The 115,343-nt window shown below is 42.9% G+C and carries 103 protein-coding genes, 1 tRNA gene, 1 pseudogene, 2 riboswitches and 1 other annotated feature (2 of these 108 running past the window's edge); of the genes and pseudogenes, 25 read left to right on the top strand and 80 right to left on the bottom strand.

From position 1 onward, the window contains the following. From IGK63_RS07015 to IGK63_RS07000, 4 genes are all read right to left on the bottom strand, one after another. A protein-coding gene (locus IGK63_RS07015) for a TPM domain-containing protein (protein ID WP_005236304.1) crosses the window boundary here: on the bottom strand, nucleotides 1-257 show its 5' end (the start). The gene continues 1,336 nt to the left of window position 1, outside the view; only the first 257 of its 1,593 coding nucleotides appear in the window; it begins with the start codon at nucleotides 255-257; the stop codon falls past the left edge of the window. 140 nt (nucleotides 258-397) lie between these two features. After that, on the bottom strand, nucleotides 398-1,747 hold the full coding sequence (locus IGK63_RS07010) for a PFL family protein (protein ID WP_008381372.1): 1,350 nt from the start codon (nucleotides 1,745-1,747) through the stop codon (nucleotides 398-400). Between the two features lie 8 nt (nucleotides 1,748-1,755). Next, nucleotides 1,756-2,022, bottom strand: a complete 267-nt coding sequence (locus IGK63_RS07005; RefSeq protein ID WP_005236306.1) for an ACT domain-containing protein — start codon at nucleotides 2,020-2,022, stop codon at nucleotides 1,756-1,758. A gap of 103 nt (nucleotides 2,023-2,125) precedes the next feature. Beyond that, nucleotides 2,126-2,788, bottom strand: coding sequence for a 2,3-bisphosphoglycerate-dependent phosphoglycerate mutase (locus IGK63_RS07000; protein WP_016613371.1), 663 nt, complete (start codon nucleotides 2,786-2,788; stop codon nucleotides 2,126-2,128). A gap of 393 nt (nucleotides 2,789-3,181) precedes the next feature. On the opposite strand from IGK63_RS07000, the gene IGK63_RS06995 reads away from it, so the two are divergent. From IGK63_RS06995 to IGK63_RS06985, 3 genes are read left to right on the top strand one after another with little or no spacing between them, the layout of a single operon-like run. Continuing rightward, a complete protein-coding gene (locus IGK63_RS06995; RefSeq protein ID WP_016613370.1) occupies nucleotides 3,182-4,663 on the top strand; it encodes an ABC transporter permease subunit in 1,482 nt (493 codons plus the stop codon). Next, nucleotides 4,656-5,378, top strand: coding sequence for an amino acid ABC transporter ATP-binding protein (locus IGK63_RS06990; protein WP_005230134.1), 723 nt, complete (start codon nucleotides 4,656-4,658; stop codon nucleotides 5,376-5,378). Before IGK63_RS06995 ends, IGK63_RS06990 begins: the two co-directional genes overlap by 8 nt. A 17-nt stretch (nucleotides 5,379-5,395) precedes the next feature. Further along, complete coding sequence (locus IGK63_RS06985; protein WP_016613369.1) at nucleotides 5,396-6,550, top strand: pyridoxal phosphate-dependent aminotransferase; 1,155 nt, start codon at nucleotides 5,396-5,398, stop codon at nucleotides 6,548-6,550. 154 nt (nucleotides 6,551-6,704) lie between these two features. Here IGK63_RS06985 and IGK63_RS06980 read toward each other — a convergent pair whose 3' ends face one another. Together IGK63_RS06980 and IGK63_RS06975 are read right to left on the bottom strand one after the other, a co-directional pair. Further along, nucleotides 6,705-7,412 (bottom strand): DUF4811 domain-containing protein, encoded by a 708-nt coding sequence (locus IGK63_RS06980; RefSeq protein ID WP_016613368.1) that lies wholly within the window; start codon nucleotides 7,410-7,412, stop codon nucleotides 6,705-6,707. After that, nucleotides 7,409-8,887, bottom strand: coding sequence for an MDR family MFS transporter (locus IGK63_RS06975; protein WP_034872230.1), 1,479 nt, complete (start codon nucleotides 8,885-8,887; stop codon nucleotides 7,409-7,411). The genes IGK63_RS06980 and IGK63_RS06975 overlap by 4 nt, the downstream gene beginning before the upstream one ends. Before the next feature lie 137 nt (nucleotides 8,888-9,024). Here IGK63_RS06975 and IGK63_RS06970 point away from each other — a divergent pair, with 137 nt between their 5' ends. The 3 genes from IGK63_RS06970 to spxB all read left to right on the top strand — a co-directional run bounded on the left by IGK63_RS06970 (nucleotide 9,025) and on the right by spxB (nucleotide 12,239). Then, complete coding sequence (locus IGK63_RS06970; protein ID WP_008381378.1) at nucleotides 9,025-9,510, top strand: MerR family transcriptional regulator; 486 nt, start codon at nucleotides 9,025-9,027, stop codon at nucleotides 9,508-9,510. Between the two features lie 175 nt (nucleotides 9,511-9,685). Beyond that, nucleotides 9,686-10,378 (top strand): N-acetylmannosamine-6-phosphate 2-epimerase, encoded by a 693-nt coding sequence (locus tag IGK63_RS06965; protein ID WP_034872229.1) that lies wholly within the window; start codon nucleotides 9,686-9,688, stop codon nucleotides 10,376-10,378. 127 nt (nucleotides 10,379-10,505) lie between these two features. Continuing rightward, nucleotides 10,506-12,239, top strand: a complete 1,734-nt coding sequence (gene spxB / locus IGK63_RS06960) for a pyruvate oxidase (protein WP_016613364.1) — start codon at nucleotides 10,506-10,508, stop codon at nucleotides 12,237-12,239. Nucleotides 12,240-12,316: 77 nt separating this feature from the next. Here the strand turns inward: spxB and IGK63_RS06955 are convergent, their stop codons facing one another. After that, a complete protein-coding gene (locus IGK63_RS06955; RefSeq protein WP_005236316.1) occupies nucleotides 12,317-12,445 on the bottom strand; it encodes a hypothetical protein in 129 nt (42 codons plus the stop codon). A gap of 411 nt (nucleotides 12,446-12,856) precedes the next feature. Here IGK63_RS06955 and IGK63_RS06950 point away from each other — a divergent pair, with 411 nt between their 5' ends. Beyond that, nucleotides 12,857-13,402 carry an NfeD family protein gene (locus IGK63_RS06950; RefSeq protein ID WP_016613363.1) on the top strand — a complete coding sequence of 182 codons (546 nt, stop codon included), beginning with the start codon at nucleotides 12,857-12,859 and terminating at the stop codon, nucleotides 13,400-13,402. Between the two features lie 25 nt (nucleotides 13,403-13,427). After that, nucleotides 13,428-14,882, top strand: a complete 1,455-nt coding sequence (locus tag IGK63_RS06945) for a flotillin family protein (RefSeq protein ID WP_008381386.1) — start codon at nucleotides 13,428-13,430, stop codon at nucleotides 14,880-14,882. A gap of 78 nt (nucleotides 14,883-14,960) precedes the next feature. On the opposite strand, the gene IGK63_RS06940 is transcribed toward IGK63_RS06945, so the two are convergent. From IGK63_RS06940 to IGK63_RS06930, 3 genes and pseudogenes are all read right to left on the bottom strand, one after another. Beyond that, nucleotides 14,961-15,530, bottom strand: coding sequence for a sugar O-acetyltransferase (locus IGK63_RS06940; RefSeq protein WP_016613362.1), 570 nt, complete (start codon nucleotides 15,528-15,530; stop codon nucleotides 14,961-14,963). 22 nt (nucleotides 15,531-15,552) lie between these two features. Continuing rightward, nucleotides 15,553-16,062: a cyclophilin-like fold protein gene (locus tag IGK63_RS06935; protein ID WP_016613361.1), complete on the bottom strand. Its 510-nt coding sequence runs from the start codon at nucleotides 16,060-16,062 to the stop codon at nucleotides 15,553-15,555. Between the two features lie 124 nt (nucleotides 16,063-16,186). Then, nucleotides 16,187-17,142 (bottom strand): annotated as a pseudogene (locus IGK63_RS06930) (alpha/beta hydrolase). Between the two features lie 341 nt (nucleotides 17,143-17,483). Between IGK63_RS06930 and IGK63_RS06925 the strand changes: the two are divergent. Next, nucleotides 17,484-18,362, top strand: coding sequence for a LysR family transcriptional regulator (locus tag IGK63_RS06925; RefSeq protein WP_016613358.1), 879 nt, complete (start codon nucleotides 17,484-17,486; stop codon nucleotides 18,360-18,362). A gap of 309 nt (nucleotides 18,363-18,671) precedes the next feature. Here IGK63_RS06925 and IGK63_RS06920 read toward each other — a convergent pair whose 3' ends face one another. The 19 genes from IGK63_RS06920 to IGK63_RS06830 form a co-directional block, all read right to left on the bottom strand. Next, nucleotides 18,672-19,133, bottom strand: coding sequence for a DUF3788 domain-containing protein (locus IGK63_RS06920; protein WP_005236333.1), 462 nt, complete (start codon nucleotides 19,131-19,133; stop codon nucleotides 18,672-18,674). 43 nt (nucleotides 19,134-19,176) lie between these two features. Beyond that, nucleotides 19,177-19,641: a hypothetical protein gene (locus IGK63_RS06915; protein ID WP_016613356.1), complete on the bottom strand. Its 465-nt coding sequence runs from the start codon at nucleotides 19,639-19,641 to the stop codon at nucleotides 19,177-19,179. Between the two features lie 58 nt (nucleotides 19,642-19,699). Beyond that, on the bottom strand, nucleotides 19,700-20,002 hold the full coding sequence (locus tag IGK63_RS06910) for an antibiotic biosynthesis monooxygenase family protein (protein ID WP_016613355.1): 303 nt from the start codon (nucleotides 20,000-20,002) through the stop codon (nucleotides 19,700-19,702). 218 nt (nucleotides 20,003-20,220) lie between these two features. Next, a complete protein-coding gene (locus IGK63_RS06905; RefSeq protein ID WP_429972465.1) occupies nucleotides 20,221-20,499 on the bottom strand; it encodes a hypothetical protein in 279 nt (92 codons plus the stop codon). Nucleotides 20,500-20,813: 314 nt separating this feature from the next. After that, complete coding sequence (locus IGK63_RS06900) at nucleotides 20,814-21,797, bottom strand: serine hydrolase domain-containing protein (protein ID WP_016613353.1); 984 nt, start codon at nucleotides 21,795-21,797, stop codon at nucleotides 20,814-20,816. Nucleotides 21,798-21,938: 141 nt separating this feature from the next. Next, nucleotides 21,939-22,490 (bottom strand): CDP-alcohol phosphatidyltransferase family protein, encoded by a 552-nt coding sequence (locus tag IGK63_RS06895; protein ID WP_016613352.1) that lies wholly within the window; start codon nucleotides 22,488-22,490, stop codon nucleotides 21,939-21,941. A 128-nt stretch (nucleotides 22,491-22,618) separates the two neighbouring features. Then, complete coding sequence (locus IGK63_RS06890; RefSeq protein WP_034872226.1) at nucleotides 22,619-23,311, bottom strand: M23 family metallopeptidase; 693 nt, start codon at nucleotides 23,309-23,311, stop codon at nucleotides 22,619-22,621. Nucleotides 23,312-23,633: 322 nt separating this feature from the next. Further along, entirely contained in the window at nucleotides 23,634-25,607 is a 1,974-nt protein-coding gene (locus IGK63_RS06885; protein ID WP_016613350.1) for an ABC transporter permease, read from the bottom strand. A gap of 3 nt (nucleotides 25,608-25,610) precedes the next feature. Continuing rightward, the gene (locus IGK63_RS06880) at nucleotides 25,611-26,369 is read right to left on the bottom strand and encodes an ABC transporter ATP-binding protein (protein WP_010749611.1); all 759 of its coding nucleotides are present in this window, start codon (nucleotides 26,367-26,369) and stop codon (nucleotides 25,611-25,613) included. A gap of 93 nt (nucleotides 26,370-26,462) precedes the next feature. Beyond that, nucleotides 26,463-27,446, bottom strand: a complete 984-nt coding sequence (locus IGK63_RS06875; RefSeq protein WP_016613349.1) for a sensor histidine kinase — start codon at nucleotides 27,444-27,446, stop codon at nucleotides 26,463-26,465. Beyond that, nucleotides 27,439-28,131 (bottom strand): response regulator transcription factor, encoded by a 693-nt coding sequence (locus IGK63_RS06870; protein ID WP_016611088.1) that lies wholly within the window; start codon nucleotides 28,129-28,131, stop codon nucleotides 27,439-27,441. The genes IGK63_RS06875 and IGK63_RS06870 overlap by 8 nt, the downstream gene beginning before the upstream one ends. Nucleotides 28,132-28,240: 109 nt before the next feature. Beyond that, nucleotides 28,241-29,071 (bottom strand): prenyltransferase, encoded by an 831-nt coding sequence (locus IGK63_RS06865; RefSeq protein WP_034872225.1) that lies wholly within the window; start codon nucleotides 29,069-29,071, stop codon nucleotides 28,241-28,243. A gap of 337 nt (nucleotides 29,072-29,408) precedes the next feature. Beyond that, nucleotides 29,409-29,837 (bottom strand): VOC family protein, encoded by a 429-nt coding sequence (locus IGK63_RS06860; protein WP_010749608.1) that lies wholly within the window; start codon nucleotides 29,835-29,837, stop codon nucleotides 29,409-29,411. A gap of 73 nt (nucleotides 29,838-29,910) precedes the next feature. After that, a complete protein-coding gene (locus tag IGK63_RS06855; protein ID WP_016613347.1) occupies nucleotides 29,911-31,572 on the bottom strand; it encodes a phosphoenolpyruvate carboxykinase (ATP) in 1,662 nt (553 codons plus the stop codon). 423 nt (nucleotides 31,573-31,995) lie between these two features. Further along, the gene (gene rlmD, locus IGK63_RS06850; RefSeq protein ID WP_034872224.1) at nucleotides 31,996-33,363 is read right to left on the bottom strand and encodes a 23S rRNA (uracil(1939)-C(5))-methyltransferase RlmD; all 1,368 of its coding nucleotides are present in this window, start codon (nucleotides 33,361-33,363) and stop codon (nucleotides 31,996-31,998) included. Nucleotides 33,364-33,607: 244 nt separating this feature from the next. Further along, nucleotides 33,608-35,437 (bottom strand): translational GTPase TypA, encoded by a 1,830-nt coding sequence (gene typA, locus IGK63_RS06845; RefSeq protein ID WP_005236363.1) that lies wholly within the window; start codon nucleotides 35,435-35,437, stop codon nucleotides 33,608-33,610. 129 nt (nucleotides 35,438-35,566) lie between these two features. Then, nucleotides 35,567-36,334 (bottom strand): inositol monophosphatase family protein, encoded by a 768-nt coding sequence (locus IGK63_RS06840; protein WP_016611043.1) that lies wholly within the window; start codon nucleotides 36,332-36,334, stop codon nucleotides 35,567-35,569. An 8-nt stretch (nucleotides 36,335-36,342) separates the two neighbouring features. Beyond that, on the bottom strand, nucleotides 36,343-36,615 hold the full coding sequence (locus IGK63_RS06835; protein ID WP_008381425.1) for a UPF0223 family protein: 273 nt from the start codon (nucleotides 36,613-36,615) through the stop codon (nucleotides 36,343-36,345). Between the two features lie 208 nt (nucleotides 36,616-36,823). After that, nucleotides 36,824-37,729 (bottom strand): hypothetical protein, encoded by a 906-nt coding sequence (locus tag IGK63_RS06830; protein WP_016613344.1) that lies wholly within the window; start codon nucleotides 37,727-37,729, stop codon nucleotides 36,824-36,826. Between the two features lie 188 nt (nucleotides 37,730-37,917). Here IGK63_RS06830 and IGK63_RS06825 point away from each other — a divergent pair, with 188 nt between their 5' ends. Next, a complete protein-coding gene (locus IGK63_RS06825) occupies nucleotides 37,918-38,442 on the top strand; it encodes a type 1 glutamine amidotransferase domain-containing protein (RefSeq protein WP_005230058.1) in 525 nt (174 codons plus the stop codon). Nucleotides 38,443-38,514: 72 nt separating this feature from the next. Here the strand turns inward: IGK63_RS06825 and IGK63_RS06820 are convergent, their stop codons facing one another. The 19 genes from IGK63_RS06820 to purC all read right to left on the bottom strand — a co-directional run bounded on the left by IGK63_RS06820 (nucleotide 38,515) and on the right by purC (nucleotide 63,882). After that, on the bottom strand, nucleotides 38,515-39,714 hold the full coding sequence (locus IGK63_RS06820; protein WP_016613343.1) for an MFS transporter: 1,200 nt from the start codon (nucleotides 39,712-39,714) through the stop codon (nucleotides 38,515-38,517). Nucleotides 39,715-39,876: 162 nt separating this feature from the next. Further along, nucleotides 39,877-41,148 (bottom strand): O-acetylhomoserine aminocarboxypropyltransferase/cysteine synthase family protein, encoded by a 1,272-nt coding sequence (locus IGK63_RS06815; RefSeq protein ID WP_016613342.1) that lies wholly within the window; start codon nucleotides 41,146-41,148, stop codon nucleotides 39,877-39,879. Between the two features lie 50 nt (nucleotides 41,149-41,198). Beyond that, nucleotides 41,199-41,452, bottom strand: a binding site (T-box leader). A 110-nt stretch (nucleotides 41,453-41,562) separates the two neighbouring features. Further along, nucleotides 41,563-42,969 (bottom strand): dihydrolipoyl dehydrogenase, encoded by a 1,407-nt coding sequence (gene lpdA / locus IGK63_RS06810; RefSeq protein ID WP_005230052.1) that lies wholly within the window; start codon nucleotides 42,967-42,969, stop codon nucleotides 41,563-41,565. 7 nt (nucleotides 42,970-42,976) lie between these two features. Then, nucleotides 42,977-44,623 (bottom strand): dihydrolipoyllysine-residue acetyltransferase, encoded by a 1,647-nt coding sequence (locus IGK63_RS06805; protein ID WP_005236379.1) that lies wholly within the window; start codon nucleotides 44,621-44,623, stop codon nucleotides 42,977-42,979. Nucleotides 44,624-44,648: 25 nt separating this feature from the next. Next, on the bottom strand, nucleotides 44,649-45,626 hold the full coding sequence (locus IGK63_RS06800; RefSeq protein ID WP_005230047.1) for an alpha-ketoacid dehydrogenase subunit beta: 978 nt from the start codon (nucleotides 45,624-45,626) through the stop codon (nucleotides 44,649-44,651). A 2-nt stretch (nucleotides 45,627-45,628) separates the two neighbouring features. After that, nucleotides 45,629-46,738: a pyruvate dehydrogenase (acetyl-transferring) E1 component subunit alpha gene (pdhA, locus tag IGK63_RS06795; RefSeq protein WP_005231936.1), complete on the bottom strand. Its 1,110-nt coding sequence runs from the start codon at nucleotides 46,736-46,738 to the stop codon at nucleotides 45,629-45,631. Nucleotides 46,739-47,172: 434 nt separating this feature from the next. Beyond that, nucleotides 47,173-49,764, bottom strand: coding sequence for a magnesium-translocating P-type ATPase (gene mgtA, locus IGK63_RS06790; RefSeq protein WP_005236382.1), 2,592 nt, complete (start codon nucleotides 49,762-49,764; stop codon nucleotides 47,173-47,175). A 187-nt stretch (nucleotides 49,765-49,951) separates the two neighbouring features. Next, a riboswitch (M-box (ykoK) riboswitch) is annotated at nucleotides 49,952-50,123 on the bottom strand. Between the two features lie 398 nt (nucleotides 50,124-50,521). Next, the gene (wecB, locus tag IGK63_RS06785) at nucleotides 50,522-51,622 is read right to left on the bottom strand and encodes a non-hydrolyzing UDP-N-acetylglucosamine 2-epimerase (protein ID WP_034872223.1); all 1,101 of its coding nucleotides are present in this window, start codon (nucleotides 51,620-51,622) and stop codon (nucleotides 50,522-50,524) included. A 122-nt stretch (nucleotides 51,623-51,744) separates the two neighbouring features. Continuing rightward, complete coding sequence (gene guaC, locus IGK63_RS06780) at nucleotides 51,745-52,722, bottom strand: GMP reductase (protein ID WP_080555199.1); 978 nt, start codon at nucleotides 52,720-52,722, stop codon at nucleotides 51,745-51,747. 210 nt (nucleotides 52,723-52,932) lie between these two features. Further along, entirely contained in the window at nucleotides 52,933-53,847 is a 915-nt protein-coding gene (locus IGK63_RS06775) for an aldo/keto reductase (protein ID WP_016613336.1), read from the bottom strand. Between the two features lie 168 nt (nucleotides 53,848-54,015). After that, nucleotides 54,016-55,302: a phosphoribosylamine--glycine ligase gene (purD, locus tag IGK63_RS06770; protein ID WP_016613335.1), complete on the bottom strand. Its 1,287-nt coding sequence runs from the start codon at nucleotides 55,300-55,302 to the stop codon at nucleotides 54,016-54,018. A gap of 16 nt (nucleotides 55,303-55,318) precedes the next feature. Then, nucleotides 55,319-56,854 carry a bifunctional phosphoribosylaminoimidazolecarboxamide formyltransferase/IMP cyclohydrolase gene (gene purH, locus IGK63_RS06765; RefSeq protein ID WP_016613333.1) on the bottom strand — a complete coding sequence of 512 codons (1,536 nt, stop codon included), beginning with the start codon at nucleotides 56,852-56,854 and terminating at the stop codon, nucleotides 55,319-55,321. Beyond that, nucleotides 56,847-57,431, bottom strand: coding sequence for a phosphoribosylglycinamide formyltransferase (purN, locus tag IGK63_RS06760; protein WP_016613332.1), 585 nt, complete (start codon nucleotides 57,429-57,431; stop codon nucleotides 56,847-56,849). Before purN ends, purH begins: the two co-directional genes overlap by 8 nt. Continuing rightward, nucleotides 57,428-58,474 carry a phosphoribosylformylglycinamidine cyclo-ligase gene (purM, locus tag IGK63_RS06755; protein WP_016613331.1) on the bottom strand — a complete coding sequence of 349 codons (1,047 nt, stop codon included), beginning with the start codon at nucleotides 58,472-58,474 and terminating at the stop codon, nucleotides 57,428-57,430. Before purM ends, purN begins: the two co-directional genes overlap by 4 nt. Before the next feature lie 115 nt (nucleotides 58,475-58,589). Further along, nucleotides 58,590-60,014, bottom strand: coding sequence for an amidophosphoribosyltransferase (purF, locus tag IGK63_RS06750; RefSeq protein WP_016613330.1), 1,425 nt, complete (start codon nucleotides 60,012-60,014; stop codon nucleotides 58,590-58,592). Continuing rightward, nucleotides 59,999-62,227: a phosphoribosylformylglycinamidine synthase subunit PurL gene (purL, locus tag IGK63_RS06745; protein WP_016613329.1), complete on the bottom strand. Its 2,229-nt coding sequence runs from the start codon at nucleotides 62,225-62,227 to the stop codon at nucleotides 59,999-60,001. Before purL ends, purF begins: the two co-directional genes overlap by 16 nt. Continuing rightward, complete coding sequence (gene purQ, locus IGK63_RS06740) at nucleotides 62,220-62,897, bottom strand: phosphoribosylformylglycinamidine synthase subunit PurQ (RefSeq protein ID WP_016613328.1); 678 nt, start codon at nucleotides 62,895-62,897, stop codon at nucleotides 62,220-62,222. Before purQ ends, purL begins: the two co-directional genes overlap by 8 nt. Continuing rightward, nucleotides 62,894-63,166, bottom strand: coding sequence for a phosphoribosylformylglycinamidine synthase subunit PurS (gene purS / locus IGK63_RS06735; RefSeq protein WP_005230018.1), 273 nt, complete (start codon nucleotides 63,164-63,166; stop codon nucleotides 62,894-62,896). The genes purQ and purS overlap by 4 nt, the downstream gene beginning before the upstream one ends. Then, entirely contained in the window at nucleotides 63,157-63,882 is a 726-nt protein-coding gene (purC, locus tag IGK63_RS06730) for a phosphoribosylaminoimidazolesuccinocarboxamide synthase (protein ID WP_005236408.1), read from the bottom strand. Before purC ends, purS begins: the two co-directional genes overlap by 10 nt. 214 nt (nucleotides 63,883-64,096) lie before the next feature. Here purC and IGK63_RS06725 point away from each other — a divergent pair, with 214 nt between their 5' ends. The 3 genes from IGK63_RS06725 (at nucleotide 64,097) to IGK63_RS06715 (ending at nucleotide 67,288) form a co-directional block, all read left to right on the top strand. Continuing rightward, a complete protein-coding gene (locus IGK63_RS06725; RefSeq protein WP_005236409.1) occupies nucleotides 64,097-64,531 on the top strand; it encodes a hypothetical protein in 435 nt (144 codons plus the stop codon). Nucleotides 64,532-64,632: 101 nt separating this feature from the next. Then, the gene (locus IGK63_RS06720; RefSeq protein ID WP_008381464.1) at nucleotides 64,633-65,238 is read left to right on the top strand and encodes a DUF1054 domain-containing protein; all 606 of its coding nucleotides are present in this window, start codon (nucleotides 64,633-64,635) and stop codon (nucleotides 65,236-65,238) included. A gap of 1 nt (nucleotide 65,239) precedes the next feature. Beyond that, nucleotides 65,240-67,288: a penicillin-binding transpeptidase domain-containing protein gene (locus tag IGK63_RS06715; RefSeq protein ID WP_016613326.1), complete on the top strand. Its 2,049-nt coding sequence runs from the start codon at nucleotides 65,240-65,242 to the stop codon at nucleotides 67,286-67,288. A 45-nt stretch (nucleotides 67,289-67,333) separates the two neighbouring features. Here the strand turns inward: IGK63_RS06715 and purB are convergent, their stop codons facing one another. From purB to IGK63_RS06670, 9 genes are all read right to left on the bottom strand, one after another. Next, nucleotides 67,334-68,632: an adenylosuccinate lyase gene (gene purB, locus IGK63_RS06710; RefSeq protein ID WP_008381467.1), complete on the bottom strand. Its 1,299-nt coding sequence runs from the start codon at nucleotides 68,630-68,632 to the stop codon at nucleotides 67,334-67,336. 13 nt (nucleotides 68,633-68,645) lie between these two features. Next, entirely contained in the window at nucleotides 68,646-69,773 is a 1,128-nt protein-coding gene (purK, locus tag IGK63_RS06705; protein WP_016613325.1) for a 5-(carboxyamino)imidazole ribonucleotide synthase, read from the bottom strand. After that, a complete protein-coding gene (purE, locus tag IGK63_RS06700; protein ID WP_005236418.1) occupies nucleotides 69,757-70,245 on the bottom strand; it encodes a 5-(carboxyamino)imidazole ribonucleotide mutase in 489 nt (162 codons plus the stop codon). The genes purK and purE overlap by 17 nt, the downstream gene beginning before the upstream one ends. 331 nt (nucleotides 70,246-70,576) lie before the next feature. Then, nucleotides 70,577-71,881, bottom strand: a complete 1,305-nt coding sequence (locus tag IGK63_RS06695) for a nucleobase:cation symporter-2 family protein (RefSeq protein ID WP_016613324.1) — start codon at nucleotides 71,879-71,881, stop codon at nucleotides 70,577-70,579. Then, the gene (locus IGK63_RS06690) at nucleotides 71,881-72,462 is read right to left on the bottom strand and encodes a xanthine phosphoribosyltransferase (RefSeq protein WP_016613323.1); all 582 of its coding nucleotides are present in this window, start codon (nucleotides 72,460-72,462) and stop codon (nucleotides 71,881-71,883) included. The genes IGK63_RS06695 and IGK63_RS06690 overlap by 1 nt, the downstream gene beginning before the upstream one ends. 76 nt (nucleotides 72,463-72,538) lie before the next feature. Continuing rightward, a riboswitch (purine riboswitch) is annotated at nucleotides 72,539-72,636 on the bottom strand. Between the two features lie 82 nt (nucleotides 72,637-72,718). Then, nucleotides 72,719-73,396: a hydrolase gene (locus IGK63_RS06685; protein ID WP_008381475.1), complete on the bottom strand. Its 678-nt coding sequence runs from the start codon at nucleotides 73,394-73,396 to the stop codon at nucleotides 72,719-72,721. Between the two features lie 20 nt (nucleotides 73,397-73,416). Continuing rightward, the gene (locus IGK63_RS06680; protein WP_005236425.1) at nucleotides 73,417-74,022 is read right to left on the bottom strand and encodes a glycoside hydrolase family 73 protein; all 606 of its coding nucleotides are present in this window, start codon (nucleotides 74,020-74,022) and stop codon (nucleotides 73,417-73,419) included. Further along, on the bottom strand, nucleotides 74,019-75,029 hold the full coding sequence (locus IGK63_RS06675; RefSeq protein WP_016613322.1) for a M15 family metallopeptidase: 1,011 nt from the start codon (nucleotides 75,027-75,029) through the stop codon (nucleotides 74,019-74,021). The genes IGK63_RS06680 and IGK63_RS06675 overlap by 4 nt, the downstream gene beginning before the upstream one ends. 32 nt (nucleotides 75,030-75,061) lie before the next feature. Next, nucleotides 75,062-75,565, bottom strand: a complete 504-nt coding sequence (locus IGK63_RS06670; protein ID WP_016613321.1) for a hypothetical protein — start codon at nucleotides 75,563-75,565, stop codon at nucleotides 75,062-75,064. A 123-nt stretch (nucleotides 75,566-75,688) separates the two neighbouring features. On the opposite strand from IGK63_RS06670, the gene IGK63_RS06665 reads away from it, so the two are divergent. Continuing rightward, nucleotides 75,689-76,645 (top strand): Gfo/Idh/MocA family protein, encoded by a 957-nt coding sequence (locus tag IGK63_RS06665; RefSeq protein WP_016613320.1) that lies wholly within the window; start codon nucleotides 75,689-75,691, stop codon nucleotides 76,643-76,645. 33 nt (nucleotides 76,646-76,678) lie between these two features. Here the strand turns inward: IGK63_RS06665 and IGK63_RS06660 are convergent, their stop codons facing one another. Further along, nucleotides 76,679-77,641 (bottom strand): aromatic acid exporter family protein, encoded by a 963-nt coding sequence (locus IGK63_RS06660; RefSeq protein WP_034872222.1) that lies wholly within the window; start codon nucleotides 77,639-77,641, stop codon nucleotides 76,679-76,681. 98 nt (nucleotides 77,642-77,739) lie between these two features. On the opposite strand from IGK63_RS06660, the gene IGK63_RS06655 reads away from it, so the two are divergent. Continuing rightward, nucleotides 77,740-78,339, top strand: coding sequence for an FUSC family protein (locus tag IGK63_RS06655; protein ID WP_005231932.1), 600 nt, complete (start codon nucleotides 77,740-77,742; stop codon nucleotides 78,337-78,339). Between the two features lie 44 nt (nucleotides 78,340-78,383). Here IGK63_RS06655 and IGK63_RS06650 read toward each other — a convergent pair whose 3' ends face one another. From IGK63_RS06650 to IGK63_RS06630, 5 genes are all read right to left on the bottom strand, one after another. After that, entirely contained in the window at nucleotides 78,384-81,806 is a 3,423-nt protein-coding gene (locus IGK63_RS06650; protein WP_016613318.1) for an ABC transporter permease, read from the bottom strand. After that, nucleotides 81,807-82,508 (bottom strand): ABC transporter ATP-binding protein, encoded by a 702-nt coding sequence (locus tag IGK63_RS06645; RefSeq protein ID WP_008381485.1) that lies wholly within the window; start codon nucleotides 82,506-82,508, stop codon nucleotides 81,807-81,809. Between the two features lie 160 nt (nucleotides 82,509-82,668). After that, nucleotides 82,669-83,508 (bottom strand): SDR family oxidoreductase, encoded by an 840-nt coding sequence (locus IGK63_RS06640; RefSeq protein ID WP_008381487.1) that lies wholly within the window; start codon nucleotides 83,506-83,508, stop codon nucleotides 82,669-82,671. Between the two features lie 122 nt (nucleotides 83,509-83,630). Next, nucleotides 83,631-84,776: an N-acetylglucosamine-6-phosphate deacetylase gene (gene nagA / locus IGK63_RS06635; RefSeq protein ID WP_005236444.1), complete on the bottom strand. Its 1,146-nt coding sequence runs from the start codon at nucleotides 84,774-84,776 to the stop codon at nucleotides 83,631-83,633. A gap of 68 nt (nucleotides 84,777-84,844) precedes the next feature. Then, nucleotides 84,845-85,690 carry a helix-turn-helix domain-containing protein gene (locus tag IGK63_RS06630; RefSeq protein WP_008381491.1) on the bottom strand — a complete coding sequence of 282 codons (846 nt, stop codon included), beginning with the start codon at nucleotides 85,688-85,690 and terminating at the stop codon, nucleotides 84,845-84,847. Between the two features lie 160 nt (nucleotides 85,691-85,850). Between IGK63_RS06630 and IGK63_RS06625 the strand changes: the two genes are divergently transcribed. Continuing rightward, nucleotides 85,851-86,030 (top strand): hypothetical protein, encoded by a 180-nt coding sequence (locus IGK63_RS06625; RefSeq protein ID WP_005236448.1) that lies wholly within the window; start codon nucleotides 85,851-85,853, stop codon nucleotides 86,028-86,030. Between the two features lie 55 nt (nucleotides 86,031-86,085). On the opposite strand, the gene IGK63_RS06620 is transcribed toward IGK63_RS06625, so the two are convergent. The 4 genes from IGK63_RS06620 to IGK63_RS06605 form a co-directional block, all read right to left on the bottom strand. Then, on the bottom strand, nucleotides 86,086-87,303 hold the full coding sequence (locus tag IGK63_RS06620) for a pyridoxal phosphate-dependent aminotransferase (RefSeq protein WP_005236450.1): 1,218 nt from the start codon (nucleotides 87,301-87,303) through the stop codon (nucleotides 86,086-86,088). A 168-nt stretch (nucleotides 87,304-87,471) separates the two neighbouring features. After that, entirely contained in the window at nucleotides 87,472-88,347 is an 876-nt protein-coding gene (locus IGK63_RS06615; RefSeq protein ID WP_016613316.1) for an ABC transporter ATP-binding protein, read from the bottom strand. Nucleotides 88,348-88,357: 10 nt separating this feature from the next. Next, nucleotides 88,358-89,572 (bottom strand): ABC transporter permease subunit, encoded by a 1,215-nt coding sequence (locus IGK63_RS06610; RefSeq protein WP_016613315.1) that lies wholly within the window; start codon nucleotides 89,570-89,572, stop codon nucleotides 88,358-88,360. Next, nucleotides 89,569-90,681: a hypothetical protein gene (locus IGK63_RS06605; protein WP_429972464.1), complete on the bottom strand. Its 1,113-nt coding sequence runs from the start codon at nucleotides 90,679-90,681 to the stop codon at nucleotides 89,569-89,571. The genes IGK63_RS06610 and IGK63_RS06605 overlap by 4 nt, the downstream gene beginning before the upstream one ends. Before the next feature lie 196 nt (nucleotides 90,682-90,877). On the opposite strand from IGK63_RS06605, the gene IGK63_RS06600 reads away from it, so the two are divergent. The 3 genes from IGK63_RS06600 (at nucleotide 90,878) to IGK63_RS06590 (ending at nucleotide 94,071) form a co-directional block, all read left to right on the top strand. Then, nucleotides 90,878-90,960: transfer RNA gene (locus tag IGK63_RS06600), tRNA-Leu, on the top strand. A 404-nt stretch (nucleotides 90,961-91,364) separates the two neighbouring features. Next, nucleotides 91,365-92,600 (top strand): Ltp family lipoprotein, encoded by a 1,236-nt coding sequence (locus IGK63_RS06595; protein ID WP_008381499.1) that lies wholly within the window; start codon nucleotides 91,365-91,367, stop codon nucleotides 92,598-92,600. A gap of 199 nt (nucleotides 92,601-92,799) precedes the next feature. Then, nucleotides 92,800-94,071 carry a hypothetical protein gene (locus IGK63_RS06590; RefSeq protein WP_429972463.1) on the top strand — a complete coding sequence of 424 codons (1,272 nt, stop codon included), beginning with the start codon at nucleotides 92,800-92,802 and terminating at the stop codon, nucleotides 94,069-94,071. Between the two features lie 92 nt (nucleotides 94,072-94,163). Here the strand turns inward: IGK63_RS06590 and IGK63_RS06585 are convergent, their stop codons facing one another. The 12 genes from IGK63_RS06585 to IGK63_RS06530 all read right to left on the bottom strand — a co-directional run bounded on the left by IGK63_RS06585 (nucleotide 94,164) and on the right by IGK63_RS06530 (nucleotide 106,033). Next, nucleotides 94,164-94,391: a hypothetical protein gene (locus IGK63_RS06585; protein ID WP_005229963.1), complete on the bottom strand. Its 228-nt coding sequence runs from the start codon at nucleotides 94,389-94,391 to the stop codon at nucleotides 94,164-94,166. Between the two features lie 64 nt (nucleotides 94,392-94,455). Beyond that, nucleotides 94,456-95,328, bottom strand: coding sequence for a VOC family protein (locus IGK63_RS06580; RefSeq protein ID WP_034872221.1), 873 nt, complete (start codon nucleotides 95,326-95,328; stop codon nucleotides 94,456-94,458). A 165-nt stretch (nucleotides 95,329-95,493) separates the two neighbouring features. Next, nucleotides 95,494-96,327: a sugar phosphate isomerase/epimerase family protein gene (locus IGK63_RS06575; protein WP_034872220.1), complete on the bottom strand. Its 834-nt coding sequence runs from the start codon at nucleotides 96,325-96,327 to the stop codon at nucleotides 95,494-95,496. A gap of 149 nt (nucleotides 96,328-96,476) precedes the next feature. After that, a complete protein-coding gene (locus IGK63_RS06570; RefSeq protein WP_016613309.1) occupies nucleotides 96,477-97,970 on the bottom strand; it encodes an extracellular solute-binding protein in 1,494 nt (497 codons plus the stop codon). A gap of 3 nt (nucleotides 97,971-97,973) precedes the next feature. Further along, the gene (locus IGK63_RS06565; RefSeq protein WP_016613308.1) at nucleotides 97,974-99,566 is read right to left on the bottom strand and encodes a glycoside hydrolase family 43 protein; all 1,593 of its coding nucleotides are present in this window, start codon (nucleotides 99,564-99,566) and stop codon (nucleotides 97,974-97,976) included. After that, nucleotides 99,563-100,009 carry a DUF4064 domain-containing protein gene (locus tag IGK63_RS06560; RefSeq protein WP_008381512.1) on the bottom strand — a complete coding sequence of 149 codons (447 nt, stop codon included), beginning with the start codon at nucleotides 100,007-100,009 and terminating at the stop codon, nucleotides 99,563-99,565. The genes IGK63_RS06565 and IGK63_RS06560 overlap by 4 nt, the downstream gene beginning before the upstream one ends. Then, complete coding sequence (locus IGK63_RS06555) at nucleotides 100,006-100,923, bottom strand: pectinesterase family protein (RefSeq protein WP_016613306.1); 918 nt, start codon at nucleotides 100,921-100,923, stop codon at nucleotides 100,006-100,008. The genes IGK63_RS06560 and IGK63_RS06555 overlap by 4 nt, the downstream gene beginning before the upstream one ends. Beyond that, on the bottom strand, nucleotides 100,884-101,774 hold the full coding sequence (locus tag IGK63_RS06550; protein ID WP_016613305.1) for a dienelactone hydrolase family protein: 891 nt from the start codon (nucleotides 101,772-101,774) through the stop codon (nucleotides 100,884-100,886). The genes IGK63_RS06555 and IGK63_RS06550 overlap by 40 nt, the downstream gene beginning before the upstream one ends. Beyond that, entirely contained in the window at nucleotides 101,771-103,087 is a 1,317-nt protein-coding gene (locus tag IGK63_RS06545; RefSeq protein ID WP_016613304.1) for a glycoside hydrolase family 28 protein, read from the bottom strand. Before IGK63_RS06545 ends, IGK63_RS06550 begins: the two co-directional genes overlap by 4 nt. Then, nucleotides 103,084-104,205: a glycoside hydrolase family 88/105 protein gene (locus tag IGK63_RS06540; RefSeq protein ID WP_016613303.1), complete on the bottom strand. Its 1,122-nt coding sequence runs from the start codon at nucleotides 104,203-104,205 to the stop codon at nucleotides 103,084-103,086. The genes IGK63_RS06545 and IGK63_RS06540 overlap by 4 nt, the downstream gene beginning before the upstream one ends. Nucleotides 104,206-104,371: 166 nt before the next feature. Then, on the bottom strand, nucleotides 104,372-105,049 hold the full coding sequence (locus tag IGK63_RS06535) for a YesL family protein (protein ID WP_005236490.1): 678 nt from the start codon (nucleotides 105,047-105,049) through the stop codon (nucleotides 104,372-104,374). 15 nt (nucleotides 105,050-105,064) lie between these two features. After that, the gene (locus IGK63_RS06530; RefSeq protein ID WP_005229934.1) at nucleotides 105,065-106,033 is read right to left on the bottom strand and encodes an ABC transporter permease; all 969 of its coding nucleotides are present in this window, start codon (nucleotides 106,031-106,033) and stop codon (nucleotides 105,065-105,067) included. Nucleotides 106,034-106,292: 259 nt separating this feature from the next. Between IGK63_RS06530 and IGK63_RS06525 the strand changes: the two genes are divergently transcribed. Continuing rightward, entirely contained in the window at nucleotides 106,293-107,180 is an 888-nt protein-coding gene (locus IGK63_RS06525) for a carbohydrate ABC transporter permease (protein WP_015509917.1), read from the top strand. Between the two features lie 60 nt (nucleotides 107,181-107,240). Here IGK63_RS06525 and IGK63_RS06520 read toward each other — a convergent pair whose 3' ends face one another. Further along, the gene (locus IGK63_RS06520) at nucleotides 107,241-109,454 is read right to left on the bottom strand and encodes an AraC family transcriptional regulator (RefSeq protein WP_016613302.1); all 2,214 of its coding nucleotides are present in this window, start codon (nucleotides 109,452-109,454) and stop codon (nucleotides 107,241-107,243) included. A gap of 162 nt (nucleotides 109,455-109,616) precedes the next feature. Between IGK63_RS06520 and IGK63_RS06515 the strand changes: the two genes are divergently transcribed. The 5 genes from IGK63_RS06515 to IGK63_RS06495 form a co-directional block, all read left to right on the top strand. Continuing rightward, nucleotides 109,617-110,597, top strand: coding sequence for a LacI family DNA-binding transcriptional regulator (locus IGK63_RS06515; protein ID WP_005229927.1), 981 nt, complete (start codon nucleotides 109,617-109,619; stop codon nucleotides 110,595-110,597). A gap of 70 nt (nucleotides 110,598-110,667) precedes the next feature. Then, the gene (locus tag IGK63_RS06510; protein ID WP_005236497.1) at nucleotides 110,668-112,071 is read left to right on the top strand and encodes a tagaturonate reductase; all 1,404 of its coding nucleotides are present in this window, start codon (nucleotides 110,668-110,670) and stop codon (nucleotides 112,069-112,071) included. Between the two features lie 12 nt (nucleotides 112,072-112,083). Next, entirely contained in the window at nucleotides 112,084-113,595 is a 1,512-nt protein-coding gene (locus IGK63_RS06505; RefSeq protein WP_016613301.1) for a UxaA family hydrolase, read from the top strand. A gap of 20 nt (nucleotides 113,596-113,615) precedes the next feature. Then, nucleotides 113,616-115,004, top strand: coding sequence for a glucuronate isomerase (gene uxaC / locus IGK63_RS06500; RefSeq protein ID WP_016613300.1), 1,389 nt, complete (start codon nucleotides 113,616-113,618; stop codon nucleotides 115,002-115,004). A gap of 10 nt (nucleotides 115,005-115,014) precedes the next feature. Further along, nucleotides 115,015-115,343, top strand: the 5' end (the start) of a protein-coding gene (locus IGK63_RS06495) for a rhamnogalacturonan acetylesterase (RefSeq protein ID WP_008381539.1). It continues 343 nt past the right edge of the window; 329 of the gene's 672 nt are visible here — the first part of the coding sequence; its start codon is at nucleotides 115,015-115,017; the stop codon falls past the right edge of the window.

Raw genomic sequence — 115,343 nt, 5'->3', positions numbered from 1 at the left:
TGCCCATCTAAGGAAGGGATCGTGATCACAGCATATTCTGGCGCGCCAGTCAATGATTGGAACCCCTCTTTATTCAAGGCATCGATCTGTTCGATCGTCTCTTGTGAAAGGACCCCGGCATCATCGCGAACAAATGTCTGTCCAAAGGCAATTGATGGTTGAAGGACAAAAAATCCCATCAAACCAACAAAAACCAACATCCCAAGTTGGAAGATTTTCTTCATTTTACCACCCCTTTTTATCGTGTTATCTTTCATTGTATTCGATTCCAAACAAAAAAACATCCGCCTTAGGAATGAAAAAAATAGTAACAGGACCAAAAAACCTTTAAAAGACAGCATTCTGATTAGTCTTTTAAAGGTCACTTTATCATATTTTCTTACAAAATGAACACGAGCTAGTTTTTAAATGAATGGATCGGTGCGGGAATACGGCCGCCACGCAAAATGAAATCAGTAGACTTCGCAGGATTGGTTTTCATCACTGGCGCTGTCCCTAATAACCCACCAAACTCGATGCGATCGCCGATTTCTTTGCCTTTCGCTGGAATGATTCGGACAGCTGTCGTCTTGTGGTTGATGACACCGATCGCTGCTTCATCCGCGATCATTGCGGCGATCGTCTCAGCCGAAGTATCTCCCGGAATCGCAATCATATCTAAGCCGACAGAGCAGATCGCCGTCATGGCTTCAAGTTTTTCTAAATTCAATAAACCAGCTTCTACTGCTTTGATCATTCCTGCATCTTCAGAAACGGGGATAAAAGCACCCGACAGACCACCAACATGGTTGCAGGCCATTACGCCGCCTTTTTTGACTGCATCATTTAACAATGCCAAAGCAGCTGTCGTTCCGTGGGTACCGACAGATTCTAAGCCCATTTCTTCTAAAATCAATGCCACACTATCGCCGACTGCAGGAGTTGGCGCCAGCGAAAGATCGACGATCCCGAATGGAACGCCCAAGCGCTCTGAAGCCACGCGCCCGACCAATTGCCCCATCCGCGTGATCTTGAAAGCTGTTTTTTTGACTGTTTCCGCCACGACATCAAAGGACTCGCCTTTGACTTTTTCCAAGGCACGTTTGACGACACCAGGTCCGCTGACACCGACGTTGATTTCCACATCAGCTTCACCGACCCCATGAAAAGCCCCCGCCATAAAGGGATTGTCTTCCACTGCATTCGCAAAGACGACGAGCTTCGCACAGCCCATATCTGATGCCTCAGCCGTCTTCTTGACTGTTTCTCCCATCAGACGTACTGCATCCATGTTGATCCCAGCTTTCGTTGATCCAATATTGACCGACGAACAGACAAAATTGGTTTGAGCCAAGGCTTCTGGAATCGATTCGATCAATGCAAGGTCGCCGCCTTGATAGCCTTTTTCTACTAGTGCGCTATAGCCGCCGATGAAATTTACTCCGACTTCTTGCGCCGCTCGATCCAAGGTCTTCGCAACTTTGATACAGTCTGCGGGTGTCGGCTGGCAAGCTGCCACTACGATCGCTACAGGGGTAACCGAAATCCGCTTGTTAATAATCGGAATGCCATATTCACTTTCGATCTCTTCGCCGACTTTGACAAGATCTTTCGCTTTTGTTGTAATTTTTTGAAAAATTTTCTCACAGGTACGATCAATATCGGCGTCGATACAATCCAATAATGAAATCCCCATCGTGATCGTACGAATATCTAAGTTTTCTTCTTCCACCATGCGAATGGTTTCAAGTATTTGATTTGTCTCCATAGTGCCTCCTATAATTTATGCATGGTATCAAAAATCTCTTGATTTTGAATGCTGATTTTCACACCTAATGCCTGACCTATTTGGTGAAGCTCCTCACGAACACCGTCAAAATCCTGATTGGCATCCATGTTTAAAAGCATCATCATCGTGAAGTAATCTTCCATGATCGTTTGGGACACATCTAAAATATTGATTTCTAATTCTGCTAATTTCTGGCTGACACCGGCGATGATCCCAACCTTGTCTTTTCCAATAACGGTTAATACGGCTTTCATATTCTCCCGCCTTTCATTAAATTTTTCTTATTATAGCACAACAAAACCACATTTTCGATGTAACATCAAACGAAAATGTGGTTTATTCTTTAATTGTTCGTTATTACGCCCGTTCAATCAAGTTTGCTTGGCTATCAAACTCATAAATGATCGGCTGTGCGTTAGGAATATCGATCGTATCCATGTCATCTTTGGGCACGTCCTCCAAGTATTTGACTAACGCCCGCAAACTGTTCCCATGACCAGTAATGAGAATACTCTTATGATCTTTAAGTAACGGAACCACCTGATCTTGCCAAAATGGAACCACTCGGGCCACGACCATTCCCAGATTTTCTCCCTTAGGAATCAAGCGAGGATCCAAAGAATCGTAGCGTCGATCGAAATCATTTTCCTCCACATATAAAGGCGGTTCATCATATCCTCGACGCCATTTTTGCACCTGTTCTTTTCCATATTGTGCCACCATCACATCTTTATTGACCCCAACCAGTTGCCCATAATGACGCTCGTTTAAGCGCCATGTTTTGTGTACAGGGACCCAAAGCTGATTGCTAGCTTCCAAAACGGCATCACACGTGATGATCGTTCGTTGAAGCACAGATGCAAAGGCAAAATCAAAAGTAATCCCCATTGCTTTGATCTGTTCCCCTGCTACCCATGCTTGTTGCCGGCCTTTCTCGGTCAGCGAAACATCCAGCCATCCTGTCCAATAATTTTCGAAATTTGCTTCACTTTCTCCGTGTCGAATCAATACGACCTTCATCCTACCGCCTCCTCTTCACTTTTATTATCGCAAGAAATCAAAAAAATGTCTTATGTTTCGTTTTTTTTGGCTTCTTCTGAGACCATTTTCCATTTGTTCATTCAGTGTGGTCACATTTCTTTATTATCGGTTATTTTCAAAGTGAAAGATCGAATATATATGTTTAGAAAAAAGACGCTGTGCCTTCTTCACATTGCTCTTGGTTGGATTGCAAAAAAATTGAATAAATGGTTTTACGCTCTACAACATTTTTTGACTTTTTTTCTCTGACTTATTGACTTCAACTGATGTTATGCTATGATAGTTTCTATCACTTATATGTATTTTTATACATTTATTAGTTATTATTTGCATTTTTAATAGATGCGCAGAAAAAGTTAAAGGGGCGTTTACATGAAAAGGTTTAGTAAGGGTACTGTTTTATTAGGGATCATCACAGCATTGCTGCCGTTTTTCTTTGTCGGACAAGCACATGCAGAAGAAACTGATCCAATCTATGAAAAAGTCAAAGAAAATGGTGTATTGGTCGTGGGTTTATCTGCCGATTATGCACCATATGAATTCCGTGCCAATGTTGATGGAAAAAATGAAATCGTGGGGATCGATATCTCGATTGCCCAAAAAATTGCAGATGACTTAGGGGTCGAGCTGAAAATTGAGGAGCTTGGGTTCGACGCGCTGTTAGGGGCTCTAAAAACGGGTAAAATCGATGTCGTCATCTCTGGGATGGCTGCTACGGACGAGCGCCGCAAAGAAGTCAATTTCACTGACACCTATATGGAAGTCCAACAAACTGTTCTGGTTCGAGCGGAAGACGCGGATCGTTTCCAATCGACGGCTGATTTTGATGGTGTGGCTGTCGGTGCACAACGACAAACCACCCAAGAAGAGCTGGCAAATACAGAATTGACTGGCGCGACTGTCACCTCTTTGCAAAGGGTGCCTGATTTGATCACCAATCTAAAATCACGCAAGATCGATGCGATCGTGATGGAAGGTCCCGTTGCCGAAGCATATGTGACGGCGAATGATACATTGGCATTAGCCGAAAATGTCACGTTTGAAAACGGTGTGAAGGAGACCGCCATCGCCATCTCGAAAGAAGCGCCAGTTTTACTGGAAAAACTCAATTCCTCCATTGAAACCATCATTAGTAATGATCTTTTAAGCCAATACAAAGAAGATGCCTATCGATTGATGTTTACCGAAGATGGCACGATCGATGAAGAGCAAAGCTTTTGGGAAAAATATCTGCCTTTTTATATCACCGGAACTGGCTATACCATCTTCCTAGCCTTGGTTGGGGTATTATTCGGCTCTATCGGTGGCAGTTTGTTAGCCTTTATGAAGCTTTCTAAATCAAAAGCACTGAAAGTCATTGCCGCTGTCTATATTGAATATGTTCGAGGAACACCTTTGTTAGTACAAATATTTATTGTATACTTTGGAACAGGCGTGTTAGGCTTAGAGCTTTCGAAATTAGCTGCCGGCTGTATTGCCTTAGCACTAAACAGTGCCGCCTATGTGGCAGAAATCATTCGTGCCGGGATCAATGCCGTCAACAAAGGACAGCTGGAAGCCGCTCGTTCATTAGGAATGAATCAGATCCAAGCGATGCGCTTCATCATTTTCCCGCAAGCCATCAAAAACATCTTGCCTGCTCTAGGAAATGAATTTGTCACGGTCATTAAAGAGTCTTCGGTCGTATCGGTGATCGGTGTGTCTGAACTGATTTTCCAAACAGGCGTCGTTCAAGGGGCCAGCTTCAAACCGTTTTTACCATACGTTATCGTATCATTGATCTACTTTGTATTGACCTTCGCCCTCTCACGTCTCTTGGGTGTTGCTGAAAGGAGAATGAAAACTAGTGATTAAAGTTGAAAAATTAGTGAAAACATTTGGCGAGAATACCGTCTTAAAAGAAATCGATCTTGAAGTGACACCTGGTGAAGTCGTTGTGATCATCGGACCATCAGGAAGTGGAAAAAGTACTTTCTTACGCTGCTTGAACCTTCTTGAACAGCCGACCGGCGGGAAAATCACCTTCGAAGGCAATGATTTATTGGCAAAAGGGGTGAAAATCGATCAGATTCGTCAAAAAATGGGAATGGTTTTTCAAAGCTTCAATCTATTCCCTCATAAAACGGTGTTAGAAAATCTGACTATCAGCCCGATCAAAGTCAAACAGCAAGAGCAAGCCGCTGCCGAAGAGACAGCGAAAGGATTGCTGGAGCAAGTTGGCTTAGCTGAAAAAGCGGATAGTTACCCCTCTAGCCTTTCTGGCGGGCAGCAGCAACGGGTCGCTATTGCTAGAGCGTTGGCAATGGATCCTGATGTAATGCTCTTTGACGAACCAACATCGGCTTTGGACCCAGAAATGGTCGGAGAAGTGTTGACGGTCATGCAAGCTTTAGCAGAAAAAGGCATGACGATGGTGGTCGTTACCCACGAAATGGGCTTCGCTAAAGAAGTTGCCGATCGTGTCATCTTTATGGCTGACGGTATCATTCAAGAACAAGGAACACCCGAACAAATCTTTGAGCATCCGCAAAATGCGCGGACACAGGATTTTTTAAGCAAAGTTTTATAGAAATTGGAGATGACAAAATGAACCGTCCGTTGATTGCAGAACGTTTTTTACAACCAGAAGAAAATCTTTTAATGGAGATCGCCACTCTTGCGAAGAAAACCCCAAATTTGATTGATTTGTCGATTGGTGATCCTGATTTGATTACAGATGCGACGATCATTGAAGCAGCTTTTGCTGACGTCAAAGCGGGTCATACAAAATACACCGCTTCAGACGGTAGTGCTGATTTTATCCAAACTGTCGTTGATTTTTATCAAAAGCAATACCAGCTTACTTTTTCTCCTAGCCAAGTACGAGGAACTGTCGGTGCATTGCATGGCATGTACTTAGCTTTGGCTGCCATCATTGATCCTGGTGATGAAGTGATTATTCATGAACCATACTTTTCACCTTATAAACAACAAGTCGAACTAGTCGGTGGTGTGCCGGTCTTTATCCCGACCTTTGAAAAAGATGGCTTTCAAATCGATGTCGAGGTCTTAAAATCCGCCATCACTGAAAAAACTCGGGCGATCATCATCAATTCACCAAACAATCCTACTGGTGCTGTTTTTTCTCCAGAAACTTTTGAAAAAATCGCAGCAGTTGCCATTGAACATGACTTGCTGATCCTCTCGGATGAAGTCTATGAAGCCTTTTGCTTTGATGATACCTTTGTACCGATGGCAGCCTTCGCACCTGAGAACACCATCACATTCAGCAGTTTCTCAAAAGCCTTTGCCATGACTGGCTGGCGGATCGGCTACATGATCGCACCTGAATCGATCAATCTTACGGCAAAACTGATCAATGAGGCGATCGCCTATTCGGCACCAACCCCTTCACAACGGGCAGGTATTTACGCATTGAATCACTATGATACGCTCGTGCCGCAAGTGGTTGCTGTCTTTAAGGAACGACTGACTTACATTGAACAACGGGTTGCTGAGATTCCATTCCTTTCCTTATCCCCTGTCAAAGGAAGCATGTATGCCTTCATCAACATTGAACAAACGGGGTTGGACTCTGTCAGCTTTGTCGAGAAATTATTAAAGGAAACCAGTGTGCTGATGATCCCTGGGAAAGCCTTTGGAGAAACGACCGGCGATGGCTATGTTCGCTTAGCTGCCACCCAATCGTTGGACTTGTTAAAAGAAGCTTTCGACCGGATTGCCGCGTGCTCATTTGAATAAAGAAAATCCCACACACTAGTAGTGAGTGGGATTTTTATTGTTGATGGACACGACCAACATTTAGCAGCTGTTTCGCTAAATCACAAGTTTCATGTAGAAAAAGGGACAGAAGAATCCGATTTGATTCTTCCATCCCATGACGATCTACTCGTTTTTACTTTTTTGCTTCTTCAAGCAGTTTTGCCATCGCTTCTTTTTGATAAGCTTCTGTCAATTCAGCGATTTTTGCTTTTTGGGCTGCCTCGTCCATAGTTGGATCAGCCATTAATGCAGCTTGCATTTTTTCTTGGACATACGCTTGTCCTTGTGTTTTCATGGTGTCCGCTTGTTCTTTCGCTAAAGAAGCCAGTTTTTTTGCTTGATCCACACTCAAGACTTCCCATGAATCTGGTAATGAGAACGTATTGGTACGGCTGACATATTGGCCATCGTTATCAGCGATTCCGAACAAGAAGCGTGATAGGTCACTTTTATAAACCCAGCGCGTCGTTTTTGTTTCTAATTGAGCTGACTCAGCCCCTGTTTCCACGACATTGGTCACTTTATCAGTACCGGTTTGTTTTGGTTCCTCTTGATCAGTATCCGTTTTATACAGGTAGATTTTTTCCGTACCATCTCCTAATGGCTGATACAATAGTAAATCAAAATTCTCATTATCGGCACTAGAAACCAGTGCTGTTGTTTTAGCAGTCGTTTCTTTTTCCATTCCAAAATGGTAAGTCAAATTGGCCATCAATGCGACGACACTTGCTACGAAGACTAGACCTAAGACCAATGATAAACCTGTTTGCCGCTTGTTTTTGGCAAAAACATTCAGTACCGCAAACCCTAACACGCTAAGAACGATCAAAAGCAAGATCATTTGTCCGCACCTCCTTCAAGAACCGTCAATCGTGGTTCTTTTTTCTTTAAGGAGAAGGCGATCAAGAAACCTAAGAAACTAAAGACCGCTGCCACATAAAAGGCGGCATGGTAGCCGGATAAAGTCGCTTCGATTGCTTGGTCTTTGTAGGCCAAAGGCGTTTTATCCAGCAAAGAATCACTTGGCAAGTTGCCTTTGGTGACGTTTGTCAAGACACTGATCAAGATAGCCGTACCAATTGAGCTGGCTACTTGACGGAAGGTATTGTTTACTGCGGTACCGTGACTGATCAGATTACCAGGCAAGGCATTCATTCCTGAAGTCGTTACTGGCATCATCACCATTGAGATCCCGAACATCCGAATCCCATAAAGAATGATGATATGCAAAATCGGTGTATCTTTTGTTAAGAAAGCAAATGGTAAGGTTGCGGCGGTCAAGATAAACATCCCGGTGATAGCTAAACGTTTTGCACCATACTTATCAAAGATCGCACCAGTGATTGGCATCATGATCCCCATGATCAACGCACCTGGTAATAACATCAATCCTGAATGGAACGCTGATTCACCACGAATGTTTTGGATATACAATGGGAGTACCATTTCAGCACCGATCATCGCCATATTCGTGACCCCTGAAAGGATCGACGCCAAGGTAAAGGTCGTTGATTTGAACACGCGCAACTCTAAGAACGGATGCTCAATGTGCAATTGACGCCATGCAAAGAAAGCAATGAAAAAGACACCGGCTGCAAGAAAACCGATTACTTCAATACTGCCCCACCCTTTGTCACCGACGCTTGAAAAGCCATAGAGCAATGTACCAAAACCAAGCGTTGATAAAATCGCTGAGAACAGATCGATTTTCGGATGCGACAATTCAATCACACTCTTCATTAGAAAGAGCGCTAAGACTAAGACTAAAACGACGATCGGAATGACCATTCCGAACAAATAACGCCAGTCATAATGATCAATGATCCAACCAGATAACGTTGGGCCTAAGGCTGGTGCCAACCCAATAACGATTCCAGACATGCCCATAGCTGAACCGCGTTTTTCTGGTGGGAAGATCGACAACATGATATTTTGCAAAAGCGGCATGGAGATCCCTACACCAGCAGCTTGCACTAAGCGGCCAATCAATAATGTAGAAAAGTTCGGTGCTGCAAAACAAGCGATCGTTCCAGCCAGGAAGATGCTCATTGCCGTTAAGTAAAGATTTCTTGAGCTGAACTTGTTGATCAGCCATGCGGTGATCGGGATCATGATCCCATTGACCAGCAAGAAACCGGTGGTTAGCCATTGGACATCAGATGCAGAGATGTCAAAGGCATCCATCAAGGTTGGAAAAGCCGTTGTTAACAATGTTTGGTTCAAAACAGTACAAAACGTACCGATCAGCAAAACCATAACCAGTAAGGAACGATTGTAAGGTTTGCCGTAGATATCTAAAGGACGACTCGTTGACATATTTCACACTCTTTTCAGTATATTTTTCATAAAACCTTCTTTACTTTAAATCTTTCCCTAACATTTGTCAACCTACTTGACATAAAAGTAAAACAAGTTACAATGTTAACAAATACCTTTACAAGAATGGAGTCCGTATGTCTCATCTTTTTCGAAAACTCGTTGATAATGAAAACTTGTTGGTCGGCATCAGCGAACTTAGCCAAATGTGTGATATCTCCCCTCGCCAATTGCGTTATTGGGAACAAAAAGGATTTATTCAATCGGTCCCACAAGAAGAAAATGCCCCACGAAAATACCGACTGCCCACGGTCGTCAAAGTGGAAATGATCAAAACGTTTTTAGATGAAGGCTTTACGTTAGCCAAGGCTGTTGAAAAAGCAGACAAAAAAATCAAGACCGCCCATCATATTCGCAAAGTGTTTTCTGGGGTTTTACAGAATTTAGAAGTCATCAATGAACGGTTTACGATCATCAGTCTGGGACCAGTAGACGAAGACGGAAAAATCCTCCATATCATTCACGATGAAGAAACAGACCGATTGCAATACGAAGTGCTGTCTGCTAATCAAACGATCGATTTTGAGAAGTTCAAGCAATGCACGTCAAAACAAGCGGAATAAATGATTCCCTATCCTCACCTCCTAATGAAGCAAGCACCCTTGATGACGGTGCTTGCTTCTTTTTTGGTGTTCGCTTTCCTTTTAAAGAAGGTGTCGTTTCATTTACAAGGAAAAAGCCTCATGATATAGTCGAAGGGAGAAACGAACCTTTACAAGAATGGGAAGTGTCAAATACATGGAAAAAGAAGTTTTTATCCAACAAATCAAGGACGGAGTGATCGTTTCTTGTCAAGCATTGCCTGGAGAACCCCTATATACCGAAAACGGCGGTGTCATGCCCCTATTGGCAAAAGCAGCTCAAGAAGCTGGTGCTGTTGGCATCCGTGCCAATTCCGTTCGCGATATTCGCGAGATCCAAGCAGCTGTTGATTTGCCGATCATCGGAATCATCAAAAAAGACTATCCACCGGAAGAACCATTTATCACAGCAACCATCAAAGAGGTACACGAATTAGCAGCTTTACATATTGCGGTGATCGCCTTGGACTGCACCTTGCGCAAACGTCATGATGGCTTGACCATTAATGCCTTTATTAAGCAAATCAAAACTCTTTATCCCCATCAACTACTCATGGCAGATATCGCCACCTATGATGAAGGCATCAATGCCTTTGAAGCGGGCGTCGATTTTGTTGGTACAACTTTGTCCGGCTACACGGCGAACAGTCCTACCAATGACGAACCGGACTATCAGTTGATCCAGCAATTGGTTGCGGCGAAGGTTCCGGTAATAGCCGAAGGCAAGATCCACACCCCGGAACAAGCAAAAAAAATTCAGGATATGGGTGTGACCGGTATCGTGGTTGGTGGTGCCATCACCCGACCAAAAGAGATCGCCAGTCGATTCGTGCAAGAGCTTCGCAACTGAGTCGTTCATTTCCTAAAATAAGTCTTTCTATGCGCCTTGTGACAGAAGGCGCATTCTTTGTTGTCTTTTTGAGAAACGTTTATACTTAAAAGAGAACGAATGACAACAGAGAAAGCGAGTGAAGAAAATGACAAAAATCAATGCTGGTACAGCAATGATCAAGATTTTTGAAGCGTGGGGCATCGACCATATCTATGGAATCCCCGGTGGATCTTTCAACTCAACGATGGATGCTTTGTACCATGAACGGCAATCGGTCAAATATGTTCAAGTACGTCATGAAGAAGCGGGTGCGCTGGCAGCGGCGGCTGATGCCAAACTAACGGGAAAAGTCGGTGCGGTTTTCGGTTCTGCTGGTCCAGGTGCCACCCACTTGATCAATGGCTTATATGATGCCCAAATGGATAATGTGCCTGTCGTTGCCTTATTAGGACAAGTGGCTTCAAGTTCGATGAACTACAATGATTTTCAAGAAATGAATGAAAATCCGATGTTCGCAGATGTCAGTATTTACAATCGCACGGTCATGTCCCCTGAAAGTTTGCCCCACGTGGTGGATGAAGCCATTAAAGCCGCCTATAAATTTAAAGGCGTTGCTGTAGTAACGATCCCGGTCGATTACGGGTTTGCAGAAATCGACGAACAGGAGATTGCAACCGCCAAAAATCATAAGACGGGTGTTCTCCAGCCGGATGAAGACGATTTACGAGCTGCCCTTTCTTATTTTGAACAAGCAAAAAAACCTGTCCTTTATATCGGACAAGGTCTCTTTGGTCATTTTAATGCCATCGATGCTTTTTCTAAGCATTTCTCAATGCCTGTAGCGGCTTCTGTGTTAGCCAAAGGCATCGTGCCTGATCTTTATGAAAACTTTCTTGGATTTGCCGGACGGGTTGCGACAAAACCAGCCAATGAAGCTTTGGCAGAAGCTGATCTCATCGTTTTTGTCGGCAGTGACTTCCCTTTTGGACGCCGCTTTTTCAATCCTGATGCCAACTTTGTCCAAGTTGATATCGACGCCTCGAAATTTGGTCGTCGTCATCAGACGGATGTCTCCGTTTTAGGAGATGGTGCGACCGCTCTTAGAAAATGGACAGAGATGGCAGCCCCTCGTCCTGCAGATGCCTGGATAAAAGCCAATCAAGAAAACGCTCGGAATTGGCATGCATGGCGCCATAGTTTTGACCATGATGCGCAAGAGCCCTTGCGTCCTGAACCTGTCTATCGAGAAATCAACCGTATCGCAGCTCCTGATGCCCTGTTTGTCACAGATGTTGGTAATGTTACGATCCAAAGTATCCGACATTTAGAAATGACGGGTGAACAGCGTTTCACAACGTCTGGCTGGTTTGCGACAATGGGCAATGGTGTACCTGGTGGGATCGCCGCTCAATTGAGCTATCCGAATCGCCAAGTATTTACCTTTAGTGGGGATGGCGGTTTTGCGATGCAAATGCAAGACATCATTACTCAAGTGAAATATGATTTGCCAATCATCAACGTGGTCTTTTCCAATGACTCATTCGGCTTCATCGAAGCGGAGCAAGAAGATACCGAGCAAACCAAGTTCGGTGTGCAACTAGCCGGTGCTGATTTTGGTAAAGTTGGGGAAGCATTAGGTGCGAAAGGCTTCACGGTAACGAAGGCAGAAGAATTAGCATCCGTCTTTACACAAGCTAAAGAAAGCCACGGCCCCGTCGTGATCGATGTCAAGATCGCTAACGAACGACCTCTTCCCGTCGAAGAATTGAAACTGGATCCTAAACGCTTCAGTGCTGAAGAAATCGCAGCGTTTAAAGCAAAATACCAAGTCCATGATCTGCCAGCTTTGAGTGAGTTGTACGTGAATTCTGAGGAATAAAAAAAAAGAGAGAAAGACAGCAACCCTGTCCTTCTCTCTTTTTTTAATCGCTCATTTCGTGTTAATAATCCATCGCCTTACTTATTATAAATTTTCGGGCCTTTACGCATGTTTTTCCGATCATTTTTTGGGGATTCCATCTTTTTTGAACGGCCGCCGCCTTGTTTTTTCTTGATTAGTTCTAACATTTTTTCTTTTTGATCCATCGATTCCACCTCTATTTCTTAGCAATACGATCTGTCGGTTGAAAAGAAGTGTTCCTGACTTCTTTTATGTTTGCGAACAACTACTTTATTTCGATTGGGTTAGAAAACAAACGCTGCCTATTTACGTGTCTAGAGTCAGCAGTTCCTTTTGACATTTTTACTACCCTGATTTAATCTACTTTGATTTTGATTGTTTGTCAATGGCTCTTGAAAAAATCATGTGCTTTTGTTGCCTTCTCCCAAATAATAAACCACCATTTATTATATTATTTGATCATTTTATCTAATTAAATCGAATATTTTTATTATTTATTGGTATAATTATAACAGAATCTCTGTTCCTTTCTTTTGCTTCCTTCGTTCTTCTTCCGATTGTCTCCTAACTTTCGTCGTTCTCACAAATCACGCTATTTGAAAGGAGGTGGATATGTGCTGCACACTTATGCACCTGAGCAAATTTATTTGTATGTTTTGATTGGCTGTGCTATTTTAGCCTTTTTGCTGCTTCTGTTTGGGGATATCTTCGATTTCGACGGACCAGTCGATCCGATGTTAATTATTCCATGGTTTGCCTTTACAAGTCTCTTCGGTTACTTAGGAGAAACTTTTCTGTCTGGCTATTCGCTCCTACTTTTCGTCATTAGCGGCTGCCTTGCTACAGGGCTCGTTTTTCTCTTGAATTTTTACGTGCTGATTCCCATGCGAAATGCGGAAGCGACACTGTCAAGTTCTGAGAAAGATTTTGAAGGTCGCATCGCAACGGTGCTGACGCCGATTCCTTGTGAAGGAATGGGCGAAATTCAACTCACAAGTGTCACTGGTTCAAGCAATCGACCAGCTACGGCTTTCCAACCAATCGATGAACCATTAGCAGCTGGATCGAAGGTTTTGATTATTGAAGTCAAAGAACGAGTTTGCTACGTCGTTCCTTACACAAAAAAATTTTTGGATAACTAAACTAAATCACTAAAGAGGTGTATCTATGGATATTCTATTATCACCAATCGTTTTCCCGATCGCCATCGTGGCATTCATTTTATTAATGCTTTTGATCGTCTTTGTCACGAAATATCAAACAGCCAAGCCCGATGAAGCATTGATCATCAGCGGAAGCTATCTAGGTAGCAAAAATGTACACGCCGATGAAAGCAACAACAAAATCAAAATCGTGCGTGGTGGCGGAGCCTTTGTTTTGCCAGTGTTTCAACGATCGAATCGAATCAGTTTGCTCTCCAGCAAGCTGGATGTCTCAACGCCGGAAGTCTACACTGAACAAGGGGTTCCCGTGATGTGTGACGGAACTTCCATTATTAAGATCGGCTCATCCGTGGAAGAAATTGCAACGGCAGCGGAACAATTTCTAGGAAAAACCCGTGAAGAATTAGAAAATGAAGCGCGGGAAGTGCTAGAAGGCCATTTGCGTTCGATCCTTGGTTCAATGACTGTGGAAGAAATTTATCAAAATCGCGACAAATTCAGCCAAAGTGTGCAAGAAGTAGCCTCTGTCGATCTAGCGAAAATGGGCTTGATCATTGTCTCCTTTACGATCAAAGAAGTACGAGACAAAAACGGCTATTTGGATTCTCTTGGAAAGCCTAGAATCGCCCAAGTCAAACGGGATGCTGAAATTGCGGAAGCTGAAGCACTGAAAGAAACCCGCATCAAAAAAGCCCAATCGGAACAAGAATCGCAAACAGCGGAATCAAAACGCATGACCGAAATCGCTGAAGCATTGAAGGAAAAAGAATTGAAGCTGGCGCTTTATAAGAAAGAACAAGACATCGCCAAAGCCGATGCCGATCAAGCCTATCATCTACAAAGTGCCATCATGAAACAAAAAGTCCGAGAACAAGAGATTGAAGTCGAAGTCGTTGAACGACAAAAACAAATCGAATTGGAAGAAAAAGAAATCTTGCGTCGTGAGAAGCAATTTGATTCAGAGATCAAGAAAAAAGCCGATGCGGATCGTTATGCGCTTGAACAAGAAGCGCTAGCCAAAAAAGCATCTGCCTTAGCTACCACTGAAGCCGAGCAATTTCGAACAGAGTCCTTGGCAAAAGCCGAAGCCGATAAGATTCGTTTGATCGGTTTGGCAGAAGCCGAAACCACTTTGGCGAAAGGAACGGCAGAAGCCGAAACGAAAGAAAAAGTCGCTGAAGCCTTCAAGAAATACGATGAAGCAGCCATTCTGAGCATGATCGTCGAGATCCTGCCACAATTAGTCAAAGAAGCAGCCGCACCATTAGGCAATATCGATAAAATTTCAGTCGTTGATACAGGATCAGGTGAAGGTGGCGGTGCCAATCGTGTCACCAATTACGCCACCAATCTCTTATCGACCACACAAGAAACGTTGAAAGAAACCCTCGGTCTTGATGTGAAATCGTTGATTGAAAACTTCGCCGGTTCCACTACGAGCGAGCCGCCTCAAGAATAAGAAAACTGCTGTTCGTCTTCATCGCTTTACAAGCGACAAGGCGAACAGCAGTTTTTTTCTTACTCATTGCTATTATGCTTACTCAGTAACCTCTTTGACATATTTTGCAGGTACACCAGCCACGATCGTGCGCTCAGCGACATCTTTGGTCACCACCGACCCAGCAGCAATGATCGCATGGTCGCCGATGGTCACACCGGCAACGATCGTTGTATTTGAGCCTATCCAAACATTCTTCCCGATCGTGATGGATGCCGGATAAAGTGTGCCACGATCTTCAAGATGAAAGCCATGATTCAAGGTAGCTAAAACAACGTTATGCCCAATCAGGGCACCATCACCAATCGTAATCCCTCCTTGGTCTTGAAAATGACAACCCGCATTGATAAAGACATCTTTGCCAATGCTGATATTCTTGCCATAATCTGTATAAAAGGGTGGAAACAGCGAAAAAGTCGGCTCAACTGGTTTTCCTGTCAATTGGGCAAAAAGTTCTTGTAACTCATCAGACTCATGGTAGACTGTATTGATTTTCATCGTGATTTTTCTCGCCTTAGCACTCAGAGCTACCATTTGTTTGGAAGCTTGCGAACCGGCAAGTAAGGGTTCGCCACTTGCCATGAGTTTGTTTAATTGATCGATCGTCATGTGTTTTTCTCCTATTCATTTGTTATTCACGAGGATTTCTTAACGAAAAAATAACCTCTACGTCTTCCGCCCCAAGTACTTCTTTTAACCCCGTCGGATCTTCAATGACACCGATACGATTATAGCCACCATAAGAATTGGTAAAGGTCTGATAAAACAGCACCAACGTATGACTATTCCAGCTCATGATTTCTCCTTCGTGAATGATCTCCGGCCGTTCTGTAGTCATTTCTGGCAAATTCTCAGAAAAACGATAATATTTCTCGTTGTTGTTCAAATCACTCATTGTCACCGTAAAGGGCATTTGATTCATTAGGTGCTCAGACACCTCATTTTCATAAAACTTCGCTAGAAAATTCTGTTGACCAACCGTAATGACGACAGCTGTTGCTGCTGAAAACTGCTGGACATTCTCTTGGCTAGCTTCCGATGAAGTTTCGTTAGCGGATTGCATATTGGTTCTCTCTGTTTCGCTTGTCCCACAGGCACTTAATAAGAACAGCAAAATAGCGGATATCAATTTTATAAGCATCTCTTCGCTCCTTTCTGGTGATGATTCTATGTAGAAGCGGGCAACTGAATGCGTATTTTCAAAAAAACACGACTGCTCAGCAGAGGCAGAGTGACCGAACAGTCGTGAAGATCGTTGTGGCTATTTAGTTCAAATGTTCTTGGAAGAATTGGGTCATTTGATCAAAAGGAATTACGTCTGTTTGATCATATAGATCAACGTGCGAAGCATTAGGAATGACCGTCAACTCTTTGTTATCGCCTTGTAATTGCTCAAAGGCGTCTTGACTGAAGTAAAGAGAGTGGGCTTCTTCTCCATGGAGTAATAAAACGGCGCTTTGGATCTCATCGATATACGACAAGAGCGGCATATTTAAGAACGACAGCGATGATGTCATGTTCCAACCGTCATTGGAATTTAACGAACGTTCATGATAGCCGCGTTCCGTTTTGTAGTAATCAAAATAATCTTGCATAAAGACCGGTGCATCCTCCGGTAGTGTATCTGGCACTCCACCTGCTCTTTCGTAGCTACCGTTAGCAAAATCAACGGTCCGCTGGGCGTTCAGCTGTTGGCGCAATTCATGACGTCCTTCAGCCCCCATCTCATCAAAATACCCCTGAGCATTGACTCTCGACATGTCATACATCGTGGCGGAAACCGTCGCTTTCACACGGGTATCAATGCCATCCCGCCCCAACCGCAAATTCCGATCAAGCTGATTCTTTCTTCATCTACATTTTCTTGGACTGACAAAAAATCGACTGCTGCCTGAAAGTCTTCTGTATTGATATCTGGTGATGCCACATAGCGTGGTTCCCCACCGCTTTCGCCTGTGTATGAAGGATCAAAAGCGATCGTAACAAAACCTCGTTCAGCCATCGTTTGGGCATATAGACCAGATGTCTGTTCTTTGACTGCCCCAAAGGGTCCGCTAACCGCGATTGCTGGAAGTGGTCCTTGCGCATCAATTGGTTCATAAAGATCAGCAACTAAAGTGATGCCGTAGCGATTTTCAAAAGTTACTTTTCGGTGATTCACCGTGTCACTTTCTGGGAAAACTTTGTCCCATTCATCTGTAAATGAAACATTTTCTGTCATCGTTTCTCCTCCTGAACTGGCTTGTGTTGCTTCGTTTGCCGCCTCGTTATTGCTGCTGCAAGCACCTAAAATAAGTGGTGCTAGCATCAATAGTGATACAAGTGTCTTTTTTTGCCAATTTTTCATTTCATTCGCCTTCTTTCATGGTCAATCATCCTGTACCTTAGGGCGACATATACAACTTCTTTTCTCTTTTGATCTTTTGTTGATTACCGGTAACTCATAGATCAAAAGAGTGATTCTCGGATTAAATCTATTGTACTTCGCGATCTTTTCCATGTAAAATATCAATATCAAATACCTAACTATTCATTATACGAATAACAAGAGGAGCATTTTAAATGGAATTAAAAAATCTGACCACCTTTTTAGCAGTTGCAGAAAAAGAGACAATTTCGGCTGCCGCAAAACATCTGCATCTTTCTCAACCTTCCTTGTCCCGACAATTGATGGAGCTAGAAAAAGAATTAGGCGTGACGTTGTTCACCCGAGGCAATCGCAAAATCACACTAACAGAAGACGGACTGTTGTTTCGTAAACGGGCGGAAGAAATCGTAGAATTATTAGAAAAGACCCGCTCAGAATTTTTGTCGCCTCGAGATACGATCGCCGGCAATGTATCGATCGGAGCTGGAGAAACTTACGTGATTCAGTTGCTAGGAGCAATCATCAAAGAAATCCAAGCTGAATACCCTAACATCAAATTTCACTTTTATAGCGGCAACGCCGATGAGGTCAAAGAACGATTGGATAAAGGATTGTTGGATTTCGGTGTCGTAATCAGTCCAGCAGACGTCAAAAAGTACCATTCCTTACGCTTACCTGCCAAAGATACCTGGGGCGTGTTGATGCGAAAAGACAGTCCTCTAGCTGTCAACGAAGTCATTACCCCAAAAGATCTCTGGGACGTTCCCTTGATTACTTCGCGACAAAGTTTGGTCAGCAGTGAACTTTCTAAATGGTTGAAAAAAGACCTGAAAAAATTGACGGTCGTCGCCACATATAACCTAGTTTACAATGCATCAAAGCTGGTAGAAGAAGGTGTCGGTTACGGATTGACTCTAGATAAATTAGTCAACTTCGCCCCAGATAGCCAATTGTGTTTTAGAAAATTGAGCCCAGCACTGGAATCAAACCTTGACGTCATTTGGAAAAACACTCAAGTTTTTTCAAAAGCTTCTGGACTTTTCTTGGAGCGGATGAAGGAACAGTTTTCGTAGGATAGGTATTGAAAAACAAAAAACGAAGTGTTTCATCTTTCACATGAAACACCTCGTTTTTCTTTATTAAATGAGATGATTTATTGGCTAAAATCAGTTAAGGCATTCCCGTTCTTTAACTTGGACGTCTTTTTCCATCCACTGAAATAGATGAAAAAATAGCCTATCTCCTTTAAATCACGACTCTTTATTACGAGACTTCCTAAAAAGCCATTGCGCATTCCGATAGCTATGGGTAAAAATATACAAATTTCCTTAGCTTTTAAGAACGACAAATATAAGAATTTTATTTTTTCGAAAGAAAATTGCTTAAATAGAATGCTTTCGAAACTCAGCGATTTGATAAATATCACTCAAAGGAACGTCACTCGCTACATCAAAAATCACAGAAAAAAACTTCATTTTCGTGCCATTGGTCGGCGCCTTATGAATCCTTTCTTTTGTGTCATCACTGATTGGTAGAGACAATAACTGTGTTCGGACTTTCTCGCTAAAGTGAAAGGAGACTTTGAAGAAGCCCTCCCACATCGAAAGCCAAAAAATTGGTTTCACTTTATTCGTCCCACGAGTCGTTGTCCATTTGTATTCACCTTTGGACAACCACGCTTTTCCATCTTGGTAATAGCGCCAATCCATAAGAGAGATGCCCTCGTTTTCAAGCGTTTCGACAAAACGTTGATAAATGGCATATCCCTCACCCAGTGATTCCGCAATCAGTTGCTCTGTTGGTTTCACGTTTTTGTCTCGAAACAATTGCTCTTTGCCTTCCATCCTTTCGCTCAACTCCTTGCGCTTTTTTTAGGTTTTTGCTACGTTACAATTTAATTTTGTTGATATCATCAGTGATGACCCAATCGTCCATATTTTTTTCACGATTGTACTGAAATGGCGTTATTTCTTCTAATTCAGCGATTTCATAGACCGCTAGATACTTTTTCCCTGCCCAACGATCGACTTGCTTTTTCGATAGATTCAACTCTTTTTCATAGCGTTCTACAAAATCTATGGATTCTTCTTTCGTCATCTTTTCAGATTCAGTCACATTGGCAATGATGCCCCGATGAGTGATGGTCAAATCGCCGCCGGTCTCCAAAAAATAAACAAGATCGTTGATTTTGGCTCTTCCTCCTAAAGGTGATTTTCTGCCCGCTGCCCCCCGAATGATCATTGTTTTGTCACCGTGAATCAGTTTCTCAAGCTCTTTGGCTTCCTTATTTAAATAGACCAAATGTTCTGCCCGACCGGCTTTTCCTTGATACCATTCTGCTGGTTTTGTCATAAGAAGTTCCTCTTTTCATATGAATTGTTTTTTGCGCTGTTCTTTCCATGGTGGCTAGTTATTGGAGCGTTTTTTCAATCGTGTATAGATGAGAGCTGCAACTGTTTAGATTGATGAATGAATAAAACTTTTGTGCAAAGGCATTAGGCGTGCCGCATCGGGCAAATGTTTCCGCATCTTCTTTCGTTTCGAACTTGGTGATGTCCGCCCAAGTTTCTCCATCTACTAATAATTCAAAAGAAAGGTATCCTCTTTGTTTGGAAATGTATTCTCGGTTTAATTGTTCAACAACACGAACAAATTCCGCTGTTGAAACGCCTTTTTTTAATTTGTACGAATTATGAAAAGCAACCTGTGCCATCGGGGCTTCCTCCTTTTAGATTCCATCAAGTAATAGAGCGTTTTAAAAAAAAACTAACAGTTCTCCATTCAACCGTTCAAATGACTTTTTTAACGTCCGTTGTATTTCTACCCTGTCCTTTCTTAACAGTTGCAACAAAAAGTCCGTTCAGCAGGAGAGCATTTGGTACTAAAGCGAGCACTCAAGAACTTCCCCCAATAGTTTGTCGTGGGGAACGATCAAACATTTCTCCATTGCTTTCCAGTAACTTTCATACAACTTTTTTGAGCTTTACCATAATTTTCTTCGCTATCAAACTCCCAATAGTGAGCATATTTCACACATTTTATGACTCTCGTCAATGGATCTGGCAGGCGACCTTCCTTGATGGTCCTCATTTCTTTGATGTAATGGGTTCGTTTCATTAATCGAAAGAACAAAGCCCCCTCCATGGCCTTCATTGCCTCTGTTGCTTCCTGCATGACTGCTTCAAAGGTCTCAACACTACTGGGTTTCACTTGATAGATACTGATTTATGAAAACACCCCGACCGCTCCTTTCACTTGTGATTTTCTTCTCAATTATAGTATACCAAGTTTACGTCGTTGATAGTTTGGTCATTTTATTCATTTCTCATTTATCTTCCGTTTATTATTGATTTAGCCTCCTACCTGCGGGATCAAATTGCTAAATTATAATTTCATAAAAGGCTAGCAGCCGAGCTTTATCAGTAGGTCACCAGCCTGACATAGTCACAAAAGGGATCATTAAGCTTTCGCCTACAAAAAAAGCAATCAACTTTTGACAGCAGACTGCTTTTTCTTAACGCTCATTAGTGCAAAAGGAAAGGTTTTAGCTCTGTCTCGATAAAGTCGATGCGATCAAAGACAGTTGGCTTAAAATACGCCGTAATGGCGATAACAGTCTCTGATTCGGGATCAATATAAAGGACATTTCCGCTATTGCCGATGGCGGCATAGGTGCTTTTCTCAGCATCCAAGATCCACCATAAATACCCATAACTCATATTTTGAAATTTCTCTATGTTTGTCTCTAGCGGATTGACCATTTCAGTGAGCCATTGTGAAGAAATCACTTGTTGTCCTTGATGGATGCCTTGGTTCAAGCATAGCTCACCGATTTTGGCTAAATCTTTTGCTGAAAGACAAAGCCCGTAACCTGCAGTGCCAATATTTAAAGGATCGCAAAACCAAACCGGTTTTTTTGGTGCCTTGCTCATCGTAAAGTGCTTATGCTCTTGTGCCGTTTCCGCATAATAATTGGTCAGTTCGGCTACACCAAGAGGTCGAAATAAATAATGGTTCGCATAATCAACGGTCGTCATTCCAGAAGCTTTCGCTAACAAACCAGTGAGGATCTGCAGACAAACGGTTTGATAATTGAATTCATTTGTCACCCCTTTTCTTCCTCCCAATAAATCAAGCGAGGCGCTGGTCCAGTCGTCACTCGAACAAACCTTTGTCCATGGATCACCTTTGCATTTATACGGGGCTCGCATCGTTAATAGGTGTTTGATCGTAATATCCTGAATCGTTTTTTCGCCCCGTTTTACTTGATAGTCTGGTAAATAATCGAGTACTTTGTCATTGACACTTCGGATGACACCTTGATCGATCGCTATCCCAACTAGTAGAGAAACGATACTTTTCGTAGCGGACATAAGGTGGCAAGTATCCTCTGGCTTATACTCATGCCATTCATCCGAGTAAACTTCCTTTCCATTTTGGTAGGCAGCAATTTGGCAAATATTAGGCTGGTTTTTACTGATACATGCATGCAGTTCTTGTCTATTCATTTGTGAAGCCTCCCTTCAAAGATAAGCATAATACCATTAAAAATTGTTTTCAATGTTATTTTTAAAATTGTTTTTGAAGGGTCTTTTAAAAGTCTATTAGCGATGAATACGCAAAAAAAGGCCCTCAATGATAGAGGCGCCTTACTTAAAACTTTCGAATATCGATTTTTGATTTCTATCCAGATTTTTTGAGAGGATCGTTATCAGCAATTCTTCTAATGCGGAAACAGTGGCGATGGTCCCCAAAATCAAGACAACAATTTTTGCAGGACTCACCATGAGCAGCAATGGGAAACTACCTAAAAGAAAACCGACTGCTTTGTTGAGCCATGTATGCAGACTACTAAAAGACCGATATTTTACATAGCCAATCAGATAACTGACAAAACGAATCATAGCTATCACTAGTAGCCAGACCCAAAGCATATGTGCCGCCAACAGCTGTGGTAGAAAAGAAAGAAAAACTGCGAGAAAAAAGCTTACATCTGCGAAACTGTCTAGTAAGGCACCCACCTCACTCGTAAGATTCATCCTTCTTGCAAGCAGCCCATCGACGAGGTCGCTTACAAAACAATAGGAATAGAGCAGCCAAAACCAGCCAGACATTGGCTGAAGGAATAGTAAAAGTGGTGCGAGAATCAGTCGAGATGTGGTAAGGATATTGGGTAAATGATTCATTTGTTCTCCTTGCATTTCATTTTCTTCACAAATTGTGAAAGCCTAAGATTATTTCACGTACTTAAAAGTAGTCCAAAGACTTTTAAACGTTCTTTCAGTTGAGCATCCTGCAAGCCCTGATGCGAATGTTTCAGAACTGGTCCTTAGTATTCCTTCAACAATCGTATCCGATCCGTACTTCCTGGTATCCGATTCTGCACCTTTGTCCATCCCCCTGCTTGGTACACTTCATATTCTTCAAAGCGGCAAGGAAGACCTTTTGCATGGCCGATATCACTTGTGTCCATCACTTGAAAATGCAGATGAGGCGAAGTCGAATTTCCCGAATGGCCAACGTTTCCGATCACCATCCCTTTGGTGATGTTTTGTCCTACGGAAACAGTGACAGATCCTTTTTGTAGATGGACAAATGCCATATAAACGCCCTCAGAAGCTTTTATCACAATGTAGTTGCCAGCTATTTGTTGATAATCATCTTTTTGTTCATTAAAAAACAAACCATTTTTTACAGCGATCGAAAAATCTCTGATCCAGTGAACGATTCTCCGTTCCCGATAACCATCTCTTGCAACAATGACTTCGCCATCACAAGGCGCATAGATTTTTTCGCCCCAACAATAACAGCTCTCCAGCGGGACCCCTAAGAAGAAATAGCGCAAAAAGCTTCGATCATGAAAAGCTTTGGTTTTCCCCTCAAAATTAACTTGTAAAAAATCAAAGGCATAACGCAACCCCATTCGATCGGTACCATGGCTAGGAATCTTCTCGGCTGGTGTAGTCGGCGCAAGCCACTCACCTCTTAAGGGGAATCCAATGGTTATCGGCTGCTCTTTCATAGGGCTTTCTCCTTTTTGGATCACATGATCTCTTTTATTTTGAAATGACTATCAATCGCGCGGCACTCTATACCCGTGCTTTACTCCTTTTCACTATAGGTCACCTAAGGATTTTTTTCAACTCTAAAAAGTGGGCTAACGGGCGTGCCTATCAAAAAAACACCTCAATCATGTAGTGATTCCAAACTGTTAGACCAAAAATTCTAACTTTTGAGCGTCGCTTCATGGATGAGGTGTTCTTACATTTTATTTTTTTGTAGCTCTTGGCGGTGACGGCTAATCCATCTAGCTATCGTCTGACAAAATAGCATTTGTCCCCCCGCTACTGTTTGCGCTCCACCAATCGATAGTAGACTCTTGCGGTGATGAAATACACCAGCAGATAAATCATTGTAAACAACAGGACAGAAATAATCGTTACCGTAATCAATAAGTTACGATCCGTCAGACCAAAAAGAATCAGTAATTTTCGAATCATTGGTAAAGCAAACGCCAAATGGATGATCGCTGCCACCAAAGGAAATGAGAAGATCATCAAAACTTGCTGCTGGATCACTTGCTTGACTTCCTTATGGCTTAACCCAACTTTTTGCAAGATCTCGAAACGTTCTTTGTCCTCCATCCCTTCGGAAACTTGTTTATAATAAATGATCAATGCAGCAGCTAAAATAAAGATCACACCAAAAATCAAACCTAAGAAGAAAAAGCCGCCGGTAAAGGTTTTTGTCTCAACTTCAAAAAGATCTTTTGATTCAACGCTCGCATGAGCATCTGCTGCCAGAAGTTCGCTGCGAATCTCTTTTGCGATGGCTTCGCGATCGCTTGTTTCTGCTGCTTGAAAATTAAAGACTGTTGTTGTCACTGGTTGCTGGTAAAGTTGAAACTCTTCGTTTTGATACCAAGCGCTTAGCTTTTCGGCAAGCCACTGATCATCCACCACGAGAACAAGATGCTGAACGGGGTTTTCTGTTTTCGTGAATGTTGGCAGTTCTTTCAATTCCCGCAAGCGAAATTGACGATCATCGATCGTCGTCTTTTCTGGTAACGCTTGATGCGTCCAGGTGGCGGGAAAAACGAATAGTTCGTCGTCAGCGGGTCCTGTTTTCCCAGTGATTTCATGGTATTCAGAACTGGTAAGAAAAATAAGATACACGGCTTTATCTAAACTACCGCTATTTTCTTCAAAAGTGGTTGAGGGAACAAAATTTGGTTCCTCAAAGGTAAAAAGCAACGGTCTTGTTGTAGTGACTTGCTGGCGCTCTTTGATCGTTAGCTTCTCTTCAAGTCCATTAATTGCTGTGTTGATTTGCTGGGAATCAGCCGCTGACTCAATTTGAACATCGTAAGGAAAACGGGTTTCGATCACATTCTTTTGTCCAAAATAAAGACTGGCGGTCGTAGCAACGGTCACTAACACCATCGTTGATAAAATACAAATACTTGCTAAACCAGCCGCATTTTGCTTCATCCGATACAACATGGTAGAGACATTGATAAAATGGGTCGTTTGATAATAATAGGTCGTTCGTTTTCTTAAAAACTGCAATGCTTTGATACTGCCCGCAATAAACAACAAATAGGTAGCCAAGATTACGAGGACGACGGCGACAAAGAACAGTCCTAATGCACTGATAGGAGATTTGATCGTCACAGAGATCGTATAGCCCGCCACTAAACAAAGGACACCTAATAGTGCCAAAATACCTTTTGCTCGTGGTTCTTTTTCATTACGCTTGCTTCCCTGCAGTAGTTGAAGTGGATCGGTTTTGCGGACTTGCAGTATGTCAAATAAAAATAAACAACCAAAGACGAACATAAAATACAGGATCACCAAGCCAATACTCTCAAATGATAGTTTAAAGACAAAGAACTCGCCTACGGCTAAGATTTTCTTCAGTATCAAAAATCCTAATCGTGCAAACAATAAGCCACTGATCAATCCGGCGGCAAGGCTAATGAGAAAACTGTAAAAGAGTTCCCAAAAGACCACGAAGGCTATCTCACGTTTTCCTAGTCCTAAAACATTGTAGAGACCAAATTCTTTTTTTCTCTGTTTGATCAAAAAGTTATTGGTGTAAAAGGAAAAGATCGCCGCAAAAATCATGAGGATGATATTTCCTAAACGAAACATGAAGATGGCGCTTTGACTACTAGGAAGTTCCTTCATTCCTGGATTGTTCACGATGATTTGCGTCATCATCAAAACAGCCACCAAGAAACTCATAGATAATAAAAAGGGTGTGTAAGCTTTGGCATTTTTACGCAAATTGGAGAAGGCGATTTTTTGAAAGAACATTGGTTACTCCTCCTTTGCAAAGACAGCAGTCATTGTTTCGGCTATTGCTTCTAGAAAAGCGGTATTGCTGCGATCCCCTCGATACAGCTGGTGAAACACATACCCGTCTTTGATAAACAAGACGCGTTGTGCGCGACTGGCTGCGATCGAACTGTGAGTGACCATCACGATCGTCTGTCCATTTTGATTGATCTGTTGAAATAATGTCAGTAATTGATCAGAGGTTTTCGAATCCAGCGCTCCGGTTGGCTCATCTGCTAATAGCAGTTCCGGTTTTGTGATGATTGCTCGTGCGACAGCAACTCGTTGTTTTTGTCCGCCAGACAATTCATACGGATAGTGCTGCAATAAATCGGCGATTCCTAAAGTTTGTACGATAGGTTGAAGCTGCTTTTCCATTTGTTTGACGGAAACTTTTGATAAAACTAATGGCAATAAAATATTGTCTTTTACCGAAAAGGTGTCCAATAAATTAAAGTCTTGAAAAACAAAGCCTAAGTGATCCCGTCGAAAACTCGCTGCGTCTTTTTCTTTGATCGTGGTCAGATCGATGCCATTCAGCTGCATTTCACCCGCTGTTGGTTGGTCTAACGTCGCCATCAAGTTCAGCAACGTACTCTTTCCCGAACCTGATTCCCCCATGATAGCGACATATTCCCCTTCTTCTACCATAAAGGTAATATTTTTCAACGCTTCAACGGGTTGTCCGTTCAGCTGGCTTTGATAGATTTTTTTTACTTGTTGAATGTTTAAAAGTGTCATCTTGTTCCCTCCTTCCTTTTTAGAATAAGCTGACTGGCAGAAAAAAGCGACTTACAATAAAAACCGCAAACTTACAGTGTTGAAAGTTTGCGGCTATCGGTTATTTGTGGTGGGAAAATGAAGTGTGACGATGGTTCCCTGTCCCACTTCAGAATCAATCGCTAAACGGCAGCCGATTTTTTCAGCCGCTTGTTGACTCATATATAAGCCTAGCCCGCTCGCTCGTTGCTGAAAGCGACCATTTTGTCCCGTATATCCTTTCTCAAACACCCTTGGCAAGTCTTCCTTACGAATACCAATGCCGCTATCTTGAATCACTAAGGCATTGTCTTTAGTGAAAACGTTGATGCCACCAGTTTCGGTATACTTCAAGCTGTTGAAAAGAACCTGTTCAAAAATAAAAACGAGCCACTTTCGATCGGATGTCACCGTTAAATCCACCGCCATGTCCAGTTGCAGATTCTTTTTCGAGAAAAACAAGGCATACTTTTTGATCGTTTGACGAACGAGGGGCGCTAAAGCAATCGACTCAAAGACAAAATCTTCATTCGCTAAATTTTGTCGTAAATAATTCAACATCATTTGCAAGTAATCATTCACCTTAAATAATTCCGCTTTGACCTCCGTCGGTGACAACGAATCGCTTTGGACCAAAAGATCCAGCGCAGCTAGAGGCGTTTTGATTTGATGAAGCCACAAGCCGAAATCTTCATAAATTTCTTCATTTTTTAACGCTGCCTTGTAATCAGAAGTGGTTTTTTCTCTTGCCAATTGTTTAAGAAGGGCTTGGTATTCGTCTTCTAAACGATTTCGAGTGGCAGGCAAGAACGCCAACGCCGCTTCCGTCATACGTTCTTTTCTTAATAAATGCTGCAGCTGCTTTCTTTTTTGTGCGTAACGAAAATAATGAAAAAGGGAAAGTCCCCCTAAGATCACCCCTGAAAAGACCACATGGTCAATGAAGGGCTCCAACGAAAGGCTGTGGAGAAAGAATAGCCCAAATAGGCCCGCACTAAACAGCAGGTAAACGAGATAAAACTTTCCATAAAGGACGAAATATTCTTTCACGTTAGTCATAGGCGTGTTCCTTTTCTATCAAATACCCTTTATTCTTTACCGTCTGGATCAAATCGGATAGTTCGATCTGGCTTAATTTTTTTCGCAAGCGGGTCATATTGACCGCTAATGTGTTATTATCGATGAATTCTTCACTATTCCAGAGCATTTCAATGATGGTCTCTTTGGCTACGATCTTCCCTCGATGCTGCAAAAGCAAGGAAAGAATCCGAGCTTCATTTGGAGACAGTGGCAACTGTTCCCCCTGTTTTTTTAATACATTTTCTGTGGGATAAAAGGTTACTTGCCCTATCTCAAAGGTCAGCGCTTGTTGGTGGCTATACTGATAGCTGCGCCGCAGCAATGCTTGGATTTTTGCCAAAACGAAGGCTAAATCAAAGGGTTTTGTTAAATAATCATCTGCTCCCATGTTCATCGCCATGATCTGATTCATCTGTTGATCCATCGACGAAAGGAAAATGATCGGCACTTCTGACGTCTTGCGAATTTCTTGGCACCAATGATACCCGTTGTAATAAGGCAGCGAAATATCTAAAAGAACGAGATCCGGTTTGATCTCATGAAACTCTTGCAAGATGCTAGCAAAATTCTTCGCGGAAACACATTCGTACCCCCATTGCTGCAAATATTCTGCTAGAACAGAGACGATCGTTGCATCATCTTCAACAAGATATATTTTTTGCATGTCTTTCTCCTCTCTGTTGATTAATCACTTGCTTCTTTACAGACAGTGTACCAGAAAAGAAAAAGAATCGTCTAGATGGGGGGAACCTTTCAAAGGGCTGTTTTTTTCCTCAATCCTCTGCCAATCGAGCAAGAATTTCTTGGTAACGCTGTGTGGCAAAGGGACTGATATGCCCTTTTTGGCAAAAATTCAGTTTCCCCAGTTTGGGTACGACCCGTTCTACGATGACATTGCCATTTTGAACTTTCGATTCAAACTGCTGCAAAGCCTCCAAAAATCGTGCGTCTTTTCTGGCAGAAGGATAAAAAGACAAGACATACAGATAATAAAAAAGATTGTATCCTCTAAAGGGATATTCTGTCTGCATAAATAATGTACCCATCCCATAATGACAGGGACTGATTGGCTGACGGATCTCCCAATGAGCAAGCAAAAATTCGCTTGCTTGCTTAAGCGTTTCCATTTGTTCACGATCATGAGTATATCGAAAAGCATCAAGGACCGTTAACGTCGTCATAGGCGTGGAAAAGTGGGTCTCAGGGCCGCGACCAAAACTATACTTATTGCACTTCCAGCCGCCATCTGCTTCCTGAGTAGCAAGAAAATAGTGAAAGGTCTGTTGCAGCCGCTGGTCCCTTTGATAGCCTAGAGAGCACAGCGTTCGCAAAGCCAACGCTGTATGACATGGATAGATCCCCCCTGACGGAGAAATTTTAAATCTGCCGTCTTCTCTCCATCCTTGAAAGATCAATGCGGCTGTCTCTTTTAATAAGTTCTCCTCACGTGACATGCCAAGTTCAAGTAAATAAAGAGGACTTTCTAAGGTCGTAAAGGGTGCTCCTTTTAGTAATTTATGGTCTGGCGTCGACCATAAATCGGCGCCATGATCATATTGATGGGAAATGATTGCCTCGATGTCTTGCTGAACCCTCTGATCCATATTGATCTTCCTCCATCTCTTAAGTGTCGTGCAATCACCCCAATAATCCTCATTGACCCACGGTGCACTCGCTTCTAGAATGATAAAAATTCGAACGTTTTTTAACACATGAGTTAAGTTTTTGTTTTTGAATTGTCCAAATGAATTTTAGAAATCAAATAGTTTTTTTTCCAAACGGACGTACTTTTAAAAAGAATGTTCTAGTTTTCCTGATGACAGGTTTTAAAAAAGTTTGTCTCTGAAATCGCATGATCATCCGAACCCCATAATGAAAGATCACCTGAATAGGAACACGCTCACGCAACAAGTTCATGTCACGCTCTTTTAGTTCAAGGAATCAGGCATAATGAAATAGTTCAAAACGAATGCCTTCTGGGCTTTCAAAAAATAAGGCATAGTAGTTAGGGGCGATGCGCTCTTTGTATTCCATTGGTCGATCATGAAGGATCTTTACCCCTAAAGCTTTTATTTTGGGAAAAATCGCATCTACGACTTCGCGGCTTTCCGCTTTAAATGCTATGTGCTGAACAGAGCCAGGTTTTCTTGAATCGATTTTCTCGTTCTTCCATTCTTTTCGTGGGGAACAAATGCCGAAATCAAATGAATCGCCTATATATTCTACTACTTCCATATCAGCATGTTCTAAATACCCAGAATATTTCTTCTGAAGGTCAAAACCTAATAGTGCAAATAATTGATCATAAAAGCCTTCTGCTTTTTTTACATCATTGACTGTAATTTGGATATGGTGAAACTGAATGTTCATATTCGCTCCTTTCTGGCTAACAAATTAAGTGTTTCAGGAAAAAAGCCGCTTGCGGAAATTTGATTCAACTAAATTAGCTAGGAAGCTCACTTAATGTAGAAATCACCTTTTCCATTGCCGTTGCTACTTCTTTAGGCAACTTATTATAGCCATCATTTTCTGTCTCTTGAGCCAAAATAAAGTCCAGCCGTCCTTGCATCCGCTCTCTTAAATGAGTAACATAGGAGGCATCTTGAAAATCGACTTTAAAGCCTGTTACTGGCAGGAAACTCATTTCGGTGATTCCACCGAAATTTTTAAATTCAGCCTCGCCTTCCACAATTTTTTCAATCGATGTTAGTGTGACTTCAGGCGTGACTTTCTTGCCTTTGTAAAAGCCTGTATTTAGAATATAACAAGCCGTTTGGTTTTCTTTAAACAAGTGCATGAAATGGGCAAAATCTTCCCCTAAAGGATAGACTCTAAATGGATTGGCATAAGGTTCGATGACCAGTTTATCTATATCCGTGGTCTCGACAATATGTTCAGCTGTCGTGCGCTTCGTAGCTAAGGTCAAACCAAAAACAGCGGCTAAAATCGGATCGTCAATTTTTACTACCGGAGGCAGCGTGTCATCTTTCATGATCCAAAATACGGCATCGATCGGCGAATCTAAATGGTCCACCCGATTAGGTGTGACATAACGAGATTTGACGGTTCGGCCATTCCCGTTACGAATATCTTGGGTCACGAGGACCTTTTTTCCTTCCTCGTCTAAAGTAACCCCAACATTTTGACAGGTGATAAAGTAGCGGACATTTGGGTTGGTTAATGGATAGTCTTGCGTTTTATCAAAATAAGAAGGCTCCAGAGCAGTAGATGCACCATTTGTTTGATTAATCACAAACGCATCGTCATGCAGAACCTTGATCTCATATTTGCCACCATGTTCTGCCAATGTGATAGTCGATTTTCCTGATCCTGAAAGACCAAAAGCAGCCATCGTAAATGTTCGATTCGGTAACTGATACTGCTTCATTCCCCCATGACACGCCACAAAGCCATGGCGATGCGCGGTAGCCCAAGCCAAAGTTAATGTCGCTTTTTTCAATTCACCAAAATAGTTTAAACCTAAGACTGCCGCAACATTGTGTTCAGGATCAAAAAGAGACAGCCCATAAGGAAAATCAGGATGAGACCAATCTGGATCAGCGTACAAAAAAATGTCCGTCTCTGGATATTCTTTGGAACGTTGGTACCTTTCCTCCCATGATTTCGTCATCAATTGAAAATTCAACAAATAAGAGTAAAAATTGGTTTCATAGTGCTCTGGTAACAACAGGTGTGCTTTGACCATAAACGCTTCGTCTAATCCTACAACAACTTCACCGCCATAAAATTGCTTGCGGGTTCCTTGGTATAAGGCATCTCGCAAAATGTCTTCATATAATTCTCGCTGGATTCCAGGATGTCCGATGATGCGTCGAGCTGACGCTGTCCGTCCAACCACTTTTCCGTCATTAAACACGATGACTTTTGTATCCTCTGGTAGTCCTAACTCCTTGGTGTGTGTGACCGGCATATCCGTAAGAATAGCGCCAGAAGATTCTTTTGCTAAGCGATAGGCCGTGGCTAGATCATGAATCCAAGTGACATTGTTCCCATAAAAAGCTGACTCTATCAACACTTTAAAACTAGACAAATGCGTATTCTGCGGTGTAATCTCTTTGTGTGAAAATGCACGAATCGTTGCCATGTGTAATCCCTCCTAACAAAAATTTTCTATTCACTACGTTTATTATAATACTTTCTAATCATCACACGCCATATTTTTATACACATTAACTATAAATTGCCGATAAACCATTTTGTTAAAGGATTTGGCTGTCTGCATATTTGTAGCTTCACTGCTTTTTGCATTGATTTTGTCCCCGCTCATCAATAGTGAGAAAGAACAAAAAAACTGGAACAAAAAAGAGTGTCTTTCTGTTCCAGTTTCTGGTTTTATATTTCATCCATTCTAAACGTCACAATCGACGTAATTAGATAGACAGATGGGTTATCGTTGCTTATTTCTCAATTGATTCGCCTTCTCTAGTAACTTTGTTATCGTAAGACTTTATGACAATTACCATAAAAAGAACTCACGGTCAAAATCACTGAAAAGAACTCGTTTTTCTTAACGACGTTCTAACAACACGACACACTCCACATGGGTCGTTTGTGGGAACAAATCAACAGGTTGGACTTCTTTTGTCACATACCCTTCTTCTTCAAACAACGCTAGATCACGAGCCAAGGTTGCTGGATTGCAGGAAATGTAAACGATGCGCTCTGGTTTAACTGCAGCGGTCGTTTCAATAAAGCTGGCATCTAAACCTTTGCGAGGTGGATCAACGAAGACGACCGTCGGTTGAATGCCTTCACGTAGCCATTGCGGCATGATTTTTTCGGCTTTACCGATAAAGTAATGCACGTTTTCGACACCATTTCTTTTGGCATTGGCTTTGGCATCGTTCACTGCTTCAGGAATGACTTCCATCCCTAACACTTCTTTCACGCGATCAGCCAAACTGATCCCGATCGTTCCGATTCCTGCATAGGCATCCACAACGATATCATTTTCAGACAGTTGTGCCATCTCGAAGGCGGTTTGGTACAAGACTTCTGTTTGCGCTGTGTTGACTTGGTAGAAAGATTTCGCTGAGATTTGGAAGGTTTTGCCTAATAATTGATCATCGATCGATGACTTGCCATACAAGACACGCTCGAACTCGCCCATGATCACATTGGTTTTTTCTTCATTGATGTTTTGAATGACAGAAACAACTTCTGGAATCTCTTCGTGGATCACTTCCGCGATCTCTTCTCCCTTGAAGAATTTCGGTTTACGTGTCACTAATACGACCATCATTTCACCTGAGTGATGCCCACGACGAACGACAATGTGGCGTAAGAACCCTTCATGGGCTTCTTCATTGTAAGCTTTGACATTGAAGCGCTGCAAAATATCTCTGACTTTGATGATTGCTTGATCGATGTTTGGATCTTGAATATAAAAGTCTTCGATCGGTACCAGAGTATGGCTGTTTTTGCGGTAAAATCCAGTCGTTAATTTTCCATGAATCTTTTGCACAGGGATTTGCGCTTTGTTGCGGTAACCAAATGGTTTTTCCATTCCGATTGGTGCATTGACCTTGATTTCAGGCAGTTTGGCGATTTTAGCCAAAACATTCTCTACTTGCTGCTGTTTGAAGGCTAATTGTTTGTCATAGCTCAAATGACTCAATGGGGCGATCCCGGTGCGCAACAATGCTTCATTCGGTAATTCTTGTCGATCAGGACTTGCTTGCAACAGTTTCATCACTTTGGCAAAACCAAATTTGTTGCCGACTTTCAATACTTTGACTAAGGCTCGTTCATTTGGCAGGGTGTTTTCAATAAATAATAAGTACCCATCGACTTTGGCGATCCCATTTCCTTCATGGGAAAGATCCAAAATATCAACTTCAAGTTCCTGATTCTTTTTAACAGGATAATTTTTCATAGATTTCTCCTTTGTGCTTGCTTTCTTCATTTTAAAAAGGAATGGCCGAAATTGCAAGCGGTGCTTATTCTAACGGTTCAACTTGACTTCGAGCAAAAAAGAACCGAAGGAGGGAAATCGGCTGATTGCTTTTTCTGGGTCCTGCGGCGAAGAGCCGCTGCAACACAGGAGCAATCCCTTTTCCATCCTTCGGAAAATCGAACAGATCAGAAGTGTTTAAAACTTTTGATCACTGTTTTAGTTATCAGTTATTTTTCTTTTTCTGTGATTTTTCCCGTTCGCTCTTGTTCAAGATTTGTTTTCTTAAACGAATGCTTTCTGGTGTTACTTCACAGTATTCATCATCATTCAAGAATTCCAGTGATTCTTCCAAAGAAAGAATACGAGGTTTCTTGATAACTGAGGTTTGGTCTTTGTTTGCAGAACGGACGTTGGTCATTTGTTTTGCTTTCGTGATATTGACCGTTAAGTCTTTGTCACGAGAGTTTTCACCAATGATCATTCCTTCGTACACTTCGGTACCTGGTTCAACGAAGACCGTTCCACGTTCTTCAATACTCATGATCGAGTAAGTCGTTGCTTTTCCTGTATCGATCGATACAAGTGCGCCTTGATGACGGCCACCAATTTGTCCTTGGATCATTGGCAAATATTGATCGAAGGTGTGGTGCATGATGCCGTAGCCGCGAGTCATTGATAGGAATTCTGTCGTGTAACCGATCAAGCCACGAGCTGGTGCCAAGAAAATGATCCGTACTTGTCCATTCCCTGTATTGATCATATCTTGCATTTCTGCTTTACGCATTCCCAATGATTCGATTACTGATCCCATGTATTCTTCTGGGGTATCGATTTGCACCCGTTCAAATGGTTCGCATTTCACGCCATCGATTTCGCGTTCGATAACTTCTGGACGAGAAACTTGCAATTCAAATCCTTCACGACGCATATTTTCGATCAAAATTGACAAATGAAGTTCGCCACGTCCAGAAACGATCCATGAATCAGGTCCGATTGGATCCACACGCAATGAAACGTCTGTTTGCAATTGCGCCATTAAGCGTTCTTCAATTTTACGAGCGGTTACGAATTTTCCTTCGCGACCCGCAAATGGTGAATTGTTCACGATAAAGGTCATTTGTAACGTTGGTTCATCAATGTGTAAAACAGGTAATGAATCTTGATGATCGATTGGTGTAACAGTTTCACCAACGAAGATATCTTCCATCCCAGAAACGGCAATCAAATCACCGGCTTTGGCTTCTTGGATTTCTAAACGTTTCAAACCGAAGAAACCGAAAAGTTTCGTCACACGGAATTTTTTAACTTCTCCGTTTAATTTCATCAATGCAACTTGGTCGCCGACTTTGATTGATCCGCGGAAGACACGGCCAATACCGATACGTCCAACGTAGTCATTGTAATCAAGCAATGATACTTGGAATTGCAATGGTTCGTCGCTGTTGTCGATTGGCGCTGGAATATGTTCGATGATCGTATCAAACAATGGTGCCATCGTTTTTTGTTGATCAGCAGGATCATCTGATTCACTTGAAGTCCCGTTGATCGCAGAAGCGTAGATCACTGGGAAGTCCAATTGGTCATCGTCGGCACCTAATTCGATAAATAGTTCTAAGACTTCATCGACGACATGCTCAGGACGAGCAGATGGTTTGTCGATTTTGTTGACAACTACGATTGGCACTAAGTGTTGTTCCAACGCTTTTTTCAATACGAAACGTGTTTGAGGCATCGTTCCTTCATAAGCATCAACAACCAAAACAACACCATCGACCATTTTCATGATCCGCTCTACTTCACCACCGAAGTCCGCGTGTCCTGGGGTATCCATGATATTGATTTTTGTACCGTTGTATTCAACCGCTGTATTTTTCGCTAAGATCGTGATGCCACGTTCTTTTTCGATCGCATTTGAATCCATCGCCCGTTCTTGTAATTGGGTATGGCTATCTAACGTTTGGGATTGTTTCAATAATTCATCAACTAATGTAGTTTTTCCGTGGTCAACGTGGGCAATAATAGCGACGTTGCGGATATCATTTCTAATATTCAATTTATAAACTCCTTTTTTGGTGACATTGCACTCGACAAGCCATTATACCAGAATTTCTTTCTGAAATATAGTGCAAAGTTTTCATTTTTACAGAAAAAACCAGATATTAATAAAATATCTGGTTTTTTCTTATTGATTGACGATCGCCAATAATTCTTCAAAAGCTTTCGGTGTACCGCCTACGAACAATTCCCGTCCATTCAAGGATAGCGGCTCTCCTTTGATGTTTGCCATTTTTAATCCAAGGGTTTCTAACAAAACGCCCCCTGGCGCATAATCCCATGGCGCAAGATGAGAAAGATAGCCTGCTCTTTGTCCTTTAGCGAGGGCAATCAGCTCTACCCCAGCACAGCCAGTCATACGAATGCCTAATGCTTTGTCACTGACCTCGGTTTCGTGGTGGCGGTTATGGATCAACATGGGTGAATTCAAGCCAACGAGACCTTCGGATAAGGCAATATCTTTCGGCGGTTCGATCTTCTCGCCATTGTTATAGACACCAATCTCTGGACCACCCCATAAGAATTCATCTTTCATAACATTATAGACAAAGCCAAAGCGCCCTTTGCCCTCTTCGTAAATCGCGATCATGATACAAAAGTTTTCTTTTTCTAACACGAAATTCATCGTTCCATCGATCGGATCAATGATGAAGACCCGCCCACTCATGTCGGCAAGTGTGTCCAGTCCGTTTTCTTCACCTAAAATTTTGGCATCCGGATCATAGGATTGGATCTTACCAATCAGAAAATCTTGCGTGGCTTTATCCAATTCTGTCACTAAGTCTTTCCGTCCTGATTTTGTCTCGACCACTAAGTCTTCTTTATTTAAATTGTCTTTGATCGTTTCACCTGCAGCGATCATCCACTGGCGAACTTCATTAACGATTTCATGCATTCGTTGATCTACCCTTTCATTTTTAGTTTTCCCTCAGTCTTTTTCGCTGCCTGCACAGCATGGTACAGCGAATAGCCTGATAGTTCTTCAAATTCTCTGCCTAAACGGCGTTCCTCGCCAATGCTAGGAACGACTTTCTTAAAGGCTTGATACGCCTCAAGAAACGTACTACTAGGAAGGCCTTTTTCATAGGCTTGTTCTAATCGTTCCCACATCTTCATGACGACGACCATTTCATCTGTCGACCAATCTAAGTCAAGAGGATATTGATAATCCCGCATATTACCACTCCTATTCATCTTATTCAGTGTACCACAAAATTAAAAATAGGTCAGAGCCTCCGCTGCAAAAAAGGTACATCCTAGCAATGAATGTACCTCTTGTATACAAACTATTGAGATTTTTAGAAGCTGAAACCCATGAATCTCAAATTAAGAAGGAAATTCCTTTGTTCTTTCAACGAGATTGCTTATTAGAAAATGACCGATTTCAAAAAGGTTCGTCTAGAAAAGCCTGCAAAAACAAAAAATTTTTAATGATAGTAATTGATTTCCACCACTGTTTACTTATGAAAAACTCTGGGTAATCCGTTCCCCATTGCCATGGAATGACAAATGATCCATCTTCTTGTTGGTATTTTAAAATTTCTTGGGCTTCTTTTTTACATAATTCTTCACTAAAGATCCCAAGCAGCTGCTCTCTTGTAAAGAAAAAATTTGAAGGTTTACTGACATAAGACGTGAACCACTCTTCTGGCTCGTTTGAGACAGTATGGCGAATTTGCTGGAATAAGATCTCGCGAAAGCGGTCATTTGCTAAAACAGGCTGATACTGGATTTCTTCACAGTCTTGTAATAATTCTAGATAGACGACTAATGTGTGCATTTCACTGGTTGGTTCCTTAAGGAAACTTGCAACTGCTGTTTCAACGATTTCTTGTGCTTTTTGATAGAGGGTAGTTTCCCCTGTTTTTAAGATCATACCAGCTAGACTTACCGTTGGGTTGTCTGCTGGCACGCCTACAGGACTCTCCCACCAAATCGCATGCGGATAGGATACCGTTGACGGCACTTGGTTGAACCATTTCCCTTCAGAAAACTCTTTTCCACTAGCTAAATACCTTAAAATCCCTTGGACTTGTGGATTTGTCGAATGAAGGCATTCAAGCTCTCTTAAAATTCGACATGCCTCCCACACTGCAATCGGTGTACTGTTGGGATTCCAATGATCAGGTTCCAAACCATGCCCATACCCACCATCTTCATTTTGGTAGAATTGTAACGCCTGTAATACAGCCTCGCGAGATCCATTTTCAAAATGATACTGCCAACGAGCAAGGTCTAAAGGGCGCGCGTTTTTGTAAATAAATTTTCGAGCATTTTCGAATGCTTCCACATCTTCGCCTCCTTTGGCTTTCTTTCATTATCTCTTACTTTCCTAATGATTACAACGCTTACATCACTACCATTTCTCTGAATGACCATTCTCAAAATAGCTTCTTGGCATTTTTTAAGAAGCATACTTTTGGTGTTTCTCTTTGCATGATGTTACAGTAAGAATAACAAGAAAAAGGAGGAATTCTCTTGCGTTTAGAAAACAAAAAAATCATTGCCTTAGTCGACAATGATTTCGAAGATTTAGAACTGTGGTACCCGGTCCATCGGTTACGGGAAGAAGGCGCGCAAGTCGATTTAGTCGGTGAAGAAGCGCATAAAACGTATATTGGCAAATACGGAGTACCCGCAGAATCAGCCTATGCTTTTTCTGATATTCATGCCGATGACTACGATGCCATCTTAGTTCCAGGTGGTTGGGCGCCTGATAAATTACGGCGTTTCCCAGAGGTCATCTCTTTCGTGCAAACGATGGACAAAGACGAAAAAGTCATTGGTCAAATCTGTCATGCAGGCTGGGTCTTGATTTCTGCGAATATCCTGCAAGGCAAGACGGTCACCAGTACACCAGGCATCAAAGATGATATGACAAATGCTGGAGCCACATGGGTGGATACACCTGTGGTTACGGATGGACATATCGTTTCCAGCCGCCGTCCTCCAGATCTACCAGACTATATGCGGGAATTTATCGCTGTATTAGAAAAGAAATAGTACCCGTTGATCAGATTCAAAAGAGTTGCGACCGAAGCAAATACGGCCGCAACTCTTTTTTCTACCTAGCGATCATTCGCTTAGGATCGCTAGTTTCTTGTTACTTTTAGGGATTTTTTTCACACCGATAAAGGTCAATGCAGCACCTAGAACGGCAAACCCAGTCCCAATCAAAAGCATTTCCCAAACACCAAAGCTTTGGATCAGCATCCCGCCCAAAAGATTGCCAATCACGCCACCGATCGTGGTAGCAATGATAATAATCGTTTGTCCAAAAACCCGATCTTCATCTGCCAAACTATGGTTGAACAAATAAGCCGAAGCTGGAATAAACAAAGCAAAACTAGCCCCTTGCATCAAATGGCTCAATTCCATCAAGACAATGGAGCTGATCAACAGCATCAGCACCCCACGAATGGCAAAGGCAACACTGGAAAACAACAGCCAAAAACGGCTAGACCGTATCCTCACTAACTGTTCAAAGAAAATCATGCCTGGCAATTCGCATAACGCCGCAACCATCAGGGCGATGCCAACTTCCTTACTGCCACCGCCAATATCGGCAAAAATTTGTGCCAAAAAGCTGTTGATCATCGTGTGGAAGCTGAAAAGAAAGCTAAACCCGACAAAGAGAAAGAGTAGAAAAGGATATTTCTTCAAAAAGGCACCTGAATGACTTTGTTCTGTAAGCATCACGGGCATTTCTGGCTTCTTGATCGCTGGCAGCAAAAGCAAAATAATGAGAAACAAAACAGCCTGCCCGATAGCGATCATTGGCAAAAGGGCTGCCGAAAACTCCTCCAAGAGCTGCCCCAGTAAAAAGGAGGTCCCCGCAAATCCTAGTGACCCACCCGCACGCGAAAAGCCAAAATTGATTTTGTTGCCGCTATTCGTGTATTCAAACGCCAAGGCGTTGAGAAAGGACTGCATGGAAACGAGCAAAATCCCTCCTAAGACATAGGTCAGTATTGATAATGCAGGGAAAATCACACCTGCTAAGAGCACCGCGACCACGCCGATTGTCATCGTTTTCAAGACAACGATCAGCGGTACTTTACTTTTTTTGATAATGATTTGACTGATGAAGGGCTGCAAAATCGTAGACGCAATATTGACTAAGGCTAAAATACCGCCAATTTTTGCTGGATCGACCTTGAAATAAATCAAAAAAAGGGTCGCAAAGCCATAGATTGAGCAAAACATCATCCAATAAAGAAATTGCAAACTTGTGTAGTAAAACCGAATCCTCTTGTCACTTGCATGATTACGCATACATCCCCCACCTTATCCATATTCCTTAGCAACTAAATATAGCATAGAACCGATGGATTTACTATCCTTCTAACAACAGAAACCGCAGTTTTATTTGAAACACTAACCGACAACAAAAAAGCGCAGCATAGTATCCTGCGCTTTTCCTACTGCTTCAACTATTTAGAGCTGTTGGAAGGCTTGCGTGAGATCTTCCAATAGATCGTTGATGTTTTCCAATCCAATGGATAGGCGAATCGTCTCTGGACGAATTTTGGCTGCTGCAAGTTCTTCTACGCTAAGCTGGGAATGGGTCGTCGAAGCTGGATGGATGATCAAGGACTTTGCATCCCCGACATTTGCCAGCAAAGAGAAGAGCTTGGTTGCGCCACAAAAGGTTTTGCTTGCTTCTGCTCCACCCTTTAATCCAAAGGAAAAGACGGAACTGGTCCCTTTGGGGAAATACTCCTGCGCCCGTTCAAAATAGGGGCTGTCCGGCAGTGTTGGGAAATGAACCCAAGAGACTTCCGAGTGCTTGGCTAAAAATTCAGCAACTTGTTGCGCATTTTCTACATGACGTTCCATCCGCAACGAAAGCGTCTCGATGCCTAAAAGCAACACCCATGAATTGAAGGGAGAAATCGCAGCGCCTGTATCCCGTAAAAGAATCGTTCGTGCCCGAGTGATATAGGCAGCGTTACCAGCGGCTTCTACCCATGAGATTCCATGGTAGCTATGATCGGGATCGACCAGCTTGGGAAATTTGCCATTTGTCCAATCAAAGTTGCCGCTGTCGATAATGGCCCCTCCCAAAGCAGCACCGTGACCACCGAGGTATTTTGTCGTGGAATAAACGACGATGTCCGCCCCATGCTCAAATCCTCGAAACAGATAGGGAGTCGCAAAGGTATTGTCAATGATGAGGGGAATCCCTGCTTCATGAGCGATCGCTGCAATCTTTTTAAAGTCGGCAATATCAATATCTGGATTACCTAAAGACTCTAGAAAAACTGCTTTAGTATTTTCTTGGATGGCTGCTTTTAGTGCTGCCAGATCTTCACTATCAACAAAGCTTGTAGTGATGCCAAAATCTGGCAACGTATGAGCGAATAAATTATAGGTCCCCCCATAAATTGAAGCAGCAGAAACGATATGATCTCCTGCTTGTGCAAGATTTAAAATCGCATAGGTGATCGCTGCTGAGCCAGAAGCCGTTGCTAACGCACCGACACCGCCTTCTAAGAGGGCTAATCGTTCTTCTAGAACAGCCGTTGTCGGATTGGTAATACGGGTATAGATATTGCCATTCTCACTAAGACTAAATCTCGCTGCCGCTTGATCTGCGTCCTCAAACACATACGATGTGGTTTGATAAATGGGTACGGCGCGACTCCCTGTGGTAGGATCTGGTGTTTGTCCTCCGTGTAATTGAATCGTCTCAAATCTTTCTGTCATACTATTCCTCCTTAATAATACAAATAAAAAAGCCCTCTGATATCGAGATATCAAAGGACGTGTTTACGTGTTACCACCTTTATTCAAGCAGACTTTCCAGCATGCTTCTCAGCAAGTACGCGACAAATAAACGTCGTTATACTCTGACGCGATAGCGGGCGCACCCGGATCTCCTTATCTTTCGTACAAGTTCAGAAGATCACCTCTGAGGCCATTTTCGATTGATTCTACAAGTTCTTCTTGCACCCTACGAAGACTCTCTAAGCTTGCCAAATCAATGTACTTTCCTCATCAACGGTTGAAATATTAAGAGCATCGTATCATTTACAGAAGATTCTGTCAATAGCTTAGGATCGCTTTATTTTTGGTGATAAAAAAACTCGTTCACCAAATGATGAACGAGTTTCAAAAAGCTTAAATGTGGATTGGTAAACCTAGAGCTAACTCAGCAGCATCCATTGTGATCTCACCTAGAGATGGATGTGGATGGATGGTTAACGCGATATCTTCTGCGTTCATGCCAGATTCAATAGCAAGAGCAAGTTCTGAAACCATATCGCTTGCTCCTAAACCAGCAATTTGCGCACCGATGATCACATTGTCTTCAACCGTTGTTACTAAGCGAATGAATCCTTCGGTTTTTCCTAGAGATAACGCACGACCGTTACCTGAGAATGGGAATTTGAATGCTTTTGCTTCAATTCCAGCATCCTTGGCATCTTTGATGGTCATTCCGACAGAAGCCAATTCTGGGTCAGTAAAGGCAACTGCAGGCATCGCTTTGTAATCAACAGCAACTTTTTTGCCAGAGATTGCTTCAGCAGCGATTTTTGCTTCGTAGCTGGCTTTATGTGCTAATGCAGCACCAGGAACGATATCACCAATTGCGTAGATGTTTGATACGTTGGTACGGCCTTGTTTGTCAACCGTGATCAATCCGCGTTCGCCTACTTCAACACCTGCTTGTTCCAAGCCCATGTCATCAGTATTTGGACGACGGCCAACAGTAACCATCACGTAATCAGCAGTAACTGATTCTTCTTTACCATCTACGGCATATTTCACAGTTACGCTATCGCCATTGTCAATTGCTTCTTTCGCCATTGCGTTGGTAACGACTGTTACACCTTTTTTCGCAAAGTCTTCTTCAACCAATTTGACCATGTCTTTTTCATAGGTTGGCAAGATTTGAGGAGAACCTTCAAGGATCGTTACTTCTGCACCTAGGTTTGCATACGCTGCACCTAGTTCAGAACCGATGACACCGCCACCGATAACAACGAATTTTTTAGGAACTTCTTTTAATGCCAATCCGCCAGTTGAATCAAGGACACGTCCGCCGAATTTGAAACCAGGGATTTCAATTGGACGAGAACCTGTTGCGATGATTGCATTATTGAAAGAGTAAGTTTGTGCTGAATCTGGGTGGATGACACGCAATGTGTGATCATCAACGAAGAAAGCTTCTCCTTCAATTGTTTCAACTTTATGTTTTTTCAATAGGAAACCAACACCAGAAGTTAACGTTTTAACGACTTTGTTGTCTTTCCATTCTTGTGTTTTGGTAAAATCAAGGGAAACATTTTCACTTGTTACACCAAACATTGTTGAATCCAAAGATTCTTGGTAATGATGACCTGCAGCGATCAAAGCTTTTGAAGGGATACAACCAACGTTTAAACAAACGCCGCCGATGTATTCTCTTTCAATGATTGCTACTTTTTGTCCCATTTCAGCAGCGCGGATGGCAGCTACATAGCCGCCAGGTCCCGCACCGATTACAACTGTATCTAATTCAACAGCAAAATCTCCAACTACCATTTGTTAATCATCCTTCCATCATTAATAGCTCTGGATCAGCTAATAGACGTTTGATATTATTCATTGCTTGTTGCGCTGTTGCGCCATCAACGATACGGTGGTCGAAGCTTAATGAAAGTTTCATCACACGTCCGACAACGATTTCGCCTTCAGCGTTTACGATTGGTTGTTGCGCGATCGTACCTACACCCAAAATAGCTACTTCAGGGTAGTTGATTACTGGTGTGAACCAGCCGCCACCAACTGAACCGATGTTACTGATCGTGATGGTACCGTTACGCATATCATCTGCAGCTAATTTGCCGTCATGAGCAAGTTTTGCTTTTTCGTTGATTTCATCAGCGATAGCAAACATGCCTTTACGATCTGCATCTTTTACGTTTGGTACATACAAACCATGGTCAGTATCTGTTGCGATACCGATGTTGTAATAGTTTTTGTATACGATCTCTTGTTTTGCATCATCGATCGACGCATTCAAGATAGGGAATTTTTTCACTGTTGCAGTCAATGCTTTTACAACATATGGTAAGAAAGTAAGTTTTGTGCCGTTTGCAGCAGCAACTTCTTTGAATTTCTTACGATTATCCCATAGGTTTGTTACTTCAACTTCATCATGCAAGGTTACATGAGGTGCTGTTTGTTTGCTGTTTACCATCGCTTTAGCGATTGCTTTACGTGTAGGTGTTAAGGCAACACGTTCTTCTAAATCACCTAAGTTTGATTTGAAGGCTTTTGCTGGAGCTGCTGGTTTGCTTTCAGTTGCTGCAGCTTTTGTTTCTTCTTTCGCAGGAGCTTGAGTTTCAGCTTTTGCAGCTTGTCCGCCACCTGATAGGAAGTTTTCGATGTCTTCTTTTGTTACACGTCCGCCTTTGCCTGTTGCAGATACTTGGGAAATATCCACATCTTTTTCGCGAGCGAATTGACGGACAGAAGGCATAGCCAAGACACGTTTGTTAGGATCTGCTGCTTCAACAACACTTGCTGAACCAGAAGTTTCCACTTTTTCTTTTGGTGCTTCTGCAGGTGCGCTTGATGAAGCAGGCGCACTGTTGTGACCAGGTGCGTCGATTTCAACTAAAACATCACCAACATTTGCAACTGTTCCTTCAGCAACAACGATGTTTTTCACTGTTCCTGTTACTGGAGATGGGATTTCTTCGACTGATTTGTCGTTTTGAACTTCAAGCAACGTATCGTCTTCATTGATGGTATCTCCTGCTTTAACGAACCATTTTACGATTTCGCCTTCTGCAATTCCTTCACCGATATCTGGTAATTTGAATTGGAAAACGCCTGCGCCTTCAGAAGAACCAGCTGATGCTTCAGCCGTTTCCGTTGTAGGTTCTGCTGCTGGTTTTGCTGGTGTTTGAGACTCTGCTGCTACACCTGCATCGCCTTCGTTGTCTTCATGTCCTGGTGCATCGATCTCAACAAGGACATCTCCAACGTTTGCGACTGTACCTTCAGGGACAACGATGTTTTTCACTGTTCCTGTTACTGGAGATGGAATTTCTTCCACTGATTTATCATTTTGAACTTCTAGTAAGGTATCATCTTCATTGATGGTATCCCCTGCTTTGACGAACCATTTTACGATTTCGCCTTCTGCAATTCCTTCACCGATATCCGGTAATTTAAATTGAAATGCCATTTTCTATTCTTCCCTTCTTCAACTATTAAAAGTTCACGATTTCTTTCACTTTGTCTTCGATGTCTTTTGCATTTGGCAACCAAATGTTTTCAGCTTGACCGAATGGGAAGATCGTATCTGGTGCAGACACGCGTCCGATTGGAGCTTCTAGTGATAGAACCGCACGTTCAGAAATTTCAGAAACGACTTGAGCGCCAACACCTGCTTGTTTTTGTGCTTCTTGAACGACAACCACACGACCAGTTTTTTCAACTGATTTGATGATCGTTTCAACATCAAGGGGAGCAACTGTACGCAAGTCGATAATTTCAGCGTTGATGTTTTCTTTCGCTAAGTTGTCAGCAGCTTTGATTGCTTCACGAACCATTGCACCATAAGTGATGATTGAAACATCAGAACCTTCACGAGTTACTGCTGCTTTGTCTAAAGGAACTTCGTATGCTTCTTCTGGCACTTCTTCACGGAATGAACGGTAAAGTTTCATGTGCTCTAAGAAAACAACTGGGTCATTGCTGCGGATAGAAGCAATCAATAATCCTTTTGCATCATATGGGTTTGATGGAATAACGACACGGATACCAGGTGATTGAGCGATCAATCCTTCCAAGTTATCTGAGTGCAATTCTGGTGTGTGCACACCGCCACCAAATGGTGAACGAATAGTGATTGGTAAATTACGTGTACCACCCATACGGTAACGAGTACGCGCCATTTGACCAACGATTTCGTCAAATGTTTCAAATACGAAACCAAAGAATTGGATTTCTGGAACTGGACGGAAACCTTCTAATGCTAAACCGAAAGCCAAGCCGCCGATACCAGATTCAGCAAGAGGGGTATCGAAGACACGATCTTCGCCGAATTTTTCTTGTAAACCTTCTGTTGCACGGAAAACCCCGCCGTTTTTACCGACATCTTCACCAAAGACTAAAATCTCTTTGTCATTTTCCATTTCAACAGCTAAGGCATCTGTAATTGCTTGAATCATTGTTTTTTGTGCCATGACTATTTCGACTCCTTCGCTTCGTAAGTTGCAATTTGTTCTTTAATGTTTTGTGGTTGTACTTCAAACATGTTTTTCAAGAAATCTGAAACTTTTTGTTTTGGCACGCGGTCCGCTTCAGCGATCGCTGCTTTGATTTCTTCTTTTGTTTGTTCAATGACTTGTTCTTCTTTTTCTTCAGACCAAAGTCCTTTTTCAGTTAGGTAAGTACGGAAACGTACCAATGGATCTTTTTGTTGCCATTCGCTGTCCATGTCTTTTGAACGGTAACGGGTTGGATCATCACCAGACAATGTATGTGGACCGTAACGGTAAGTCAAGGTTTCAATCAATACAGGACCGTTGCCGTTTGCTGCCCATTCACGAGCTGCTTTAGAAACATAGTACACTGCCAATGGATCCATACCGTCAACTTGGATACCAGGGATCCCAGCTGCTGCAGCTTTTTGTGCCAATGTTGGTGCCGCACTTTGTACTTCACGAGGTGTAGAGATCGCAAAACCATTGTTTTGGATATAGAATACAGCGTTTGCATGGTAAGCCCCTGCAAAGTTGATTGCTTCATAGAAGTCCCCTTGTGAAGAACCGCCATCACCTGTATAAGTGAATACAACATTTTTCTTGTTGCGTTTTTTCAATCCTAAAGCAACGCCGGCTGCTTGGACGTATTGTGCACCAATAATGATTTGTGGTGGCAATGCTTTTAAATCTTCTGGATAAAGGTTCCCAGCAACGTGGCCACGTGACCATAAGAAAGCTTCTTTCAATGGCAGACCGTGTTGGATCAATTGTGGTACATCACGGTAACCAGGTAATAAAACGTCTTCTTTTTCAAAAGCAAATTGACTTGCTAATTGGCTTGCTTCTTGTCCAGCAGTTGGCGCGAAGAAACCTAGACGACCTTGACGGTTTAACGCAGTTGAGCGTTGGTCTAATACACGAGACCATACCATACGAGTCATCAATTCAACTAATTCGTCGTCACTTAAATCTGGTACTAACTCTTGATTTACAATTTTCCCGTCTTTGTCCAAAGCTTGGTAAGTTGGAAAATCCGCATTGACTTGCTCCAAAATCGCTTGGAAATCAAGTGCTTTTTGTTTTTTTGCCATCTTGACACACTTTCCTCTCTGATATAAAAATTCACTTTCGTATGTAACAGGGTTTAAATCTGTACTATCGAAATTTCATTTACTCTTATAAATTATCATTTAACTTCGAAAATGACAAGTGAAAAGGGTATTTTTTTTAATAAAAGAATTCCCACTGTAGCAACTCTTAAGAAAACATTAGTGAAATTAATCACATTAAAGCAATCGCTTTCTTCAATTTTTTCTTTTCAGATTCTTTTTTTTATTTAAGAATAGTACAGCATCCACCATTCCGCTAAACAGATTTATCATTAACCTCCTTTTATCACTTGTGAAGGATTCGACTTGAATCAAAGAGAAATTTCTTAATATGAGAAAAAAATAATACAGAGAACGGATAAAAAGAAACAGATCGGCGATTCTCCCCCTGTTAGGAAGAACGCCGACCTGTTTTTTTAAATCCATTCTCTCGTGACATGAATGTAAATGCGTTTCGCAAACTCAACTGTTACTAAATAAGCTAGATTGATACCGACATACCATGGCCAGTAACTTGATGGCAGTGCTGCAAAATCAAAGACGGTATGCAATGGCGTCAAGATGACCAAGAAGCCAACTGCAATCGCTAGAACACTTGAAATCAAAACTGCAGGTGATGCGATACTTTTGATAAATGGTAATTTTCTCGTTCTGATCATGTGAACGACTAAGGTTTGTGTCGTCAAGCCAATCATAAACCATCCTGCTTGGAACAAGGCTTGCTCTTGGATGGTATTTGCACTAAAGACATGCCACATCATAAAGAAAGTCAAAATATCGAAGATGCTGCTGACAGGTCCAATGCCGACGGTAAACTTCAATAGTCCACCCACTTGCCATTTAACTGGTTTTTCTAACTCTTCTTTATCTACGTTGTCCCATGGGATCGTCAATTGGGCCATATCGTACACCAAGTTTTGAACCAACAGTTGAATGGACAACATTGGTAAGAAAGGTAAAAAGGCACTAGCAACTAAGATCGAGAACACATTCCCGAAATTCGAACTCAAAGTCATTTTGATGTACTTCATCATATTGGTAAATACTTTGCGGCCTTCGATGACCCCTTTATCAAGGACATTCAAACTTTTTTCTAATAAAATGATCGAGCTGGCATCTTTGGTGATATCTGCTGCGGTATCAACCGAGATACCAACATCTGCCGTACGTAAAGCAGGCGCGTCGTTGATGCCATCTCCCATAAAGCCGACCGTATGGCCTGCCGCTTGAATGGTTTCAATGATTCGGGATTTTTGCATTGGATTTAATTTTGCAAACAGATTAGTTTTTGCAGCTTTCTCTGCTAACTCTTCATCTGACAGATGATCTATATCGGTTCCTAACAAATATTCATCTGCATCAATACCAACATCTCGACAAACTTTTTGTGCAACGATCGCATTATCTCCCGTTAACACTTTGACATTGATGCCATGACCGTGTAAAGAAGCAATCGCTGTTTTTGCTGTTTCTTTTGCTGGATCTAAGAAGCCCATAAAGCCAATCATGATCATATCTTGTTCATCTTCTACAGAATAAACGGCATCTGCGTGGGCATCTCGTTTTACAGCAACAGTCAATACGCGCATTCCTTGTTTGTTCAAGCGCAAATTCACTTGACGCAATTGTTTTCTCAATTGAGGAGTCAATTCCATCACTTTGCCATCAACTTCTACGTACTTGCAGACTTGTTCCATTTCCTCGGCGGCACCTTTAGTGACCATCAGTTGATGACCATCTGCATTGACAACAACCGTCAAGCGGCGACGTGAGAAGTCAAACGGAATCTCATCGATTTTTGTCACATCGTTAAATGGCGCTGCCAAGCCTTCTTCTTCATAGTAGTTTAAGACAGCAATATCCATCAGGTTTTTCCACCCTGTTTGATAGTAAGAATTTAAATACGTCATATCAAGGACTTGTTTATCTTCTACGCCAAATGGGTTTAAATGCTGTACCAGTACAACACGATCTTCGGTGATCGTACCCGTTTTATCGGTACATAGTACATCCATTGCACCTAAGTTTTGAATCGAAGGCAATTCTTTGACGATCACTTTTTCTTTTGATAAAGAGATCGCCCCTTTGGCTAAGTTACTGGTGACGATCATTGGTAGCATTTCTGGCGTCAAACCAACTGCTACTGCAATCGCGAAGAACAACGCTTCGCCCCAATCACCCTTGGTCAAACCATTGATCAGTAAAACGATTGGGAAAAGAACCATGACCATTCGCAACAATAGCTTGCTGACTTTTGTTAAGCCATCTTCAAAGGTTGTTTTACCCCGTTTCGTCGTCGCATTTTTGGCAATATCACCGAAGAAAGTACTTTGACCGGTTTTCAAAATAATGGCTTTTCCTTGACCACTTAAGACATCGGTACCCATGAAAACAAGATCTTGCATATCTAGTGCAGAAATTTGTTCATCGCTTTCTTTGATCCCAGCATCGACAAATTTTTCAACTGGCATTGATTCGCCTGTTAATGAAGATTGATTGATAAATAAATCTTTGGTCCAAATCAAGATCGCATCCGCAGGAATCATATCGCCGGTTGCTAAGGTGACGATGTCTCCTGGAACGACTTCATCCATTGGAATTTCTCTCGTGATTCCATCTCGAGTGACGGAACAAGTATTTTCAATAAGTTCTTTTAACGCTAAGCTTGCTTTTTGGGAACGGTATTCTTGGACGAAAGTAATCATGACACTGGCTAAAATCATGATTCCCATCACGATCACTGCTTCAATATCGCCTGTTACAAAAGAAATAACCATTAATAATGCCAAAACTAACACAAAAGGATCTTTGAAAGCACCTAGGATCATCAACCAAGCAGGTGTTGGTTTTTGCGCATCCACTTTGTTTGGACCGTACTCTGCCAAACGTTCTGCAGCATCTTCTTCCGATAGCCCTTGGAAGGATGTCCGCATTTCCATCAGCAGTTCTCTTTCGGTCAATTTTGCCAGTAATTTTAGTTCTTGATCTTTCGATAGTTTTTTTAACATCTTTTTTTCCTCCTAGCACTTAGGAGTTGCTTACGCCACCCCTAGCGATTCGATAATTACTCCGCTGTTTCATCTGGGGACTGGGGTATTCCATGTGAATCTTCCTTTCTTTTTATTAGGTAAGTCACTGTGGAACATGCGTAAAAGACACAAAAAAACGCACGCTCCCAATAAGCATGCGTAAAAAACTCATGATCATTGTAGAGCTTTAGCACTATAGGGCGTAGATAGCAAATCTGCTATCAGCTACTTTGGGTTTAACCTTCACGATTAGACCTGTCCTACCAACTAAGTATCTCTCGATACTTTTGCGGCAGCAGCTTGTGTCCATATAGGAGCCTCACCTAACAATTATTTGTATAAAATGTCAGTTCGCCGGAAGTCTATCTTCCAACTACCCACATAATAACTGCTATCCTAGCCAATGTCAACCGCAACAATGGAAAAAAGCACCCTTTTTTCATAGATTTTCGTTGGTTTTCAAATGAAAGGTCTTACAATAAAATAACAACGTTAAAGAACTGGTGTGATTTTATATGTGACAAAACTTTTTTTACACGAACAGATAGAGAGAAATCCTCTCAGGGCAAAACCCAGAATTCATCAAGTCACTTCGGCTATCCCATTGAAGGAGAGAATGTAATAAATTTCCGAACTCGAATAAAAAATAGACAGCCATTTAAATAAACAGCTGCCTATTTCTCTTTCACATCCGATTCTGAAAAATGATTTTTTCGGTATTCTTTCGATCTAGCTCTCACGAAAAATGATCTGCTAAAATTTTCAAGATTCGCCGACTAGCTTTCCCATCGCCATAGGGATTTTCTGCATGTGCCATGGCATTGTAAGCTTCTGGATCCTCTAGTAGTCGCTTCGTTTCTTGATAAACCGCAGCTTCAGACGTACCGATCAGTTTTAACGTACCTGCAGCAATTCCTTCTGGGCGCTCTGTTGTATCTCGCAAGACCAAAACAGGAACGCCTAACGACGGTGCTTCTTCTTGGACACCACCAGAATCCGTCAAAATCAATGTGCTTTGATTGGCAACATTGTGAAAATCAATGACATCTAAAGGCTCAATCAGCGTGACATTTTCTAGTTCCCCAAGTATCTCCATAGCAATCCCTCGGACTTGAGGATTTTTATGCATAGGAAAAACCACTTTGATGGTTGGTTTCTCCTTAGCGATCTTCGCTAAAGCGCGGAAGACTTGCTTCATCGGAACACCTAAGTTCTCGCGACGGTGCATTGTCAGAAGAATCATGGTTTTATCTGCTGCAGAAAGTTCTGGATGCTGATAGTCCTCCGAGATCGTATAACGCATCGCATCAATGGCGGTATTTCCCGTTACAAAAATTGCAGCTTTATTGCGATTTTCCGCTAATAAATTTTCTTTGCTTTGGACAGTTGGCGCAAAATAAAAATCCGCTAATACATCGATCAGCTGACGATTGGCTTCCTCCGGATAAGGAGATTTTTTGTTCCATGTACGCAAACCGGCTTCCACATGCCCCACAGGAATCTGCTGATAGAAAGCTGCCGTCGCGGCTGCATAAGCTGTGGTCGTATCCCCGTGAACGAGTACGATATCAGGGGTTTCCTTTTGCAAGATAGGTTCCAGATCCAGCAAAACTTTGGTAGTGATTCCTGTCAAAGTTTGCCCTAAAGTCATAATATCCAGATCATAATCTGGTATGATTTCAAAAACCGTTAAAACTTGATCCAACATTTCTCGATGCTGCGCCGTCACCACAACGATCGATTCAAAACGCGGGTCGTTTTCCAATTCCTTTACTAGTGGCGCCATTTTGATGGCTTCCGGTCTGGTACCGAACACAGACATCACTTTGATTGTCATTTGGTCACCCGCTCCTCTACTTCTCATTGCTTCTATTATAACGAAGAAAACAGAAAAACAAAATGGTTGTTCCAACAAAAAAAAGAAACGACCGCTAAAAGGCCGTTTCTTCAGTATCCAGCTTAAATAGTATCTCCATTGAAAATCGAATTTTTCACGATTACGTAATCCACTTTACGAATCGATTCTAAATCTTTTCCACCTGCATAAGAGATCGATGACTGCAAGTCTTGCTGCATTTCAACTAACGTATCTTTTAAAGAACCTTTGTATTGAATCCAAATTTTCTTTCCTTCTACGTTTTTCTTTTCACCTTTTTGAAATTCTGATGCAGAACCAAAGTATTCTTTCATTACAACGCCATTTTCTACCTTGGTTTCCCCTGGTGATTCTTCATGCCCAGCAAACAATGAACCGATCATGACCATGGTTGCACCAAAGCGGACAGATTTAGCGATATCGCCGTGTGTCCGAATGCCACCATCTGCAATGATTGGTTTGCGAGCAGCTTTGGCACACCAGCGTAATGCTGCCAATTGCCATCCGCCAGTCCCGAAACCAGTTTTGATTTTTGTGATACAAACTTTCCCTGGTCCAATACCGACTTTTGTTGCATCTGCGCCAGCGTTTTCCAATTCACGAACTGCTTCTGGCGTTCCAACATTTCCAGCGATCACAAACGTTGCTGGTAAATGCTTCTTGATGTGTTGAATCATATTGATCACGGCGTTTGAGTGACCATGGGCAATATCGATCGTGATAAAATCAGGAACAAGCTCTTTCTCAGCTAGTTCTTCTACAAAGGCATATTCATTTTCTTTGACACCCACGCTGATTGAACTAATCAAGCCGCGGCTTTTCATTTTTTTGATGAATGGAATCCGTGCTTCTTCATCAAAGCGGTGCATAATATAAAAATAGCCATTTTCAGCTAAAAATTCTGCGATTGAATCATCAATAATTGTTTGCATATTTGCAGGAACAACAGGCATTTTAAACGAGTGTCCGCCTAATGTCACCGTGGTATCACATTCTGAACGGCTGTTCACGATACACTTGTTAGGAATCAGTTGTATATCTTCGTAATCAAAAACTTTCATGTCAAACATAAAAATATCCTCCAAATCTTACTAAGAGTGAAGCAAGCATCAAATGGCATCAGCCTATTTTTAACGCCCACAACAATTTAAACCACCTGGAAATGAAATACAAGCTTTTTAGAAATACTTTTTGAAAAAAAAGGATGAATGTTCGTCTTTCGCGAACATTCATCCTTATAACAACTGAATAAAACGGAATTTACGTATAAATTAAGGCAATATGTTCCCTGCTGCTTTATACACTTCATACCATTCATGGCGGGTCAATACGATCGAAGAAGCTTGCGCAATTTCTTCAATTCGATGTGGGGTCATCGTTCCGGCAATCACTTGCATATTTGCTGGATGACGTAAGATCCACGCAGATGCGATGCCAGTCGGCGTTGTTTGATACTTGTTCGCTAGTTCGGTTAATTTTTCGTTTAACTCTGGGAATTTCTCGTTACCGATAAAGACCCCTTCAAAGAAACCATACTGATACGGAGACCAAGCTTGGATCGTCATCTCATGCAAACGAGAATATTCCAAAATTTCTCCATCATGGTCGACACTGCCAGCATCCGTCATATTGACATGAATCCCTTGATCGATCATCCCTGTATGCATGATCCCGAATTGCAGTTGATTCGCTACTAAAGGTTGCGAAACATATTTTTTCAATAGCTCGATTTGACCAGGTTTTTGATTGCTGACACCGAAGTATTTCACTTTACCGTCTTTTTCTAATTGGTCAAAGGCTGCTGCCACTTCTTCTGGTTCAAACAAAGTGTCAGGGCGATGCAATAATAACGCATCTAAATGATCAGTTTTCAATCGTTGCAAACTACCTTCCACAGAAGAGATAATATGCTCTTTCGAAAAATCAAACATTTCACCTGGAACGATGCCGCATTTTGATTGAATAAACAAATCTTCTCTTTTAGCTGCCGTTTTTGCTAAAGCTTCTGCAAAAATCGTTTCACATTCACCGCGACCATAAATATCCGCATGGTCAAAGAAGGTAATGTCATTTTCAATCGCAGTCGTCAAGACCTTCACAGGATCTTTGGCATTGTTGATTCGCATCAATCCTAAAATCACGCTGGATACTTCTAAATCAGTGGGACCGAATTTAATTTTTTTCACGTAAAGTTCCTCCTTATTTAAACTACATTCCTATTTTATCACAACAAGATGAAAACGCTATACCAACGTCAAAAAAACCTCCCATAAAACGAAAACCACCAGCACAACCGATTGGTTCTACTGGCAGCCCTCCTTTTTTTCAGGTTGTGTTATGCACAGAAATATTCTTTACTTCATCGCCTTTGATGAGTTGCTATATTGCAAGGCTTTATCGCCGATATCGTTTCGGTAATATAAGCCAGATAAAGACAACCTGCTGATTGCTTCATAGACGTTCTTTTGTGCAGCAGCTAAATTCTCAGCTGATGCTTCCACAAGAAAAACGCGCCCACCAGCTGCCGTCAAACCACCTTGGTCGGCAGCTTCATCCACTCCTGCATAAAAGAATTGCGTTCCTTCTCCTTCTGGGCTTGGGACAGGCATTCCTTGCTGATACTTGCCTGGATATCCTTGAGAGGCAATCACGACACCGATCGAAGCCGATTGATTCCATTGGATCGTAGGTACTTGGTCCTGTAAGAGATCATCAATGATCTGGGCTAGACTGCTTTCTAAGCGACTTAGCACGACTTGTGTTTCTGGATCGCCAAAACGCGCATTGAATTCGATGACTTTCGGTCCATCATTGGTAGCAATCAGACCTGCATAGAGAATCCCCGTAAACGGTGTATTGTTGCGAATCATCCCTTTTGCTGCAGGAAGTAAAACTTCTGCTACCGCTTGATCGACCATTTCTTGCGGAATCTGCGGTACCGGCGTATAAGCCCCCATACCTCCTGTATTCGGACCTAAATCGCCATCGAAGGCACGTTTATGGTCTTGGGCAATGACCATTGGATAGACGGCTTCGCCCTTCACAAATGCCAATAGCGAAAACTCCTCGCCAGCCAAAAACTCTTCGATCACCACTTTTGCACCACTTTCACCGAAAGCATTTTGCTCCAGCATCGCTTCGACTGCTGCGTTTGCTTCTTCAATGGTTTCCGCGACAACCACGCCTTTGCCCGCCGATAAACCATCTGCTTTGATGACGATTGGCGCACCTTTACGTTGGATATAGGCTTTTGCCTGGGCACTATCTGTAAAGCTTTGATAGTCTGCTGTTGGAATGTGATTGGTTCGCATCAATTCTTTGGCAAACTCTTTTGATCCTTCAATCATCGCTGCTTGGCGATTGGGGCCAAAAATTTCCAAGCCCGCCCCCTGAAAATCATCTACGATGCCATTTAGCAACGGAACTTCCGGACCAACGAAGGTCCAATCAACCTCCTGCTCTTGAGCAAAAGCAATTAGGCTTTCATGATCGGACTCTTCAATTGCGACTGTCTTGATCCCGTCTTTTCGCATACCGGGATTGCCCTTCGCACAAAAGACTGTTTCCACTTGAGGATCCTGCAGAAACTTTTTTGCGACGGCATGCTCTCTACCGCCACTACCAATAACAAGTATTTTCATCGTCTTCTCCTATTTCTTAGTGTTTAAAATGACGAACACCAGTAAAGACCATCGCCACACCGTATTTATCTGCCATGTCGATCGACTCTTGATCTTTGATACTGCCACCTGGTTGAATAATCGCTTTGATTCCTTGTTGCGCTGCATATTCAACACTGTCATCCATTGGGAAAAAGGCGTCGCTTGCCAGCACTGAACCAGTCAATTTGTTGTTTTCACGGGCTTGTTCGACGGCGATTTTCACCGAACCCACGCGGTTCATTTGACCAGCGCCGATCCCGACGGTTTGCTGTTGATTGGCTAAAACGATGGCATTAGATTTCACGTGTTTCACTGCTTTCCAAGCAAAAGCCAAAGCTGCGATTTCTTCTGGTGTCGGCTTTCTCTTTGTCACCACGGTCCAATCTTCTGGTGTTTCCATTTGATCATCTGGTTCTTGCACTAATAAGCCCCCAAGGACAGAGACAACTTCTGGCTGTTTGGCTGCTTTCTGGAAATCAACAACCAGCAGGCGTAGATTTTTTTTCTTCGTTAAGATTTCTAGTGCTTCTTCTTCAAATGCAGGTGCAATGATGATTTCAAGAAAAATTCGCTGCAGTTGCTCCGCAGTTGCCACATCAACTGGACGATTCAAAACAATGATCCCGCCAAAAATCGACACTGGGTCTGCTTCGTAAGCTTCTTGGAAAGCTTCAGCAATCGTTTCTCCACTTCCGATTCCACATGGATTCATGTGCTTTAGGGCTACCGCAGTTGGCTCTGTAAATTCTTCTGCGATCCGTAAGGCAGCGTCAGCATCTTTAATGTTGTTGTAAGACAATTCTTTGCCGTGGATTTGTTTTGCGCTGGCAATCGAATAGGGCACGGGTAATGCATCTTGATAGAAGGAAGCTTTCTGATGACTATTTTCACCATAACGCAATGTTTGTTTCAAAACATAGGTTTTCGTCAAGGTCTCTGTTTCTGTTTCAGCCACCGCTTTGGTCAAGTATTCACCAATCAAGGCATCGTAAGCGGCGGTATGGCGGAAGACTTTGGCAGCTAATTTCTTTCTTGATGCCAACGTCGTATTGCCTTCCTTCAGCTCAGTTAAAACCCAGTCGTAATCCTCGGGATCAACGACAACAGTTACTGAGGCATGATTTTTCGCCGCAGAACGTAGCATACTTGGTCCGCCGATGTCGATATTTTCGATTGCGTCGGCTTCTGTGACGTCAAGCTTACTGATGGTTTCTTTAAATGGATAAAGATTGACGACAACAAGGTCGATCGGTAAAATGCCATGCTCAGCCATTGCCTCCATATGAGAAGGCAGATCACGCCGTCCTAACAGACCACCATGCACCCGTGGATGTAGCGTCTTGACCCTACCATCCATCATTTCAGGAAATTCTGTGACCGCTTCGATGCCGATCGGTTGAAGCCCCGCTTGTTCCAAGGCCGTTTTTGTCCCGCCAGTTGAGATAATCTCAAATCCTAAATTGGTCAATTCTTGGACAAATGGTACGAGTCCTTCTTTGTCAGACACACTGATTAATGCACGTTTATTCACGATTCGATAGCCCCTTTTCCACGATTTCAGCTAAAACAGCTGGATAGATTTGATGTTCTACTTGATGAATTTTTTCTGTCACATTTGCTAATGTATCGTCGGTGTCGATCCGAACGATTTCTTGGGCAATGATTGGCCCTGTGTCAATGCCGGCATCGACATAATGAACCGTCACTCCCGTCACTTTCACGCCGTAAGCGAAGGCATCGGCGATCCCAGATTTACCTGGGAAACTCGGCAACAAGGAGGGATGGATATTGATGACTCTGCCTTCATAAGCGGATAATAGAGTGTTGCCGATGATTCGCATATACCCTGCTAAAACAATAAAATCGATGGCATGATCCTGCAATTCTTCGATCAATTTATTTTCAAAGGCTGCTTTTGATGCAAATGCCGCTGGCTCTATGACAAGCGTTTCATAGTCTCTCGCGCGGGCTTTTTCTATTACTGGCGCTGTAGATTTATCGGAAAAGACCAATCCGATCTGCGCTCCTTTGATTTTATTTGCTTGGATCGCATCGGCGATTGCTGTAAAATTGCTGCCCGTTCCAGAAGCAAAGACGGCGATCCTCATCGGACTGCCTCTTTGAAGCAAACGGCTTCGTTGTTACGTTTGGTCACTTTACCGATCCGGTATGCTTGTTCTTCATTGGCGGATAGAAGTGCCATCACTGCCGCAACATTTTCTGGCGCAACGGCTAAGACCATACCGATACCCATATTGAAAATCTCGAACATTTCTTGATGAGGAATTGCGCCATGAGTAGCGATCAGATCAAATATTGGCAACTGCGGCCAAGTGTCTAAGGCGATTTCTGCCGCAAGTCCTTCAGGCAGCATCCGTGGGATATTTTCAACAAAGCCGCCACCAGTGATATGAGAAATTCCAGCTAACAATCCTTCTGTCAATAAAGGTTTCAGTGCATCAACGTAAATTCTCGTTGGCGTCAATAAACTTTCTGCAAGCGTTTGGTTACCAAGTTCCGCAAACGTTTCTGCTCCTGTATAGCCATGCTGTTCAAAAAAGATTTTTCTGACTAAAGAGTACCCATTGGAATGAATGCCTGAAGAAGGCAAACCAATCAGCTCATCGCCTTCTTTAATGGTTTCTCCAGTGATCAAGCGACTTTTTTCGACGATCCCTACGGCGAAACCAGCAAGATCATATTCTTCTGGCTGATACATCCCCGGCATCTCAGCGGTTTCCCCACCAATCAGGGCAGCCCCCGCTTGCACACAGCCCTCTGCGACACCAGCAATGATTTGTTCGATCTTTGCCGGATCGTTTTTACCAACTGCAACATAGTCAAGGAAGTAGATAGGTTCTGCCCCTTGAGCGACGATATCATTCACGCACATCGCGACGCAATCAATGCCGATCGTTGTGTGCTGTTCTTGTTGGATCGCCAACAAAAGCTTGGTTCCTACACCATCTGTCCCAGAAACGAGTACCGGTTCTTTCAATTGGTACGATGATAAGTCAAAACAGCCACCAAAGCCCCCGATTGCCCCCATCACGCCTAGCCGTTCTGTTCGTTTCACATGCTTTTTGATCCGTTCGACTACTTCATAACCGGCTTCGACATCGACACCGGCTTTTGCATATGCATTTGCCACGTTCGTTCCTCCTCAATCATTCATCCGCTTTTCTTCATTCAGCTCATTCGTCGTTAACGCAAGTAAACCAGCGGTCCTTCACTGCTTCGTTTGAAAAACCATTTTTGCCTACAATTTATTCAGCTAAAGACGCGAGATAGTTTTCTTCATAATCATACAAAGGGGTTGGATAATCGCCATTGAAATAGGCCATACACAATCCTGAGTAAGGTGCGTCGAAATCTAAACCGATCGCTTCGATCAACCCGTCTTCACTTAAAAAGGCCAAAGAATCTGCTTCGATTTTTTCGCAAATCTCAGCTTCCGTATATTTGGCTGCGATCAATTCTTTTCTCGTTTGAATGTCGATCCCGTAAAAACATGGATAGCGCAAAGGCGGCGAACCGATACGCACATGAACTTCTTTGGCACCTGCCTCTTTTAGCAGTTGCACGATACGGCGGCTGGTGGTTCCTCGGACGATCGAATCGTCGACTAGAATCACTCGTTTGCCTTCGACTACGCCACGAACAGCTGAGAGCTTCATTCGCACGCCTTGCTCTCTTAACTCCTGTGTCGGTTGAATAAACGTTCGTGCAATGTATTGATTTTTTACTAAGCCCAATTCATAAGGAATACCTGAAGCTTCTGCGTACCCGCTGGCAGCAGATAAGGATGAATTCGGTACACCAATGACCATATCCGCTTCGATCGGCGCCTCTTTTGCCAAGCGACGGCCCATATTTTTACGGGCACGATGAACATTGACGCCAGCGATGTTGGAATCAGGACGGGCAAAATAAATAAACTCCATCGAACAAATCGCCGGTTGTACTTCTTGGGTATACTGCTCGATTTGAATGCCTGCATCATCAATGATCACGACTTCGCCCGGTCGGACATCACGAATAAATTCCGCACCGATGACTTCCAACGCACAGGTTTCTGAAGCCACCACATAAGCACCATTGACCATTTTCCCGATTGACAATGGCCGAAAGCCATTGGGGTCTAGTGCTGCGATCATGGCATTTTCCGTCAGTAAAAGGTACGCAAATCCACCTTTAACTTGATTTAATGCCTCCTTGACCCGATCCATAAAAAGCGGTTCTTCGCTGCGACGGATCAAGTGCATGAGAATCTCTGTATCGGAATTCGAGTGGAAAATCGCACCAGCCTCTTCTAATGATTTCCGTAGACTTTTCGCATTCGTCAAGTTGCCGTTATGAGCTAAGCCAATCTGCTGATCAAAAAATTTGAATAAAAATGGTTGAATATTATCAACGCTACCATTACCAGCAGTTGCGTAACGAACGTGACCAATGGCAGCATCCCCTGTCAGACGCTGGAGGACACGTTCATCCGAAAACACTTCCGCTAGCAACCCTAAATCACGGTGACCATTGAGTTTTCCCGCATCATTCGTGACGATCCCAGCACCTTCTTGGCCGCGATGTTGCAAACTGTGTAGTCCGAAGTAGGTGACACGAGCGGCATCTGGATGACCCCAAACACCAAAAACCCCACATTCCTCGTTGAGGCTCTTTACTTCATTAAACATGGAATGGCTTCCTCCCATTTCAATTTCGCCTCAGTAAGGGGCATCTCGATCGTATCATCTTGTGCTTGCATGCGAATCTGGCCATCAGCAGTCACTTCCCCGATCGCTATTGCAGCAGCACCTACCAGTGCTTCAAAAGCTGCTTGCTTATCAGGTGCGACTGAAAGCACAAAACGGGATTGGGTTTCTGAAAACAATTGTGCTGCTGGCAATGACACGGTCACATTTAGACCAAAGCCCTTGTCAAAAGCGGATTCGGCTAAAGCGATCGCTAAACCACCTTCGGCACAGTCGTGGGCACTTTGAACAAGACCTGCTTGGATCGCTGCGGTAACCAAATGTTGGTTCGTTTTTTCTGTTTCAAGGTCAAAGGACATTAAACGCCCAGCGATCTTTCCTGTCTGCAGTTTTTGCAATTCAGACCCATTGAAATCAGCATGGGTTTCCCCTAGGACATAGATCACATCCCCTGCTGCTTGGAAATGCTGCGTCGTGATATGCGCCAGCTCTTCAATCAATCCGACCATCCCAATTACAGGCGTTGGATAGACCGATTGTCCGTCCGTTTCGTTGTATAAGGAGACGTTCCCAGAGATTACTGGTGTCTCTAGTACACGACAAGCTTCTGAGATCCCGTCAGCAGCCGTAGATAACTCCCAGAATCCTTCTGGTTTATCTGGCGAGCCGAAGTTAAGGCAGTCAGTGATCGCCAATGGACGCCCACCGGAAGCGACGATATTTCGAGCAGCTTCTGCAACTGCGATCTGTCCGCCGACTTCAGGATCTAAGTAAAGGTAACGAGCATTACAGTCAGTCGTCATCGCCAAGGCTTTATTGGTTCCCTTGATTCGTAAAACGGCCGCATCACTGCCGGGTCCTACCACGGTATTGGTACGAACTTGCGAATCGTAGGTTTCAAAAATCGAGCGTTTCGAAGCGATCGTCGGCTGCTGCAGCAGATCCGCAAATACAGACGTTGCTGAATGAATCACTGGAACAAAGTCCGGTGTTTCCTTAAACACTTTGATCCGTGCTGGTTCTGCCATCTCTTTGTAGTAAGTCGGTGCATCTTCAGCTAAAGCATCCACTGGTAAATTAGCGACTTCCTGTCCATGATGGAACAAACGATAGTTGCCATCATCCGTCACCTCACCGATCACGACTGCTTCTAGATCGTATTTCTTAAAGAGGGCTTCCACTTCAGCTTCATGCCCTTTTTTGACACAGATCAGCATCCGCTCTTGGGATTCTGACAACATCATTTCATAAGGCGTCATATTGGTTTCTCGTTGTGGAACATCATCTAACGTTAAACGCAACCCTGATCCGGCTTTTGATGCCATCTCGGCACTAGAAGAAACCAATCCAGCAGCACCCATATCTTGAATTCCGACTAAAATGTCCGAATGATCCACGATCAATTCCAAACAAGCTTCCAACAAAAGTTTTTCCATAAAAGGATCACCGACTTGTACGGCGGAACGTTGTTGTTCTTCTCCTTCGACAAATTCTTCCGATGCAAAAGTCGCCCCGTGTATCCCGTCGCGTCCTGTTTTTGCGCCGACATACATGATGGTGTTTCCAACACCTTTGGCTTGCCCTTTTTGAATATCCTTGTGAGCAATGATCCCTACACACATGGCATTGACTAATGGATTGCCTTCATAACAAGGATCAAATGCCACTTCACCACCGACGGTCGGAATCCCAATACAGTTGCCATAGCCACTGATCCCAGCAACAACTTCTTCCAAAAGATATTTCGTTCTTGGATTATCTAACTCACCAAATCGTAAGGAGTCTAAAACAGCAATCGGTCTTGCTCCCATACTGAAGATGTCGCGGATGATTCCACCAACACCAGTTGCTGCTCCTTCATAAGGTTCCACCGCAGAAGGATGATTATGGCTTTCCGCTTTAAATACGACAGCTAGATCATCGCCGATATCCACGATACCCGCACCTTCTCCCGGACCTTGCAGTACTTGCGGCCCATCTGTCGGGAATTTTCGCAAAACAGGTTTGGAATTTTTGTAAGAACAATGTTCACTCCACATCACTGAAAAGAGTCCAGTTTCGGTATAGTTTGGTAAACGTCCCAAAATATCTTCTGAGATCATCCGATATTCTTCTTGGGTCAATCCCCATTGCTCGTATAATTTCGTGTCTTTGATTTCTTGTGGTGTAGGTTCTTTTACGATCATTTTATCCATTTACCGGCACCTTCCCAAAATTTTTCAATAATGAAGCAAAAAACTTCTTGCCATCTTCTGAGCCTAATAAACTTTCCATCGCTCGTTCTGGATGAGGCATCATGCCTAGGACATTGCCTGCTTTGTTGCAGATACCAGCGATATTGTGTAGACTGCCGTTGACGTTATCTTCATAACGGAAAACGATTTGATTGTTGGCAACCAATTCCTGATAAGTCGTTTCATCACAATAATAATTGCCCTCACCATGAGCGACAGGAAGCGTAATGACTTGATCCGTTTCATATTCAGAAGTAAAAGCTGTTCGATTATTCACTTGCAGACGGACCGGCTTGCAAATAAAATGCAATGATTCATTTCTTTGTAAAACCCCTGGTAACAAGCCCGCTTCCGTTAAAATTTGAAACCCATTGCAGGTACCAAAGACAGGTTTGCCTTCATTTGCCAAACGAATGACCTCTGACATGATCGTAGAAAAACGGGCAATCGCTCCGCATCTTAAGTAATCACCATAAGAAAATCCTCCTGGAAGCAAAACACCGTCAAAACCGGCTAAGCTTTCTGCATCATGGCGCACATATTCTGCTTCTGCCCCCATGATATCTTTGATTGCCCACATCAAATCAACATCACAATTTGATCCAGGAAAGACGATCACTGCAAATTTCATAGGGCTGCTTCCTCCATTTGAACTATTTCATAACGGTAGGTTTCCATATTGACGTTTGCTAAAAGTTTGTCACAGATCGCTTCAATCTCCTCTGCTACTGCTGCTTGTGTTTGATTGTTGGAAGGTGTCACTTTGATTTCAAAGTATTTCCCGATGCGAATATCACTGACATCTTGATATCCTAAGCGATGAACAGCTCCTTTGACGGCTTCTCCTTGAGGGTCCAAAACAGATTCCTTATAAGTGACGTAAACTTTGACTAAATACATGTTGAATTCTCCTTTTCTAAACGATTTAAAACTTCTTCATAAACAGGAACGATGTCCCCTAAATCACGACGATAGACATCTTTATCAAGATGTTCATTTGTACCCATATCCCATAAGCGGCAAGTATCTGGTGAGATCTCATCAGCCAGGAGCAACTCGCCCTTCTTGGTTTTGCCGATCTCGATTTTAAAATCGATCAGTTGAATCTGGATACTTGCAAAGATTTCCAGTAACGCAGCGTTGACTTGTAGTGCCAGTTTTTTGATCAGGTCCAGTTCCTCTTTTGTGGCAAGACCCAAATAGAACACATGATCGTCATTGATAAACGGATCATCTAAGCGATCCTCTTTGTAGTAAAACTCCACGATCGGCTTTGGCAGTTTGGTTCCTTCTTCGATGCCCAAGCGCTTTGAAAAACTACCAGCAGCCGTATTGCGAACAACGACTTCTAAAGGAATCATGGTGACAGCTCGAATTAATTGTTCGTGTTTAGACACTAATTGAAGAAAGTGACTTGGGACATTTTTATCAGCTAAACGCTGAAAAAGATGCGCAGTGATCTGATTGTTTAGGGCACCCTTCCCTGCGACTGCATCTTTCTTTAAACCGTTCAGCGCAGTTGCTTGGTCCAGATAAAGGACTCTCAACACATCTTCTTCGTTGGTTTTAAACAATTTCTTGGCTTTTCCTTCATAAAGAAGCACTTCTGATTCCATATTCCACCTCAGTTAAGTATTATTTTTCACATAGCGATGACACACATCTTTATTTGTTTATTATTCTAACAACGCTGAAAAAGCGGGTCAACGATTATCTGTACATTTACACATTAATAAACACGAATGTTCGCCTTTCATCCCGTCAAGCAAGTTTACCTCTCCCGTTTGACTGGCGAAGGGTTTTATAAAGCGTTTACAACATTCTATTTTCATGCTATATTTAGGTCGTATTGTAGCTACATTCAAGGAGGAGTACTATATGTGGTCGCTAAAGAATCGTGCTGAACTTTTTTTAGCTCATCTAACAGACAAAGAAAAACAACAGCTCCATAACGAATTATTGGCCGTGCAGCAAATCCTTTCCATTAACCAACAAACGAGTTTCTATGTATTCAGTCCCTTCAAAAAAGGGGCACGTCCTCACTATGCAGAAGAACAAAAAAGAGTTCTACAATTTCAAAATGGCCGCAATGACGAATTGATCATTCACCAGATACATCGTCAAAGCTTATTTAAACATACGTATTCTTTCCGTATTTATTTTAATTTAGAAGAAATGGACTTTTCTTTTTTAGACGATCTTTTGCATCTTTTGAAGGAACAAAGTCAAGCCCCTACCTTTAACTTAAGTCACGCTACGCACTGACGGGTGATCACTAAATAAAAATAAGATAAAAAAAACAAAAGCCCGAAATTTTACGGGCTTTTTTTGTTATACTGTTTTCAGACAAAAGAAAGGACACGATTATGCTATTTACAAAACAGTCATTTGATGCTTTTGCTTTAGAAACATTAGAAGAAAGAATGGAAAAAATCCGTTCAGAGATCCAGCCGGTTTTCCAAACCATCGGCGAGGCAGCGATCCCATTATTTGAAGAAAGCTGTCAAGACCCTTTTTATTTGCATATCGCACAGCATCGGCGTAGAACCGTCTACCCTCCTGCCGAAACGTGGGCGGGGATCGGCCCTAACAAGCGTGGTTATAAAATGGATGCCCACTTTCAAATTGGGATCAATCAAGAGTATGTCTTTGTTTGGCTCAGTGTGATCGATCAACCGAAAAATCAAGCAACGATCGCGGAATCTTGGCTGGCTCAAAAAGAATTATTTGATCAATTGCCAGCAGACTTTACGCTATCTCCTGATCATACCAAGTATGACCACTCTCCAATCGCTAAATGGCCAACCTACTTAGAACGATTACAGAAAGTCAAAAAAAGTGAACTTCAAATTGGCAAGATCTTTCCAAAAGAAATGATCGAAGACGTTGAAATGGCGGATATTTTAGCAGTTTATCAAACGCTGTTGCCGCTTTATCACGCCCGTTTGTCGGCACTAAAGGAGGAACAATAATATGTCAGAAAATCGGCGGTCTCGCAACGAAAAACCAGCGAAAAAACCTAAGCGTTTCGTCTGGCTGGCACTACCTGCCGCCTTATTAGTACTTGGTGGCGGTTATTATGGCTATACGGTCTATCAAAATCGGCAAGAAGAAGCAGCAGCAAAAAAAGTCCTCAATTCCTTTATCGATGCTATATCTGATCAGAAGTACAGCGATCTATCGGCTTTACTGGCCGAAGAAAGTTTGGAATCAAACGGCTTTACCGCAGACGAAGTCTCCGCAAAATACGAAGCGATTTTCACTGGTATCGGTGCCGAATCATTTAAAGCTTCAGGAATTGAGGTAACGCCCGATGATAAGGATTCCGATCAATTCAATTTCCAATACAACGGTTCCTTAACCACCTCGTTAGGTGAATTAACCGAGCTGTCTTATAGTGGCACGATTACTCTGGCTGATGACCAAGCCAAGATCGATTGGGCGCCTCAATTGATTTTTCCGGGAATGGAAGGACAAGACAAAGTTAGTATCTCTGTAGATAATGCCACACGTGGAGAAATCTTAGACCGAAACAACGAACCGCTAGCAGAAAATGGCACGCTCTATCAACTAGGCGTCATTCCAGGACAGCTGGGTACGGGAGACGAAAAAACCGCCAATATCAAAGCAATCGCGGAGCGTTTTGACCTAACAGAAGATGCGATCGATCAAGCATTGGCTCAATCGTGGGTCCAAGATGAGTTGTTCGTTCCCTTGAAGATTATCGAACCAACCGATGAAATGCCAACTGGAACAAGTTTAAAAGAAACGACGGGACGGACTTATCCTCTTGGAGAAGCCGCTGCCCAGTTGATTGGTTATCTAGGGAACGTGACTGCAGAAGATATCGAAAAGGATGAAACGCTAGCAAGCAACGGACAAATTGGTCGTAGTGGTCTGGAAGCTGCCTTTGACAAAGAGTTGCGGGGCGAAAATGGCGGAAAAATCGCCATCACAGATGAAGACGGTGCTGAAAAATCGGTTCTTTTAGAAAAAGAACGGGCAGATGGTAAAGATATCCAACTGACCATTGACGCACAAGCCCAAAAGACAGCTTTTGACGCCTTACAAAATCAGGCGGGGTCCACGGTCGTCACAGAACCAAAAACCGGTGATCTGCTGGTATTAGCCAGCTCACCGAGTTATGATCCCAATAAAATGACCCAAGGGATCTCCCAAGAAGACTACGATGCGTATGAACAAAACGAAGACTTGCCTTTCATCAGCCGCTTTGCTACGGCCTATGCACCAGGTTCGACCTTTAAGACCATCACGGCAGCGATTGGCTTAGAAAATGGTACGATCGACCCTACCCAAAGTATTGCGATCGATGGATTGAAGTGGCAAAAAGACAGCTCGTGGGGGGACTACTTTGTCACCAGAGTCAGCGACGTAGCTTCTGTCAATCTAAAAGATGCACTGGTTTACTCTGATAACATCTATATGGCACAACAAACCTTAGCTATGGGTGAAGATGCTTTTCGTAACGGTTTGTCGAAATTGATTTTTGGTGAAACGTTGGATTTACCGATTGCGATGAATCCTGCTCAAATTTCCAATGAAGACTCCTTCAACTCAGAGATTTTACTGGCAGATACCGGCTATGGACAAGGAGAACTGTTACTGAATCCCATTCAGCAAGCTGCTGCTTATTCGGTCTTTGCCAATCAAGGAAAACTGGTTTATCCTCGTTTATTGAAAGAGGCAGAGCAAAAAGACAAAGAAGTCTTTAAACCAGAGACGATTGAGCAAATCAATCAAGATTTGACAGCTGTTGTCTCAGATGCCAACGGAACGGCACACTCTTTGGCAGCGCTGAACATTCCGCTAGCTGCCAAAACAGGAACTGCTGAAATCAAAGAAAAGCAAGATGAAAAAGGCCAAGAAAACAGCTTCTTATTCGCCTTCGATTCGCAAGATCAAGGATTTCTGATGGTTTCCATGTTAGAAGATCGCCAGGAAAACCAATCAGCAACTGGTTTAGCACCTGATCTATTGACCTACTTAGCTGAAAATTATTAAAAAAGCCGCAACCTTAAGACGGAGGTCTCAAGGTTGCAGCTTTTTTTATTCGGCTAAACCGACACGTTCAAAGATCGTGTCAACTTGTTTTAAATGATGGTTGTAATCAAACGCATCATCCAAATCAGCTTTGGTCAAAACATCCGTGATTGCTGGATCAGCTTCTAACAATGGGCGGAAATCCGTTTGTTCATCCCAAGCTTGCGCTGTTTTCGGCTGAACCAAGTCATAGGCTTGCTCTCTGGTCATCCCGTGATCGATCAATTTCAACATCACCCGTTGGCTGTAGATCAATCCAAAGGTCGCATTCATATTGCGCTTCATATTCTCTGGGAAAACGGTCAGATTTTTGACGATATTGCCAAAGCGATTCAGCATGTAATCGATCAAAATCGTCGTATCCGGAATAATGATCCGTTCTGCCGATGAATGTGAGATATCCCGTTCATGCCAAAGGGAGACATTTTCATAAGCCGTCACCATATGACCGCGAACGACTCTTGCAAGTCCGGCCATATTTTCAGAACCGATTGGGTTACGCTTATGGGGCATGGCAGAAGAACCTTTTTGTCCTTTGGCGAAGAATTCTTCAACTTCCCGCGTTTCTGATTTTTGTAGTCCACGGATCTCGGTGGCGAATTTCTCAATGCTGGTTGCGATCAATGCCATTGCTGAAAAATATTCTGCATGTAGGTCACGAGGCAATACTTGCGTGGAAATATCTTGCGCACGAATCCCTAGTTTTTCACAGACATACTCTTCGACAAATGGAGGGATATTTGCAAAGGTTCCAACAGCACCACTGATCTTTCCAGCTTCGACCCCTTTTGCTGCCCGCTCAAAACGTTCAACATTGCGTTTCATTTCTGAATACCACAAGGCTAATTTCAAGCCAAAGGTCGTTGGTTCCGCATGAACACCATGGGTACGTCCCATCATCACGGTATGCTTATATTCTTTGGCTTTTTCACCAATGATCGTCACGAAACGGTTCAAATCTTCCCGAATCAAATCGTTAGCCTGTTTCATCAAGTAACCATACGCCGTATCAACAACATCCGTCGACGTCAAGCCGTAGTGGACCCATTTACTTTCATCACCCAAAGATTCAGAGACTGCTCGGGTAAAAGCAACTACATCATGTCGCGTTTGCGCTTCGATCTCTAAGATACGGTCGATATCAAAGGATGCTTTTTCACGAATCAATGCAACATCCTCTTTCGGTATCTCTCCTAATTCCGCCCAAGCTTCGTCAGCTAAAATCTCGACTTCTAGCCACGCTTGGTAGCGATTTTGATCGGTCCAAATAGCACCCATTTCTGGTCTTGTATAACGCTCTAACATGTTTTTATCTCCTTTAATCCCAAATATTGGTTTGATAGATTTCTTCAGTGGTTTCTGCAATATCTTCCGTCAAAATAGTGATATGTCCCATTTTGCGACCGGTTTTTGCTTCTTCTTTGCCATAGTAATGAAATTGCCAAGCAGGTTTTGTGGCAATCAACTCATAGGTTTCTGTCAATTCATCTCCTAAGACATTGACCATGACTGCAGGTGAAAGCAAAGAAACTTCCGGCAACGGCCAGCCACAGATGCCGCGGATATGAGCGTCAAACTGACTCATGGAACAAGCTTCGATCGAATAGTGACCCGAATTATGCGGACGTGGCGCCAATTCATTGACATACAAGCCGCCGCTTTTGGTCAGGAACATTTCGATGGCTAAAACGCCTTGCAGATCCAATGCCTTCGCAATAATATGAGCGATCCGTTTGGCTTCTTCGGCAACTTCTGGATCAATGCGCGCAGGAGCAATCGTTTGATGCAAAATATTGTTGCGGTGGATGTTTTCTACCACTGGGAAAGTGGTAAAGGTTTCTCCATTGCCGGCAACTAAAATCGATAATTCTTTTTCAAAAGGAATCCATGCTTCTAATTCGCAAGTTCCTTCGCGAAGTAAATTCATGGAAGGCGCCAAATCAGCCGTACTGTAAAGCACGTGCTGTCCTTTTCCGTCATAGCCGCCTCTGGTGGTTTTTAATACACAAGGGTAACCAATGCTATCGATGGCATCTTGGATGTCTGTCGGGCTGATGATCGTGGCATAAGGTGCAATCACGATATTGTTTGCCTCTAAAAATGACTTCTCTAACAAACGATCTTGAGTGATTGCTAACAGATCGGTGCCTTGAGGGATATGTGAGTAAGGCAAAATAGAGTTCAATGCTTCAACACTGACATTTTCAAATTCATAGGTGATTACATCGGCACGTCGAGCCATTTCTTCTAAAGCAAACACATCATCATAGGCAGCAACAATATGCCAATCAGCGACTTGGGCTGTTGGACAATTGGCAGTAGGGTCTAAAACGCCAACCCGAAAGCCCATTTCTTTGGCACTCATTGCCATCATACGACCTAGCTGTCCTCCGCCAACGATTCCGATCGTTGCGTTGGGCATTAAAGGTTTAATCAAGTTGATCACTACTTTCCAATACGATTTCTTTTAATGTATTTCTTCGTGCGTCTAATTTCTCCGCTATCTCTAAATCATACATGGAAAGCATCTGGGCTGCAAGTAGTCCTGCGTTAGTTGCGCCAGCTTTTCCGATCGCCGTTGTTGCTACTGGTACACCACCCGGCATTTGCACGATCGATAAAAGGGAATCCAAACCGTTTAATGCGCGTGATTGGACGGGAACACCAATGACCGGCAATGTTGTTTTAGCTGCCACCATTCCCGGCAAATGGGCAGCGCCACCCGCTCCTGCAACAATGACTTTAATCCCTTTTTCTCGGGCTGTTTCTGCAAATTCGAACATCAAATCTGGTGTACGATGTGCCGAAACGACTTTTTTCTGATAAGGTATCGCTAACTCATCTAAAATCAAGCAGCACTCCTTCATTGTTTCCCAATCTGATTGACTTCCCATAATCACTGCAACTGCTGGTTTCATTCAATTTTCCCTCCACTGATTTTTTACGATTCTCTTCTGAATAAACCTCAGAAGTATTTTTCTTACGAAAATCATTTTGTTAGCAACCTTTTGAAGCTACGTCTGAGATATCCCAAAGTCACATGGCTCTGCTAACATTCACTTTCACCTCTAAATAGTAACGAGTTGCCCGAGCAATGTCAAAATATTTTCGAACTATTAACAAATTTTACTTTCCATTGTTCGCTTTTATCTCAAAGATATGTATTCAACACGTCAGATATCCGATAATAAGACAAATAAAGGAACAATACAAAAAATCCAGACAAATCCTCGTCTGGATCAAATAAACTTACTGTTGCAAGCGCAATTCCGTCACTTCGTCTGTTTCTTTCGGCAGCCCATTAAAGAACAGATTCAAAACAATGGCAGTCAAACTACTCATGACGATCCCATTGCCTGTAAACATTTGAACGGTTTCAGGCATTTGACTGAATAAAGTGGGCATCATATTGAACCCTAAACCAAAACCGATTGATACTGCAATCACTAACAAGTTCTTGTCATTCATAAAATCAACTTTGCTCAGCATTCTCATCCCTTGAACAGCCACCATGCCAAACATCACTAACATGCCGCCGCCAAGCACTGCCTCTGGAATGATCTGTGCGATGGCACCGACTTTTGGAAACAACCCTAATACGATCAAAAAGATTGCTGAAAAGAAAATCGGACGGCGCGTCTTAATGCCTGAAAGTTGAACCAAACCTACGTTTTGTGAAAATCCAGTATAAGGAAACGTATTGAAGATCCCACCAAGGATCACCGCCAAGCCCTCCGCACGATAGCCGCGCTTTAAGTCATTGCCTGTAATCGGTTTTTCAGTAATGTCTCCCAATGCAAAATAAACGCCTGTGGATTCTACCAAACTAACGATGGAAATAATGATCATCAAGACGATCGACCACAGATCAAAGGTTGGTAAACCGAAATAAAAAGGCTGAGGCAAATGAAACACAGGTGCATGAGTGATGGCAGAAAGATCAACCAAGCCTAATAATGCTGCTAAAATAGTCCCACCGATCAAACCGATCAGTACGGCAATCGAGCGAATAAAGCCTTTGCCAAACACTTGCACGCCAATGATCAGAGCAATCGTCACAAAGCCTAACAATAAATTCGTTGGATCACCAAAGTTAGCAGCTGCGGCATCCCCTCCACCGATTTTGGTGATGGCGACTGGAATCAAGGTCAAGCCGATGACGGTAATCACCGTTCCTGTCACCAATGGAGGGAACAAAACTTTGATTTTCGAAAAAATGCCGGCGATCAAGACAATGAAAATCCCAGCAGCAATGATCGCTCCGTAAATCGCACTGATTCCTGATTTGGTGCCAATCAAAATCAATGGGGAGACAGCTTGGATGGCACAACCTAAAACGACTGGTAGGCCGATCCCAAAAAAGCGGGTGACGACTAATTGCAAAAGCGTAGCGATTCCGCACATGAAAATATCGATCGAGATCAAATACGTCATCTGCGCTTCATTAAAGCCGAGGCCTGTTCCAATCAACAAAGGGACGGCAACAGCTCCTGCATACATCGCTAGCAAATGCTGCAAGCCTAAAACTGCTGAACGGCTATTCGTCTCTTTCATTAGGCATCTCCTTCTAAAAAGCTAACTTGGCCTTCCGACAATGAGGCGATTCGTGCTAAGGAAACAACGGGGATTCCCATTTCTTCAAGCAATTGTCGACCAGTTTGGAATGATTTTTCAATTACGATCCCAATGCCAACGACTTTTGCTCCTGCTTGCTGACACAATTCGATCAATCCTTTTGCAGCTTGTCCGTTTGCTAAGAAATCATCAATTATTAATACCGTATCATCTGAAGATAAGAATTTCTTAGAAATCGATACTTGGCTGGTCACTTGCTTAGTAAAGGAATAGACCGATGCGGTCAACAACTCTTCATCCATCGTCAGACTCTTTGCTTTTCGAGCAAAGATCATTGGTACCTGCAACTTTTCTGCAGTATAAAGTGCTGGTGCGATCCCTGAAGCTTCGATGGTCACTACTTTGGTGATCCCACTTTCTTGAAATCGTTCTGCAAAAACTGTACCGATTTCTCTCATCAACTCATAATCCACTTGGTGGGTCAAAAACTGGTCCACTTTGAGAACCCCTTCACCCAAGACGTTCCCGTGTGTTTTGATACGCTCAACTAATTTATCCATCCTAGCTCTCCTCGTTCCTTTCTATTCCATCCTGAAAAAAAAGACACTCTTTTTGCCAAAGCAAAAAAAGTGTCTAACAGGCACGATTTTTACTTATAGTCCGATATTTACGGTATCGGGTAGAGACTGTCGACCATATTTCGACGATATACAAGTAATTTTTAAATGATAGATTCGATTATGCCTGTCTTTGATTAAAAACACAAGCATGGAATGCCCTTTATAAATAAAAATATTCTCATTTGTGGATCATTTGCTACTCTGGTTTCTCCATATCACGATAGTGCTCCATCTTTTTACTGAAAAGCTCCCCGTTGGAAGGCGGCGTGTAAGTGATCGCATTCGCACCTGCTTCAATCGTTTCTAAGATGCTCTCCTCAGTTGGACCACCCGTTGCAATGATCGGCAGCTTCGGATATTTTTTACGGAAGAAAGCCACGGTATCCGCTGTGTCCTTGCCGGCACTGATATTGATGACCTTCACACCAGCTTCAAGTTTGGCATCAATTTCAGTATACTTACTCGTTACGGTACTGATAACGGGAATATCCACGACTTTACAGACTTGCTCCACAGTTTTCAATGGCGTGGGTCCGTTTAAGACGACCCCGATCGATCCCTGAGCTTCAGCAAACATGCTCATATAAGAAGAGCGGAATCCTTGGGTCAAGCCGCCGCCGACACCAGAAAACACTGGAATATCTGCTGCTTCGATAATTGCTTTCGTAATTGCTGGGTGCGGTGTAAAAGGATAGACCGCTATCACAGCGTCCGCATTTGTATTACGGATGATCGCAATATCCGTAGTAAAAATAATGGAGCGGATTTGTTTCCCAAATATTTGAATGCCGCTAGCCTCTCGAATAACTTTAGGCACTTTGACGATATCTTTGCGTAAATCAGTGGTGATTTTTGGCATATATTTTTCTTCCATAAGCAGCCAACTCTCTTTTCTTATTGATCAAATCGATTCAATTGGTAGGTTTCAATGACTTGAATGATTTTGCTGGCATAATCTGGATCCGTTGCATACCCTGCATCTTGTAAGGCTTGTGCGGCACTGCGGTAGTCGTTTGCTGTCAAGACATCTACATAAAGCGCAGGATTCCAATCAACACCATTTACAAACAACATCGTATGATCATCCATTGATTCTTCCCAAGTATCATAGACACGAAAATCTCCTTGAATCGTGACCCATTCTCCATTATAAAACTCTTGGGTATCTAATGTCACCTTTTTTGAATGACCAAATGACTTGATGCCAAATAAATTATTGTATTTGCTGGCTAGAGAACTCTGGCCCCAATCTGATTCAAGAATCGCCTGACCTATAATGATACTTGGTAAAATCCCATAGCCTTTTTGCAGTTCTTGCGCGTAAGGAGCAATGCGATCGATAAATTCTTCATGAGAGATCGCTTCAGTATTTGTTTCTTCCTCTTTCGGAAGAGGATCCGCCAAACTATTTAAGGAAAAAATAAAAGCAATCCCAATTAAGAATAACCCTAGAAAGACTAATGGGAAACGAGTCTTCTGTTTTTTTCGTCTTGCGCTCATTTTTTCACTTCCTTTGTCTGACTAAACACGTTCTTAGCGAACAAGTCGCCTCCACTCATCAACAACTCTTCTTGTGCTCGTTGACTATTTTCTTGATTTCTAGTAAGAGAATTAGTAAAGATCCAGTCCTCCTGCAAAGGATCTGCCAATTCGTGATACGACAGTTCTGCTTCTTTACGAGTGATGTGTTCTTTTGCCTCATCAAGAAACTCTTCGAATGTTACCTCATGTTCTTCAATATATGTCGCCACTTCGACGCCTACATAGCGTAAATGCCATGGTTCATAATCGATTTGGGTAATGTCATGTTTCCCTTTCGGATAACGGATGATGAACCCATACTCTCTCGCATGGGCTTGTAGCCATTTTCCACCGTCTGTAACGCCGAACCCCTCATTGAGAAGTTCGCCTGTATGATTTTGATACCAGTATTCATCGATTACGTCAATCGCAAGACCGGTATGGTGCTCACTATATCCCGGTTCAGTAAAGGTCAGTTTCGTGATACGAATTGCTTCTTCTTTTGTATTCCCTTGGCGGATCAAGCTATTGACATTGGCATCGAATATTTCCTGTTGATACTCTACCGAACGGTAAGCAGAGACCATGACTAAAGGATGTCCAGCCACCTTTGCTGCCTCAGCTAGTTCTTCGTATGCCGAAACGATTCGCTTGTCCACAAGGTAGCCATTTGATAATTTCCCTAAATCTTCTTGCGCGATTTCGCTGACGATTTTATTTTTTGGTCCTACCAGAGCCAATGACCAATCATTCAATGAGACAGTTGGGAAATCATCTTCGTTCACTTCATCACTAACAGCTGCTTGTTCTTGCGCATCCTCTGAGTATTCCGTCGAAGTTTGACTGCTGGATTCAGTTGTTGCGCTCGTCACTGTTTGAGTAGTAGAACGAGCGATACTTAGATTCTTTATTGGGGTGACTGCGGTCACTCGATTCACTTGTATGGTTAGGAGAACCAAAAACAAGAATCCTGCTGCCGCAGCCATTCCATAATACTTTTTCAAAAAATACCCTACCTTTAATTATAAGTTTCTTCCAGATTTTCTTTAACCCACTCTAACAACTCGATTTTTTCATTGCGGATCTGCTGCTGAACAACAGCGGGCAATCGGAAGTTTAATATATCATCATAACCCCACTCATCATACGTAATACTGACTCTCAAATCAAGGTATTGGGCTGTTTCTTCAGATTCTGTTAACAATTCGACTTTTGCTAAATCGCTACCTAGCCACGTTCTGGCGATTTGGGTTTTCATTTTTTTGAACTCGACGACCGCTTGATTGCGTTTTTCTGGATAAATGACGGTCTGGCGAATGATTTTTTGGATCAGCATCCATTCATAATCCGAAAACAGCAGTTTCACTTTCTGATTTTCAGCAGGCGATAAACTCATTGTGCCGGTTTTCCAAGCTTCCCATTGCTCGGCAGTGATTCCTAAATGTGTCTCATAAAACTGTTTTTCTGATGTATATTGCTCGATAATCGTATTTAAAATAATGGCTATTGATACATTATGCATATGTTATCCCTCCTCTTCTATATTTTACTGAAAGTCAGCCGTAATGGAAACTTTTTGCGATTGTTTTTGATTATTTTAAAGAATTCATTTCTTTTGTTATACTAAATATGAAGGAGATGATCAATGATGAAAAAATACCGTTGGGGAATGATTGGACTTGGAGACATCGCGACACAATTTGCCGCTGGTTTTTCCAATGAAGCAAGTGAACTGTATGGAGTCAGCGCCCGCAGTTTGCCAAAAGTCCAGGCCTTTGCCGAAAAATACGCTATCCCCCATGCTTATGAAAGCACAGATGCTATGCTGGAAGATCCGCAAATTGATATTGTGTACATTGCAGTACCTAATGATCTTCATCACGAATTTATTATGAAAGCTCTAATGGCCGGAAAACATGTCCTCTGTGAAAAAGCCATTACGACCAGTGCCGATGAATTAGCTGAAGAATTGACCTTAGCCAAAGAAAAAAATCTGATCTTAGAAGAAGCTATGACGATCTTCAATATGCCGGTTTATGCACGTTTGAAAGAAGAGATCGATGCTGGACGCTTAGGAAAATTAAAAATGATCCAAGCACCATTTGGCAGCTATAAAGATCCTGATCCCACCAATCGTTTCTTCAACCCAGATTTAGGTGGCGGTGCGTTACTGGATATTGGCACATATGCCGTTTCATTTGCTCGCTTTTTCATGACGGATACGCCAGAAGTGGCGTTTAGCAGCATGAAGCCCTTCTCTACTGGTGTAGACGAACAATCTGTAACGATCCTCCAAAATCCAGCTGATGAAATGGCTAGTGTCACGCTGACTTTCCAAGCGAAAATGCCTAAAACAGGTATCGTTGCTTTTGAAGAAGGGTACATTACGGTGGATGAGTATCCTCGTGCGGACAAAGCCATGATTCATTTCCGCGATGGGTCAAATGAGGTCATCGAAGCTGGTGACAGTAATCAAGCCCTTAATTATGAAATTGCCAATATGATCAAAGCCATCAATGGCGATATCGAAGGATCAATCCACTTGACCACCGATGTCATTGACGTTCTTGATCAAATGCAAGCTTTTTGGGAACAACAGTAAAAGTGAAAAGACTCCTTTACAGGAGTCTTTTTTTTAGCGCTCCATCGTCTGAATCTGTTCAGAAAAGTCGGCTTTGATTTCAATAAAACTTTTAAAGGTTTGCAGAAACTGAAACAGCTGAGCCCGATTTTCAAATTCTGCTCTTGTTTGCGGCAATGGTTTTTGTCGATAATCTTCGTATAAAGCTGCAATTTTTGCCAAGATCTCTTTTCCATCGTTATTTTCATGAAAGGACTCGGCGGTAAAGGATAGCAGCTCTTGAAACGCATTTGTATAGGCTTCTTCTACCCAAAACAATTGTAATAGATCAACCATTTCCAAGAGTAAGCGCGCTTGACTTTGCCGCATGGTGAAATACTCTTCATAATAAGAGGCTTCTCCTCGCCACTGGTTTTCACTATGAACCATCGCTTGCTGTTTGCCTTGCTTGATTTCTCCTAACAATGCTTGGCAAACATGAGGGAGCGTCGCCTTTTCTTTTTCTGTTAACGCGATCGACATGTCTTTTAAAAGACTTTTAAACGTTTCTTCCACCAACTGCTGTTTTTCTTTCAATGCCCGTTCGCCGTCTGGCATATACAAGTTAAATAAAAGTGCAAAGCCGATGCCAATACTCATCAACAAAAAAGCATTTCCAATCAATGGCCAAGCAAAAGAACGTTCCATCATATAATGGGTCACCAATACCGAATTGACCACGATCCCATCGGTTAATTTGAAATAGACTGCCGTCGGAATAAATAGGAAGAGAAAAAGAACGAAGCCCAGCGGACCAAAGCCTAAAAGATGAAAGCTGACAAAAGCTAGGAGCGTCGCGATCGCCAAGGAAACCAAGCGACCGATTCCTGTAAAGAGCGAGGTTTTCTTTGTATTCCCAACACTCAAAATTGCGATGATCCCTGCGGCTGGCGCATACAATAGACCGATCTGCTGAGCAAGAAACATGGACAAACCGGCAGCAACTGCTGTCTTCACTGTTCTCAATCCAATTTTCATTTTTGTCACCTCCTTTGAAAAGTATACTAAATTGTGAGGAATAAGACTAGAATTTCTCAACAGCATTGGGTATGATTAAGTAAAGGGGGCATTCTACCATGAAACTGGGGCGTTTTCGCTTAGGTATGCGAACGATAAAAACAGCCATCGCTGTCATGCTTTGTATTCTGCTCTTTCATTTCCTTGATCGCGGCCAGCCTTTGATTGCTGCCTTGTCTGCTGTCTTTTCATTGCGACAAGACCTGACAACAACAATCTCTTTTGGGAAATCACGGGTGTTAGGAAATACGATCGGCGGCGGTACAGCCATTTTTTATTTTTTGACGAAGCAATATTTTCAAAATGATTTTCTGATCGAATTGTTTGTCCTGCCCGCACTGGTCATCTTTGTCATCGTTTTTTCAGATGGCATCAATAACAATTCTGGCATCATCTCTGCCATTGCGACGATGCTGTTGATCACTTCCAGTGTCCCACAAGGTGAATCGATCATCTTTGCATTGGACCGTGTGCTTGATACCTTTATCGGTACCTTAGTTGCCCTGTCAATCAATTTTGTTATTCGACCACCTGAGGAAGAGAAAAAGGATGAGATTCAAGAAGATTTGGTCGTGCTAAGGCAAAAAGAGCTTGAACTAAAAGCCATGCTAGAAGAAGTCCAAGGGGAAATCTCTGAGCAAGAAAAACAAGAAAAATAAAAACAGCCTTTTTCCAGAATGCTTCTGAAAAAAGGCTGTTTTTGTTACTCATTGGCTTTCAAGGCATCGATCATATTGACATGTTTCAACTTGAAATACATCGCGATCCCTACCACGCCTGAAAACAAGCAGGTCAATCCCGCTGCATACACATAGCTCATTGGTTCGACTGTCGGTGAAAACATGGCGATATCAACTTCGATGGTCTGTAAGACAAATTGATGCTGAAGCACCCCTAATAACAAGCCAAAACCAATACCGAAAATCGTTAAAAAGATATTCTCACGAAAGACGTACATCGTCACTTCTCGATCATAAAAGCCTAATACTTTGATAGTCGACAACTCGCGGATCCGTTCCGCTATATTGATATTGTTCAAGTTGTACAACACGATAAAGGCTAATGCCCCTGCTGACGTGATCAAGATCCAAATGACGATGTTCAAGGTTGCTGTCGTGTCATCTAAGGCATCCGCTGAAGCTGAGAGGAAGGAAACATTGATGACATTATCTTGTGCCATCAGGTCAGCTGCGATCGCTTCTTCATCTGTTTTGCTTAAGCGCTGATTGAATTTCAATAACTCACTATTGTAAGCAGGCGTTTCCTGAAAGATCTTTTCGTACGTTTCAGGTGTCAAATAAGCAAAATGGCCCGTGTAGTTTTCTGCGATGGCAGCTACCTTCAGTTGAAATTCCTCGCCGCTTTCATTCGTCAACGTTATCGTATCACCCACCGATACTCCAAACAACTTAGCAAGCTTTTCATTGATGATGGCACCCTCTCCTTCTAGCTCGTAAGCTTCTCCTGAAACCCGATCATTCAAGTGGACAAATCTCGATAAAGCCGCAGGATCTTCTGGCACGGTGACGGTTACTTCTTGCTGCGTGACCCCCGATTGAGCCAACGTCAGACTTTCCGTATGCAAGAATAACCCTGCTTCAAAGCCTTCAATATCTTCTGCGGCGGCTTTTGTTTCACTCATTGCTTCCGAATCCTCATCATCAAAGGTGATCACCGCCTGATACTGCCAGATTTTCTCAAACTGTAAAGGAATGATATTGCTGATAGAATCTCTTAGACCAAATCCAGTCAAGATCATGGAGGTACATCCCGCGATCCCTAAGATGGTCATGAGCATTCTGGACTTGTAGCGAAACAGGTTTCGCATTGTAACTTTTTGAATAAAACTTAAGTGCCGCCATATAATGGTGATTCTTTCTAAGAGAATTCGTTTTCCTGTTTTGGGTGCCTTTGGTCGTAACAATGAAGCCGATGACTGTCTTAAATCAAAACGTAAAACCAGCAACGCGATACCGATGGTGCAAAGCAAGCTGACTCCCACAGCAATCAATGAAAGCCGCAAATACCATGGGGTGTCATACTCCGTGAGATTGTAAAGCGGTCCATAAGCTTGAATGATGATTGCTGGAAAAAAGGAAAAGCCTACTGCTAGGCCCAATACAGCACCTGTGATGCCTGCTGCAGAGGAATAAAGCAAAAATTTCTGTCCAATCTCCCAGTTGCGATAGCCTAGTGCTTTCAACGTTCCGATCTCACTGCGTTTTTCATCGATCATCCGCGTCATAGTGGTTAGACTCACTAAGGCTGCGATCAAAAAGAAAATGACTGGAAAAATCGTCGCTAACGAAGAAACGCGTTCCGCATTGTCTTGGTATTCTGAATAACCAGGATTCGCATCGCGGTTCGCGACACGGTAAACTGCCGGTTTTAGCTCCAACAATTCCTGCTCTTTTTCCGCAACTTCTTTTTTGACATCTTCAAGCTTTTTGCGTTCTTTTGGTGCTCTTTCTTTAAATTCGGCAAGCTTTTCTTGAAGGGTTGCTTCGTTTTCTCGGTATTCCAGCCAGCCCTTGTCTAGCAAAGACTGACCATTAGCTTGCTCAGAAGCTAAAGTCTCACGAGCAACACTCAGCTGCGATTCTCCTTGAGTAATCTGGGTCTGCGCCTGTGCCAACTCTTGGCGTCCGGCACTGACCTGGCTCCAGCCAGCGTTGACTTGCTGTTGCGCCCGTTGAAGTTGCGCTTCTTGTTCATTGATTGCAGCCAGTTGTCCGCTTAATTGGGCACGTTGTTGCTCACCTTCAGCAATGAGTGGATTCAATGTATCTTCAGCTGCCGTCAGCATAGTAGCAATCATCGTTTCATCGATTTCCTCCAGATCAGGAATCGGACCAAGGACATCTGTCGGTAGGTTCAACTGTGCCAGAGCGGCTGTTACTTGTGCATAGACGGTAGGCAGCTGGGCCATTTGCTCCTCTGCAGAAAGTTGACTTACACTTCTGATTTGATCCATGCCTTGGTATGCCAGCGCAAGTTGCTCCTCCACTTGTTGGATGCCACTTTGTAGTTCTGACTTTTGTGCCGAAATGGGCGCTAACTGGGCTTGGGCTGATTTTACTTGGGCTTCTTGCTGAAGCAACGCTTGTTCACTTTGATCCAGCAGTCGTTGGTTTTCCGCCAACGCTTGCTTACCCTCAGCTATTTTTTGTGCTTCACTATTCAACTGCTCTTGGGCAGCTTGAATTTCTGTTTGGAAAGCTGCTTCTTGTTCCGTCAGTTCCCGGTGCGCCTGCGCTAATTTTTCTTGTGCGTCGTCGAGTTCCCTTTGTGCTTCTTGCAGAGCCGTTTCTCCGTTGCGGATCTGTTCTTTGGCTTCGTCAATGGCTGGTTGTGCTTCATCGATCAGCTCTTGTCTGCGTCCTTGCGCCCGAGGAGCCAACTTTTTCTCAACTTCAGCACTTATTTGATCTCTTTTCGTCTGATACGCCACTGAATAGCTTTCCATTTGAGATAAGTCATCAAAGCGAACTAAAAATCGGGCGTACGCACTTTCTTTAAAATCCTCCTCAGGAATCACCGCAAAGTAATCCACTGTCCCATTACCAACGGTACTGTTCCCCCGATGAAAGTTCTCAATATATTCAGGACTATTGACAAAGCCCACGATCGTGAAGGTATGGGTTTTTAATTGATTTCCGCCACTTTCTGGCAACTCAAAGGATTCATCTAATTCGAAACCACCACTATTTTGTGCCGCTTGATCTAAGGCGATTTCCCCTGATTTTTGCGGCAATCGACCAGAAGTCACCTCATATTGATTGACAGGTCGATCAGTTGAAAGAGAGAAGACACGAATCACAGCACGATGATTTTCGGCATTGATATCAGCGATCTGCTCCGTCTCAACCGCTGTGACGCCAGGCATTTCCTCAATGATTTGCCGATCGGTATCCGACAACCCCAAAGTTGAAGCAATTGTAAGGTCGGCTAATTGTTGGCGAGAAAAGTAATCTTCAGCAGCTTGTTTCATATTAGGGCCGGTGGCGCTGATCCCGACAAAAAAAGCGACTCCTAAAAAGATAATGCCTAAAATGGACAAAAACCGCCCGGGTGCTTGCCTAATTTCACGTAAACTGGAACGTAATAATGTTTTTTTCATAGGCATTTACCAAGAAATAGAGGCAATTGGAATCGGATGAGTATTTTTTTCCATCTTGCGAACCTTTGCGTCATTGATATGGATCACGCGATCCGCCATGGGAGCCAATGCACTGTTGTGTGTAATGATCAAAACGGTCGTCCCAGTCTCGCGAGCTGTTTTTTCTAAAATAGCCAAAATCTGTTTTCCCGTTTCATAGTCAAGTGCCCCAGTTGGTTCATCACAAAGCAGCAGTTTGGGCTTCTTGGCTATGGCACGAGCAATCGTGACCCTTTGCTGTTCACCGCCAGACAATTGTGCAGGAAAGTGATCCAAGCGATCACCTAATCCAACTTGGGTCAAAATCTCAGCTGCATCAAGTGCTTCGGGTACGATTTGTGCCGACAGTTCCACATTTTCTCTAGCCGTCAAGTTCGGCACCAAATTGTAAAATTGAAAGACAAATCCGACGTCTTTGCGACGATAGGTCGTTAGTTGTTTAGCATCAAAACCAGCAATATCCGTTCCATCGACAATCACTTGGCCGCTGTCACATTGATCCATCCCGCCTAGTATGTTCAAAACGGTGGACTTACCGGCGCCACTAGGACCAAGGATCAGCGCGATCTCGCCTTTCTCTACGGAAAAAGAGACGCCATCATTGGCAGCAATCACCGTATCGCCCATTGTGTATTTCTTCACTTCTTTCACTACTTCAATATAACTCATTTTATTCCTCCAAGAATTCCAGCGCCGCATGCGCTTTCTCGCTTAACAGTGTATCACACTTTTTCCCTTGAAAGAAACCGCAAAAAAGCAGCACAAGGTCGTGCTGCTAAAAAACAAGTCATTTATTCAAAGTGATCCAGATTGGCAAAAGCAAAACAAATCATTTTGTGTGGTCCGCAATTCTTTGTTGCGTTTCTTGCCATAGTTTCTGTGCTTGTTGCTGCTCCTTCGGGATCTCGGTTAGGACTGCTTGACGATCAACAAAGTAGCGGCCACTGATACCCGCAACGTCTGGACTTAGCGCTAAGTAAATCGCTGTATCTGCCCCTTCTTCGGCTGTTTTAAAAAAAGGCGTCAACATTTTATAAATAGATTGACCAAATCCTGTTTGTCGACTGACCCCTAAGCTGGTCGCCACAGCTCCCGGATGCAAGGAATTAGCAGTAACGGTCGTATTGCGTAGCTGGAACGCAAGCGCATCCGTAAATAAAATCAGGGCTTTTTTTGAGCGGCCATATTCCCGCCAAGGGAAAAAATCCGGTACATCGAAAAAGCGCTGATCCTTTTTCTTTACAAATTTGTAGGCGCCGGATGACACATTGACGATCCTGCCGGCATCGGCACGTTTTATTAGCGGCAATAACTGACGGGTCAGTTCAAAATGCCCCACGTAGTTTACGCCCAGCATTTGTTCAAATCCATCGGCTGTTCGCTCTTTTTTTAAATTGACGATGCCCGCATTATTGATCAGTACATCCAATTTCTCAAAGCGGGCGTTGATTTCAGCGGCTGACTTGCGTACGCTAGCCAACGACCCCAAATCACCGATCACTAGATCGATGCTTGGATTGCCTGTCTCTTCCTTCAAACGTTGCTGTGCTGCCTGCCCTCGTTCGGCAGAACGGCAATACAAAATCACATGCATCCCCAATTCTGCCAATTGTTTGGCTGTTGCAAAGCCCATACCGGCATTGGCGCCGGTAACTAAAATCGTCTTCAAATCCCCATCATCTCCTTCATAGGATGTCGTTTTCTTTCATCATAACTGAAAACAAAAAAATCTGCTCAAAAAACAGATCAAGAGAAGCTCTCTTCTTGTTTCTTTAAGCAGATTGTTTTATTTTACGCCTGGTAGCGGCAGACGCCATCTAAATAGGTGGCTGTTACATTCATTTCTTGATCCAAAACAATAAAGTCAGCTGGGCGACCTTGTTTGATCATGCCGCAAGCATGGTCAATTTTACAGCTGATTGCTGGAATCAAGCTGGCCATCATGACCGCTTCTTGAGGGGTAGCGATTCCCCAGTCTACTACATTTTTCACAGCTTCTTTTAGTTTCAAAATACTACCAGCAAGATTGCCAGTTTCCATTCGAGCCGTTCCGTCTTTCACCACTACTGGAAATTCACCTAAAATATAATCACCATCTGGCATGCCGCCAGCCATCATACAGTCAGTGATCAAGGCAACATGGTCGTGACCAGCTTTTTCCATCAAAATCTCAGCTGCTTGAGGATGCACATGGTGGCCATCACAAATCAACTCTGAAAAAACTTCTTTTAATGAAAGTAGGGCACCAACCATTCCAGGCTCGCGATGGTTTAATCCGCGCATACCGTTGAATGCATGAACAAAAACGCTAGCACCAGCTTCAACTGCTGTTTGCGCTTCTTGTAATGTACCGTTACTATGGCCTAGAGCAACCACTACGCCTTCTTCCGTCACTTGCGAAACAAATTCACTCACACCTTCTCGCTCAGGAGCCAAGGCGATTTTTTTGATAATTCCACCAGAAGCTTCTTGCCATTCATGGAAGGTATCGATATCAGGATCACCAAAATAAATTGGATTTTGTGCACCTTTATGTTCTTCAGTAAAGAATGGGCCTTCAAAATAGATCCCTTGGATTTTTGCTCCTGTAACTTCGTCTTTGACTTTCCCAACGGTTTCAGCAACATCCCGCAACCGTTCTTTGCTGGATGTTAAGGTTGTTGGCAAGAAGGAAGTCACACCACATGATAAAAGGCCTTCCGACATGGCTTTAATGCCTTCTGCATCGTTGTCCATCACATCATGGTTCATAAATCCGTGGATATGAGTATCCACAAGACCCGGTGCTACCCATTTGCCTGAATAATCTTCTACGTCTGCACCAGAAGGGACTTCATCGACGATCGCTCCGAATTTCCCCTCTTTGACCTCCAGGTAACCAGGGCCATGAACCGCTGATTTTAGAAAGAATTTGTCTGCGTAAATATATTTATTCATCTTGATCGCTCCTCTATTTCTTTTCTTCCTTAAAAGTACTCTTATTTAGGGAAGAAGTCAAGAAAGGTCTACACCACTTTGTCAGATTGGCGAATATCCATGACAGCACGATACAGCTGAAAACTTTTTTCGGCTGCATTTTCTTCTTTCAGTCTATAAAGTAAGTGTCCCTTCAGTTCAAACAATTCTTCTAGAAAATACAAACTGTTTTTTTCTCTGGCTAAGGAAATGCCTTCGTTCGTTACCTTTAGCGCGAGGCAATCTTCTTGTTGCTCCTTTAAAAAGACCGCATAATTGTAGTAAATTTTGGTCAATGATGTGGAGAGACGTTCCGGCGGCAGTGCGTGCATGGCATCGTAAGCTTTTTCTAAGTAAAAACGAGCCTCACCCAGTTGCAGCAAATCACTATAGACGCGGCCCATGCAGCTCAGGATACGAATTTCCATCACCGAAACATTGGTCTTATCCTGTTGATAGGAGTAGGCCAGTCCTTTTTTCAGCGCCTCAAGGGCGGCATCATAGTTTTGATCGAGGAAATAATCACAGCTGCCTAGATAGTAGTAATACATTTGCATATCTGAATCCAGATACAAATAATCCTTGATCGCCTTATCTTCCATTTTTTCCCGCATTTCTTGAAACTGCTTATGGACAAAATGTGATTCGATTTCGGCAAAGATTTGATTGGTTTTGTTGATCTCTTCCGAATGAAGCATCATTACTTGATCTAAGGTGACTCCTAAGCGTTGGCAGATTTGGTACATCACCCAGACATTCGGCAACTCTTCGTTGTTTTCAATACGGCTTAAAACACTTTGCGAACAAATATCTTCCGCTAACATCTTCTGTGTCATCTTTCGTTTCAACCGAATCGAACGGATATTTTGACCAAAAGATTCTTCTTTTTTCTTCATAATCGTCCTCCAGGGGGAATTCTTATAAAAACCGAACGTTTCTTGTCAAAAATGCGAATTCGCATTTTTAATTTTCTTTATTTTAGCACATAATGACAAAAAGGAAAGCAATTTCAAGAATGTCTTGTTATTTTTCCACAATTTCAAATGAGGTGTTAAGATGACGATCGACAGTACGATCTTTTTTACATGGGATGGCAAGAAGTATCAAGGGATCATCGAACGAGAATATGAGAACTCTGTTCTGGTTCAAGTCACCGATCCTAGTGCTGAAATGCTGGATAAATTTACCAATCGAATGATTGTGAGCAAAAAAATTTGTCAACCAGTTGCCGAATAAAAACATAAGCACCACTCCCTCACGGTTGTTGAAGGAGCGGTGCTTTTTTATATTCTTATTTCTGACGATAGGACGCCAAAAATTCTGTCATTTTTTCAGCAGTCGTTTTTAAGTCTTCCATATTAGGAAGATAAACGATTCGGAAATGATCTGGCTGTTGCCAGTTGAACCCACCGCCGTGAACCAGCAAGATGTGGTGCTCGTGTAAAAAGTCTAAAACAAATTGTTCATCATTGGTGATATTAAAGCGTTGAATATCAATTTTAGGGAAAATATAAAAGGCGGCTTTCGGTTTCACCGCTGACAATCCCGGAATGTCATTGATTGCCTTGTGGATAAACGCTCTTTGTTCATAAATACGACCACCTGGTAATAGTAACTCATCAGAACTTTGATAGCCTCCTAATGCGGTCTGAACGATTTGTTGCGATAAGACATTCGAACACAGTCGCATCGAAGATAGCATATTCAAGCCTTCGATATAGTCTTTCACATGGGACTTGTCGCCACTGAGGACCATCCAGCCCACACGGAAACCTGCCACTCGATGAGACTTAGACAAGCCACCTAGCGTCACAACGAATCGATCTGGCGCTAATGTAGCAATCGGCACATGGACATAATCATCCATGACTAATCGGTCATAGATCTCATCAGAGAAAATGATCAAGTCATGCTCACGAGCAACGTCGACGATTTGCTCCAAAATTTCTTTTGGATAAACGGCTCCTGTTGGATTGTTCGGATTAATAATGACGATCGCTTTGGTTTTGCTGGTGACCTTAGCTTTGATGTCCTCGATATCAGGATTCCAATCTGCTTGTTCATCACAAATATAATGGACGGGCTTCCCGCCAGCTAATGAGATCGAAGCAGTCCACAAAGGATAGTCAGGCATCGGCACGAGCACTTCGTCCCCATTGTTACATAGGCCCTGCATACACATCGTGATCAGCTCGGAAACACCATTACCTGTGTAAATATCATTGATGGTCACATCAGGAAATTTCTGTAATTGATAATATTGTTCGATCGCTTTACGGGCAGAAAAAATCCCTTTCGAATCAGAATATCCTTCCGATTCTCGCACGTTCATAATCAGGTCTCTAACGATCTCATTTGGGGCTTCGAACCCAAAAGGCGCGGGATTCCCCGTATTTAATTTCAAGATACTGATGCCTTCTTCTTGCATCCGATCGGCTTCTTCTAAAACTGGGCCGCGCACATCATAACTGACCCCTTCAAGTTTTGACGACTTCGAAAATTTCTTCATATTCCATTTCTCCTTTAACCATAGGTCAACGTCAGGTTATTGGTTCTCGTCGTTGATCTCTTTTCAGATTGAACCTATTATAGCAAAAAACTTTTACCTATGGCGAAATTTTTTTGCTTCTCCTTCATCTGTGCTTGTCCCGCTCTCATCTCGTAAATAGTGCGGCAGTCAGTGATTTTCAGGAAAATACGTCAAATACAATTCATTTAGTGCCAAGTGCCCCACAGAAAAATCAGTGATCCCTGCAGCGATAAACCGTTGCGGTAGCTGAGGATCGCTGATTTCTACCAGATAGATCCGTCCTTGCAGATCGATGGTCACCGTCGTTAATTCTGGAAAAGCCACCAAAAAATCTGCCGAGTCCGTTTTTAAGTACAACGGTTGATTGACTAACGACTTGCGACCAAAGTATTCGTGAATGATCTTGCCGTCTTTTAAAAACAAGACCCGATCCGCGTAGGAATCCAAATTCGTCAAAATATGCGAAGCAATCACGATCGCTTTCTTTTGCGCTCGCAAGGCTTTTAATACGTTAGAGATCAATTCCACATTGGTCGGATCCAAGCCATTCATGACTTCATCCATCAGCATATAAGGCGTATCCGTCACGATCTGCATCGCAAAACACAGACGTTGCCGCATCCCCAGCGAATAGGTACCCACAGGACGTTTGATATAGTCACTCATCCGCAAACGATCAATCGTTTCTTCCACTAAGTGTTCCTCTGAACGCCACATTCGCTGATACAGCTTGAGATGCTCGAAACCACTCAAATCATTGTACAAATCATTTTGGTCAGGAAAAAACGAAATTTGTTGATGCGCTGCCACTTCTGATTTTTTGGTCACATATACTTGACTGCCATTCAAAAATACTGCGCCTTCATTCGGCTGGATGAAATTCATCGCCACATTCAATAGCGTGGATTTCCCGGTGCCGTTAGGGGCGACTAACCCGACGATTTCCCCGGGAGAAAAGGCAATGGAAAGCTGATCCAATACTTTTCTCGTATACGTGACCGTCACATTTTTCAGTTCTAACATATCGTTCCTCCTATGCCAAATGAAATTTTTTGCGTTGGATCGTCACGAAGAAACACATTTCGATCAGAAGCCAAACGCCTCCTAATAAAAGCAACCCTTTTTCCATCGTAAACCCTGCAGAACCAAAATAAAAACGTGTCCAGCCTGAAAGGACTTGTCCCACATTTTGATACAGATAGACATACAGCGTTTTATCAAGGTAAGCACTGAACCAACGTCTTTGGAAAATATAGGGTGAAAGCAAGCAAAAACCAGCTAAAAGCAGATTAACCAGTTCTGAGCGAAACAGGGCACTGAACAACAAGATGCCGCGACAATAAATAAACTGCAAAAAAAGCGTCGCAAGAAAACATTGGCCTATAAAAAGACCGATGGCTTGTGTTTCAAAAGCGTTGAAATCTGTGATCGGGTAGCGGGCATCAAAGGTCGGTGATAAAATCGTGACCGGTAGTTCCAGGGAACCAAAGCCGAATTGAATACCAGAACCCAACCAGAGAAAGAACATGGTCCCAAGCGTTGCAATTGCAGAACCGACCATCAATACTGCCGTTTTGCTCCAAAGGATCTCTTCTGCCGATAATGGCAGTGAAAGAAATAGGGATTTATGTCTTCGTTCTTTTGGTAAGCAATCGATCGCCAAAAATAAAGAAACAGCAAGCAATAGAATCGGTAAATATCCAGTAAAACTTCGCTGCAATGCCTGTATCCCCGTTTTTTGCTCCATGACTCCTTGCGAGAGTTTCTTATTCGGCAACTGGCTGAAGGCTTCCATAAGCTTAGCGGTTGAAGCATAACCAAAGCGACCGTCATAGGCAGCGTAGTAATTTTGAAACGTATAATAATCCGGTGTATAAAAAACATTTCGTTCATCGGTAAACTGCAACGCCAACTGGTACCACGTAGTTGTTCCTCGTGCATAAGCTTGCCAGTTTTCATCAGCTAGTGCATCTAATCGTTGTTTTTCCGCTTCGTTCCATGGGGTAAACATTTCAACTGCTAAGCTTGCCGACCAATGGTCAGAAGGATTGGCTGCTTGTTGATCAAGAAAATCTTGTCGCACAGTATAGCGTTGTTGCATTTCTGTTTTATCTACTCGTTCAATCGGGCGAAAATCTTTTTGCCAAAAACTGTAAACGCCGCTATAGATAAGAAGCAAGCAAAAAAGACCAATAGTTTTCTTGCTCTTTAAGAGTTGTCGTAATTCAAATAAAAAATAGTCTTTCATCCTTTGCCCCCTCTCAACAAGCGATTCTGTTTATCCGCAACGAGCATCAATGCTATACAAAGGAAGATCCACACCACCGTCAGCAGCCAACTAGCATAGACTCCCCAAGAAGTACCAGAACCCAATGCAAAGGCGCCCGAATAAAATTTATCAATAGCAGCTATATGAACTGGTAACAGTGGGATCTTTTGCAGCATCGGAATCAAGCCGAGCCCATAAAAAAGCACCAGCAAAAAGAAAGAGACGTATCGATTGGCTGCGATCATGTTCATGACAAAACCTAAGCATTCGATCAAACCAATCAGCAAGCCAAAAGAAACCAGGCTATATAAAACGCTCTGCCAAAAAGGTAAGGCTACCCAATCCCCATTGAGATAGACGGCTACTGGATACTGCCAATCCCCGAACTCCCCCAGAAGGCTCATTGAAAGAAAGACGCCTAAGAAGAACACAATCAAAACGCCTAAATTTGTAATCCCTTTAACCACAATTTTACTTAACATCCGAATCGGAAAAATCTGCGGGTACGAGCGAATCAAAGAGAAGTGTTCTCTTTCTTCTATCAAATTGTCACTGGCAAAAAAAGCCCAAAAGAAGAAGCCAAAATTAAGCAAAAAGGTTATTGCCAAAGCGACAGCGGTCTGGGCATTGGCAGCAGTGAGGACCGGCTCTTTTTCTTGCTCGACTAAAGCTTGATAGACCTTCTGATCTTGTTCGATTGCCCATAAAGGTGGCAAAAATCCTTTGTCATCAACTTCTGACGCCCAAATCTGCTTTTTTAGTTCTGCAATTTGAATACTCGTTTGATTAAATCGTTCGTATTCTTCCATAATCAAGTTGGATAACTGTCGCGAAGTCAGTGTATTGTTTTCAAGCAAAAGTTGATACACCTCTTGTTCAGCAGGTGAACCCGACTGATTGGCTTGGTAGCGATCAACAAGCCGTGAGGCTTCCGCTTTTTCTGCAGTGATCGTGGCGGGTAAGTTGATGGGTTCCATCAGCTTCAAATAAATGGAAAAACAACAACCTAAACTAAAGGCACCAATGAGCAGGAAGAGGAACGTTTTCTGTTTGACAGATTTAGCTAACTGGTTTTTAAAGTAGTTCATTTGCTCTCCTCTCAAAAAAATAATTATTCATTCTTTTAGCATACCTTTTATGGAAAAAAATGCAATCTAAAGTCTGAAAATTCTTTCAAATAGCATTAGGAAAAGTTATTGACAAACCTGTTGAAAATCAGGTAAGATATTTTCTAGACGCGGCGTGACAGAACTACCTCAGCCTGCGTTTCCTTCTATAGTATTTGCGGAAATGACGGAATGGCAGACGTGCAAGATTGAGGGTCTTGTGAGCAATCGCTCGTGTGGGTTCAAATCCCATTTTCCGCATCCTTACAGCTTCCCCATTATGGGAAGCTGTTTTTTTGTTTGCTCAAAAGATTCCCCATGGCGATCCTTCGATGAATTCTTTCGATCGCTTTGATCTTGAGCGTCTACTCCTAGAAAGTTGATACGAAGCTTCCTTTCCCAAATGTAAAAATCGATAAAAACTCTTTTATCATTGCATTTCACACTATTTTTCATATAAAATGAATAATATAACGATTATTCTCAAAAGCTGGTTCGATGCTCCGCTTTTTCTTATTGGCGGATCAGAAACAGTTGCCTGAATTTACTGGTGATGAAAAATCTTTTCAGCATTTTTCCCATTCACCTTCTCTCCTCCTTCCCCCAGATAAACAAACCTCTTCCGACCGTTTTCTCAGTTACTTTCGATAGAAAGAAGGAGCCTAATGAAAAAAAGAGTACTGATCACCCTATTGTCATTCGTTATTTTGCTTATCGGTTGCGCAAAGGCAGATGAAGAACTGTCAGAGACCGTTGCACTTGGCATCGACGCACGACTGGAATATACAAACCAATCCGGAACGGGCTGGGCCTATTATCACCCAGCAACCTTAGAGTTGTTGATTGCCGGCAGTCAAGCCGAATTGGCTATTTTGGAAGAGCTTGATTCTTCCGACGAAGATCTTTATCAGTTAATCAGCCACACAATTGATTTGATTGCAACCGCTGAACGAGCGTTAGTGGAGCGTCGGATCGATGTCCCTGCTTGGTTTGCTGCCCGCATTGGTTATAGCCAGGCTCTGGCTGCGATTCATGAACGGAGCCCTATCATTCTCAGTAATCATGACAACCTCAACCGTCTACTGGAGGTAGCAAACGAAACGATTCCTGAAGCCGACCCGCGTCAAAAGCTGGGGCTTTTGGCAGACGATATTGCGCAGCTTCAGCAGCTCACCGAAGATGAGCTAACTCTTCATCGCAGAATCAAACTTGACGACGAACTCACCGCCACTGTTTACCACACAAGTGAAACGAATGTTGACGTCTTCGTTTTTTCGAAGCCCGAAGAGGAGTACGCATCTGGATTTACTGTTCTTAATCGGGAAACTGCCGACGAGCAAAAAGCTGCATTCTATGAAACGATTTTACGAGGGCTGGTCGTAAATATTCCTCGTGAATCGTTAATGTTTATGAATCGATTCGATCAATCTTCAGATGAACATCAGCTGGCGGTGATGACCTATGGCTTTGATCATGACATTGATCAAGACATGGTCACTACCGTGTATCAACAGCTTCAAGAAGCAAACGCAAAACAAGAAGCAGCTACGGCTTTGCAGCAAGAGCAAAGCCAGCAAAACCAGGACGAACAAACTCAGACCGAGAATGAAGGAGCTTCAGAACAAAGACGAGCGATCGCACGTGCCGAATCCTATACGAACCTCATGGCTTTCTCACGTGCACGATTGATCCAACAATTAGAATTTGAAGGGTTTACCCATAATGATGCGCAATGGGCAGTTGATCAGCTCACGATTGATTGGAACGAGCAGGCGTTGAAGAAAGCAAATAGTTACCATTCCTTGATGAGTCTTCCTCCAGACAACATTCGCCGGTTATTGGCTTCCGAAGACTTTTCAGAAGAACAAATCGACTACGCGATGACAAACATGGGTAACTAAAAACTAGCGAAGAAAAGGGCATCGCGATGCCATATGCTGTTGTAGTGACCCCAAAAAATTTGGTTTTTTGGTCTAACTTTGGGGGTCAGTTGATGTCCCTTATACTGTGACTATGTTTATACCCAAGAAAGTGCTCGTTCTGATGCGTTCATTCGTACAAATTGGCGAGGTTTACTAGAGTCTCACGAGGAGGAGAAAAATGAAAAAACAAGTTTTGTTGCCATTATTACTGATACTATCCCTGATTTCAGGATGTGGGACGATAAATTTAGCAAGCCCTGAGGAACTTTCTGAGCGCATCGGTGCAGCTTTAGATGCTGGTTGGGAACATACCTATCATGCAGAAAATCTTACTTATGAGTTAAGTATTGAAAATCTCGAACTGATGATTCGAGGCAAAGAAGCAGAATTGGCCTTTCTAGAACAGGTCAATAGCAACTCAAAACACAAGGCGGCATTCATTGAAAACACGGAAAAAATGATTCAACTCGCCCAAGAAGCGATCGAAGCTCGCTATCTGGATATGCCCAGTTGGGTTGCCGCTCGGAATGGACGTATCGAAGCCTTACTTGCCATCCATGAGGAAAGCCCGATCATCGTCAGTAGACGAGCAAAATTGCAAGAATTATTCAAAGAATACGAAGAGGATTTGGCACTAGTGACCGCTGGAGCAAACAATCCTCTTGCCGATGAAGAAGGAATCAATGAAGATACACGAGAAAAGCTTGGTTTGACGCCTGATACACTTGAACGTTTACACCAACAAAGCGATGACCAAGAAATCGAGTGGCAGAGTGCTATTGATTTGGCGAACGGCGTGACCATGAATGTCTTTTCAACAAAACATGAGCCAGTGGAGATTCTCACATTTACGAATGCTGGCGAAAAATACCCTGCCGCAATCACTTTGTTTAATGGGCAAACGACGGAAATCGTTCCCGAGATAATGACTCCTTACGAAGCCGTTTCCGCTTATTTTTACGAAATTGCCGATGCAGTTTATGAAACGATTCCAGTCGGTTATCGATTTCTGGTTGAATCACTATGGCTTGAACTGGAAAACGACAATCGTTTTCAATTTAGAACCTACGTGTTTCATAACGAAGTGACCGAGGAAACGATTTTAGCAGGGTTTCATTTCGCCCCGACTGTAGCAGCACGCTATGAGCGCGAAAACAATGCGACAGAACGAGAACGTGAAGCCTTTTTCCTCGTTAGAGCGCAAGGAAATCGTCGCTTTTATTCAAAACAAGAGATGGCAGAACTGTTAGAAACAGAAGGTTTCACTGCGGAGGAAACACAATGGGCACTAGAGACCCTTGACGTAGATTGGTATCGCCATGCTTTAGGGCGCGCCAATCAATCCCGCCGGGTGTTAGGGATCCGTCAAAGAAATATGGCCGCTCATCTTGAAGGGAACGGCTTCTTACCTGATGAGATCGAATTTGCGATTGAAAACATGGAAAATTAGTATGTAGTGGACGAGACAGATCCCATTCCCCATTTTTTCTTAGCGTAAACAAAAAACCGACCAATCTTCCTGTTTAAGATTGGCCGGTTTCTTTATTTTTTGGTTTTGATTGGTACCATGGCTTTGCGCCGATGCTGTTTCATTATTGCTTGAAGACCATAGACACCAACTCCGATAATTCCTGCAAAAGCCGAAAAAGCAATAAAAATCACAGGAGACGCCCCACTTTCTATTAATTGTTTCCCTTGGACAAAGAAAAATAAGCCCATGCTGATCAATAATGCTAGAAATAGTGATTGTCCCGCCCCGTTTTTTTTCATGCTTGCTCTCCTTTTACTTGATTATAGGTTATTCTCTCATTTCATGAATGAAAAAACCTCCATCTTAAGGCTGATTCTTTCTTTCGATGATCAGATTGATCCCATTCGGATCAGTCAAATGCAAGCGGCTGTCTGTTTCTAACTCATAAGAAACGCCACTTGCCTTTAGATGACTTCGTAACGTAGAAAAAGCAAAAGCTGGCAAAACGATCGTAAAGTACGCTAAGCCTAGATCCTTTTCCTCCATAGCTGGAACATTTCTTCCCATCCAAATATTCGATCCGATATGGTGATGATACGAACCAGCAGCAAAAAACTTTGCTTGGCTACCAAAATCTGAAGTCAAACGCATGCCTAAAACTTCGGTGTAGAATTCTTCTGTTTTTGCCAGATCCGCCACTTTCAAATGGACATGCCCCACCGTGGTGCCAACTGGAAAAGTCGTTTGTGATCGGTCAGCGGCTCCCAGCACGCCTTGCGCGTCCATTTCGATAGTAACGCCCACGATCTCACCGTCTGCTCGAATATCCCAGTCACTCTTCGGTTTGTCACGATACACTTCGATCCCGTTTCCTTCTGGATCGGTCAGGTATAACGCTTCACTATACCCATGATCGCTAGCACCATCCAGAGGGGCTTTGGCCTCCAAATAATGAATCAGCATATTTCCTAGGTCTTTACGGCTATGCAAAAGAAACGCCGTATGGAAAAGGCCTGTTTTCCGTGTCAAAGGCAACGGATCACTCACCTTCTCTAGAACTAAAAGCTCTTGTGTCCCCACGCCTAATCGCGCGTGATCGGCACTTTGCTCCAATAAAGTCAGGCCGATCACGTCCGAATAAAACTGGCTCATTTTTTCCATATTCGCTACTTTTAAAACGACTTTGCCAATTGCGGCTGTTGCATCGATTTGATAGGTTGATTGAATCATTGTCATCGCTATTTCCTCTTTTCTAAACAGTTAAGTTCACTTGTACCTTTAAGTATAACACTAACTTTTAGTAAGTAAATAAATCTGCTTGTTGAGGAAAGGATTCCTTGATCTCCCGTGACTCCTTGTAACAAAGCTTTTCCTCATCAGTCACAATCTAAGACAGCTCGCTCACTTTTGCAATGCTTCAATCAGTGAAATGGTCGGCTGCATCGCTTCTTCGGTCGTCCCTTCTAACACAACATAACAAAATGGCTTGTATTCAGCGGTGATGGCCAATAGTTGTTGATAATCAATCCTTCCTTCTCCCAATGGCACTACCTTGATTTTACCATCGATTACTTGATAGTCCTTCAAGTGCAAGCAAACGATGGCATCACCAAAGCGGGAAAAAGCTTCCCTTGTCAAAGCGACTTGCTCTTGATAGTTCTTCGCCGTAATCAGATTGGTTGGATCAAAGATGATCCCTAAATAGTCAGACGGTACTCGTTCCAGCAATTCTTCGATTCGATCGATCGATGATAGTGGATGATTCAAGCCCGCTTCAATCCCTAGCATCACTTGATGTCTCTTAGCCACTTGGACCAAACGCTTGATCACCTGAACCAAATCATCGAAAACGACGTCACTGAAATTTTCCTCGGTATACCCCATATTTGGCAAAACCGAACCAGTTTCACTTGCAACCATAGCTGCATCAAAGTATTTGGCATGTGCGAGATAGGTCTCGAATCTGGATAAAATCGCATCCCGTTTTTCCAGATCAGGATGGATCAGATTACTATAACAACTCAATAAAGCGACCTGAACATAAGATTGACCAAAAACACGTTTGAAAAAGCGGCCTAAACCAGGGCTTAATTGCTCTGGCTCTGCCCATTGCGGGAAGGATTTATTTAATGCAAATTGAATGTTATGAATGTTTTTGGCGGCAATTTTTTGCGCTAATTCTTCTGGGGACCCATAATTCTTTAAATCATGCCCCCGAACAGTTAGTTGAAACATAGCTTCTCCTTTCTTCACTGCTTTTGAAGCAAAAAGAAGACCAAGCAGCGAATCACTTCAACTGGTCTTGGTCTTCCAATCATTCAGCAGTAGCGGCTCCTCACTTCATCCATTCCTTCTCAACAGATGATCAGAACCTTTTGTGACCTTTATTGTTGTGAACGATAATCTTCCGTGAACTCATCAATGATTTGCTGTCCACCATTTCTTAAGAAGGTTTCGATCGCTGTATCAAACCCATCGATCTCGATTTCCCCAGTCATATATTGGTAGTAAGCGTCTGAGATTCCTTCAATCAAGCTTGACCATGAACGATCATAGGTTTCAGAGGTCAGCGATTGTGCAGGATTGATCACCGCAAATTCTTCATTTTCCCGAATCTTTTCATTGGCTAAGTTGACATATGGGTTGCTTGAAGGGAAAACTGTTACTAATTCTGATGGACGAGACGAAGAAAATGGTTGTACTTCTTGTTGCCACTTCGTATCATCTAAACGGACATAGACACCCTCATCATCAATTTCATAATGGACCCCTTCGATCCCTTGCGTCATCAAGGTAAACGGCTCTTCGTCCATCAAATCGTTGATAAATTTCAAAACAACACGTAAGTCTTCTTCGGTTTCAACATTGTTTTTCGGAATGGCTAACCAACCGCCCATTCCACCATTGGTATCAGAAAGGATACGACGTTCCACATTTTCATGGACGATATCATTGATCAAGACCCATTCCATATGCTCTTCATCAGTACCAGCTGCATCATCAATGTAGTTACGTACTTCTTGCAAACCACTCAATACAATCCCACCACGACCTTGAACGATATAGTTCTTCTGATCATTTTTCGCCATTACCGCAAAATCAGAATTCATCCAGCCGTTATCATAGATATTACGGAACCATTCCATTGCTTCTTTGTATTCTGGTTGCATAAAGGATGGCATCACTTCATCATCATCCGTGATCGTAAACCAATTGTCTGCACCAAAGTAACCTGAAAGTGAACGGAACCCAACATTAAAGGACTCATCACGTTCAACGAATCCGACCGTGTCATCTACCCCATTGCCATCTGGGTCTCCTTCTGTAAAGGCTTGTGCCACAGCTGATAATTCTTCTAAAGTCGATGGCACGTCCAACCCTAAATTGTCTAACCAATCTTTTCTTACGAGGACACCATAACGAGCGATCGGTTTTAGAAACGGTACACCATAGATATGACCATCGATCCGAGAAGATTCTAAGCGATCCTCAGAAATTTCTGCCAGATTCGGAAACTCTTCTAAATAGGGTTCCACATCCCAGAACATTCCAGATGCTAGCGAACTACGGACGGTTGTGTTATTGATTTCTGTCAAACTTACGATATCTGCTAAAGAATTTGACGCTAATGCTGCATTCAAGCGTTCTGTTTTTGATGCGTCCGGCACCCATGTAAAGTCGATCTCGACCCCTGTATATTCTTCTAACTTTTGTGTTACATCCCCAGACGGAGGTGAAGCGGTATGCAGCATTGCCATCCAAGAAATACTTGTTTTTTCATCACTTTCTGGTCCATCAGATGAACCTCCGCCATCGCCGCAGCCTGCTAAAAACAGTCCTGCACATAATAATAAACTTGCTACTTTCAACTTTTTCATTCGTTACCCTTCTTTCTCTATTTTTAGGGAATCATCATCGAGCGGATCTTTCCCTTGATACTTAAAGTACGTAAAATCGGCATAGCTTCCAGCAAAGTGATCTAGATCATGGGCACTGATTCCAATGAAATTCCCTGTAAAACCACCAGACAAGAACTGGATGTTTTGCTTTTTAAAGGGATGCCACGTTTGTGATTGCCGATAGAACCATTCTGCTTCTAGATAAGAACCGACTACTTTCAATCCGATCGGCTCACTTGAAGCAGCGAGGGGCAATTTATCTGGGAACAAGTGAAATTCTCCTTCACAACACCGAATCAGACGAAGGATCTTGCCGTCTTTTTCATCATAAGTCCCATAGAAAAACAAATAGTTTTCTTCGTTTAAGAACAGCGACAATCCAGCCATCTGATTAAACGATTGGGGGTGGTATTCCATCACTGTTTCAGCTTCAAAACAAAAGTCTTGTTGACGAATCGCCAATAAGTGCTTATGAAAGTTCGATTGCATCGATTCTCCGCCGATCAATCGCAAAAACCCTGGTCGCTTACTCAGATTGCACCACTCTTCATTGGGCAGCAATCGCCTACCGTTCCATGCTTTTTGCAATGATCCTTTAAAATCATCCATAAAAACAGCAGGTGATGCCCTTTGCTTCTGAGCGTCGCTAGCGAGTCTGATGGTTTGATCTGGGATCGTATCATCATTGCTAAGACGCAGCCATCCTTCGTGATCCCAATAGACGGTTTGGAGTGCCGTCTCTCGTCCAAGGATCGCTGCCTCTTCTACTGGCCGAGTCATCAAATAGCTCATGACCCATTCTCCTGATGGTGCAATCGTCAAACTGCCATGACCTGTACATTGAAAAGGGGAATCTTCGCGCTGATAGGCACGCATCATGGGAAAATGCGGATCTACTTCATAAGGCCCAGTGATGGTTTTACTACGACAAACCGTTACCGCATGACCTGCACCCGTTCCTCCTTCTGCCGTCAGTAAGTAATAACACTCATTGTGGTAATAAAGATGCGGTGCTTCAGTCTTCGCCAGCTGGCTTCCAGAAAAAATTGGCACTCTGTCACCGATCAAGCGGCCTTGTACTTCAGAGTATTCTTGGAGCACGATCCCCACCGATTTATTTGGTGTATCCTTACGATAATCCCAAAGCGCATTCAATAACCAGATACGCCCCTCTTGATCATGAAACAAGGACGGATCAAAGCCACTACCATTTAAGTAAATGGGCTCACTCCATGGCCCATGAATCGTAGGAGCCGTGATGAGATAGTTTCGACAGTCTTTGAAGGGGCGTGTCGTGTTGCGAACATTTGTATAGACACAATAGTATTGTCCGTTTGCGTAACTGATTTGCGGTGCCCAAATGCTGCAATTTGCTGTGTTACCTAATAAATCCACCTGATTGGTCAGAATATCTGTTTCATGGGACCAATTGACTAGATCTCGAGAACAGTAGACCCGAATTCCTGGCAACCACTCAAAGGAAGAAACCGCTAAATAATAAGTATCCTCGACTTTTAAAATACTCGGATCAGGATGAAACCCTCTTAAAATCGGATTATTGATCACTGCCTTCATGCAACCCCTCCTTGTTTGCTGACTGTGTCCGTTGTTTTTTTGTTGTGTCGATCATCGCGATGGAGAAAACAAAAACCCGCCGCTAAAAAGAAACAAAAGGCAATCGGAAAAGCGATCATTTGACTACCAATCAATGTCACGACACCAGTCAAAAAATAAATAGCACAAGATTGCTTTCGATAATTACGATAGCGAACCAGCATCGTCGCCACTGAAACCAATATCAGGAGTGCCAACAGCGTGAAGCCAAACCAAGCACCGAGTGTTTGAAATTGCGCCAATGCTGCTTCTGCCGTCATTTGATTCAGTACAGTGGGAAACGCACGTTGAAAGATCTCTTCGAACTGCTGGACAGTCATTTGATTGATCGCCAAGGAAAAGCCGCCCATCAACACCAGAGCGAGAACCATCCCGATCCAGCCAGACCATTTTGCCTTGCTCATTTTTCTATCACTCCTTCGATAGTCACCCATTCAGGACGTTTGGGGCTTGATTGATAACAACACATTCGCTCCGTGAACGCGACCGTTTGGTGGTTTGCTGTTTTTCCCCAATCAGACCATCCGCAAGGGGCGAGCTGTTGATCAAAGCAGCAGGATAAAAAGGTTACTTTGGCTTCATTGCGCCAAGGGCGGCCTAGATAATAGGCTTTGTCCCCTGTCACCCGACACCGATCGAAGGTTAACCCGCTTGCTTGTTTGCTAGTTGAGGCAGCAGTAACGTAGTTCGTTTGTGGTGTATTTTTACAATGCAAGCGACACTCTTCAAAGGTGGCGGACCCACCGCCAAAAATAAAATCGACTGTTCCACTAATCCTGCAATGCAAAAACAAACTCTGTTGTTGGTCAAAGATTGTTTTTCGCCAAGGACTGATCATTGGTTCGCCTTCTTTGGTATATTTTGGCAATGGACCCAGACACAAGGTATCTTGAAAAGCATCGAGATGACAGCGTTCGAAGCGAATGTCATCCCCTTCGATATAGACGGCAACTGCTTGCCCGACTGCTTGCCCATACCCTGCGTCATTGATGATGGTCAGGTTTTTTACAAAGACTTCTCGGCTATTGATAAAGAGCGTCGCTGTTTGAAAGGTTCCTCTTTTTTGCCCATTTTCATCGGTTTGCTCGGCAGCCAAGTGGTAGCATAAGAACGTGTTAGGTTCCCCGATCAACGTAAGCTGGTTTTTATAGATTTTCACCTGTTCTTGATACACGCCAGAGGCGATCGTGATCTCACAAGGTGCGTTTAAGGCTTCAGCAGCCAACACGGCTGCTTGGATACTCGTAAAATCACCCTTTTGCGGCTCTTTACTAACCTTTAGCTTGATAGGAGGTGTTGTTTTAGAAATTCGATCCACTGCGCTCTCATCTCCTTGGTTTCTTCATGACCACCTGGCAAGCAACACGCCTGCCAATGCTCCTTGTAGCCTATTGCTTCATAATGCTGCCCGACCTGCTGATCCAAACGAGCGACGCCGCTTGAGGGGCAGCCACGATCCTCTTTGCCAACCAAACTTAAACGCGGGCGTGGTGCGATCTGTTTTTGGATCGCCGCAGTCGTAAAGTCTTTCAACACATTAGGAACATAATAGTAAAACCCATGTTTGCTTAGACGGTCCTCTTCGATCAATGCTTGATAGTCCACTTGTGCTGCCATGTCCACCACCACTGATATCCGTTCATCTAGCGCTGCCAACCACCAGCTCATCAAGCCCCCCATAGAAAGTCCCAATGTGGCGATAGCGGAACGTTTCACTTCTTTACGGGAAGCAAGATAGGTTAAAAACTGTTGATTGTCATAGATTCGTTGTCCCCATAATGTTTTGCCTTGCAACAGAAACCGCTTGTAGCTATCATTCTCACCGTTTTTTCGTTCGCCAAAGCCCCACATGTCGATCACTCCAACGGTGACGCCCAGCTTCATAAATGCAGCGAATAGGCTTTCTTTTTGCATATACGGTGGACTTTGTCGCAGTTCTTCTTTCCCCATCGTGAAGTCGCCGCCATGAGAATGATTGAACAAAACGAGTGGAGCAGGTTGCTGAGAGCTGGGATAAGCAAAGTATGCAGGGACATCCTCTTCTTGATTTAATCGTAGAAGTAAATGTTCCAAGGTATAATTTTGCACCTGCTCTTTTGTTTGCTGAACCACTTGTGGTGCAACTTTCATATCAGGACCTAGCAGCTGAAGTAACTGAGGATCCCTCACAAAAAATCTCCTTGAAATGCCAGAGGCTGACGATTCTCAAATGACTGTGTGACGGTGATTTCCCGGCTATTCTCGATATGGAACGCTTCAGTTACACCTTCCAAATTGATACGATCAAACTGAATATTCCGTCCACAGCCAATATAAAAACCTTGTTTTGTCATCTCTTCGATACCTGTCATCATCGCAGGCTTTCCTGGAATTGGGTGCTCAGCCATAGAGACGGCAATATCTTGGAAAGTGATATCTGAAATAAATTGTTCAGCCAAGCCATAAACAAACCCAGCGGCCGCATGGACATTCCGAGCCGAGATATTTGCAAAATGAATTCTCCGGAAATGAGGGGTTTCCTCGGTGATCGGGTACGGATTTTTATCCCAAACATACTTTTCTTTGCCTTTCGGTCCACAGAAATAGTAAAGATTTAAAGTGAATGGACAGATGACATTATCCATCACAATGTTATTCACTCGAATATCTTCGATCGTTCCGCCACGTCCACGACGTGATTTCAAACGAACCCCACGATCGGTATCTTGAAAAATACAATTACTAATAGTGACATTACGAATATCGCCGCTCATTTCACTCCCTAGAACGACGGCCCCATGCCCATGAAGCATATGGCAATTTACGATCGTGATATTCTCACAAGCGACCCGTTCTTTAGTGTCCTCCGTTCCTGATTTGATGGCGATGCAATCATCACCAACATCGATATGACAGTTACTGATGCGGACATTTTTACAAGATTCAGGATCGATCCCATCCGTATTTGGCGAATCCGCTGGATTTTTGATGCGAAGATTATCGATCGTTAGATTTTGACAAAGAATCGGATTGACGGTCCAACTGGGTGAATCGACAAGACGGATATCTTTCAACGTAATTTGCTGGCAAGAGTCAAAACTGATTAATTTTGGTCGTGGATAAGCAAGCTGTTCACGATTTTCCCGAAAGGTCTTCCACCATCTTTGCCCTTGCCCATCAAGCATTCCTAGTCCTGTGACAGCGATATTTTCCGCATTCTCGGCATATAAACAAGAGGCATAAACTTCCCGTTTGACCCCTTCCCAGCGAGACACGACGACGGGATAGTCTTTGGGATCATCAGAAAATACTAAGGTCGCCCCCAATAGTAGGTGCAGTTCAATGTTACTTTTTAAAAAGAGCGCACCCGTCGGATAGCGTCCTGCTGAAAAAGTGATTCTGCCTCCTCCTTGTTGATGCAATTCATCAATTTTTTCTTGAATCGCTTCTGTCAACAGACCTTCTTTTCCTTGTAAATCAGCTGTAGTCAATTGGATATTCATTTCTTGCTTCCTTCCTCCGTTAATGGTTGCAGCAGTAAACTCGCTTGTAAAAAGGCACCGTATCCTTTGAAATCATTCGTGATAACGGGTTCACTGATATAGTAAACAAACGTACCATCCCGATTATCTGGTCCACCAAGACCAGCAACTTCACAGTTTCTGATCAGATTCAACCAACCTTCTTTTGTTAAAAAGACAAACTCATCCAGCAATCCTTGATAGGTCTCTTGGGCAAACACTTGCCATTTTTGATCGATGATCCCTGCTTTGACCGCTTTCGCTGTTGCGTAACAAATCATTGAAGAAGCGGATGCTTCTAAATAATTCCCACGCTCCCTGCCTTTATCTAAGACTTGATACCACACTTTTTTCTGGGGATCTCTTACTTTAGCAAGAGGTTCTAGACAGGAGACAAACATGTTTTCTAATGGATTCTTCAGCTCTGATTCCCCTAATAGCACCATCGTATCTGTGAGAGCCATCATGAACCATCCCATTGACCGTCCCCAGAAATTTTTTGAACAACCGGTCTTGGGATCTGCCCACGGCTGGACTTTTTGTTCATCCCACGCGTGATACAAAAGACCCGTTTTTGGATCTAGGGTATGCGTAAAGCATAAGGTGAATTGCTTGATTACATCTGCCAATGCTTCTTCTTTATCAAATGTCAGTGCGTATTCTGTCAAAAATGGGGCCCCCATATATAAGCCATCTAACCACATTTGATACGGATAGATTTTTTTATGCCAGAACCCGCCTTCGCTCGTTCTTGGCATCTGCTGTAATTGTTGATACAGCGTGTCCAAGGCGATCTTGTATTTTGACGCTCCTGTTTCTTTGTATAGCAAGAATAAACATTTGCCATTATTGATGTAATCGATATTCATCGCATCCATCTGATAGTTTTTGATACGACCGTCTTCGTCAATATAAACATCCATCGTGTTTTGGATATAGTCGAAATAGCGTTTGTCACCAGTCTGTTCATAGGCTTCTTTCACGCCTTGCAAAACGACCCCGATGTCATAGGACCATTTTCCGTGATAAATTTTTTCTTTGCATAAGTAGTCATAGCGCTCAAATAATGTGTTCAAAGCAATTTCCGAATAGTTCTTCATGTACGATACTTCCTTTTATTGTAGTCTCCTCAATTCATAGAGCTGTTTCAATGAATCCGTTTTACTGGCTGTATTTCATGAGGGTTCAACTTGTTTTGCTATTTTTCAGGTGTTTTCTAGTGACCGTTTTGTTCACGGACCAGTAAAAGTCTTTGAGCCGTTTTCTTTAGATAATGACCTCATCTCCTTTACTGGCAACGGTTTGCTCCGTAGTCGATGCCGTTTTTGAAACCACCTGATCTGTTTCAATTGGGTGGATATCTTGAAGAATTTTTTTACCAGCAAGGGCAAAAACACCACCAACTAAGCTGCTCCCCATCAAAATGAGGCCGATCAAGAAATAGCTGCCAAGAACTAAATAGCCAACGATCAAAATCGACCAACTAATGATCGAATAATGCAGATAGCCTAAACCTAACAACGCACTCCCTCGCAGAATCTCAAACACGGTCACAAAGTTAGTGGCTGCCATGACGGTATACACGTGCATGAATAGAAAGAGAAACGCAATCAAAAAGAGGACATTCGCTACTTGGATAAACCATGGAAATGGCGCAAATATATTGGTGATCACGATCGCTGCGATGATCAGAAACAACCAACTGATCAGCACCGATTGTCGGAACCGTTCTTTACTATAGTAGAAAAAACTTTTGATCAAAGGCGGTCGTTCGTGAAGACGAAGCCAGCGATCATAATATTTCATCATGGCATACGAGGCTGGTCCGATTCCCAAAAAGATTCCCCCCAGAAGTGTCACACTTAGCCAAAGAAAATGAAGGGCGATCAGGGTCAAAAACGCGGTTAGCCCATCGTTGATTTTCGTGATTTTCTCAATCGTCATATGATCCCCTCTTTCTTAATAGATACCATCTTCCCCAATTTTTTTCGCCAAACGATTCGCAAAGATAACGAGGATCAAGCCAACAAGTCCTTTAAACAGCCCAACAGCTGTCGAGTAACTCAATTGACCATTTTGAATCCCGGCGGTATAGACAAAGGTATCAAAGATTTGGGCAACTTCACGGTTCATTGAGTTCATCAACAAGAACATATGCTCAAAGCCCATATCTAAGATCGAACCGATCTTTAAAATCAATAAGGTTACGATCGTTGGACGAATACAAGGCAATGTGATATGCCACATTTTTCGTAGCTTGCCAGCCCCATCCATATCCGCAGCTTCATAAAGCTGTTCATCAACATTGGTAATAGCGGCTAGATAGACGATCGTCCCCCAACCGGCACCTTTCCAAAGATCTTGGAAAATGTACATTGGACGCAACCACGTGCGGCTTGTTAGAAACGGGATACGTTCGCCACCAAGACTTTCGATCATGTTATTGATTACACCACCTTCTGTCGTTAATAAAACATAGAAGATGGAAACAACGATGACCCACGACATAAAATGAGGCAAATAAATGATGGTTTGAATCCCTTTTTTCAAACGGCGATTGTTTACTTCATTTAGCATAAGTGCCAATAATATAGGAAATGGGAAAGAAATCGTGATATTTAAGAAAAACATGATCAGTGTATTGCGCATCAACATCACGAAGGTATCTTCAGTAAAGAGCCGAATAAAATGAGTGAAGCCAACAAAGGGGCTTCCTAGGATCCCCAAGAATGGTTGGTAGTCTTGAAAAGCGATGACCAAACCGCCCATCGGTATGTAACGGAAAATAAGAAAATATAAAATCCCCGGCAATACCATAATATAGAGGGCACGATTTTTTCTGATTTGCGCCCATTTTTTCTTTTTCAGCCGCAGCCGCTGTTCTTCTTCATTAAGTGGTGAGAAGTAATTATCAACTTTTGTTTCCATACTTGTTCCTCCGAATTTTTTTGATTTGATAGTCCCATGGTAGCGTGAAAAAAAGATAACGTATATAATCATTTTCTCAGCTTTGAAAAGGCATACATTTTTTAGGATTATTTCTCAATCGAATTGGAAAACCCTTGATTTATCAACGTTTATCACTTTTGTGAATTTTTTAACATGTAAAAGTGATTATATACGTTGTCCCCGCCTCATGATACGTTGGAAGTACCTATTTAAGTAAAAAAAGATGGAGGTTTTTTCTATGCAACAAACCCTGAAAAAAACGAACCGCCCGAAAAGTGAACGGGTCGTTCAAGGATTTATTATTGGCTTTCTACTACTCTTCACCTTAACGTGTCTCTTACCTTTTCTAAACATTCTCGGAAGCTCCTTTGCTTCTTCTTCTGAGATCGCGACACGAACATTTATCATTATCCCACGTGAATTTAGCTTAAATGCTTACCGGTATATTCTCTCGACACCCACGATTTTTACGAGTATTGGTGTTTCCCTTTTCGTGACCATCGTCGGAACGGTTCTTTCAATGATCTTGACCTCTTTTATGGCCTATGCTCTTTCGAGAAAATATTTGCATGGACGCGGCATCTTCAACTTTATTGTCGTATTTACCATGTTGTTTAGCGGTGGGATGATCCCAAGTTTTATTTTGGTACAAAGCCTCGGCTTGATCGATTCTCTCTGGGCATTGATCTTACCGAGCGCCATCAGTGCATATAATATGATCATTATGAGAAACTTTTTCCAAGGGATTCCTGATAGTTTAGAGGAATCCGCAAAAATGGATGGTTGCTCTGATTGGGGCGTCTTTTTCCGTATCATCTTACCCCTTTCCTTACCATCGATTGCGACGATCTCTTTGTTCTACGCTGTTAGTTATTGGAATACTTATCAATCAGCGATCTTGTACATCAATGATTCAGCGAAATGGCCGATCCAAGTGCTCCTTCGACAAATCGTGATCGTCTCTAGCGGGATGAACGCTGATGCCGCTAGTGTCGATGTTGTCCCCCCAGCACAATCCGTAAAAATGGCCGTGATCGTCGTTGCGACTCTGCCAATGTTGATCGCCTATCCATTTGTCCAGAAGTATTTCGTGAAAGGTGCAATGGTTGGTTCCGTCAAAGGGTAACCAACAGGCAGCAAAGAAAAAAGCGCTTTTGATCGTTGATCAAAAAACGCTTTTTTTCTTTTAATCTTTGGATCGTTTGCGATACTCTCCGGGTGTCATCTGTTCTTTCTTTTTGAAAAAGCGGATGAAGTTTTGAGAGTTGGTATATTGTAGGTTGGCGGCGATTTCTTTGATGGTCAAATCGGTTTCTCTTAACCACTTTTTCGCGACTTGCAATCGATAGTTTTGTAAGTAATCGGCAAAATTGATGGATAATTCCTTTTTAAACACATTACTTAAGTAATTGGCATTATAATGCAACTGTTCAGCAATGCTATCTAAGGAGAGATCTTGGTCGTATTGTTGGTGTACGATCAAGACCATCTTTTCAGACAAGGAGCGAATTTCTCGATCTGTTTTGGCTTGTGTCGTTTCAACGATAGGTAAAACTAACTCTTGATAGATGATTTGCTCAACTTTGAACAAACTGGTTTGGTTGAGCACGGATTGATAGACTTTACGACTATTCTGCAAGCTAGTATGATCTGCTCCTAGGAGTTGCCCTAGCTGAACGATACTGTTGATCAACTTAAACAAGGCACTTTCAATCGTCAACGGATTTTTGTTTTCATGAATGATTTCGCGTACGACTTCTGTGTAACTCGTTTTGATGGTCGCTAGATCCCCACTACGCATTGCATCCAAAAAGGTGCTTTCTGCTTCTCTAGGGTACTGAACAATCGCGTTATTGTCTAATTGTGCCGCAATGTCGTCAAAAAAGATAATGACTTCTTCCCCTAAATTCATTCGATAGTGCAAGGCTTCTTTGGCGTTATCAACCGCTAATTTGGTTTCTACGAGGCGGTCGTAGGATTGTGAGACCCCACAACTTATTTTGATTTTCAAGTAATCTTTTGCCGCTTGATGGATCTTTTGACAATAGGTCAATACTTGTTTTTGGTCAACTGATTCAGGAAGCTTTAAAATTGTTCCTTGGGTTTCTTGACTGGAGATGATTGGCTGAAAACGCAAATTCGCCGGAATGATTTCAGAAACGAGATTCTCGATGGCAAGCAAGAATATATCAATAGTCGCTGTTTCTCGTCCACACAAATCATCGATTTGAATCAGTAATACGGCATAGTGTTCCGTTTCGGATACTTCATACCCAAATTGTGACAGTTTTAAGTGACTATCTGCTTCTGAGATACAGCCGCGAAACAAGTTTAATAAAAACAAGGATTCTAACTCGGGCTTTTGGTGTTCAACTTTGACGGCGAGATCGTGGTTTTGATGTAAGACCTGGTCGATATCGGAAATCAACTGATTGACTTCTAATTTCTGACCTTGTTTTTTGGGCTTTAAAAGCTCACCGATCCGATTGATGGGTGAGGTAGCCACGATCGCAATGCGATAGGATACTAATAAAAAGAGGATGATCAAAAGACTGCCAATCACGATCAAACCGCTTCTTAATTCACGGATTGCTTGCGAAACACTGGCAGGTGCCAGACGGATCACATGATACCACTGATTGTAATCCGATTGTGTGACCACATACTTATTGTTTTCTTTGTCAGTGAAGATACCATCGTCGTGGGCAGCTGCGATCATTGTTTCGTGTAAGTCAGAATCGATCACTTCACCATTATCGAAAAGCAGTTGTCCGTCCGCATGAAAAATATTCAAAAAGGAATCGTCATGATCTGCCACCAACTGCGCAATGGTATGGTCTTGGATTTCAGCGATCCCCAAAGCAGTGGTTTCCTGTCGAAAAACAGGCAGCGTCATCACCATTTTTAAATAGCCATCTTCTGGCAACCAATACAAGTAGCGTTGGTTGTCAATCAACGCTTGAAAAGCAGCGAATTCAGTATCATCGATCTGTTTTAAGGAGCCTTCTTCGATTTTCCAATGCTGATTCAAATTCACCAATTGGTAGCTGGCGTTTTCGATTCCCATCACACCAATGTAAGCCAGTTGCGAATTGATCTCGCGCACTTGTCGATAATTCGTCACGGAAAACGGCTGTTCCATCGTATCGGAAAAGCTTTGCGTGCTGCTATATGTAGAAAAGGCATACTCCACCATCTGAATTTTTTGATCCAGATTTTCTTTGACTTGGTTGACCAAATTATGTTGACTTTGCAAAAACGTTTCTTGAATGTTTTGATACGTTCGATGATAAATGACCCCACTAAACCCAATGATTAAAGCGCTACCAATTAGAAAAATCAAAATAAATATTTTATAAAACAAGTTGGATGTTTGATGATAGCTTAAAAAGAATTTCATAGACTCCCTCCCATTACCTAACTATCTTCTTTTATACTAGCACATCCCAGAAAAAGTTCCTATGTTATTTCGAAAAATGTTTCACGTGTGCATCCTTGTTGTATTGACATTCTCGTGGGAACAAGCTATGCTTGAATCAAGCAAAAAGGAAGAAGGTTTTCTATGGTCACGATCAAAGATATCGCCAAAGTCGCTGGTGTTTCACATACAACTGTTTCTCGTGCGTTAAACGATAGCCCATTAATCAAGCCAGAAACAAAAAAGAAGATCGCAGCCATCGCTGAATCTTTACACTATGTGCCCAATGTCAATGCCAAAAGTCTGGTGAATCAGAAATCTTATATCATTGGTCTTTATTTTTCTCATCTATCCATTGGTACTTCCGATAGCTTTTTAGTCGAAGTGATCAAAGGAATCAGTGATACCCTACCATCCGAATATACTTTGGCGGTTCATGAATTATTGCAATCCGATACATTTGATGAAGAGCCGAATCGCCTAGATGGAGCGATCGTGATGAGTCAAAGTGATCGTGATGACGGCTTTATCGCTGCTCTTTCAAAGAAAAACATTCCCATCGTCGTTTTGAATCGTCAATTGCAGGATGCAACCTTGATGAATGTCACTAGTAATGATGCCCAAGGGGTCTATCAAATGATCACCTATGTGCTTGAACAAGGCTTTCGAAAGATCGCCATGATCGAAGGGATCGCTTCCTTTGGCTCCGCTAGAGAGCGCCGCAAAGGATTTATGAAAGCGATTCAAGAAAAGCAGCTTGTCTGCCCGAAAGAATACTTCGTAGCTGGCGACTACTCGTTGGAAAGTGGTCAGCTGGGTGCCCAGCAACTACTCGCTTTACCTGAACCACCTGAAGTGATTTTTTGCGCCAATGATGATATGGCGATCGGGGCGATCAATGCCTGTCATCAAGCAGGACGAAAGATCCCAGAGGAGATCGGTATCATCGGTTTTGATGATAGTTCTTTTTCTCCCTATACGTATCCCCCATTAACAACGATCCGCAAACCAGTCTATGAAATGAGTCAATTGGCAGCAACTCTGCTGTTGCAAGCATTTGCCAATCAAGTAGTTGAGAAACAACATTTCTTTGATACCTCGTTAATCATTCGTCAATCGCTGTAAGCCTCTTGTTTTCAAGAGCGCTTACGCAAAAATGTTAACGTGTGCATAACTATTTTTTAAGGAGGATTCTATGAAAAAAATTACCGAACAACCCCATCAAACCTATCCAGCCCGAGTGATTCAATTCGGGGAAGGCAATTTTATGCGGGGCTTTTTTAACTGGCAGCTGCAGCAAATGAACAAACAAGGGCTTTTTAATGGCAGTGCCGTTGTGGTACAGCCGATTGATCACGGCTTGAAAGAGCTGTTGGCACAACAAGAAAATCTCTACACCGTTATCTTAGAAGGACTTGTCGATGGCGCTCCTTCTCAAACATTTGAAGTCGTCTCCACCATTGATCAAGTGCTGAATCCTTATCAGCAATGGGAAGACTATCTTGCTTTAGCCGAAGATGATCAACTCGAGATCATCGTTTCTAATACGACGGAAGCAGGTATTGCGTTTCACCCAGAGGATACCTTACACGATACCCCTCCCCACAGTTTCCCTGCAAAACTGACCGCTCTTTTGTATCGTCGTTTTCAACGACAAAAACCGGGATTTTTGATCATTCCTTGTGAATTAATCGATCGGAATGGGGAAAAACTAAAAGAGATCGTCTTACAATATGCCGCATTATGGTCTTTGGAGTCAGACTTCGTCAACTGGTTAGAAAAAGAAAACACCTTCTGCTGCAGCTTAGTCGATCGGATCGTTCCAGGATATCCTCGCGATAAAGTGGCACAATACCAAGAGATTCTTGGCTATGAGGATGCCGTAATGGTCACTGCGGAACCCTTTATGCTCTGGGTGATCGAAGGAAGCGGCGTAGCCGAAAAGCTTCCCTTGCAAGAAGCTGGGTTGAATGTGATCGTGACAGAAGATATGACCCCCTATCGTGAACAAAAAGTACATTTATTAAATGGTCCTCATACGGCGATGGTTCCACTCGGTCTTTTAGCTGGTTTAGAAACCGTTGAAGAAGTAATGAACGACCGTGATTTTGCAGCCTTTTTGGATGGTCTTTTTCTGGAAGAGTTGATTCCAATGCTTGATTTGCCTAAAGCGCAGCTTGCAGCTTATGCGGAACAAATCAAAGAGCGCTTCAGAAATCCTTATGTGAAGCATCAGCTGCAATCGATCGCTTTAAACAGCGTCTCAAAATTCCGTGCGCGTCTTCAACCAGTCTTAACTCGTTATGTCCAACAAAACCAGCAGGTACCAAAACGAATCACTGCCGCACTGGCAGGGTTGCTGACTTTCTATCTCACTCGACCTTTTCAAGATGATGACCTAGTGACAACCATATTTCAGCAAGTGAAACAATTACCAGCAGAAGAACAGATCGCCACTCTATTAAAAAAAGAGCAACTCTGGCATGCAGACCTGAGCTTTATGACAGCGACAATCAATGAAATGTGCGCATGTCTAAAACAAGACGGACCCCGCCAGTTACTTGCGTCGATTGACACCCCTGAGCCAAGTTTGAAATAAAGGAGAATCTTTATGTCCAGCACATTAACAGAAACACCCGCGCAACTATTGAAATTGCATCCTAATGATAATGTCGCAGTCGCATTAAAACCACTAGCTGCTAAAACGACCCTTTCATTTGAAGACCAAACGATCACCCTTTTTGAGGATATTCCACAAGGACACAAAATCGCCCTCAAAGATCTAGCACAATCACAAGACGTGATCAAATATGGCTATCCCATTGGACATCTCTTAGCTGACGTGAAAACTGGCCAATGGTTGCATACCCACAATGTCAAAACCAACCTTTCTGGTACCTTAGCATACACCTATGCCCCCGATTTGCATCCCGTCCGTTATCCAAAAAGGGCTGCGACGTTCCAAGGGTATCGACGGGCAAATGGCAAAGTTGGGATTCGTAATGATTTACTGATCGTGCCAACAGTTGGTTGTATCAATGGCATCGCAGAGATCATTGTTGAAAACTTCAAGAAGAATCATCCAGATCTTGGCACTTTTGATCATATTACGATCCTTAAACATCCCTACGGCTGCTCCCAGTTAGGCCAAGATCATCAAAACACTCGTCAAATTTTAATTGATGCGGTGCATCATCCAAATGCCGGTGGCGTCTTGGTCTTTGGCTTAGGTTGTGAGAACAACACCGTTCCCGAGTTTAAGAAAAATCTTGGTGACTACGATCCAAAGCGCGTCAAATTTATGGTGGCACAGGAAAGCGACGATGAAATTGCGGTCGGCGAAAGCTTATTAGAAGAATTACTGGAAGCAGCAAAAGAGGATCAACGAGAAGCCGTTCCCTTGAGTGAGCTAAAGATCGGGTTAAAATGTGGGGGTTCTGACGGGTTTTCTGGGATCACCGCCAACCCTTTGTTGGGGGCATTTTCTGACTTTTTAGTTTCTCAAGGTGGCAGCACGGTCTTGACGGAAGTACCCGAAATGTTTGGCGCTGAACAAGTCTTGATGGCGCGTGCACAAGATGAAGCAACCTTTGAAAAAATCCTCCATCTAATCAACGACTTTAAAGATTATTTTCTTGCTTACGGTGAACCAGTCTATGAAAATCCTTCTCCTGGCAATAAGGCAGGCGGCATCACTACGCTAGAAGATAAGTCATTAGGCTGTACCCAAAAATCTGGGACTTCTGCTGTCGTCGATGTCTTAAAATATGGGGAAAAACTCCGTAAGCCAGGCTTAAGCCTGCTGGAAGGTCCAGGAAACGACCTTGTTGCCGCTTCTGCACTGGCTTCTGCCGATTGCCAACTCGTCTTATTTACTACTGGTCGCGGCACGCCATTTGGTGCCTATGTGCCGACCATGAAAGTTGCCACGAATCAAGAGATTTATCATAAGAAACCCCACTGGATGGATTTCAACGCTGGTCGCTTGTTGGAAGAGCCGATGGAGGTCGTGCTGGAAGATTTTATTCAAGCGATCATCGATACTGCCAGTGGAAAACCGACGCGTAATGAAGCCAACAACGTTCGTGAGATCGCCATCTTTAAAAATGGCGTGACACTATAATCAAAGAAAAGAGGTCCGACATGTTTTTAAATGAAAACTATTTATTGCCAAATGAAATTGCTCAAACCCTTTACCATGACTATGCCAAAGAGCTGCCGATCATTGATTACCACTGCCACCTAGACCCGAAAGAAATCTATGAGGATCGGCCCTTTAAAACTATCACCGAGGCATGGCTAAGTGGTGATCATTACAAGTGGCGGTTGATGCGCGCTTGTGGCGTACCCGAAGAAGCGATTATGGGCAATGCCAGTGATTATGAAAAATTTTTGGCATGGTGTCAAACAGTGCCAAAATTGGTGGGAAATCCCCTTTACAGTTGGACCCATTTAGAATTAAAGCGATTTTTTGCGATCGATCTTCCCGTTACTGAAGAAAATGCCGAAACTTTGTGGAGGCTATGCAACGAAAAATTGCAGCAAAAAGACTTTACCCGAAGAGCTTTGATTGCTCGCAGTAACGTCGAGATCGTTTGCACCACAGATGATCCAGTCGATGATCTTCACTATCATCACCAATTAAGCCAAACAGAACAACGTTTTCGGGTCTTGCCGACCTTTCGACCTGACAAAGCGTTACAAATCGACCATCCGAATTTTCTTACCTATGTTACCAAACTCGAAAAGAGTGTCGAAAACGCGATCACTACCTACGATGCTTTCTCGACAGCCTTGCGGGACCGTGTAACCTACTTTCACCAGCATTACTGCCGCTTGTCTGACCATGCGCTGGATACTTTAGTGTATGCTGCGGACGAACAGTTATCTCTTGAAGCAATTTTTGCCAAAGCATTAGCTGGAGAATCTTTGGAGGAAAACGAAGTCTCGTTCTTCAAAACCAATGTTCTAGTTGAACTGATGAAGCTGTATCACGAACATGGTTGGACGATGCAATTGCATGTCCATGCGTACCGTAACTGCAATCAACGAATGTTTGAGCGCTTGGGACCAGATACGGGCTACGATGGCATCAATGATCAACCACTGACTCAAAACTTGCAGAAATTATTGAACGCTGCTGATGCGCAGGACCATTTGCCTCAAACGATTCTCTACTCCTTAAATCCCAATGACTATGATGCACTCGTCGCTTTGATGGGGTGCTTCCAGCAAGAAGGCAATAATAAATTGCAGTTAGGATCTGGCTGGTGGTATAACGACACCCGCGCAGGCATGCGTCACCAATTGACGAAATTCGCAGATGGCAGTGTGATCTTTAACTTTGTCGGCATGCTGACGGATTCAAGAAGCTTTTTGTCTTACACCCGTCATGAATATTTCCGACGCGTCTTTTGTGAATGGCTTGCTGAGATCGTTGTACGTGGTGAAGCACCTGCTGATCTTCGTCAGCTAAAACCATTAGTAGAAAATGTCTGTTATCAAAACGCCAACAACTACTTCAAATTTTAGGAGAAAGACAATGGAAAAAATCGTCATCGTCGGTGATTCCACCGCATCGATCAAAGAGCCTAGCGCTCGTCCAGAAACGGGCTGGGGTGAAAAGATCTCACGCTATCTCCCCCAGCATCAAATCGTCAACTTGGCAAAAAATGGGCGTTCCTCCAAAAGCTTCATTGAAGAAGGACGCTTGTTGCAGGCAGAAAAAGAACTACATGCTGGTGATTATCTCTTGATTCAATTTGGACACAATGATCAAAAAACAGATAGTCGCGGCACGACACCTGTTGAATATCAGCATAATTTAGCAACCTACGTGCAAACGGCACGCCAGCAGCAAGCGACACCGAT

The sequence above is a fragment of the Enterococcus sp. AZ040 genome, assembly GCF_050499185.1.
Classification (GTDB): Bacteria; Bacillota; Bacilli; order Lactobacillales; family Enterococcaceae; genus Enterococcus_D; species Enterococcus_D entomosocium.
The sequence above is the reverse complement of the archived record's forward strand: the minus strand, read 5'-3'. Positions and strand labels throughout refer to the sequence as shown.

Coding starts and splice junctions, on each gene's coding strand:
- IGK63_RS07010 (WP_008381372.1), bottom strand. CDS start 1,747: ATGGAGACAAATCAAATACTTGAAACCATTCGCATGGTGGAAGAAGAA.
- IGK63_RS07005 (WP_005236306.1), bottom strand. CDS start 2,022: ATGAAAGCCGTATTAACCGTTATTGGAAAAGACAAGGTTGGGATCATC.
- IGK63_RS07000 (WP_016613371.1), bottom strand. CDS start 2,788: ATGAAGGTCGTATTGATTCGACACGGAGAAAGTGAAGCAAATTTCGAA.
- IGK63_RS06995 (WP_016613370.1), top strand. CDS start 3,182: ATGAAAAGGTTTAGTAAGGGTACTGTTTTATTAGGGATCATCACAGCA.
- IGK63_RS06985 (WP_016613369.1), top strand. CDS start 5,396: ATGAACCGTCCGTTGATTGCAGAACGTTTTTTACAACCAGAAGAAAAT.
- IGK63_RS06980 (WP_016613368.1), bottom strand. CDS start 7,412: ATGATCTTGCTTTTGATCGTTCTTAGCGTGTTAGGGTTTGCGGTACTG.
- IGK63_RS06975 (WP_034872230.1), bottom strand. CDS start 8,887: ATGTCAACGAGTCGTCCTTTAGATATCTACGGCAAACCTTACAATCGT.
- IGK63_RS06970 (WP_008381378.1), top strand. CDS start 9,025: ATGTCTCATCTTTTTCGAAAACTCGTTGATAATGAAAACTTGTTGGTC.
- IGK63_RS06965 (WP_034872229.1), top strand. CDS start 9,686: ATGGAAAAAGAAGTTTTTATCCAACAAATCAAGGACGGAGTGATCGTT.
- spxB (WP_016613364.1), top strand. CDS start 10,506: ATGACAAAAATCAATGCTGGTACAGCAATGATCAAGATTTTTGAAGCG.
- IGK63_RS06955 (WP_005236316.1), bottom strand. CDS start 12,445: ATGGATCAAAAAGAAAAAATGTTAGAACTAATCAAGAAAAAACAAGGC.
- IGK63_RS06945 (WP_008381386.1), top strand. CDS start 13,428: ATGGATATTCTATTATCACCAATCGTTTTCCCGATCGCCATCGTGGCA.
- IGK63_RS06940 (WP_016613362.1), bottom strand. CDS start 15,530: ATGACGATCGATCAATTAAACAAACTCATGGCAAGTGGCGAACCCTTA.
- IGK63_RS06935 (WP_016613361.1), bottom strand. CDS start 16,062: ATGCTTATAAAATTGATATCCGCTATTTTGCTGTTCTTATTAAGTGCC.
- IGK63_RS06925 (WP_016613358.1), top strand. CDS start 17,484: ATGGAATTAAAAAATCTGACCACCTTTTTAGCAGTTGCAGAAAAAGAG.
- IGK63_RS06920 (WP_005236333.1), bottom strand. CDS start 19,133: ATGGAAGGCAAAGAGCAATTGTTTCGAGACAAAAACGTGAAACCAACA.
- IGK63_RS06915 (WP_016613356.1), bottom strand. CDS start 19,641: ATGACAAAACCAGCAGAATGGTATCAAGGAAAAGCCGGTCGGGCAGAA.
- IGK63_RS06910 (WP_016613355.1), bottom strand. CDS start 20,002: ATGGCACAGGTTGCTTTTCATAATTCGTACAAATTAAAAAAAGGCGTT.
- IGK63_RS06900 (WP_016613353.1), bottom strand. CDS start 21,797: ATGAATAGACAAGAACTGCATGCATGTATCAGTAAAAACCAGCCTAAT.
- IGK63_RS06895 (WP_016613352.1), bottom strand. CDS start 22,490: ATGCAAGGAGAACAAATGAATCATTTACCCAATATCCTTACCACATCT.
- IGK63_RS06890 (WP_034872226.1), bottom strand. CDS start 23,311: ATGAAAGAGCAGCCGATAACCATTGGATTCCCCTTAAGAGGTGAGTGG.
- IGK63_RS06885 (WP_016613350.1), bottom strand. CDS start 25,607: ATGTTCTTTCAAAAAATCGCCTTCTCCAATTTGCGTAAAAATGCCAAA.
- IGK63_RS06880 (WP_010749611.1), bottom strand. CDS start 26,369: ATGACACTTTTAAACATTCAACAAGTAAAAAAAATCTATCAAAGCCAG.
- IGK63_RS06875 (WP_016613349.1), bottom strand. CDS start 27,446: ATGACTAACGTGAAAGAATATTTCGTCCTTTATGGAAAGTTTTATCTC.
- IGK63_RS06870 (WP_016611088.1), bottom strand. CDS start 28,131: ATGCAAAAAATATATCTTGTTGAAGATGATGCAACGATCGTCTCTGTT.
- IGK63_RS06865 (WP_034872225.1), bottom strand. CDS start 29,071: ATGGATCAGAGGGTTCAGCAAGACATCGAGGCAATCATTTCCCATCAA.
- IGK63_RS06860 (WP_010749608.1), bottom strand. CDS start 29,837: ATGAACATTCAGTTTCACCATATCCAAATTACAGTCAATGATGTAAAA.
- IGK63_RS06855 (WP_016613347.1), bottom strand. CDS start 31,572: ATGGCAACGATTCGTGCATTTTCACACAAAGAGATTACACCGCAGAAT.
- rlmD (WP_034872224.1), bottom strand. CDS start 33,363: ATGAAAAATTATCCTGTTAAAAAGAATCAGGAACTTGAAGTTGATATT.
- IGK63_RS06840 (WP_016611043.1), bottom strand. CDS start 36,334: ATGCATGAAATCGTTAATGAAGTTCGCCAGTGGATGATCGCTGCAGGT.
- IGK63_RS06835 (WP_008381425.1), bottom strand. CDS start 36,615: ATGCGGGATTATCAATATCCTCTTGACTTAGATTGGTCGACAGATGAA.
- IGK63_RS06820 (WP_016613343.1), bottom strand. CDS start 39,714: ATGCGTAATCATGCAAGTGACAAGAGGATTCGGTTTTACTACACAAGT.
- IGK63_RS06815 (WP_016613342.1), bottom strand. CDS start 41,148: ATGACAGAAAGATTTGAGACGATTCAATTACACGGAGGACAAACACCA.
- lpdA (WP_005230052.1), bottom strand. CDS start 42,969: ATGGTAGTTGGAGATTTTGCTGTTGAATTAGATACAGTTGTAATCGGT.
- IGK63_RS06805 (WP_005236379.1), bottom strand. CDS start 44,623: ATGGCATTTCAATTTAAATTACCGGATATCGGTGAAGGAATTGCAGAA.
- IGK63_RS06800 (WP_005230047.1), bottom strand. CDS start 45,626: ATGGCACAAAAAACAATGATTCAAGCAATTACAGATGCCTTAGCTGTT.
- pdhA (WP_005231936.1), bottom strand. CDS start 46,738: ATGGCAAAAAAACAAAAAGCACTTGATTTCCAAGCGATTTTGGAGCAA.
- mgtA (WP_005236382.1), bottom strand. CDS start 49,764: ATGTTAAAAAAACTATCGAAAGATCAAGAACTAAAATTACTGGCAAAA.
- wecB (WP_034872223.1), bottom strand. CDS start 51,622: ATGACAATCAAAGTGATGTCTGTGTTCGGTACCAGACCGGAAGCCATC.
- guaC (WP_080555199.1), bottom strand. CDS start 52,722: ATGAAAGTTTTTGATTACGAAGATATACAACTGATTCCTAACAAGTGT.
- purD (WP_016613335.1), bottom strand. CDS start 55,302: ATGAAAATACTTGTTATTGGTAGTGGCGGTAGAGAGCATGCCGTCGCA.
- purN (WP_016613332.1), bottom strand. CDS start 57,431: ATGAGGATCGCCGTCTTTGCTTCTGGAACGGGCAGCAATTTTACAGCA.
- purF (WP_016613330.1), bottom strand. CDS start 60,014: ATGTTTAATGAAGTAAAGAGCCTCAACGAGGAATGTGGGGTTTTTGGT.
- purL (WP_016613329.1), bottom strand. CDS start 62,227: ATGGATAAAATGATCGTAAAAGAACCTACACCACAAGAAATCAAAGAC.
- purQ (WP_016613328.1), bottom strand. CDS start 62,897: ATGAAATTTGCAGTGATCGTCTTTCCTGGATCAAATTGTGATGTTGAT.
- purS (WP_005230018.1), bottom strand. CDS start 63,166: ATGTATTTAGTCAAAGTTTACGTCACTTATAAGGAATCTGTTTTGGAC.
- purC (WP_005236408.1), bottom strand. CDS start 63,882: ATGGAATCAGAAGTGCTTCTTTATGAAGGAAAAGCCAAGAAATTGTTT.
- IGK63_RS06725 (WP_005236409.1), top strand. CDS start 64,097: ATGCTATATTTAGGTCGTATTGTAGCTACATTCAAGGAGGAGTACTAT.
- IGK63_RS06720 (WP_008381464.1), top strand. CDS start 64,633: ATGCTATTTACAAAACAGTCATTTGATGCTTTTGCTTTAGAAACATTA.
- IGK63_RS06715 (WP_016613326.1), top strand. CDS start 65,240: ATGTCAGAAAATCGGCGGTCTCGCAACGAAAAACCAGCGAAAAAACCT.
- purB (WP_008381467.1), bottom strand. CDS start 68,632: ATGTTAGAGCGTTATACAAGACCAGAAATGGGTGCTATTTGGACCGAT.
- purE (WP_005236418.1), bottom strand. CDS start 70,245: ATGAAACCAGCAGTTGCAGTGATTATGGGAAGTCAATCAGATTGGGAA.
- IGK63_RS06695 (WP_016613324.1), bottom strand. CDS start 71,881: ATGAAAGAGACGAATAGCCGTTCAGCAGTTTTAGGCTTGCAGCATTTG.
- IGK63_RS06690 (WP_016613323.1), bottom strand. CDS start 72,462: ATGGATAAATTAGTTGAGCGTATCAAAACACACGGGAACGTCTTGGGT.
- IGK63_RS06685 (WP_008381475.1), bottom strand. CDS start 73,396: ATGGAAGAAAAATATATGCCAAAAATCACCACTGATTTACGCAAAGAT.
- IGK63_RS06680 (WP_005236425.1), bottom strand. CDS start 74,022: ATGAGCGCAAGACGAAAAAAACAGAAGACTCGTTTCCCATTAGTCTTT.
- IGK63_RS06675 (WP_016613322.1), bottom strand. CDS start 75,029: ATGGCTGCGGCAGCAGGATTCTTGTTTTTGGTTCTCCTAACCATACAA.
- IGK63_RS06670 (WP_016613321.1), bottom strand. CDS start 75,565: ATGCATAATGTATCAATAGCCATTATTTTAAATACGATTATCGAGCAA.
- IGK63_RS06665 (WP_016613320.1), top strand. CDS start 75,689: ATGATGAAAAAATACCGTTGGGGAATGATTGGACTTGGAGACATCGCG.
- IGK63_RS06660 (WP_034872222.1), bottom strand. CDS start 77,641: ATGAAAATTGGATTGAGAACAGTGAAGACAGCAGTTGCTGCCGGTTTG.
- IGK63_RS06655 (WP_005231932.1), top strand. CDS start 77,740: ATGAAACTGGGGCGTTTTCGCTTAGGTATGCGAACGATAAAAACAGCC.
- IGK63_RS06650 (WP_016613318.1), bottom strand. CDS start 81,806: ATGCCTATGAAAAAAACATTATTACGTTCCAGTTTACGTGAAATTAGG.
- IGK63_RS06645 (WP_008381485.1), bottom strand. CDS start 82,508: ATGAGTTATATTGAAGTAGTGAAAGAAGTGAAGAAATACACAATGGGC.
- nagA (WP_005236444.1), bottom strand. CDS start 84,776: ATGAATAAATATATTTACGCAGACAAATTCTTTCTAAAATCAGCGGTT.
- IGK63_RS06630 (WP_008381491.1), bottom strand. CDS start 85,690: ATGAAGAAAAAAGAAGAATCTTTTGGTCAAAATATCCGTTCGATTCGG.
- IGK63_RS06625 (WP_005236448.1), top strand. CDS start 85,851: ATGACGATCGACAGTACGATCTTTTTTACATGGGATGGCAAGAAGTAT.
- IGK63_RS06620 (WP_005236450.1), bottom strand. CDS start 87,303: ATGAAGAAATTTTCGAAGTCGTCAAAACTTGAAGGGGTCAGTTATGAT.
- IGK63_RS06615 (WP_016613316.1), bottom strand. CDS start 88,347: ATGTTAGAACTGAAAAATGTGACGGTCACGTATACGAGAAAAGTATTG.
- IGK63_RS06610 (WP_016613315.1), bottom strand. CDS start 89,572: ATGAAAGACTATTTTTTATTTGAATTACGACAACTCTTAAAGAGCAAG.
- IGK63_RS06605 (WP_429972464.1), bottom strand. CDS start 90,681: ATGAACTACTTTAAAAACCAGTTAGCTAAATCTGTCAAACAGAAAACG.
- IGK63_RS06595 (WP_008381499.1), top strand. CDS start 91,365: ATGAAAAAAAGAGTACTGATCACCCTATTGTCATTCGTTATTTTGCTT.
- IGK63_RS06590 (WP_429972463.1), top strand. CDS start 92,800: ATGAAAAAACAAGTTTTGTTGCCATTATTACTGATACTATCCCTGATT.
- IGK63_RS06585 (WP_005229963.1), bottom strand. CDS start 94,391: ATGAAAAAAAACGGGGCGGGACAATCACTATTTCTAGCATTATTGATC.
- IGK63_RS06580 (WP_034872221.1), bottom strand. CDS start 95,328: ATGACAATGATTCAATCAACCTATCAAATCGATGCAACAGCCGCAATT.
- IGK63_RS06575 (WP_034872220.1), bottom strand. CDS start 96,327: ATGTTTCAACTAACTGTTCGGGGGCATGATTTAAAGAATTATGGGTCC.
- IGK63_RS06570 (WP_016613309.1), bottom strand. CDS start 97,970: ATGAAAAAGTTGAAAGTAGCAAGTTTATTATTATGTGCAGGACTGTTT.
- IGK63_RS06565 (WP_016613308.1), bottom strand. CDS start 99,566: ATGAAGGCAGTGATCAATAATCCGATTTTAAGAGGGTTTCATCCTGAT.
- IGK63_RS06560 (WP_008381512.1), bottom strand. CDS start 100,009: ATGAGCAAGGCAAAATGGTCTGGCTGGATCGGGATGGTTCTCGCTCTG.
- IGK63_RS06545 (WP_016613304.1), bottom strand. CDS start 103,087: ATGAATATCCAATTGACTACAGCTGATTTACAAGGAAAAGAAGGTCTG.
- IGK63_RS06540 (WP_016613303.1), bottom strand. CDS start 104,205: ATGAAGAACTATTCGGAAATTGCTTTGAACACATTATTTGAGCGCTAT.
- IGK63_RS06535 (WP_005236490.1), bottom strand. CDS start 105,049: ATGACGATTGAGAAAATCACGAAAATCAACGATGGGCTAACCGCGTTT.
- IGK63_RS06530 (WP_005229934.1), bottom strand. CDS start 106,033: ATGGAAACAAAAGTTGATAATTACTTCTCACCACTTAATGAAGAAGAA.
- IGK63_RS06525 (WP_015509917.1), top strand. CDS start 106,293: ATGCAACAAACCCTGAAAAAAACGAACCGCCCGAAAAGTGAACGGGTC.
- IGK63_RS06520 (WP_016613302.1), bottom strand. CDS start 109,454: ATGAAATTCTTTTTAAGCTATCATCAAACATCCAACTTGTTTTATAAA.
- IGK63_RS06515 (WP_005229927.1), top strand. CDS start 109,617: ATGGTCACGATCAAAGATATCGCCAAAGTCGCTGGTGTTTCACATACA.
- IGK63_RS06510 (WP_005236497.1), top strand. CDS start 110,668: ATGAAAAAAATTACCGAACAACCCCATCAAACCTATCCAGCCCGAGTG.
- IGK63_RS06505 (WP_016613301.1), top strand. CDS start 112,084: ATGTCCAGCACATTAACAGAAACACCCGCGCAACTATTGAAATTGCAT.
- uxaC (WP_016613300.1), top strand. CDS start 113,616: ATGTTTTTAAATGAAAACTATTTATTGCCAAATGAAATTGCTCAAACC.